Annotated in this window: 86 protein-coding genes; 27 read left to right on the plus strand and 59 right to left on the minus strand. The window is 62.4% G+C overall.

The window, feature by feature from the left end:
• The 5 genes from ACUY1T_RS02900 to ACUY1T_RS02920 form a co-directional block, all read right to left on the minus strand.
• Positions 1-3584: retention module-containing protein (locus ACUY1T_RS02900; RefSeq protein WP_446020228.1), on the minus strand; the 3584-nt coding region annotated here is incomplete at its 3' end.
• A 182-nt stretch (positions 3585-3766) separates the two neighbouring features.
• Positions 3767-4378 (minus strand): LuxR C-terminal-related transcriptional regulator, encoded by a 612-nt coding sequence (locus ACUY1T_RS02905; protein ID WP_446020229.1) that lies wholly within the window; start codon positions 4376-4378, stop codon positions 3767-3769.
• The gene (locus tag ACUY1T_RS02910; protein WP_446020230.1) at positions 4378-5820 is read right to left on the minus strand and encodes an HlyD family type I secretion periplasmic adaptor subunit; all 1443 of its coding nucleotides are present in this window, start codon (positions 5818-5820) and stop codon (positions 4378-4380) included. The genes ACUY1T_RS02905 and ACUY1T_RS02910 overlap by 1 nt, the downstream gene beginning before the upstream one ends.
• Positions 5820-7991, minus strand: coding sequence for a type I secretion system permease/ATPase (locus ACUY1T_RS02915; protein ID WP_446020231.1), 2172 nt, complete (start codon positions 7989-7991; stop codon positions 5820-5822). Before ACUY1T_RS02915 ends, ACUY1T_RS02910 begins: the two co-directional genes overlap by 1 nt.
• A gap of 111 nt (positions 7992-8102) precedes the next feature.
• The gene (locus ACUY1T_RS02920) at positions 8103-10301 is read right to left on the minus strand and encodes a TolC family outer membrane protein (protein ID WP_446020232.1); all 2199 of its coding nucleotides are present in this window, start codon (positions 10299-10301) and stop codon (positions 8103-8105) included.
• Positions 10302-10764: 463 nt separating this feature from the next.
• Between ACUY1T_RS02920 and ACUY1T_RS02925 the strand changes: the two genes are divergently transcribed.
• The 3 genes from ACUY1T_RS02925 to ACUY1T_RS02935 all read left to right on the plus strand — a co-directional run bounded on the left by ACUY1T_RS02925 (position 10765) and on the right by ACUY1T_RS02935 (position 16052).
• The gene (locus ACUY1T_RS02925; RefSeq protein WP_446020233.1) at positions 10765-11049 is read left to right on the plus strand and encodes a hypothetical protein; all 285 of its coding nucleotides are present in this window, start codon (positions 10765-10767) and stop codon (positions 11047-11049) included.
• 165 nt (positions 11050-11214) lie between these two features.
• Positions 11215-12690, plus strand: coding sequence for a tRNA uracil 4-sulfurtransferase ThiI (gene thiI / locus ACUY1T_RS02930; RefSeq protein WP_446020234.1), 1476 nt, complete (start codon positions 11215-11217; stop codon positions 12688-12690).
• Positions 12691-12827: 137 nt separating this feature from the next.
• Positions 12828-16052, plus strand: coding sequence for a transglycosylase domain-containing protein (locus ACUY1T_RS02935; RefSeq protein WP_446020235.1), 3225 nt, complete (start codon positions 12828-12830; stop codon positions 16050-16052).
• A gap of 116 nt (positions 16053-16168) precedes the next feature.
• Here ACUY1T_RS02935 and ACUY1T_RS02940 read toward each other — a convergent pair whose 3' ends face one another.
• The gene (locus ACUY1T_RS02940; RefSeq protein ID WP_446020236.1) at positions 16169-16444 is read right to left on the minus strand and encodes a hypothetical protein; all 276 of its coding nucleotides are present in this window, start codon (positions 16442-16444) and stop codon (positions 16169-16171) included.
• Between the two features lie 294 nt (positions 16445-16738).
• Here ACUY1T_RS02940 and ACUY1T_RS02945 point away from each other — a divergent pair, with 294 nt between their 5' ends.
• Positions 16739-17881, plus strand: a complete 1143-nt coding sequence (locus ACUY1T_RS02945) for an LBF_2804 family protein (protein ID WP_446020237.1) — start codon at positions 16739-16741, stop codon at positions 17879-17881.
• On the opposite strand, the gene ACUY1T_RS02950 is transcribed toward ACUY1T_RS02945, so the two are convergent.
• Together ACUY1T_RS02950 and ACUY1T_RS02955 are read right to left on the minus strand one after the other, a co-directional pair.
• Positions 17878-20289, minus strand: a complete 2412-nt coding sequence (locus ACUY1T_RS02950; protein WP_446020238.1) for a DNA polymerase II — start codon at positions 20287-20289, stop codon at positions 17878-17880. The genes ACUY1T_RS02945 and ACUY1T_RS02950 overlap by 4 nt on opposite strands.
• Positions 20290-20473: 184 nt before the next feature.
• A complete protein-coding gene (locus ACUY1T_RS02955) occupies positions 20474-20743 on the minus strand; it encodes a hypothetical protein (protein ID WP_446020239.1) in 270 nt (89 codons plus the stop codon).
• A 236-nt stretch (positions 20744-20979) separates the two neighbouring features.
• On the opposite strand from ACUY1T_RS02955, the gene metG reads away from it, so the two are divergent.
• From metG to ACUY1T_RS02985, 6 genes are all read left to right on the plus strand, one after another.
• Positions 20980-23022 (plus strand): methionine--tRNA ligase, encoded by a 2043-nt coding sequence (metG, locus tag ACUY1T_RS02960; RefSeq protein WP_446020240.1) that lies wholly within the window; start codon positions 20980-20982, stop codon positions 23020-23022.
• A 185-nt stretch (positions 23023-23207) separates the two neighbouring features.
• The gene (locus ACUY1T_RS02965; protein WP_446020241.1) at positions 23208-24806 is read left to right on the plus strand and encodes a sensor domain-containing diguanylate cyclase; all 1599 of its coding nucleotides are present in this window, start codon (positions 23208-23210) and stop codon (positions 24804-24806) included.
• A gap of 112 nt (positions 24807-24918) precedes the next feature.
• Entirely contained in the window at positions 24919-25689 is a 771-nt protein-coding gene (locus ACUY1T_RS02970; protein WP_446020242.1) for an RnfABCDGE type electron transport complex subunit B, read from the plus strand.
• Between the two features lie 25 nt (positions 25690-25714).
• Complete coding sequence (gene nth, locus ACUY1T_RS02975; protein WP_446020243.1) at positions 25715-26350, plus strand: endonuclease III; 636 nt, start codon at positions 25715-25717, stop codon at positions 26348-26350.
• An 87-nt stretch (positions 26351-26437) separates the two neighbouring features.
• A complete protein-coding gene (locus tag ACUY1T_RS02980; RefSeq protein ID WP_446020244.1) occupies positions 26438-27499 on the plus strand; it encodes a hypothetical protein in 1062 nt (353 codons plus the stop codon).
• Between the two features lie 13 nt (positions 27500-27512).
• On the plus strand, positions 27513-28256 hold the full coding sequence (locus ACUY1T_RS02985) for a YdcF family protein (RefSeq protein WP_446020245.1): 744 nt from the start codon (positions 27513-27515) through the stop codon (positions 28254-28256).
• Between the two features lie 39 nt (positions 28257-28295).
• Here the strand turns inward: ACUY1T_RS02985 and ACUY1T_RS02990 are convergent, their stop codons facing one another.
• Positions 28296-29210, minus strand: a complete 915-nt coding sequence (locus ACUY1T_RS02990) for a carbon-nitrogen hydrolase family protein (RefSeq protein ID WP_446020246.1) — start codon at positions 29208-29210, stop codon at positions 28296-28298.
• Positions 29211-29247: 37 nt separating this feature from the next.
• Entirely contained in the window at positions 29248-29655 is a 408-nt protein-coding gene (locus ACUY1T_RS02995) for a ketosteroid isomerase-related protein (RefSeq protein ID WP_446020247.1), read from the minus strand.
• A 283-nt stretch (positions 29656-29938) separates the two neighbouring features.
• Between ACUY1T_RS02995 and ACUY1T_RS03000 the strand changes: the two genes are divergently transcribed.
• The 5 genes from ACUY1T_RS03000 (at position 29939) to ACUY1T_RS03020 (ending at position 35805) form a co-directional block, all read left to right on the plus strand.
• Positions 29939-30226, plus strand: a complete 288-nt coding sequence (locus tag ACUY1T_RS03000) for a hypothetical protein (protein ID WP_446020248.1) — start codon at positions 29939-29941, stop codon at positions 30224-30226.
• Positions 30227-30400: 174 nt separating this feature from the next.
• Positions 30401-30772, plus strand: coding sequence for a response regulator transcription factor (locus ACUY1T_RS03005; RefSeq protein WP_446020249.1), 372 nt, complete (start codon positions 30401-30403; stop codon positions 30770-30772).
• On the plus strand, positions 30772-32835 hold the full coding sequence (locus tag ACUY1T_RS03010; RefSeq protein WP_446020250.1) for an exonuclease domain-containing protein: 2064 nt from the start codon (positions 30772-30774) through the stop codon (positions 32833-32835). Before ACUY1T_RS03005 ends, ACUY1T_RS03010 begins: the two co-directional genes overlap by 1 nt.
• Positions 32832-33032, plus strand: coding sequence for a hypothetical protein (locus tag ACUY1T_RS03015; RefSeq protein WP_446020251.1), 201 nt, complete (start codon positions 32832-32834; stop codon positions 33030-33032). Before ACUY1T_RS03010 ends, ACUY1T_RS03015 begins: the two co-directional genes overlap by 4 nt.
• A gap of 4 nt (positions 33033-33036) precedes the next feature.
• Entirely contained in the window at positions 33037-35805 is a 2769-nt protein-coding gene (locus ACUY1T_RS03020; RefSeq protein WP_446020252.1) for an ATP-binding protein, read from the plus strand.
• A 24-nt stretch (positions 35806-35829) separates the two neighbouring features.
• On the opposite strand, the gene ACUY1T_RS03025 is transcribed toward ACUY1T_RS03020, so the two are convergent.
• From ACUY1T_RS03025 to ACUY1T_RS03035, 3 genes are all read right to left on the minus strand, one after another.
• Positions 35830-36957 carry a DUF294 nucleotidyltransferase-like domain-containing protein gene (locus ACUY1T_RS03025; protein ID WP_446020253.1) on the minus strand — a complete coding sequence of 376 codons (1128 nt, stop codon included), beginning with the start codon at positions 36955-36957 and terminating at the stop codon, positions 35830-35832.
• 134 nt (positions 36958-37091) lie between these two features.
• A complete protein-coding gene (locus ACUY1T_RS03030) occupies positions 37092-37391 on the minus strand; it encodes an HlyU family transcriptional regulator (RefSeq protein WP_446020254.1) in 300 nt (99 codons plus the stop codon).
• Positions 37392-37497: 106 nt separating this feature from the next.
• On the minus strand, positions 37498-38718 hold the full coding sequence (locus ACUY1T_RS03035; protein WP_446020255.1) for an argininosuccinate synthase: 1221 nt from the start codon (positions 38716-38718) through the stop codon (positions 37498-37500).
• Between the two features lie 203 nt (positions 38719-38921).
• Here ACUY1T_RS03035 and rnt point away from each other — a divergent pair, with 203 nt between their 5' ends.
• Entirely contained in the window at positions 38922-39587 is a 666-nt protein-coding gene (gene rnt / locus ACUY1T_RS03040; protein WP_446020256.1) for a ribonuclease T, read from the plus strand.
• Positions 39588-39657: 70 nt separating this feature from the next.
• Here rnt and ACUY1T_RS03045 read toward each other — a convergent pair whose 3' ends face one another.
• Positions 39658-40008 (minus strand): Grx4 family monothiol glutaredoxin, encoded by a 351-nt coding sequence (locus ACUY1T_RS03045; RefSeq protein ID WP_446020257.1) that lies wholly within the window; start codon positions 40006-40008, stop codon positions 39658-39660.
• A gap of 160 nt (positions 40009-40168) precedes the next feature.
• Between ACUY1T_RS03045 and argF the strand changes: the two genes are divergently transcribed.
• Positions 40169-41089 (plus strand): ornithine carbamoyltransferase, encoded by a 921-nt coding sequence (gene argF / locus ACUY1T_RS03050; RefSeq protein WP_446020258.1) that lies wholly within the window; start codon positions 40169-40171, stop codon positions 41087-41089.
• Between the two features lie 119 nt (positions 41090-41208).
• On the opposite strand, the gene ACUY1T_RS03055 is transcribed toward argF, so the two are convergent.
• The 3 genes from ACUY1T_RS03055 to ACUY1T_RS03065 are packed head-to-tail and all read right to left on the minus strand — an operon-like array spanning position 41209 to position 43023.
• Positions 41209-41895 (minus strand): OmpA/MotB family protein, encoded by a 687-nt coding sequence (locus ACUY1T_RS03055; protein ID WP_446020259.1) that lies wholly within the window; start codon positions 41893-41895, stop codon positions 41209-41211.
• A complete protein-coding gene (locus tag ACUY1T_RS03060) occupies positions 41888-42706 on the minus strand; it encodes a motility protein A (RefSeq protein WP_446020260.1) in 819 nt (272 codons plus the stop codon). The genes ACUY1T_RS03055 and ACUY1T_RS03060 overlap by 8 nt, the downstream gene beginning before the upstream one ends.
• Positions 42703-43023, minus strand: coding sequence for a hypothetical protein (locus tag ACUY1T_RS03065; protein ID WP_446020261.1), 321 nt, complete (start codon positions 43021-43023; stop codon positions 42703-42705). The genes ACUY1T_RS03060 and ACUY1T_RS03065 overlap by 4 nt, the downstream gene beginning before the upstream one ends.
• On the opposite strand from ACUY1T_RS03065, the gene ACUY1T_RS03070 reads away from it, so the two are divergent.
• Positions 43018-43794 carry an EAL domain-containing protein gene (locus tag ACUY1T_RS03070; RefSeq protein ID WP_446020262.1) on the plus strand — a complete coding sequence of 259 codons (777 nt, stop codon included), beginning with the start codon at positions 43018-43020 and terminating at the stop codon, positions 43792-43794. The genes ACUY1T_RS03065 and ACUY1T_RS03070 overlap by 6 nt on opposite strands.
• Before the next feature lie 83 nt (positions 43795-43877).
• Positions 43878-45080, plus strand: coding sequence for an EAL and HDOD domain-containing protein (locus ACUY1T_RS03075; protein WP_446020263.1), 1203 nt, complete (start codon positions 43878-43880; stop codon positions 45078-45080).
• On the opposite strand, the gene ACUY1T_RS03080 is transcribed toward ACUY1T_RS03075, so the two are convergent.
• From ACUY1T_RS03080 to ACUY1T_RS03215, 28 genes are all read right to left on the minus strand, one after another.
• The gene (locus ACUY1T_RS03080) at positions 45077-45781 is read right to left on the minus strand and encodes an RNA polymerase sigma factor FliA (RefSeq protein WP_446020264.1); all 705 of its coding nucleotides are present in this window, start codon (positions 45779-45781) and stop codon (positions 45077-45079) included. The genes ACUY1T_RS03075 and ACUY1T_RS03080 overlap by 4 nt on opposite strands.
• 56 nt (positions 45782-45837) lie before the next feature.
• Positions 45838-46260 carry a flagellar protein FlhE gene (locus ACUY1T_RS03085; RefSeq protein WP_446020265.1) on the minus strand — a complete coding sequence of 141 codons (423 nt, stop codon included), beginning with the start codon at positions 46258-46260 and terminating at the stop codon, positions 45838-45840.
• The gene (locus tag ACUY1T_RS03090; protein WP_446020266.1) at positions 46257-46844 is read right to left on the minus strand and encodes a hypothetical protein; all 588 of its coding nucleotides are present in this window, start codon (positions 46842-46844) and stop codon (positions 46257-46259) included. Before ACUY1T_RS03090 ends, ACUY1T_RS03085 begins: the two co-directional genes overlap by 4 nt.
• On the minus strand, positions 46845-49067 hold the full coding sequence (gene flhF / locus ACUY1T_RS03095; protein ID WP_446020267.1) for a flagellar biosynthesis protein FlhF: 2223 nt from the start codon (positions 49065-49067) through the stop codon (positions 46845-46847).
• 3 nt (positions 49068-49070) lie between these two features.
• Positions 49071-51152, minus strand: a complete 2082-nt coding sequence (gene flhA / locus ACUY1T_RS03100) for a flagellar biosynthesis protein FlhA (RefSeq protein ID WP_446020268.1) — start codon at positions 51150-51152, stop codon at positions 49071-49073.
• Entirely contained in the window at positions 51149-52342 is a 1194-nt protein-coding gene (gene flhB, locus ACUY1T_RS03105; protein WP_446020269.1) for a flagellar biosynthesis protein FlhB, read from the minus strand. Before flhB ends, flhA begins: the two co-directional genes overlap by 4 nt.
• 168 nt (positions 52343-52510) lie before the next feature.
• Positions 52511-53203, minus strand: a complete 693-nt coding sequence (cheZ, locus tag ACUY1T_RS03110) for a protein phosphatase CheZ (protein WP_446020270.1) — start codon at positions 53201-53203, stop codon at positions 52511-52513.
• A gap of 39 nt (positions 53204-53242) precedes the next feature.
• The gene (gene cheY, locus ACUY1T_RS03115; RefSeq protein WP_228580148.1) at positions 53243-53632 is read right to left on the minus strand and encodes a chemotaxis response regulator CheY; all 390 of its coding nucleotides are present in this window, start codon (positions 53630-53632) and stop codon (positions 53243-53245) included.
• Positions 53633-53711: 79 nt separating this feature from the next.
• Positions 53712-55475, minus strand: a complete 1764-nt coding sequence (locus tag ACUY1T_RS03120) for a methyl-accepting chemotaxis protein (RefSeq protein ID WP_446020271.1) — start codon at positions 55473-55475, stop codon at positions 53712-53714.
• A gap of 69 nt (positions 55476-55544) precedes the next feature.
• Positions 55545-56606 (minus strand): protein-glutamate methylesterase/protein-glutamine glutaminase, encoded by a 1062-nt coding sequence (locus ACUY1T_RS03125; protein WP_446020272.1) that lies wholly within the window; start codon positions 56604-56606, stop codon positions 55545-55547.
• An 81-nt stretch (positions 56607-56687) separates the two neighbouring features.
• Positions 56688-57530 carry a CheR family methyltransferase gene (locus tag ACUY1T_RS03130; protein ID WP_446020273.1) on the minus strand — a complete coding sequence of 281 codons (843 nt, stop codon included), beginning with the start codon at positions 57528-57530 and terminating at the stop codon, positions 56688-56690.
• A 20-nt stretch (positions 57531-57550) separates the two neighbouring features.
• Complete coding sequence (locus tag ACUY1T_RS03135; RefSeq protein ID WP_446020274.1) at positions 57551-59737, minus strand: methyl-accepting chemotaxis protein; 2187 nt, start codon at positions 59735-59737, stop codon at positions 57551-57553.
• A gap of 43 nt (positions 59738-59780) precedes the next feature.
• On the minus strand, positions 59781-61970 hold the full coding sequence (locus tag ACUY1T_RS03140; protein ID WP_446020275.1) for a methyl-accepting chemotaxis protein: 2190 nt from the start codon (positions 61968-61970) through the stop codon (positions 59781-59783).
• An 87-nt stretch (positions 61971-62057) separates the two neighbouring features.
• Positions 62058-63368: a methyl-accepting chemotaxis protein gene (locus ACUY1T_RS03145; RefSeq protein WP_446020276.1), complete on the minus strand. Its 1311-nt coding sequence runs from the start codon at positions 63366-63368 to the stop codon at positions 62058-62060.
• An 85-nt stretch (positions 63369-63453) separates the two neighbouring features.
• Entirely contained in the window at positions 63454-63948 is a 495-nt protein-coding gene (locus ACUY1T_RS03150; RefSeq protein WP_446020277.1) for a chemotaxis protein CheW, read from the minus strand.
• A 2-nt stretch (positions 63949-63950) separates the two neighbouring features.
• On the minus strand, positions 63951-66068 hold the full coding sequence (cheA, locus tag ACUY1T_RS03155) for a chemotaxis protein CheA (protein ID WP_446020278.1): 2118 nt from the start codon (positions 66066-66068) through the stop codon (positions 63951-63953).
• A 28-nt stretch (positions 66069-66096) separates the two neighbouring features.
• Positions 66097-67044 carry a flagellar motor protein MotB gene (gene motB, locus ACUY1T_RS03160; protein WP_446020279.1) on the minus strand — a complete coding sequence of 316 codons (948 nt, stop codon included), beginning with the start codon at positions 67042-67044 and terminating at the stop codon, positions 66097-66099.
• Complete coding sequence (gene motA / locus ACUY1T_RS03165; RefSeq protein WP_446020280.1) at positions 67041-67913, minus strand: flagellar motor stator protein MotA; 873 nt, start codon at positions 67911-67913, stop codon at positions 67041-67043. The genes motB and motA overlap by 4 nt, the downstream gene beginning before the upstream one ends.
• Positions 67914-68105: 192 nt before the next feature.
• On the minus strand, positions 68106-68681 hold the full coding sequence (flhC, locus tag ACUY1T_RS03170) for a flagellar transcriptional regulator FlhC (RefSeq protein WP_446020281.1): 576 nt from the start codon (positions 68679-68681) through the stop codon (positions 68106-68108).
• 1 nt (position 68682) lies between these two features.
• Positions 68683-69009, minus strand: coding sequence for a flagellar transcriptional regulator FlhD (gene flhD, locus ACUY1T_RS03175; RefSeq protein ID WP_446020282.1), 327 nt, complete (start codon positions 69007-69009; stop codon positions 68683-68685).
• A 344-nt stretch (positions 69010-69353) separates the two neighbouring features.
• Positions 69354-69644: an EscU/YscU/HrcU family type III secretion system export apparatus switch protein gene (locus ACUY1T_RS03180; protein WP_446020283.1), complete on the minus strand. Its 291-nt coding sequence runs from the start codon at positions 69642-69644 to the stop codon at positions 69354-69356.
• Entirely contained in the window at positions 69625-70977 is a 1353-nt protein-coding gene (gene fliK / locus ACUY1T_RS03185) for a flagellar hook-length control protein FliK (RefSeq protein WP_446020284.1), read from the minus strand. Before fliK ends, ACUY1T_RS03180 begins: the two co-directional genes overlap by 20 nt.
• Positions 70974-71351: a flagellar protein FliT gene (locus ACUY1T_RS03190; protein WP_446020285.1), complete on the minus strand. Its 378-nt coding sequence runs from the start codon at positions 71349-71351 to the stop codon at positions 70974-70976. Before ACUY1T_RS03190 ends, fliK begins: the two co-directional genes overlap by 4 nt.
• Before the next feature lie 6 nt (positions 71352-71357).
• On the minus strand, positions 71358-71777 hold the full coding sequence (gene fliS / locus ACUY1T_RS03195) for a flagellar export chaperone FliS (protein ID WP_446020286.1): 420 nt from the start codon (positions 71775-71777) through the stop codon (positions 71358-71360).
• Positions 71778-72059: 282 nt separating this feature from the next.
• The gene (locus ACUY1T_RS03200; RefSeq protein ID WP_446020287.1) at positions 72060-73751 is read right to left on the minus strand and encodes an HD domain-containing phosphohydrolase; all 1692 of its coding nucleotides are present in this window, start codon (positions 73749-73751) and stop codon (positions 72060-72062) included.
• A gap of 32 nt (positions 73752-73783) precedes the next feature.
• Positions 73784-77818: an EAL domain-containing protein gene (locus ACUY1T_RS03205; RefSeq protein WP_446020288.1), complete on the minus strand. Its 4035-nt coding sequence runs from the start codon at positions 77816-77818 to the stop codon at positions 73784-73786.
• Positions 77819-77995: 177 nt separating this feature from the next.
• Positions 77996-79216 (minus strand): diguanylate cyclase, encoded by a 1221-nt coding sequence (locus ACUY1T_RS03210; RefSeq protein WP_446020289.1) that lies wholly within the window; start codon positions 79214-79216, stop codon positions 77996-77998.
• Positions 79217-79423: 207 nt separating this feature from the next.
• A complete protein-coding gene (locus ACUY1T_RS03215) occupies positions 79424-79645 on the minus strand; it encodes a DUF2835 domain-containing protein (protein WP_446020290.1) in 222 nt (73 codons plus the stop codon).
• Between the two features lie 165 nt (positions 79646-79810).
• Between ACUY1T_RS03215 and ACUY1T_RS03220 the strand changes: the two genes are divergently transcribed.
• Positions 79811-80314, plus strand: coding sequence for a hypothetical protein (locus tag ACUY1T_RS03220; protein ID WP_446020291.1), 504 nt, complete (start codon positions 79811-79813; stop codon positions 80312-80314).
• A gap of 101 nt (positions 80315-80415) precedes the next feature.
• On the opposite strand, the gene ACUY1T_RS03225 is transcribed toward ACUY1T_RS03220, so the two are convergent.
• On the minus strand, positions 80416-82437 hold the full coding sequence (locus ACUY1T_RS03225; RefSeq protein WP_446020292.1) for a TRAP transporter permease: 2022 nt from the start codon (positions 82435-82437) through the stop codon (positions 80416-80418).
• A gap of 103 nt (positions 82438-82540) precedes the next feature.
• On the minus strand, positions 82541-83557 hold the full coding sequence (locus tag ACUY1T_RS03230) for a TAXI family TRAP transporter solute-binding subunit (RefSeq protein ID WP_446020293.1): 1017 nt from the start codon (positions 83555-83557) through the stop codon (positions 82541-82543).
• 278 nt (positions 83558-83835) lie between these two features.
• Here ACUY1T_RS03230 and ACUY1T_RS03235 point away from each other — a divergent pair, with 278 nt between their 5' ends.
• On the plus strand, positions 83836-84624 hold the full coding sequence (locus ACUY1T_RS03235) for an IclR family transcriptional regulator (RefSeq protein WP_446020294.1): 789 nt from the start codon (positions 83836-83838) through the stop codon (positions 84622-84624).
• A 15-nt stretch (positions 84625-84639) separates the two neighbouring features.
• On the opposite strand, the gene ilvB is transcribed toward ACUY1T_RS03235, so the two are convergent.
• From ilvB to ACUY1T_RS03275, 8 genes are all read right to left on the minus strand, one after another.
• On the minus strand, positions 84640-86418 hold the full coding sequence (gene ilvB, locus ACUY1T_RS03240; RefSeq protein WP_446020295.1) for a biosynthetic-type acetolactate synthase large subunit: 1779 nt from the start codon (positions 86416-86418) through the stop codon (positions 84640-84642).
• A 25-nt stretch (positions 86419-86443) separates the two neighbouring features.
• Complete coding sequence (locus ACUY1T_RS03245; protein ID WP_446020296.1) at positions 86444-87160, minus strand: RraA family protein; 717 nt, start codon at positions 87158-87160, stop codon at positions 86444-86446.
• A gap of 88 nt (positions 87161-87248) precedes the next feature.
• Positions 87249-88196 (minus strand): TauD/TfdA dioxygenase family protein, encoded by a 948-nt coding sequence (locus ACUY1T_RS03250; RefSeq protein WP_446020297.1) that lies wholly within the window; start codon positions 88194-88196, stop codon positions 87249-87251.
• Entirely contained in the window at positions 88171-89139 is a 969-nt protein-coding gene (locus ACUY1T_RS03255; RefSeq protein WP_446020298.1) for a Bug family tripartite tricarboxylate transporter substrate binding protein, read from the minus strand. The genes ACUY1T_RS03250 and ACUY1T_RS03255 overlap by 26 nt, the downstream gene beginning before the upstream one ends.
• 98 nt (positions 89140-89237) lie before the next feature.
• The gene (locus tag ACUY1T_RS03260) at positions 89238-90383 is read right to left on the minus strand and encodes an alpha-hydroxy acid oxidase (RefSeq protein WP_446020299.1); all 1146 of its coding nucleotides are present in this window, start codon (positions 90381-90383) and stop codon (positions 89238-89240) included.
• 50 nt (positions 90384-90433) lie between these two features.
• Positions 90434-91945 carry a tripartite tricarboxylate transporter permease gene (locus tag ACUY1T_RS03265; RefSeq protein WP_446020300.1) on the minus strand — a complete coding sequence of 504 codons (1512 nt, stop codon included), beginning with the start codon at positions 91943-91945 and terminating at the stop codon, positions 90434-90436.
• 46 nt (positions 91946-91991) lie between these two features.
• Positions 91992-92438 carry a tripartite tricarboxylate transporter TctB family protein gene (locus ACUY1T_RS03270; RefSeq protein ID WP_446020301.1) on the minus strand — a complete coding sequence of 149 codons (447 nt, stop codon included), beginning with the start codon at positions 92436-92438 and terminating at the stop codon, positions 91992-91994.
• 340 nt (positions 92439-92778) lie between these two features.
• Positions 92779-94032, minus strand: coding sequence for an MFS transporter (locus ACUY1T_RS03275; RefSeq protein ID WP_446020302.1), 1254 nt, complete (start codon positions 94030-94032; stop codon positions 92779-92781).
• A 143-nt stretch (positions 94033-94175) separates the two neighbouring features.
• Between ACUY1T_RS03275 and ACUY1T_RS03280 the strand changes: the two genes are divergently transcribed.
• The 5 genes from ACUY1T_RS03280 to ACUY1T_RS03300 are packed head-to-tail and all read left to right on the plus strand — an operon-like array spanning position 94176 to position 99083.
• The gene (locus tag ACUY1T_RS03280) at positions 94176-94952 is read left to right on the plus strand and encodes an enoyl-CoA hydratase/isomerase family protein (RefSeq protein WP_446020303.1); all 777 of its coding nucleotides are present in this window, start codon (positions 94176-94178) and stop codon (positions 94950-94952) included.
• Positions 94949-96559 carry an acyl-CoA mutase large subunit family protein gene (locus ACUY1T_RS03285; protein WP_446020304.1) on the plus strand — a complete coding sequence of 537 codons (1611 nt, stop codon included), beginning with the start codon at positions 94949-94951 and terminating at the stop codon, positions 96557-96559. The genes ACUY1T_RS03280 and ACUY1T_RS03285 overlap by 4 nt, the downstream gene beginning before the upstream one ends.
• A 34-nt stretch (positions 96560-96593) precedes the next feature.
• Complete coding sequence (locus ACUY1T_RS03290) at positions 96594-96989, plus strand: cobalamin-dependent protein (RefSeq protein ID WP_446020305.1); 396 nt, start codon at positions 96594-96596, stop codon at positions 96987-96989.
• Positions 96986-98164, plus strand: coding sequence for a CaiB/BaiF CoA transferase family protein (locus ACUY1T_RS03295; protein ID WP_446020306.1), 1179 nt, complete (start codon positions 96986-96988; stop codon positions 98162-98164). The genes ACUY1T_RS03290 and ACUY1T_RS03295 overlap by 4 nt, the downstream gene beginning before the upstream one ends.
• A 1-nt stretch (position 98165) precedes the next feature.
• Positions 98166-99083: an ArgK/MeaB family GTPase gene (locus ACUY1T_RS03300; RefSeq protein WP_446020307.1), complete on the plus strand. Its 918-nt coding sequence runs from the start codon at positions 98166-98168 to the stop codon at positions 99081-99083.
• 58 nt (positions 99084-99141) lie between these two features.
• Here the strand turns inward: ACUY1T_RS03300 and ACUY1T_RS03305 are convergent, their stop codons facing one another.
• The 3 genes from ACUY1T_RS03305 to ACUY1T_RS03315 form a co-directional block, all read right to left on the minus strand.
• Positions 99142-101088, minus strand: coding sequence for a methyl-accepting chemotaxis protein (locus ACUY1T_RS03305; protein WP_446020308.1), 1947 nt, complete (start codon positions 101086-101088; stop codon positions 99142-99144).
• A gap of 81 nt (positions 101089-101169) precedes the next feature.
• On the minus strand, positions 101170-104196 hold the full coding sequence (locus tag ACUY1T_RS03310; protein WP_446020309.1) for a bifunctional diguanylate cyclase/phosphodiesterase: 3027 nt from the start codon (positions 104194-104196) through the stop codon (positions 101170-101172).
• Positions 104197-104265: 69 nt separating this feature from the next.
• Positions 104266-106977 (minus strand): EAL domain-containing protein, encoded by a 2712-nt coding sequence (locus tag ACUY1T_RS03315; protein ID WP_446020310.1) that lies wholly within the window; start codon positions 106975-106977, stop codon positions 104266-104268.
• 423 nt (positions 106978-107400) lie between these two features.
• On the opposite strand from ACUY1T_RS03315, the gene ACUY1T_RS03320 reads away from it, so the two are divergent.
• A complete protein-coding gene (locus ACUY1T_RS03320; protein ID WP_446020311.1) occupies positions 107401-109632 on the plus strand; it encodes a putative bifunctional diguanylate cyclase/phosphodiesterase in 2232 nt (743 codons plus the stop codon).
• 89 nt (positions 109633-109721) lie between these two features.
• Here ACUY1T_RS03320 and ACUY1T_RS03325 read toward each other — a convergent pair whose 3' ends face one another.
• The gene (locus tag ACUY1T_RS03325; RefSeq protein WP_446020312.1) at positions 109722-109883 is read right to left on the minus strand and encodes a hypothetical protein; all 162 of its coding nucleotides are present in this window, start codon (positions 109881-109883) and stop codon (positions 109722-109724) included.
• Positions 109884-110333 lie beyond the last annotated feature (450 nt).

Consider the following 110333-nt stretch of genomic DNA (forward strand, 5'->3'; position numbering starts at 1 on the left):
ACGCCGTCGCCGGCGATGGGGTCGATGCTGATCTCAGCCTCGCCGCTGAGGTTGACGCTGTAGTCGCGCTCGGCGTCGGCGCGGTAGGGATTGCCCGCGGCGTCGCTGCCGATCACCTCGGCGGTGACACTGTCATGCTCGGCCAGCAGTGCGCCCGGGACGTCGATGGCGTAGTTGCCGTCGGCATCGACCGTACCAATGAAGGTCTCGCCGCCCACGGTCAGGGTGACGGTGTCGCCCTCGCCGGCGTCGCCGCCCACCGTGCCGGTGATGGTGACGTCACCTTCGGCTTCTTCGCCGTTGACCACGCCGTCGCCGGCAATGATGTCGATGGTGATGGTGGCGGTGGCCTCCAGGTCGACGCCGTAGCCACGCTCGGCGTCGGCACGGTAGGGGTTGCCCGCGTCGTCGCTGCCGGTCACCTCGGCGGTGACACTGTCATGCTCGGCCAGCAGGCTGCCCGGGACGTCGATGGCGTAGTTGCCGTCGGCATCGACCGTACCAATGAAGGTCTCGCCGCCCACGGTCAGGGTGACGGTGTCGCCCTCGCCGGCGTCGCCACCCACCGTGCCGGTGATGGTGACGTCGCCTTCGGCTTCTTCGCCGTTGACCACGCCGTCGCCGGCAATGATGTCGATGGTGATGGTGGCGGTGGCCTCCAGGTCGACGCCGTAGCCGCGCTCGGCGTCGGCACGGTAGGGGTTGCCCACGTCGTCGCTGCCGGTCACCTCGGCGGTGATGCTGTCGTTGTCGGCCAGCAGTGCGCCCGGGACGTCGATGGCGTAGTTGCCGTCGGCATCGACCGTACCAATGAAGGTCTCGCCGCCCACGGTCAGGGTGACGGTGTCGCCCTCGCCGGCGTCGCCACCCACCGTGCCGGTGATGGTGACGTCGCCTTCGGCTTCTTCGCCGTTGACCACGCCGTCGCCGGCAATGATGTCGATGGTGATGGTGGCGACCGGCGCAGTCACCGAAACTTCACCTTCCGCCGTGTCGGCGCCATCCTGGGCCGTCGCGGTCACGGTCAGCGTCACCGGGTCGGTGAAATCGATGGGCACAGTCAAGACGAGGCCGGTAATCGATACCTCCTGGGTGACCGGGTCGACCGCTACCGTGTAGCTGCCATCGCTTTCCAGCGGCAGCGTCCAGGTTCCGTTCTCGTTGCGCTCGCCAGCGGAGAGCGTAGTACCCTCCGGCACCTCGACGACTACCGAGACGATCGATTCAGAGAAATCGATATCGGTCGGCGTAGCGACGATTTCGACCGCATAGGTCGTGGCAGCCACATAGCTCACCTGGTGTACCAGGTAGTCGTTGCCACTACCGTAGTTTGCCTCTCCCTCACCGGGCGTAGCGAATTCAATCGCAGCGATCCACTTGCCTTCCGGCGCTTGGCGGGTAATGACTTCGCCAATCTGGTCGAAACCACCTTGCGGGCTGTTGCCGCTGACGACGAACGCCTCGGACGAGCCATCCGTATAATGCACGACATACTTGGCGTATTCCGAACTACTCAGCCAGGCAAGCTGGAAAGAGACCGACTCTGCAGGCGTATCCAGCGCCACCTTGAGCGATTCGCCATTGCCGATTTCGCTGTCTGCCCCGTCGGAGGCCGGCCCTGCCACACCAAAACCGGTCGGCGAGCCCGACGAGCGAATGCTGATCTCACCGGCAGTGCCATTCTTGAACGCTTCGACGCTGAAGCCTTGCGGATCATTCACGTTGGGGCCGCCCAGCGTGAGTTCCAACGTACCGCTCTCGGCCAGCGTCACGCTGACATCGGGAGTGTCGGCCACCGGCGTGACGTTGATATCGAGCGTGGAGCCCACCGTCGTGAGACCGTTGGTGACGGTGTAGGCAATCTGCGGCACCGGACCGCTGTAGTCCTGATGCGGCTCGAAATGATACGAGCCATCGGCGTGAATCGTGAGCGCGCCCTTGCCTTCGAGCACGACCGTCTGCCCGGGCACGTAGGCAACCCCCTCCACTTCGAAGCCGCTTACTGACGCCTCGCCAACGTTGGTTTCCGCATTGTCGAGCAAATTGCCGGACAGCGGTGTGTCTTCCATAGTCTCTACCGTCTCGCCGGCATCGGAAACATCGTTGTCCAGGATCGTGCCGGTTGCCGTGACGTTCCCTACGGTGAGTGTGAAAGTCTCGGTGTCTTCCACCAGATCATCGTCGACGGTGGGAACCGCTACGGTGAATTCGGACACGCCAGCCGGGACCGTGATCAGGCCGGTGGACGGATCGTAAGTCACACCATTGCTGAAACTGAACTCGCCGGTGAAGTCCTCACCCAACGTGGCCGTACCGCTCTCGAGTTCGAGTGTGTACGTATTACTGTGCGGGCTCGCGTTGGAGAGAACGACCTTGAACACCGCGGCTTCGCCTTCGGTCACGATCACATTGCCGATCGCAGGGTCGCCGTCCGGTCCTACCCGGACGATATCCGGCACGACCTGGTAGGGCCGCTCGGCGACGGCATTGTAGGGGTTGCCCGCGTCGTCGCTGCCGCTGACGCTGGCCTCGACCTGGCTGTTCTCAGCCAGCAGCTCACCCGGAACGTCGATGGCGTAGACCAGCTCGCCCTGATCGTTGGTGACTACCTCGCCGCTGAAGGTCTGGCCGCCCACGGTGAGAGTGACGGTGTCGCCCTCGCCGGCGTCGCCGCCCACCGTGCCGGTAATGGTGATGGCCTGCTCGGCTTCTTCGCCGTTGACCACGTCGTCGCCAGTGATCGCATCGATGGTGATGGTGGCTTCGGCAAACGTATCCTTGACCGCATCGTCTTCAGCCGTCCGTGTTCCACCGGTCTGGTCCACGACACTGGCATCGACGGAGACAGGGCCATCCACCAAGTCACTGAGATCGGCTTCGGTCTGATAATTGCCCTCGGGATCCACCGTTGCCGTCGTAGTGACCGTATTTCCTTGCTGGTCGGTCACCACGAGGGTAACGATGCTGCCCATGGGAACGTTGGTTGTCGTACCGGTCAGAGGTACCTGGGTCACGTTCTGGCTATTGAAGTCACCAAGAGAGACAGTAATGGTGCCAGGCGGCAGCGGCGCGGCTTCATCCGACGCTTCTTCGCCCCCTGCTGCCCCCTGCAAGGCGCCATCCTCGATCTCCGGCAGGTCGCTGGCCTGCCCCAGGCCAAATTCGAATGCCAGCGGATTGACGTCTTCCGCGATGCGCGCCAGGCGCACGAAGTTATGCCCGCCATCGGCAGCACCGCCGGGACCGGCGCCCGCCGCAGTGGCATCGAGTATGTCGAGCAGGTCGATGCTGTCGTCATCCAGCGCTGCCAGCAGGGCTTCGAGATCGTCATCCAAAGCGGCGAATTCGGAGGCATCGGCCGCTTCGCCGGCATCGAGCTCCGGGGTCATGACCACTTGCTCGCCACCTTCGACCAGCGCCGGGTTCAGTCCGTCGCCAAAGTCGAGCTGGACGCTTCCGTTATCGGAGGTGATCAGCACCTCGCCTTCCTGAAGGGTATCTCCCACGCGCAATTCGCGCAGATTGCCTTCGGCATCGCGCGCCCAAGCCTGACCCGTAATCGAAATAACTTTGGCTGTGACCATTTATGGCGTCCTGTGTGTCTTTGTGACGGGCAAATGCCCCGATGATCGTTTTGGCACAAATTACGCTGCAGGAAAGCCAATGGACATTGAACCGATGGACAGGTCAGGTAAAAACCTGCGCAATCTGGATAAAAAAGGCCTATCGGATTCCGATAGGCCTTCAAGAAAAGAATATTCAACTTTCAGGCGACGTTCTCGTCCTGCTTCGCCAACCTGAGCACCAATTGCATACGATCCCGCACGCCAAGCTTGCGAAATACCGCGCCGAGATGCGCCTTGACCGTGCGCTCAGTGATGTCGAGCTGGCGGGCGACCTCCTTGTTGCTGCGCCCTTCCGCTACGGCCAATGCCACGGCACGCTCACGCTCCGTCAGCGCGGACAGGCTCTCCTGGGGCAGATTCTCGCGGCCTCCCAGAGTGGTGAATGCGGCTCCCACTACCTTGCTGAGCAGCTCGGCCGGCACCCATATCCCCTGGTTAGCGGTGACCAGCGCAGCCTGCCCCAGCAGATCGGGCGGTGAAAGCGCATGGACATACCCACGCGCACCGGCCTGAAGTGCCTTGAGGGCTTCTGCTTCGCTCGGCGCCAATGACATGACGACGATGATCGCACCCTGTGCAGCCAGCGTCCCTGAAAGCGACGGCCAATCGGCATGATCCGCCATCAGCCAGACACGATCGCCACTGTCCACCACGGTGCGCGCCTGGTCAGGATTGATTCGCCGCACTTCGGGAAAGGCGCTGTGCAGTCGCGGAATCTCTGCACGCCTCTGACTAACGAACAGGATTGCCATTATCGTTCCCCCATGGAGTCGCTCCATGCCCGCAATACGGGTTTGAGTAGATACTGCATTACGGTGCGCTTGCCGGTCATGATGTCGACCTGGGCCGTCATGCCGGGGATGACCTGGATGTCGCTGCCCAGGTTTTCCCCTTCGAGCGTTCGCACACGCACCAAGTAGAAGGTGTTGTCGTTGTCGTCGGTAATGGTGTCGGCGCTGATGTGGTCCAGCTCGGCCTCGAGGCCGCCGAAAATGGCGAAGTCGTAGGCGGTCAACTTGATGGTGGCCGGCTGGCCGGGGCGCAGGAATGCAATGTCCTGCGGGGCAATTCGCGCTTCGACCAGCAGTTGATCGTCGCTGGGAATGATATCCACCACGTCCTGACCAGGCTGCACCACACCGCCAAGGGTGTTGATGCCCAAGCGCTGCACGACGCCGTCCACCGGCGAGCGAACCTCCGCCAGCCGCACCCGATCCTGCAGGCCGGCACTGGACTCATCGAGCGCCCCAAGATCGCCGATGGTCTGGGCCAAGTCGTTGCGCCATTCGCTACGCCGTTCGGCGCTGACTTCGCGCAGTTGGGTGCGCGCCTCTTCCACGGCCGCTTCGAGACGTGCAACCGAGGCCGCCGCCTGGTTGCGTTCGCCCGTGGCGCGAGACACTTCACGCTCGAGACGCAGGATATCGACTTCGGAAACCGCCCCCGAAGCCAACAACGGGCGAGTCAGGTTCAACTCCTGGCTGGACATGTTGGCCTCGCGCTGAGCGGTGTCGCGCCGGGCCTTGGCCTCGTTGAGTTCTTCTTCGCGCTGGCGTATACGGTCGCGCAGGATGCTCTCCTGTTCGCGCAGCTCCTCGCGCCGGCTCTCGTAGACTTCGCGCTCCTGGGCGACGATGTCCGGGGCTTCGTTGCGCAGCTCATCGTCGGGGTTGAAGGGTGTATCGGTCACGAGAGCACGCAGCCGCTCGGCACGGGCGCGAAGTGCCAATGCCTGGGCGCGGTTCTCACGAAAGTTGGCGATGAAGCGGGTGGGGTCGATACGCATCAGCACCTGCCCCACCTCGACCAGTTCCCCTTCGCGCACCAGGATCTGCTGCACCACGCCACCGTCGAAGGACTGCACTTTCTGTAGCTGACTGGAGGGAATCACTCGGCCGGTGCCACGCGTTACCTCGTCGATCGAGGCAAAGTAGGCCCATGCGATCAGCGCCGCGAAGGCGAGCAGCACGGTATAGAGAAAAAGCCGTGCCCGGATCGGGTCCTGCTGCATGCGCGCCCAGTCGGCATCGCTGGCCCAGTCGCGATTGAGGTGGGCGGACGTCACCCGCTTGGAGAACAGACGATCCATGAAGGGACGGAATGGCTTGCCGCCCACCTCGGTGAAACGCCCGATCGCCTCGAACCCTTGCTGCTCGGCACTCTTGCCCTTTGGCTTGGGAGAGATGACGGTCACTAGCTGGCCCTCCCGATCTGGCCCTTGCGCAGAGCCTCCACGACCTTGTCGCGCGGGCCGTCGGCGACGACCTTTCCGGCGTCGATGACGATGATGCGATCGACTAGCGACAGCAGCGAGGTGCGATGGGTTACCACGACCAGTGTCTTGCCCTCACCGTACTGCTTGAGATTGACCTTGAAGGCCTCTTCGCTGGCGTGGTCCATGGCGCTGGTGGGCTCATCGAGCAACAGGATCCGTGGATCGTGAACCAGCGCCCGCGCAATGGCCACCGCCTGGCGCTGGCCACCGGAGAGCATCTGGCCGCGCTCGCCCACCTGGAGTTCGACACCGTGGGGATGGCCGTTGACCAAGCCTTCCAGGCCGCTGAGCTTGATCGCACGCAGCAGCGCCTCGTCGTCGACACCATCACTACCGGCACCGGCCACGATGTTGTCACGCAAAGAACCGAAGAACAGGCTGACGTCCTGCGGCACGTAGCCGATGTGACGCCGCAGTTCGACGGGATCGAACTGGCGCAGATCGACGCCATCGATCATCACCGAGCCCGCCGTGGAGGCATATAACCCCAGCAACAGCTTGTTGAGCGAGGTCTTGCCGCAACCGACACGCCCCAGAAGGGCCACCTTCTCGCCGGGCTCGATCTTGAGCGAGATGTCGCGCAGCGCATCGCGCTCCTCGTCCGGGTAACGCAGCGTGGCCTTGTCGAAGCGGACCTCACCACGCACTACCGGCCTCGAGATGAACGATTTGCCTTCGGGCCGTTCCACGGGGCGCTGCATGACGTCGTTGAGGGACTTCAAGGCGGTAGCCGACTGGTGATACTGGGCCAGCAGCGCTGCGGCCTGGCTCACCGGGGCCATGGCGCGAGAGGACAACATGTAGGCGGCAATCAGCCCGCCTTGGGTAAGATTGCCGTCGATGATCAGGTAAACCCCAATCAGGATCACGCATACCGCAACGGTATGCTGGGCCCACATCGCCACGTTGGAAACCGAAGTGCTGACCAGGCGCAATTGGGCCGAGGTACGGGAGAGGAAGGCCGTGGCCTTCTCCCAGCTTGCCTGGAGGCGACTCTCGGCACGCAGGGTCTTGACCGTTTCCAGCTGCGACAGGGATTCCACCAGGTTGGCATTGCGCTGGGCGCTGACTCGCCAAGTGGTCTCGGAGAGTTCATGCAGCTTGCCCTGGGCCGCCATGGCGTAGAGCAGCACGACGACGATGCCGGCCAGTACGGGAAGCGCCAGCGGCGCACCGATCAGCGCAATGATGGCGGCAAAGAACAGGACGAAGGGAAGATCCACCAGCGCCACCACCGTGGCCGAGCCGATGAAGGAGCGCACCGATTCGAAGGATTGCAGGGTCGAGGCGAACGATCCGGTCGAGGCGGGCCGAGCCTCCATGCGCAAGCCCAGCACCTGAGCCATGATCCTCGAGGACAGTTTGACGTCGGCCCGGCTCGCCGCCAGGTCGACGAAGGCACTGCGCATCAGGCGCAGCGCCAGATCGAAACAGAGCACGATGAAGATACCGGCAGCCAGTACCCACAGCGTTTCGGTGGCGTGGTTGGGCACCACGCGGTCATAGACGTTCAGCACGAACAGTGGCATGGCCACGGCAAACAGGTTGATGACGACCGAGCCGGCGATCACATCGCGATAGAGCCGACGGTTCTCACGTATGACGCCCCAGAACCAATGACGAGAACGTTGCTTGTCGACCTCGGGGCCACGCGCATCGAAGCGGAAACGCGGGCGTACGTAGATGGCCTGTCCGCTGTAGCTCTCGGCCAGCCCATCGAGATCGACCTCGCTTACGGCATCGCCCAGTTCGGGGAAGATCACCTTGGCGCGGCGCGTCTTGAGATCGAGCGCCACGAGTACGCAGGCACGACCCGGCTCCAGAAGGAGTACGGCAGGGAACAGTGCGGGGTTGAGCTGTACCAGCCGGCTCTTGACGATGCGTGCCGTCATTCCGGCCCGAGCAGCAGCTCGTGGGAAAACGCCAGGCGTCAGGCGCCCCTCTTCCAGCGGCAGGCCAGCGGTCAACGAATCGGACGTTACCGCATGGTCATGGGCAAGAGCGATGGTTTGCAGGCACTCGAGCAGCTCGTCGCGAACGGCGGAGCGGGCGGCACCCAGGGAGGAATCCAGTACTTCTTGCTGTGTCACAGGGACCTCGGGTATGAGGCCCGCCCGGCACTGCCGGACGGGATGGCGCTATACAACGATCGCTGCCCGTGTCGAGCGAACCCGCGACAGGCAGCATTTACCCCAGGTCGTTCAGCCTTGTACGACGTAGCTGTCGGCATAGCCAAGGCGCTTCAGTTCGGCACGCAGTGCCGCCAGTTCGCCAGGGTCGCCGATGGGGCCAAGCTGCACCCGATGCAGGTCGGAAGTGCTGACCAATCGCATCGGCTGGGCAAAGGTGTCACTGAGCTGGTGGCCGACATTCTGTGCACGCTCGGGGTTACTGAGCGCTACCACCTGCAGATAGGCCCCCTGCTGAATACTCTCCACCTGCCGCTCGACCTGCGCCACGGCTTCCAGCTCACCATAGACGCTGGCCACAGGATGGGTGTCTGCCCAGGCAGAGGCAACGTTCGGTTGGGTCCACTGCTGCACGGCGCCCAGGTCGAGGTTTTCGCCCACTCTTTCGAGGGTGACCTCGACGCGGCGATTCTGGCGACGCCCTTCCACCGTGTCGTTGGTGGCCACCGGCTGCCGTGAGCCGTAGCCGCGGGTCTGGATCAGGCCGCGATCGACACCCTGGCTGGCCAGGTAGTCTGCCACGCTGTCGGCACGCCGCTGGGAGAGCGGATCGTTGATGGCATCGCTACCCGTGCTGTCGGCATGGCCGGCGATGAAGACCCGCGCCAGGTCGGTACGATTACGGATCTGTCCCGCCAGCTCGGCGAGTTCCTGACGCGCATCGGGACCCAGCTCTGCGCTGTTGATAGCGAACAGGGCATCGGCAGAGAGCGTGATATCGGGAGCGCGGGTCGGCGCCGGCGCGCTGATGCCGCGGGTGAAATCCGCCAGGGTATAGCCACTCGGGCCTTCGACCGGGCAGAGAATACTGGGGTCGAGCGCCACACCGTCGCTGCCCAGTTCGGCCAGGGTCGGCATGTCGTCGCGCCTCACGCCCAGGGCCTGCATCAGCTGACCCATGGCGGCAAGCGCACGGGCATCGGCCAAGGCAATGTCGTACTCGGCATTGGTGTAGGCCCGGCTTGCTTCGAAGTATTCGTTCTCGCTGTCGAGCACGTCGAGGAGGGTGCGCTGACCGATGTCGAACTGCTGCTGATAGGCGCCGCGCACACGGTCGATCGACTGGCGATGCTCGTTGAGGTAGCGAATCTGCTCGCGCAGGCGCTGGGTATCGTTGTAGGCGATCTGGGTAGTCTGGCGCACGTTGGTGCAGGCCAGGTCGCGCTGATCGACCGCCTGCTCGACACGGTCGCTGGCTGCCCGGAACGAGGCGAGGTCGCTGCCGCCACGATACAGGTTCATGCTGGCGACCAGTTCGATGCTGTGGCGATCGCGCCGACCGAAGCCATCGAAGCCGCTCTCGTTGTTATTGGTACCGGTACGGCCACGCAGGTCCAGGCGCGGCTGGAACCCGGCCTTGGTGCCCGACTGCTCTGCCCTTGCCGCTTCGATGTTCTCGATGGCAGCGTGGAAATCGGGGTTGCCCTGGAATGCCAGGTTGACCGCCTCGGCCACCGAAGGTGGCAGGCGATCGTCGAGCTGCGGTGCCGGGGCCAGGTTCTCGGCTGGCAGGCCGCCGACGATGCGCTGATAGCGCGCCGTGACGTCATGCAGATTCGAAGCCTCGGTCATCAGGTTCGACTCAGCCAGGGCCAGACGACCGCTGATCTGCTCGAGGTCGACCCCGCGTCCGGCCCCGGAGCGCACGCGCTCCTCGATCTGGTTGAACACGCGCAGGTGATCGGCGTAGTTGCTCTGGGCCAGGCGTACCAGCTCGCGATAGCGGCTGACATCGAGGTAGGCCCGCGTGGCTTCCAGTGCCACGTTTTCGCTGGCACCAAGCAACTCGTAGTAGCGCACCAGCTCGGCGCGATCGAGACGCTCCACCTCGCTGCGTGTGGCGAAGCCATCATAGAGCATCTGCGTCAGGCGCAGTTCGGCGAAATCGGTATCGTAGCTGCCGCGCCCGTCGCCCTCCCGCTCCTCGCGACCGATGCCTGCGGCCAGGTCGATGCTCGGAAGATAGTTGCCACGCGCCACGCCTACGTCATGCCCGGCGGCACTCAGGCCGTTCAACGCAGCCTTGACTTCAGGGTTGGTGGTCAGCGCTTGACGTACCACCTGCTGGATGTCGGCGGAGCCCGGCGCAGCCAGGCCCGGCGGCAGTGTCTGGGCCACTGCAGCGGCCACCGGAAGAAGTGCCAGCGATGAACCCACCATCACAGCCTTGGCCAGCCGGTGGACACGAGGGAGGTCGATTACGTTTGTCATGGGTGTTCCCTTTTCATGATTCGGATGCCCCGTCTGCACAGGCAATCCGTCGAGTTGTGAAGACATGTTCTTGTTATTACGGGGCTCATCCGGAGAAGCCGGATGGTGCATCCATTCCCGATTCCCTTATCTACCGTCTTGCCTGGCCGACATCATCACATGTAACATAAATGTAACCGCAACAGCAATATTAGATTATCCTAAAGTTACTTTATGTGGGGCACGCCAGGCAATTTGCTGTACTTTTGTAAGCTAGCGTAACCGAGACAGTGAAAAAGTCCAATAGATTTGGATCACCGTTTTTCAACCTTTGGCATGACATTAATTATGATGAGTTCGACTGTGCGTTGGGCATACCTGGACAGTGGCCATGCCAAACGACGACGCTCTCTCCCGACGACCGGCAAACATGCTATCGTCAGCCCCATGACCGACATGAGCCATCAGCACAAGGAGAGACGTCATGTCCACCTCATCCGAGATTCAGAAAACTCGCGTCATCAATGAGCTACGCGGCTTCATCAAGAAATTGCTCCAGGAGCCCCAGATTCTGGAACGCTCCCTGGAGATCGCACGACGCCACTACGGAGAGGGCAACCCGGAAGGCGCCCAGGCCCGTATCGCCAATGAGATTTCCGATACCACCAGCGTGCACATTCCCGAGGACCCGCAGGAGCATTCGGAAGCCGACAGGCTGTTTCTGGAGTTGCTCAAGGAGGTAATCGGTGAGGAACAGGCCCTCTACTAAGGAAACGCTGCATAAATGTCTGCGCTTCCCTAAGCGCGATGAGAACCCCAGCGGGCGCCACGCCGCCCGCGAGCCTCACCTCACCGCTCGCCTAGAACACGCCTGCCCGCTGCTCTGGTATAATGGCAAGCAATTGTTTTCCAAATCTTTTACAAGTGCTTGCCAATGTATTACCTGCTGAAGCTGTTTCCTGAGATCACCATCAAGTCGCGTTCCGTGCGCCGCCAGATGACGCGCTGCCTGGTCGGCAACATCCGCAATGTGCTGCGCCCGCTCGGCGATGACCTGTACGTTCAGGGCGGCTGGGATGCCTTGAAGGTACAGGTACCCGATGGAGCCTCCTCCGAATGGCATCGTCAGTTGGCAGAGATGCTGTGCCTCATTCCCGGTATCCACGAGGTGCAGTGTGTGGAGGAGGTCTCCTTCACCTCCTTCGCCGACACGACCGAACGGCTGCTGCCGGTCTGGCGCGATGCGATCGCAGGGCGGACCTTTCGCATCACGGTCAAGCGCCGGGGCGAGCATGACTTCACCTCGGAGGACCTGGAGCGCCACCTGGGTAGGGAACTGCTCGATGCCGCACCGGGCTCGAGGGTTCAGCTCAAGGCGCCGGAGGTGGACGTGAGAGTGGACGTGGTCGAGGGCCGCCTGCGCCTGGTGCGTCAGCGCTGGCCGGGGCTGGGCGGTTACCCCCTTGGCCTGCAGGGCCAGGCCCTGGCGCTGATCTCGGGCGGCTACGATTCGCCTGTCGCGGCATGGAAGATGATGCGGCGCGGTATCAAGACGCATTTCCTGTTCTTCGAACTCGGCGGTGCCGGGCACGAGGCCGCCGTGCGTGAGGTCTCTTCCCACCTGTGGGAGACCTATGGCCGCTCGCATCGGGTGAAGTTCTTCGCGGTACCGTTCGAAGGCGTGGTGGCGGAACTGCAGCGTAGCATACCCGATGGGCTCATCGGCGTAGTGCTCAAGCGCATGATGGTGCGGGCAGCGAGCCGCATCGCATCGCGCGCGCGCATTCCCATGCTGGTGACCGGAGATGCCATTGCCCAGGTCTCGAGCCAGAGCCTGACCAATCTCGTGCTCATCGACGAAGCCAGCGACGTGCCGATCCTGCGCCCGCTGATTGCCGAGGACAAGCAGACGATCATCGATACCGCTCGCCAGATCGGTACCGCCCCTTTCGCCGAAGGTATGCCTGAGGTATGCGGCGCCGTCTCCCAGCGGCCCAACACCCAGGCGCGCCACGACAAGGTCGCTGCTGCCGAGACGAACTTCGACTTCAGCGTGCTCGATGCTGCCGTGGAACTGGCCGTATTGACTCGCTCCGACCGACTCCTGGAACCGCTACCCGGCAGTGAGCCGCACTTGGAAGTGGTGACCGACCTGCAGGCCATGTCCAGCGCGTCCAATGTCAGCGTGATCGACATTCGCCCTCCGGCGGAGCGCGAAGCCGCACCGCTCACGCTCGATCAGGTGGAATGCCTGGAGATTCCCTTCTTCGAACTCCAATCACGCGCCGAGGCGCTGCCCGACGACCGTCGCTACCTGCTCTACTGTGACCAGGGGGTGATGAGCCGCATGCAGGCCATGCACCTGCATGATCGCGGGTTGAGGCACTTCGGGATCTACCGCACCCGATAAGGATACGCGCGGCGCTTTGCGCCATCGAGCCGCTACGCTGGCCGCTCTGTTACAAATTCTTTTTTAGTAACCACTTTATTGCCCCGCTGTACTGCGCTAAAACGAAATTAACAGGTCGCGGTCGGTGGGAGTGACGTATGGGTGCGCGCAGGTCTTCGTCACGCCGGAATTCGTCTACCGTGGCGTGGCTCGACAACGGCGAGTCGCTCGAGAAGCGCTCGCCCCTGATTCAGGAACCGAAGCTCGCTCCGGCCCCACGGGAAACGCCGTCTCATCGTTACCTCTACCTGATCTTGGGGATATTGCTGTTCCTGTTCGGCGTGACGCTCGCCACGCTGCTGTTGGCCGAGGCCAAGACGTCGCACTTCCAGGCCCAGGAACTCTCGCGCTACGCCTCCACCCTGCGCTATGCGCTGGAACCCGGACGCAGCAGCCAGATCCAGTTCCCCAGCCACGGTCCCTTCGACCAGCGCCAGGGTTACACCCAGCTACCGGAGCTGGAGGCACGCCTGCTGTCGCGCGGTTACGAGATCACCGAGCAGGCACGCTTCTCGCCTGCCCTGCTCGACTACACCCGCCGCGGCTTCTTCCCACCCTACCCGGAAAAGGCTCAGGCTGGCCTGACCATCGAGGAGTGCCGGGGCGATACCCTTTACCAGTTCCGTCATCCACAGCGCCAATATCCCAGTTTCGACACCATTCCTCCTGTCGTGCTGCAAACGTTGCTGTTCATCGAGAACCGGCAGTTGCTGGATGAAAGCACGCCTTACGCCAACCCCGCCGTCGACTGGCCGCGCTTTACCAAGGCAGCCCTTTCCCAGGTTGGCCGCGCCCTGGACCTCCCCGGGCAGGCGGCAGGTGGCAGTACCCTGGCCACCCAGCTCGAGAAGTATCGCCATTCACCCCAGGGCCTGACCTACTCTTCCAGGGAAAAGCTGCGTCAGATGATCTCGGCCAGCGTACGCAGCTACCAGTACGGCCCCCAGACCTTGACCGCTCGCCAGGACGTGGCGCTCGATTATCTCAACACCGTGCCGCTTTCGGCCGCCCCCGGCTACGGCGAGGTGCATGGCATCGGCGACGGCCTGTGGGCCTGGTTCGGCGCCGATTTCGATACGTTCAACCGGCGCCTGTCGATCGGCTTCGAGGAAGTCGACGGCCTTACCGAACAGGGGTTGGCCCTGCGCCAGGTCGTGGCGCTGATGATCGCGCAGCGGCGCCCCTCCTGGTACCTGGCTGGTGGCCGCAGGTCACTGGAAGAACTGACCGACAGCTACCTGCGGCTGTTGCGGCAGGAGGGGGTGGTGTCGAATGCCCTCGCCGAGGCCGCGCTGCAGCAGCGCTTGTCGTTCCGCGACTACACCGAGACGCCTTTCAGCCTGCGCATCGAGCCGGACAAGGGGGTGCTGGTCGCCCGTCAGCGCCTGGGTGGCATGCTGGGCATGTCACTCTACGATCTCGATCGGCTCGACCTCAGCGCACGCACGACCCTCAACGCCAGCCTCCAGCGTGAAGTCACGGCCTATTTGCATCGCCTGGCAGACCCGGAGTTCGCCGGCGAGGTCGGCCTGCTGGGAGACCGCCTGCTTGCGTCCGACCGAACCCAGGACGTGCGCTACAGCTTCACCCTGTTCGAGCGCAGTGAAGACGGTTTCCTGGTGCGCGTACAGACCGACAACACCGACCAACCCTTCGATATCAATGAGGGCAGCAAGCTCGAACTCGGCTCCACCGCCAAGCTGCGGGTATTGGCAACTTACCTGGAGGTGATTGCCGAACTGCATGAACGCCATGGCACCAAGAGCGCCGAGGAGCTTCGCGCCATCGAGACCGATCGCCAGGACGTGCTTAGCCGCTGGGTGCTGGATCGACTCATCGAGACTCCTGGTCTGACTCTCGACGCGCTGCTGGCCATGGCCATGGAGCGGCGTTATTCGGCAAGTCCGGCGGAGGCCTTCTTCACCGGAGGCGGGCGGCACACGTTCAGTAACTTCCGTCGCGAGGACAACGGTCGCAATCCGACCCTTTCCGAAGCCATGCGCGAGTCGCTCAACCTGCCCTTCATTCGTGTGATGCGGGATCTGGTGCGCTACAGCACGCACCTCAACGAACATAGGACCCAGTTGCTGGAGGATGACGGCGACCCCCGGCGCATGGAGTACCTGCGCCTGTTCGCCGACCGCGAGGGGCGTACCTTCCTGCAGCGCTTCTGGCGCAAGTACCGCCACCTGAACAGTGACGAGCGCCTCGTTACTTTCCTGGAGGGGCTCAATGTCTCCGCACCGCGCCTTGCGGCGGTACATCGCTACTTGTTCCCGGAAGCCAGCCGTGACGACTTCGCCGCCTTCCTCGGCACCTGGCTACCCGATGCCACCCGCTTGAGCGAGCGCGAGATCGACGCCCTCTATGAACGCTACGCGCCCGGTACCTATTCGCTGACCGACCAGGGCTACGTCGCCCGGGTCCACCCGCTGGAGTTATGGCTGCTGGGTTATCTGCTCGATTACCCCGAGGCCAGCTTCGCCGAGGCTGCCGCGGCCAGCGCCGACGAGCGCCAGGAGGTCTACGGCTGGCTGTTCCGGACACGGCATCGCAGCGCCCGTGACGTGCGCATCCGCACCATGCTCGAAGTCGAAGCGTTCCTCGACATCCATGAGCGCTGGCAGCGCCTGGGCTACCCGTTCGAACACCTGGTACCTTCGCTGGCCACCGCGGTGGGCTCATCGGGCGACCGCCCGGCGGCACTGGCCGAGCTGATGGGCATCATAATCAACGATGGCGTAAGGCAACCTACCCTGCGCATCAATGAGCTGCACTTCGCCGCCGACACGCCCTATGAGACCCGCTTTCTGCCAGCCCCTGGACGGGCCCAGCAGGTCATGGCCCCGGAGGTGGCGGCAGTGCTGCGCGAGACGCTGTCCCAGGTGGTCGAGGGAGGTACCGCCAGACGCCTGCAGGGAAGTTTCACCCTCGAAGACGGCACGCCGCTGGTCCTGGGCGGCAAGACCGGCACCGGCAACAACCGTTTCGAGACGGTGGGCCGCGGTGGACAGGTCACCAGTTCACGTGCGCGCAACCGCACCGCCACTTTCGTCTTCTATCTCGGTGACAACCACTTCGGCACCCTCACCGCTTACGTGGCAGGCACGGCGTCGGACGACTTCCGCTTTACCTCGGCCCTGCCGGTTCAGGTACTCAAGGGCATGGAGCCGATTCTGCGGCCCTATCTCGAACCCGGCGCAGGCACCTGCCCGCCCATGCCCCGGGACGAGTATCACTTTGCCGACGATGGAGAAACGGACCTGTCACTGGATGACGATGAAGAAGGTTCCACCACGTCACCGGACCTCGCCTTGCGCTAGGCTACAGCGAGTAGAACACCGGCTCTGCAATCAGCGGCAGCAGTGAGGCAAAGGCGGTAGAAAAACAAGGCCCGGTGCAGTGCACCGGGCCTTGTCAGGGAACTTTCATCAAGCGATCACTGGCAAGGTACGACCTTGCGCAGCGTATCCTTGGCCCACAGCACCTGGCCATCCGGCGTCTTGCCGTGTTCGTTCCAGCGCTCGGTGACTTCCATGCAGAAGGAACCGGCGTTTTCGGTACGAACGTCGGGGTTGGAAGGCCGCTCGCCACCGATTCGCAGCAGATCGGGATTGTCGGTGGTATAGCGGGGAGCAATAGTGGAATTGCTGGCACAGCCGGCAACCAGGGCGGCGGCCACCAGTACTACAGGCAAACAGCGGCGCAGAGGCATGTTCACAAACCCTCGAAAGTGTCGATTACGCACCGGCAGGCATTTGCCGGTAGCGCTAGATAACACCCGCCCTCGAGGTCGTCAATATTTTTTCGAACAGCGTTCTCCCAAAGTTTGCCTAAGCACAGCACACTGTTTGTCGTTACACATGTCCGTTCATGGCCGGAACGTGTCGAGCAGTGAGGCAATCTGGCTCTTGAGGCTACGATACCCCGTTAAATTGGCAATTCGTACTGATCCTCTACCCGCGCTACGCTGAAGGTATCAGACACAGTCAGGATGTGACGACGTTTCATGGCCGAAGCAAGACCGGACCAGGAATATGCTCCAGCACCCAGCGTGTTCGAACGCTGGGCCGCACGCTACCTGCAACAGCGCAACCCTGGCAACACCGTTCCCCGCCAGGCTCGCGGCCAGCAGGAGCTTGACGCCATCAAGCGAGCCTTTCGCCGCGGCGTTGCCCTGGCCATGCTGGCCGGCATTCTCTCGGGCGGGGTCATTGGCGGCATGGAGTGGTACATGCGCCAGGGCATGCTCGACGGCATGCAGGACATGAGCCTGCGGGAACAGCTGCCCTACTGGGCAGGCTTCTTTGCCGTGGCCGGGGCGGTCAGCGCGGTGGAAATCGCCTTTCTGTATTGGAATGCGCTGCGCGGCGTGGCCGCCATCAGTCGTCTGGCCGACGCGCCTCTGCACGACAGCCCCCAGGCCAGGCTGCTTCTGCTCGGATTGACTCGTGTCGCGCTTGAGCTGCCCAGCCCACAGCACCGAATCTATGGCATCGACCCCTATGCCAGGATGAGCCGCTGGAAGCTGACCGTCATGGCAGTGATGTACCGCATGAAAGTGGGGGTTACAAGCTTCCTGCTACGTGTGCTGTTGCGCCGCGTGCTGGGCCGCGTCGCGCTGCGTGGCCTGCTGCCGCTGGTCACTGGCCCGCTGTATGCCGTATGGAACGCCATCATCACCTGGCGAATCCTGGTCAAGGCCCGCGAACAGGCGTTGGGCCCTTACGCCATCGAGGCGCTGATGGTGCAGCTCGAGCACGATCCGTTGAGCGAGCGGGCCCGTCGCGTCGTACTGCATGCCCTCGCCGCCCTGATCATGGCCAATCAGGATGCGCACCCCAACCACGTCTACCTGCTCTCGCGCCTGTTTGAAACTTTCGGCAGCCGTGAGTACAGCATCGAGGTGGACTGGCCCCAGCAGCGCTTCGCCCTCAATCGCCTGGAGCGCCGGGAAAAACGCCGGGTCCTGGATCTTCTCACTGCCGCCGCGGTGCTCGCCGGGAGATGCAAGGGCAAGCGCAAGCGCTTTCTCGAAGAGCTGTTCGAAGCCTGCGACATGGACTACCCGCAAGAAAAGGTCCGGGCCTGGCGGCGCCAGTTCATGAATGGACAGGGAATCGGCATCGCTCAGTATTCGGCTTCGTCTTAGAACAGCCCGAGCTGACGGTCTATCAAGCTGGAGAAGTCGTCGCCCAGGAAGGGCAGGATGGCGTCGGCCACCGGCTGCAGCTGCCGGCTGAGGTAATGCTGATAGTCGATGGCGGAGCGGCGTGCCTCGAGCGGTTCAGGCCCCGCCATGGTCATCACGTAGCGAATCCAGCCGCCGTGCTGGTATTGCCGCGGGCGCCCTAGCTGGTCGTTGAGCTCGTCGGCCATGCGCGCGGCGCGTACATGAGGCGGCACGTTGCGGCGATACTCGTCGAGCCGGCGACGCAATCGCTTGCGGTAGACCAGGCGTTCGTCGAACTCGCCGGCCAGCGTGCGGCTCACGTAGTCGCGCACGAAATCGCGATAGGTCTCGCCGACGAAGATGCGCCGGTACAGCTCCTGCTGGAAGGTCTTGGCTAGCGGCGTCCAGTCGGCACGCACCGTCTCCAGCCCCTTGAAGACGACGCGCTCGCCTCCCTTCGCATCGTGCACCAGGCCTGCGTAGCGCTTCTTGCTGCCCTCCTCTGCGCCGCGGATGGTGGGCATCAGGAAACGTCGGAAATGAGTTTCGAACTGGAGCTCCAGTGCACTCTCGAGGCCATGTTTCGCTTCGAGGTGCCGTGCCCACCAGCGGTTGACCTGTTCCGCCAGGCGTTGGCCGATGGCATGGGCCTCGACCTCTTCATGGGCGCCGCCCAGCCAGACGAAGGTGGAATCGGTATCGCCGTAGATTACCGTGTAGCCCTCGGCCTCGATCAGTTCCCGGGTACTGCGCATGATCTCGTGGCCGCGCAGGGTGATCGACGATGCCAGGCGCGGGTCGAAGAAGCGGCAGCCGCGCGAACCCAGCACGCCGTAGAAGGAGTTCATGATGATCTTGAGCGCCTGGGAGAGCGGCGCATTGCCCTCGCGCTTGGCGGCCTCGCGCCCCTGCCACACATGCTCCACCATGTCGGGTAGCGCGTGGCGGGTACGCGAGAAACGTGCACCGCGAAATCCCGGCACGGTGGCGGCTTCCTTGCCATCGCGACTCTCCTCGAGCCCCGCCACCAGGCCCACGGGGTCGACCAGGAAGGTGCGGATGATCGAGGGATAGAGACTCTTGAAATCGAGTACCAGCACCGAATCGTAGAGCCCCGGCCGGGAGTCCATGACGAAGCCGCCCGGGCTGTCCGCCCCCTCGCCCCGCCCCTGGAGCAGATTCGGCGCCACGAAGCCCAGCCGGTGCATTCGCGGCAGGTAAAGATGCGAGAATGCCGCTACCGAGCCGCCGCTGCGGTCGGCCTGAAGCCCGGTGACACTGGCCCGTTCGAGCAGGAAGTCGATGAGCTCGGTCTTTTCGAAGATACGCGTGACCAGCTCGCAATCCTTGAGGTTGTAGCGGGCAAGCTGAGGCTTGTCCTCGGCGAACATGCGGTTGATTTCATCCATCCGCTGGTAGGGGTTGTCAATGGCCTTGCCCTCGCCCAGCAGCTCCTGGGCGACGTTTTCCAGGCTGAAAGAGGCAAAGCGCCAGGTGGCCTGGCGCAGGGCTTCGATGCCGTCGATGATCAACCGCCCGGCGGCCGAGGCAAAGAAGTGGTTGGGGTTACTGCCATGAGCGCGCCAACCGAGCGGCTCACCGCCGCGCCCCAGGCGTAGCGGCACGCCCAGCCGTTCCGCGTGACGCTGCAACAGGCGCAGGTCGAACTGCACCAGGTTCCAGCCGATGATGGCGTCGGGGTCGTGCCGGGCGAACCAGTCATTGAGCCGGGCCAACATGGCCTCACGGCTCGCGCAGTACTCCAGCGCGAAATCACGCTGGCGCTCGGCCTCGCCAGCCAGTCCGCTGGGAGGCCCCAGCATGAGGACCTGGCGCTGCTCGCCACAGGCAATCGCAATGGAATAGAGATCGCCCTGGGCGCTGGTCTCGATATCCAGAGATGCCAGCCTGAGCCGAGGGCGGTAATGGGTCGTGGGTCTGAGCTGGGCATCGCTCAGGGAACCATCGGCGGCCTCCTTCCCCACGAACCGTACCGGGGCGGTGATGAAGCGCTCCATCAGGTAGCGCTCCGGCGGACGCACATCGGCTTCGTAGACGTCGACGCCGGCATCGTGCAGACGTCGCTCCAGCTGCTGTAGCAGCCGGTGCTTGTCACAGTAGAGCCCGAGCACTGGCCGATGGTGAAAATCAAGCAGGCCCAGCGGCTTCAGCTCCGCCCCCTGCTCCCCCCGCAGGACGCGTTCTGCCTGCCGACGCTGAGCGACGGGCAAGAACGCCACCGAGGGCTGTGGCGGCAAGCGCACATAGCGCGGCCCGGCATCGGTCGCCAACCAGAACCCCACTTCGCACCCCGCGGAGGTATCCCGCCAGTGCCGTGTCAGCACGAACCCCAGCTGTTCCACCGCCGCCTCTCGCCCCACTGTCATCCTGCCATTCTACCCGGCAGGCTCATGCGATGTCGTCGACCGTCGGCGCTATCGTTCGCCTGGCGCGCGGCAGGCACCACGGCAGTAGCAAGCGGGCCTTGTGCTGCCGCGGCCAACGAAATCGGCCCATGCAGGTGCATGAGCCGATTCGAACACGTTGCCGATTCAAACCTTTGCCAAAGGCTCAGTCACACGGGACGACAGCACGGCTGGTATCCTTGGCCCACAGGGTCTGGCCATCCGGCGTCCTGCCGTGGGAATTCCAGGTTTCGGTGACTTCCACGCAGTAGGAGCCGAGATCTTCGACCCTGCGTTCAGGGTCCGCGGGGCGGTCGTTGCTGATGCGCATGATGTCGGGGTTTTCGCTGGTATAGCGCGGCGCCAAGGCGTTGGTGCCACAGCCCACCAGCAGGGTAGCAATCAGCAGCAGGGGCAGAGCGAGTCGCAGTTTCATCGTATCATCCTCACGAAGGTTTTCAGTCATTCATTCGTTCGTTTGTTGGATGATGCATAACGGGGAATGCGTTGAGTCCTGTCGAGGCGGTCCATCCATTTGACCTAACCACGACGGATACTGCCATTTTACCTCAACCTCCCCCCGGGACGCCAACTCACCCCACGGCAGATGCAGCGGGAGGGGAAGACAGATACAATCGAGAGTCTGTTTTTCTTGGGAATTCCAGAGCCGATATGTCGAACAACGCAAGCGCCCCGCGCAAGATCCTGGTCACCAGTGCCCTGCCCTACGCCAACGGCTCGATCCACCTTGGCCACCTGCTGGAATACATCCAGACCGATATCTGGGTGCGCTTCCAGAAGAGCCGCGGCAATGAGTGCCACTACGTGTGCGCCGACGACGCCCACGGCACCGCGATCATGCTGCGCGCCGAGCAGGAAGGCATCACCTCCGAAGCCTTGATCGAACGCGTCTCACGGGAGCACCAGGCCGACTTCGCCACCTTCGGGGTCGCTTTCGACAACTATCACTCGACCCATTCCGAGGAGAATCGCTACTTCAGCGAACTGATCTATACCCGCCTGCGCGACCGCGGCCATATCGCCACCCGCGATATCGAGCAGATGTACGACCCGGTGAAGGGGCTGTTCCTGGCCGACCGCTTCATCAAGGGCACCTGCCCCAAGTGCAAGACTGCCGACCAGTACGGCGACAACTGCGAGGCATGCGGCGCCACCTATACCCCTGCGGAGCTGATCGACCCGGTGTCGGCGATCTCGGGTGCCACCCCCGAAGTGCGCAGCTCTACCCACTACTTCTTCAAGCTGCCGGACTTCGCCGATTTCCTGAAGGATTGGACCCGCGGCGGCCACGTGCAGACCCAGATCGGCAACAAGCTGCAGGAGTGGTTCGAGTCCGGGCTCAACGAATGGGACATCTCCCGCGATGCGCCCTATTTCGGCTTCGAGATTCCCGATGCACCCGGCAAGTTCTTCTACGTATGGCTGGATGCGCCGATTGGCTACCTGGCCAGTTTCAAGAACCTGTGCGAGCGCACCGGCATCGACTTCGATGCCTACTGGAAGCTGGATTCCGAGGCCGAGGTCTATCACTTCATCGGCAAGGACATCGTCTACTTCCATGCGCTGTTCTGGCCGGCCATGCTGCATGGTGCCGAGTTCCGCACTCCCACCGCGGTGAACTGCCACGGCTTCGTCACCGTGAACGGGGCCAAGATGTCGAAATCCCGCGGCACCTTCATCAAGGCGGCGACTTACGCCGAGCACTTGAACCCCGAATACCTGCGCTACTATTTCGCCGCCAAGCTCACCTCGCGGGTCGACGACCTGGACCTCAACCTCGAGGACTTCGCCGCTCGGGTGAATGCCGACCTGGTGGGCAAGGTGGTCAACATCGCCAGCCGCTGTGCCGGCTTCGTCAAGAAGCTGGGTGACGGCAGACTCTCGGCCCACTGCGTCGAGCCGGAGCTGGTCGCACGCTTCATCGCCGCTGGCGATGGCATCGCCGAGGATTTCGAGGCTCGCGAGTTCGGTCGTGCCGTACGCAAGATCATGGAACTGGCCGACGAAGCCAACACCTACATTGCCGACAGGGAGCCATGGGTACTGGCCAAGCAGGAGGGCTGCGAGCAGAAGGTACTCGATATCTGTTCGGTAGGCATCAACCTGTTCCGCCAGTTGATGGTCTATCTGGCTCCGGTGGTACCGGCCATGGCCGAGCAGGCGCGCCAGTTCCTGCAGTTGGAATCGCTCGCCTGGGAGAGCCGCCAGGAGGTGTTGCTCAGCCACGAGATTGCCAAGTTCAAACCGTTGATGACCCGCGTGGAGCGGGAGAAGATCGATGCCATGATCGAGGCATCGAAGGAGGACCTGGTGGAAGAACGTAAACTCAAGGAAGCGGCCAAGGGGCCGCTCGCCGACGACCCCATCGCCGAGCCGATCGCCTTCGATGATTTTGCCAAGGTCGACCTGCGCATCGCGCGCATCGCCAAGGCCGAGTACGTCGAGGGCGCCGACAAGCTGCTCCGGCTCACTCTCGAACTGGGTGGCGAAACGCGCAATGTCTTCGCCGGCATCCGTTCGGCTTACGCGCCGGAGGCCCTCGAAGGGCGCCTGACCGTGATGGTCGCCAACCTGGCACCGCGCAAGATGCGTTTCGGCGTCTCGGAGGGCATGGTGCTGGCTGCAGGGAATGATGATGGCATCTATCTGCTGTCGCCGGATTCCGGCGCCGAGCCTGGCCAGCGGGTCAGGTAACGGCTTCGGTAGGGGAAACAGCGCGGCTTCGGTCGCGCTTTTCTTTGCTGACTGGCACTTTTCGATCAAAAACTTAATTTTACTAAAGTCCTGTAAGCCTAAGCCGATATGTCTTGTAAGCAATAACCTACATCGGTGCCTGCACCTCTCCACTTGGGTGGCAGCACATGAAACAGGCACGCTCCATGACACCAAAGCTCATGCTCAGTTCCTTGCGCAATCGTTTCCTGCTGTCATTGTGCACGGTGCTGTGCCTGGCCTTGCTGGCCCTGGTCCTCATTGCGCGCTACCAGATCATGCCCATCCTGCTGGAGGATGAGGAGCAGTACGCCAGCGCTGAGCTCGACCGCGCTGGCCGCGCCCTGAACGCCGAACTCAACCACATGCGTCGCCTGGTGGAAGACTGGGCCTACTGGGACGATAGCTACGACTTCGTTCGTGATGAGCGGCCCCAATACGTCGACTCCAACCTCTATGAATCCACGCTCGAGACGCTGGATCTCGAGATGATGCTCTTCCTCGATGCCAACAACGAAGCCTACTGGGTAGCCGGGTACGACGAGGAGGGTGAATTCACTTCATGCCCCGGCACGCTGCCTCCCTGCGATTGGGCCGCCCCAGCCATCGCTTTTCTCAGCCGACATGTCGAAAGTAAGCTGGACGATGCCACGGATACTTGGCTGTTGGCCCAGCGCGAACTTGCCATGGCGGCGCTGTCGCCGATTCATCAGAGCAAGGAGGAGGCGCCGGCCGCAGGCTGGCTCGCCATGGTTCGCCCGCTCTCCGAGCCTTGGGTCGAACAGTTGCGCGATACCACCGGCATCGAGCTGGAACTGAGTCCTGTATCCGTGCAGGAGGGCCCCGCCCCGCAACAGCAGTTGGAGCGCATCTCATCCACCCATATGGCGGCCAGCCGCTTCATTCCGGCCCTGCCGTCAACCCGTGCCGTGCGCATCGATGCCCTGTTGCCGCGCCAGCGCTACCAGGCAAGCCTGGAGACCTTCCGCTTCGCGCTCTACTGGACCAGTGGGGTGCTGATCGTCACGCTGCTCATCGTACTGTGGCTGCTCGAACGCATGGTGCTATCGCCGCTGCGCCAGTTCGCCCACTATACCCAGCGCCTCCACCAGGAGGTGGTGACCCCCATCATGCCCAACAGACTGGTGGCGCGCCGCGACGAGATCGGCACCCTGGCGCGAGAGTTTCGCAGCCTGCTGAAGCATCAGCAGCAACAGTCCGCGCAGTTGCTGGAATTGACCCTGCACGATCCCCTTACGGGCGTAGCCAACCGGCGCCTGTTCGACGAACGCTTTGCCGAATTGCTGAAGCGCCCAGGTCAGCATCACCAAACTGCGGCGATGATGATCGATATCGACCACTTCAAGCTCTACAACGACCACTACGGGCATCAGGCCGGTGATGTCTGCCTGGTCACTCTGGCCCAATGCATGAAGGACCAACTCAAGTCTCAGGGTTTTCTGGTGGCACGAACCGGCGGTGAAGAATTCAGCGTCCTGCTTCCGGACACCTCGCTCGACGCCGCGCTCGGCCATGCCCGTAAGCTGCTCCAGGCAATCAACGCACTGGCGCTGCCCCACGAGTACTCACCGACCGGTTCCATCGTGACGGTCAGCATCGGCGTTGCCGTGCAGCGGGCGGACCTGGCAACCCCGAGCGATATCATGCGTGCCGCCGACCAGGCCATGTACCAGGCCAAGGAAAGTGGCCGCAATCGGGTTGAGGCCTATTGCACTCACGATCAGTCCAGCGCTGTCGACCGCTAGGTTCTCGAGGAATGAGCCGGCCCGGGCGGTATGCCCGAACCGGCCCTGCAGCGTATAATGGCCGACCGCCAGCCTCTGCCGGCAACTCCCCTGCGCCCAACCAGGAGACGACGTGACGGGCCACAGCACCTTGATCGACGCCATCGACGCCCTGCTGCCCCAGACCCAGTGTGGTAAATGCGGCCACCCGGGCTGCCGTCCCTATGCCGAGGCCATCGATGCGGGTGAGCCGATCAACCGCTGCCCGCCCGGCGGCGAGGAAACCGTCGAACGCCTCGCCGAGCTGACCGGTCGCTCGCCCCAGCCCCTCGAGCAACCGGCCCAGCTGCCGCTGGCGGCGGTCATACGCGAGGCGGAATGCATCGGCTGTACCAAGTGCATCCAGGCGTGCCCGGTGGACGCCATCCTGGGTGCCAGCAAGCGCATGCACAGCGTGATCACCACCGAGTGCACCGGCTGCGAGCTGTGCGTGTCCCCCTGCCCCGTCGACTGCATCGACCTGGTGCCACACCCCGAATGGCAGGCTGCCGCCGATGAGGCAGAGCGCCAAGCGTATCTGGCGCGGCGGGCGCAACTGGGCCGTCGGCGGTATCAGGCGCGCCAGCAGCGCTTGGCACGCCTTGAGCGGGAGAAGCGCCTGGAGCGGCAGCGCCGCATGATCCGGCAAGAAACGCGCGGTTCGCGTAGCGGCCCGACACCACAGCGCCAGCGCCAGATGGCCGTGAAGGCAGCCGAGCAGGCGGTACGCAGAGCCCGCCAGCAGCTCGAGCACGCCCAGCGATGCCATGACAGCGCAGCCTGCCATCAGGCCGAGACTCAGCTCCAGCGCGCCACCGCCCTGCTCGAGGAAGCCCGCGCATCCCTGGCGCCCGGTTCACCATGAGCGCGCCATCGCAACGAGAGTCCGCATGAACGCCCAGAAACGCTACGAGATCTTCGCCCGCCTGCGCGAACACAACCCCGAGCCGACCACGGAACTCAATTGGAGCACGCCGTTCGAGCTACTCTCTGCCGTGCTGCTCTCCGCCCAGGCAACCGACGTGGGGGTCAACAAGGCCACCGCCCGGCTATTTGCGGAGGCCAATACGCCCCAGGCCATCATCGATCTCGGCCTCGATGCCCTCAAGGAACACATCAAGACCATCGGGCTCTACAACACCAAGGCCGAGAACCTGATGAAAACCTGCCGCCTCCTGGTCGAACGGCACGGCGGCGAGGTGCCCCGCACCCGCGCCGAGCTCGAAGCGCTGCCGGGGGTCGGGCGCAAGACCGCCAATGTGATTCTCAATACCGCCTTCGGCGAACCCACCATCGCCGTAGACACGCATATCTTTCGCGTCTCCAACCGCACCCGTATCGCCCCCGGCAAGAACGTCGACGAAGTCGAGCAGAAACTGCTGCGCCACGTGCCCAGGGAGTTTCGCCGCGATGCGCACCACTGGCTGATCCTGCACGGCCGCTATACCTGCGTGGCACGCCGGCCGCGCTGCGGCAGCTGCGTGATCGAGGATCTGTGCGAGTACAAGGAAAAGGTCGATATCTGAGTAAAAGATACGACTAATGAAGGTTTTGCATAGTTCTGCACAGTCAGGGACGATAAGCGGCAGACAACAATAACCAGAGTCGTCCCCATGCCTTTGCACGACAGCCCCATCGGTGAGCGTATCGAAGCGCTGCTCGCCCTTTCGCGTGAGCACGCCAACACTTTCTGCAGCCCCTCGGCATGGCTCGCTCGCGAACGCTATCTGGCCAACCATCCCACGCGCATCCTGGCAATGAAGTGCATGGACGGGCGCATACACCTGCCCCATGCCACCCGTACGCCGCTGGGCATCATCACCCCGTTCCGTAACCTTGGCGGCATCTTCCACCTGGGCTGGCCCTACCTCGGTGAGATGCTCACCGATGCCGTCGAAGAAGCCATCCATGGCGGCAGCGGCGTGCTGTTGATCATCAGCTATCATTTTTCCCGTGGCGAGCGGACGCGCGGCTGTGCCGGCTTCGACTGCGACGCGAATGCCGCCCTGGCCCATGCCCACGAGATACGCCGCCAGGCCGAACGCATCTTCGGCCGCGACCACCGTCACGTCTACCCGTTGGTATGCGGCTTCGAGACCGATACCGATGCGCTCATCGTGCACGGTGTCGGCGACGCCACTCTCGACCTCAGCGAGCTGCTCCCTGCCGAGGAAGGCAATCTCGAACACCGCGTCGCCAGCCTGTGCCCCGACATGCCGGCCGACATTCGCCGCGACCTGCTGCCGCTGCTGAAGGGCAACCTGCAGCATGTCGATTCGCTGCGCGGCACCGCCCGCGAACTCGACATCGAGCATCGCGAATGGGTGATCTGCGTTGGGCGAGGCTTCGACTTCCTGCACCTGCCCAACACCGCCCTGATCGTCGGGCCCTACAGCCCAGACCTTTCCGAGCCCATCGGCACCGCCGCCGCGATCATCGATGCCAACATGAAGGCGGGGCGCATCCCCGACGACGGCTTCCTGCTGCTGGCCTCGACCCCCTATGAAACGGTCGGTGTGGATCGCGCCCGGGCCGAACTGAAGTCGTGTTTCCTCTCGGAATTCGCCGCCCAGGTCATCGCCCGCGAGCACCCCAGGCTGGCAGCCAGCATGATATCGCGCACCGCTGTCGTCCATTGGCCCAGCCGCAGGCTGGAACTTCTCGACCACGCTTGACCGGAACGCAACGATGACGCTGCTCAAGATCCTGCTGCTGCCGCCCACTTTCAACGTGCTGCTGGTGCTGCTGGGGCTGTTGCTCAGCCCCAGGCGGTTCCTCGGCGCCCTGCTGATCATGCTGGGTCTATTCGGCCTGCTGCTGCTCGCCACGCCGATGGCCAGCCATACCCTGCGCCAGGGGCTCGAGCCCTACCCCATACCGGCCCGCACCCAACTGGAGAGCAGCGAGGCGATCGTCATCCTCGGCGGTGGGCGCGATTATACCGCCCCCGAGTTCGGCTGGGGCGACGCCCCGGCGAACCCCACCTGGCGCCGGCTGGCCTACGGCGCCCACCTGCATCGCCAGACCGAACTGCCGATCCTGGTGAGCGGCGGCCGGGTGCATGGTGAGGAAGTCGCCGAAGCAAGCCTGATGGCAGCCGCCCTGCGCGACGTCTTCGACATACCGGTGCGCTGGCTGGAAGGCGAAAGCCGCAGCACCGCCGAGAATGCCCGCATCAGCGCCGAGATGCTGCGGGCCGACGGCATCGGGCGGGTCGCCCTGGTATCGCAGACCTGGCATATGCCGCGGGCGGTGGCAGAATTCGAGGCACAGGGCCTGGCCGTGGTGCCAGCCCCCACCGAGTTCACCAGCCCGCCGCCCGAAGGGCTCGCAGCCTGGCTGCCACGCGCCTACCATCTCAACCAGAGCACGCGCGCCCTCAACGAGTGGCTGGGCCGTGCCGGACAATCACTACGCCACTTGCTGCCGTAGCCCCCTCACCCTGAACCAGCCAGGGGGCGCCTTCATCGCTCAAGCCGATGCCGTTTCACACTGTGTCGGCATAGCCTCCGCATCAGCGGGCCAGGGCTGCAATGTGGCGTCGAGTTGGTGAGGCCAGTCGCGGTCGTTGGCCACCTGGGCTTGAACGCGGCTGAGTTCCAACGCGTCCACGTCGACTTCGTGACAGGCCCAAAGCGTGTTGCCCTGGGTAGCGGCAAGGATTCCATCGGCGGGAAAGCCGTGGTCCATGGGTGCGTAGAGAGTCGCCTCACCAGTGTTGATGTCGAGCGCCGGGCTCCATGGTGCCTCACCGGCGGTTACCGCCTGGGCCACGAAGAAGCGATTCTCGAGCGCACGGGCCAGGCAGCCGACCCTAACGCGGGTCGCACCGGCGGCGGTATCGGTGCAGCTGGGCACCAGCAGCAGGCGCACTCCCGCTTCGTACTGGGCTCGCACCGGCAGCGGGAACTCCACGTCGTAGCAGACCGCGATACCGACCCGGCGGCCGTCGCAGTCGAAGCCGTGCAGGGTGTCGCCGGGCTCGATGACACCGCTCTGTTTCTCGTATCCGGTGAGTTGCAGCTTGTCCTGCCAGCCATGCACACCGTCCGGGGCGAACCAGTCGGCCCGGTTGCGGTAGCGTCCGACGCCCACGTCAAGCAGGAAAGTGCCAGGCACCAGATACATGTCGAGTTCACGAGCCAGGCGTTGGTAGAGTTCGCACCAGGCGCCACGCCACGGCTGCAGCTCGGCCAGCGAGGCCTTGAGGTCGCCGCGCGCTTCGGGGGAGAAGCTGGCCGCGAGTTCCAGGCTGAGGTATTCCGGCAGCACCGCGATCCGGGCACCCAGCTCGCGGGCCTGTCTCAGACAGGCTGCCTGGCGCTGGGCGAATTCGTCGAAACTCGCCGGCATGCCGATCGGGTACTTGGCCACGGCCACACGCATGGCTACCCCTCCCTCACGTTCGCAGTGACGACCGACATCACGCTTCGGCCACCTGGCGCAACCACTCCTCGAGGTTGTAGTAGTTGGTCACTCGGGTGATCCGACCCCCTGCCACTTCGAAGAATGCCCCGCCGGGCAGCACGTAACGCTGCCCCTTGGCCGGCGGCAGTCCCTCGTCGGTCGCACGGTACTCGCCGTGCACCACATACTCGGCGGCGACCCGGCGCCCGTCGTCACCGGACATGACCACGATGTCTTCCAGCCGCTCCACGTAGCTACGCTCCATGCGAGCCAGGAACTGACGAAAGGCGTCGCGCCCCGTCTCGCGCGGCCCCTGGTTCAGGTCATGCGCCACTTCGCCATCGAGGCAATCGAGCATGGCGTCCCAGTCGCCACGGTTGAAGGCATCGTAGTAACGCTGGATCAGTTGCACGCTCTCGGACATGAGCAGGCTCTCCTGGATGAATTCATGGGGCGTGAGTGTAAACGCCCCGGCCAGGCGACGTTAGCCTGCCGGCATGCATTTGACCATTGCCATACAGCAATGACCGCAGAGGGCGAGCTCGCTTCAGAAGCCCAGGCTCTCGAGCCGACCGGCAGCTCCTATCGTAACGCGCACTCCCGTCAGAGAGCCGGCATCGCGAACTCGAACAAAGGTCGTACAGCCCCGGCGGGTCCTGCACGGTACGCTGCCGAGAGAAGCCCGCCTCTGCAACGACGAGACACTCATGCAAGAGACCCTCCTCCAACTCGCCATGGCCGGCGCCTTCGGTGCCTTCATCGGCATGCTGTTCCGCGTCACCCGCCGCCCCGGCCAGGCGCGTGCCTTCAGATTCACGCTGGTGGGTCTTGCCGCCGGTATCACCGCCTACCTCATCTACTACGTCCTGACTCGGACCACCGGCGCCCCGCCCTGGCTGCTGCCGCTACTGGTACTGCTCCAGGTGTGGCTATGGCTCGGTCCACTCGGGCCGAAATTCTGGCGACTCGAAAAGGACAACGACGAGCCACGCTGAATGCGGCAGACTCGACCTATACCTGACTGTGTCGGCACCCGGGCTTGCCCGTAACCGACGTGCCTGGCCAGACGGCCCAGGTCGGCTCGTTCTGCCAAGGTCGTCTTTGCCACCCCTGGCGTGCGCACTAGACTGATGAACAACAAGAACCCAATACGCCTCAAGGAGTCACGAATGGCCAAGGTGCTGGTGGTGGACGATGAACCCAACATCGTCCTGTCGCTGGAGTTCCTGATGCAGCAGGCCGGTTTCGACGTGGACACGGCCGAGGATGGTGAAGGCGCCCTGGCCAAGGTCGAGCAGTCCCCACCCGACCTGATCCTGCTCGATATCAGCTTGCCCGGTATCAGCGGCTTCGACGTGCTGGAACAGCTGCGCCAGGACGCGCGCCACGCCAGGCTTCCCATCATCATGCTCACCGCCCACGGGCGCGAGGTGGAGCGTGAGAAAGGACTGGCCCTGGGTGCCGACGACTACGTGACCAAGCCCTTCTCTACCCAGGCGCTGGTCGAGAAAGTGAAAGTCCTGCTGGCCGAGGATACCTGATGCTTGGGCGCAAGCTGCCCAAGCGCCAGCGCCTGATCGGCCTATGGCTGTTGCTCAGCGGCATCAGCCTGCTGGGTGGCGCCATTTTTGCCGCCTGGCTGGACAGCCTGTTCCAGCCTCAGGGGCTAGCCCGCCTCGTGCTGTGGCTGGGCTGCTTCTCGGGCGGCGCTACCATCTTCCTGGTGGGTCTGTTGCTCGAGCGCATGCTGTTCACTCCGTTGCGCCATCTCCAGGTTCAGCTGGCACGCCTGGTGGCCAACCCGGACGCCCGCGAGGACTACCCCCCGGAGGGCTGGTTGCGCGGCCTGGGGCCCGACTTGGTGCGCGTGCGTGAGGCCTGGCGCAGCGACCGCCAACGCCTGGCCACGGCTCATGCGGAAGGCGCACGCAGTGCAGCGCGCATTCGCCAGGAACTCGAGACACTGCTGCAGGTGCTCGACACCCCGCTGCTGCTGTGCGATCACCACCGTCGTCTATTGCTGTTCAACCAGGCCGCCGAGGCCCTGTTCGAGGAACATACGGGGCTTGGGCTGGGTAAACGTCTCGATGCCCTGCTGCCGATATCGAGCCTGCAGGATGCGCTGGGACAGCTCCCGGCAGACGGCTCGCCCCGTGAGCTGCTGATCCCTTGCGATGAACGCTGGCTGCACGTGGTGATGCGCCGGGTGCCCCAGAGCAACGGCGAGACCTTGCTGACGCTATCCGATGCCACCGCCGCCTGGACTAGCGAGATGGGTGCCCGCGCAGGTCTGGCAGAACATATGGCGCCATTACGCCGGCACGGCGCCAGCCTGGCCAGTGCCGCCGAAGCACTGATCAGCGTGCGCCATGCCAGACACATTGACAATACGCTACGCCTACGCCTGGAAGCGGTGATCGATGAGGAGAGCCGCGCCCTGGGCAGCGAAATAGAGAACCTCGGCCGCCTGATCGAGGACATGCAGCAACAAGGCGAGCGCCTGGTACCACTGTGGTCCAACGACCTGTGGCAATCGCTGAACGAACGACTCGTCGACAACTCCATCGAGGTCCTGCCGATTGGCATGCCGGCCTGGTTCAAGGGCGATGCCCCGGCGCTACTCGTGATGCTCGTGGCACTGTTGGAACGGCTGAGAAAACATGCCGGTACCACGGATTTCGCAGGCGAGATCCTGCTCGGCAACCGCCGCGTCTACCTCGACTTGATCTGGCCTGGCAAGCCGTTGCCGCAGCGGGAACTGGCGGCATGGTGCGAACAGCGGCTCGTGGCGCTGCCGCTCTCGCCACGTGTCGGCGACCTGTTGCGCCAGCATGCCAGCGATGCCTGGAGCCTGGCGGACGCCGACGGCCACTATTCCCGCCTGCGCCTGCCGCTGCCCGCGGTCGAGCGCGTCGGCGCTCCGCGCGGCAAGCTGCCACCACGCCCCGAATTCCATGACTTCGGCATTGCCGACTTGCCACCGCCGGATGCCGAACTGGCACGCTGCTCGCTGCGAGCGCTGGAGGTGGTGGCGTTCGATACCGAGACCACCGGGCTCGATCTGCGCCGCGGCGATACCGTGATCAGCATCGGCGCCTGCCGGATCGTCAATGCACGGCTGCTGGCCAGCGACACCTTCGACGTACGGGTCGACCCCGGCAAGCCGATTCCGCCCGCCAGCACCGCGATACACGGCATCACCGATGACGACGTGGCCGGCGCCCCACCACTGCCGGTAATCCTGCCACGCTTTCGCGACTACATAGGCGATGCCGTAATACTGGCCCACAACGCGGCATTCGACTTGTTGGCTCTGCAGTCTCCCGGCAGCGGCATCGCTCTCGAGATGCCGGTGCTCGATACGCTACTGATCTCCCGTGCCCTGGACGAGAGCCTGGACGGTCACGACCTGGATACCCTCGCCGAGCGCTACGACCTGAGTTTCCCACCGGGCACGCGCCATACGGCACTGGGCGATGCGCGAGTGACGGCGGAGCTGTGGCTGGCACTTTTGCCCAGGCTCGAGGCACGTGGCATCGAGACCCTGGAGCAGGCGCTGGCCCTGCAAGCAACCGCCTTGGACAGGGAGGACGCCTGCACATGAATGCCTCCAACTCCCAGGCCCGGCTGGTCGCACTTATCGGTCTGGCCGCCCTGCTCTTCTCGCCGCCACTGGTGCTGATCTTCGACCGGCCCTCCGCCACCGGGCCTTCGTGGCTGCCGCTCTACCTGTTCGTGGCCTGGATCGTGGTCATCGGCCTGACCGCCTGGTTGATGGAGCATCGTCGGGAGGACGGCTGACGCGATGAGAACCGACCCGGTAGTGCTGACGGTCGCCTTCGGCTACCTGGCGCTGCTGTTCGTGATTGCCGCCTGGGGTGATCGACGCGCCGAGCAGGGCCGCTCGGTGATCGGCTCACCTACCGTCTATGCCCTGTCCATTGCGGTCTATTGCACCGCCTGGACCTTCTACGGCAGCGTGGGACGGGCGGCGGAATTCGGCCCCAGCTTCCTGTTGATCTACCTGGGGCCGACGCTGGCGATGCTGATGGCACCGCTAATGATCCGCAAGATGGTGCGTATCGCCAGCACCCAGCGCATCACCTCCATTGCCGACTTCATCAGTGCTCGCTATGGCAAGAGTTCAAGCCTCGGCGCGCTGGTGGCCATCATTGCACTGATCGGCATCACGCCCTATATCGCCCTGCAGCTCAAGGCGATCACCCTCAGCCATGCGGTGCTGGTCAACTACCCGGAAGCTGCCGAATTCCGCTTGGCAGAAGAGAACTTCTGGGCCGACAAATCGTTCTGGGTCGCGCTGGTGCTGGCGGTGTTCATCATCCTGTTCGGAACCCGTCACCTGGATGCCAGCGAACGCCACGAAGGCATGGTTGCCGCCATCGCCTTCGAATCGCTGGTCAAACTGGTGGCCTTTCTCACCGTCGGGGTGTTTGTGGTCTTCGTGCTGTTCAACGGCCCTGGTGACCTGTTCCGCCAGGTTGCCGAAGCTCCCGAATTGACCGGCGCGCTGGGGCTCGAGGCGGTTCCCGGCGGCACCATCGGCTGGGTCGGCACCCTGGTGCTTGCCTTCCTCGCCTTCCTCACCCTGCCGCGCCAGTTCCAGGTGCTGGTCGTGGAGAACGTCGATGAGCGCCACCTGCAGCGTGCCAGCTGGCTGTTTCCGCTCTACCTGGTGGCGATCAACCTGTTCGTGATTCCCATCGCTATGGCCGGGCTGCTGTTACCGGCCGGCAACAGCGACCCCGACAGCTTCGTGCTGACGCTGCCGCTGTCGGCCGGCATTGAAGGCATCCCCCTGCTGGTGTTCATCGGAGGGCTCTCGGCAGCCACCGGCATGGTGATCGTCGAAACCATCGCGCTTTCCACCATGGTCAGCAACCAACTGATCATGCCGCTGCTGCTGCGCTCCAAGCGGCTCCACCTGAGTTCCCAGGGGGAGCTGGCCGGCTGGCTGCTGGGCATCCGCCGCGTGGCGATCGTACTGATCCTGCTGCTGGGCTATCTCTATCACGCCTTGATCGGCGACTCCTACAGCCTGGTGACCATCGGCCTGGTGTCGTTCGTCGGCGCCGCCCAGTTCGCCCCGGCCATGCTGATCGGCATGTACTGGCGCGGCGCAACCCGGGCCGGCGCCACTCTGGGGCTGCTGGCCGGCTTCATCACCTGGATCTACACCCTGCTGCTGCCAGGCTTCGCGCAATCGGGCTGGCTCGATGCGGCCTTTCTCACGCAGGGGCCATTTGGCCTCGAATGGCTGCGCCCCTATGGCCTGTTCGGTCTGGAGGGGTTCGACATCTACAGCCACGCCCTGCTGTGGAGCCTGCTGGCCAATGTCGGGCTGCTCGTCGGCATTTCGCTGTTCACTCGCCAGAGCCCGGTCGAACAGACCCAGGCGGCACTCTTCACCGAGGCCATGAATCCAGGGCTGCAGGACACCTCGCTATGGCGCGGCCAGACCACCCGCGGCGAGCTGCAGAGCCTGCTCAGCCGCTACCTGGGTGCCGGAGCCACGGCGCGGATCCTGGCCGACCAGCAGGGCAGCCCGGACGACGACGCCCCGGCTCCACCGGCGCTGATCGCACGCGCCGAACAGGCCTTGTCGGGAGCCCTGGGCAGCGCCTCGGCACGGGTGCTGATCAACTCGGTGGTACGTGGCGAGGCGCTGGACCTGGAATCGATCCTCAGCATTCTCGACACCACCTCGCAAACACTGGAGTACAACCGCCGCCTGGAGCAGAAATCCAACGAGCTGGCTCGCATCGGTGAGGAGCTGCGTGCCGCCAACGAGCGCCTGCGCGAACTCGATCGGCTCAAGGACGAGTTCGTTGCCATGGTCAGCCATGAACTGAGAACACCGCTCACCTCGATCCGCGCCTTCGCCGAGATCCTGCGCGACGGCAAGGACCTGCCGGAGGAGAAGCGCATCCATTTTCTCGAGGTGGTGGTGCTGGAGAGCCAGCGGCTGTCGCGGCTGATCGAGGAGATCCTGGACCTGGCACGACTGGAGAGCGGCCGCCTGACATTGACACCCCAGCGGCTCGACCTGGTGGCCTTGGTACGCCACAGCGTGGATGCCGTGCATCGGCTGCAGGAAGACCGCGGCGTGTCACTCGAGGTCGACCTGGAACTGGATGATGCCCCGGTGATCGGCGACCCTGATCGCCTGGAGCAGGTGATCATCAACCTGCTCGACAATGCCAGCAAGTTCGCTGCCGACGAAGCCCCCCGTGTGCGCCTTCACTTGGCACGGCACAAGCAGAATTTCAGGCTCAGCGTAGAGGACAACGGCCCGGGCATAGCACCTGACGAGCGTGAACGGGTATTCGAGAAGTTCCACCAGATCAAGCGCTACGGCGCCACCAGCGGCAAGGCTCGCGGCCGCCCGCGCGGCAGCGGCCTTGGCCTACCGATCAGCCGCGGCATCGTCGCTCACCTGGGCGGGCGGCTATGGGTCGACGACGCCCCGACACTAGAAGGCGCCTGCCTGGTGATGGAGCTGCCCGAGGCGTCGACGATGACCGGGCCTGTGGTAGTTCGTACAGAAGCTCCATGACGCCAGGGCCGCCTTGCAGCGAGATCAGGCGGCGCCAACGCTTCGGGCCGCCCTGACCAGGCCGCGGATCACCTGCATGTCGTGGCGCAACAACAGGCGCTGGTCGTCTTCGAGCCTGGCCATGTCGATCCAGCCATCGGCCGTCCCCCCTGCCTTCAGGCTCGCCAGCTGTGCTGCGAGTAGCCGTTCCTGCAGGCGATCCAGTGCCGAGATTCCCGCCCTGGCCTGGCGCGCCGAGAGCGCCTCCTTGAGGACCAGCGCCGATAGCCGCAAGCGCGTATCAGGGACGCCTACGCCATGGTGCAACGACAGCAAGCGTACGGCATTGACCAGCGGCAACAGGCCCTGGCGCTTGAGATTGAGCGCGTTTTCATGGGGCGCTTCCTCGTCGTTACCCGAAAGCCGACCGAAGCGGTCCAGCGCCACCGGCAGTTCGTCGAGCAGGAGTGCCATCTCGTTCAGGAACAGTCCCGCCCGGGGCATGAGCCGTGCGACGTGATCGGAGAGTGCTTCGGCCAGGCCGGCATCACCGAAGACCGGATGAAAATCGAGCAGGATGTTGCTCTGCTGTACCCGCTTCACCCGTCGCTCCCGGGTCCATAGACTCAGCTGCTCGCGCCACTCCGAGAGCCGCTTGCGCCACATCGGCCAGCGCGCCATCACATGGCCATTGCATAGCGGGATGCCTGCCTCGTCGAGCCGTGCGGTGAAGCGCTCACCCAGCGCCTGGAAGAAACCATCGATCTCGGTATGGCGTGCGTCAGGGTAGTCGGCCACGATCATGGCATTGTCCTGATCGGGACCCAGCAGGCTTTCGTGCCGGCCCGCAGAGCCCAGTGTCAGCACGCAGAATGCGACCGGCGGCTTGCCCCAGCCCTGCCCTTGCATCTCATTGAGCGAAAGCTGGATGGCGCGTCGATAGAGCTGGTCGTTATGGTCGCTGATCAATTGACTGATGCGCCAGGCAGGCAGGTCGAGCCGCTGCAGTGCCTCGACCAGCCGCAGCTGCCAGGCGTGGGCGAAGGGCAGAGCGGGGCTTGGCCCCAGTTCATCCAATGCTTCGCGCAGCGGAGCCAACAGCTCGGCAAGCTCCGGCAGGCCGTCGCCGATGAACAGCTCGCGCCAGGGTGAGGCCCGATGCAGCACGCGCATATCGTCTCCGTCGCACATCAGTCAGGGGAGTGTAACGAGAGAAAAGTCAGAAGGCACTTGGGCCAAGGGATTACGCCAACCGAGGCAGGGCCCGGGCGCCTCAGGGGAAACGCTGTATCAACGTCCACGCTTCATCAGCGTGGCTTGAACATGTCGTCGCCGACCTGGTCGATGTAGCGCTGTGCCTTGCTCACCATCAGTTGGTCGCAGGCTTCGCGGCCCGGCACCAGGTCGGAGCGCTCGAAGCGGTGCTCCTGGATCTCACCGTCACCGCCCGGCTTGCGGATCCAGCCACTGACACGGAACTGGCCGCCCTGCTCGACCGGCTCCGAAACGATCTGGTAGCCGTTGTACTCCACCGGCTCGGCAGCCTTGGCATTGCTCGGCTTGGTTTCGCCGCCACCTAACAGCCCGCCCAATAATTTCTTCAGCATTATCATATCCCCCACGTGGCTATTCTCAGAAACGCGCCTCAAGAATGCGCCCAGACAAGAGCGCCGGCCATGGGGCCGGCGCGTCCTGGAGCAAATCGACAGGCAATCAGCTCTGCTGACGGCCCTTACCGGCCGCAATACGCAGGCGCAGGGCGTTGAGCTTGATGAAGCCCTCGGCATCCTTTTGATTGTAGGCGCCGGCATCGTCTTCGAAGGTCGCGATGGACTCGTCGAACAGCGACTGTTCGGACTTGCGGCCCACCACGGTGGCGCTGCCCTTGTAGAGCTTCATGCGCACCACGCCAGAGACGTTCTTCTGGGTCTCGTCGATGGCGGCCTGCAGCATGCGACGCTCGGGGCTCCACCAGTAGCCGTTGTAGATCACCTTGGCGTACTTGGGCATCAGCTCGTCCTTGAGGTGCGCTTCCTCGCGGTCGAGGGTGATAGACTCGATGGCGCGATGGGCACGCAGCATGATGGTGCCTCCCGGTGTCTCGTAGCAGCCGCGGGACTTCATGCCGACGTAGCGGTTCTCGACGATGTCGAGACGGCCGATACCGTTGTCGCCGCCCAGCTTGTTGAGGGTCTCGAGCACCTCGTGGGGCTTCATCGCCTTGCCGTCGATGGCGACGATGTCGCCGTGTTCGAAGGTCAGCTCGACGTAGGTGGGCACATCCGGTGCGGCCTCGGGCGACACGCTCCAGCGCCACATGTCCTCTTCGGCCTCGGCCCATGGGTCCTCGAGGATGCCGCCCTCGTAGGAGATGTGCAGCAGGTTGGCGTCCATGGAGTACGGCGACTTCTTCTTGCTCTTGGAGAAGTCGACGGGGATATCGTGCTGCTCGCAGTAGGCCATCAGCTTCTCGCGGGAAGTGAGGTCCCACTCGCGCCACGGCGCGATCACCTTGACGCCGGGCTTGAGCGCGTAGGCGCCCATCTCGAAGCGCACCTGGTCGTTACCCTTGCCGGTGGCGCCGTGGGAGATGGCATCGGCACCGGTCTCGTTGGCAATCTCGATCAGGCGCTTGGCGATCAATGGGCGGGCGATGGAGGTGCCCAGCAGGTACTCACCCTCGTAGATGGTATTGGCGCGGAACATCGGGTAGACGTAGTCGCGCACGAACTCCTCGCGCAGGTCCTCGATGTAGATTTCCTTGACGCCCAAGGCCTGGGCCTTGGTACGCGCCGGCTCCACTTCCTCGCCCTGACCGATGTCGGCGGTAAAGGTCACTACCTCGCAGTTGTAGGTTTCCTGCAACCACTTGACGATGACGGACGTGTCCAGGCCGCCAGAATAGGCAAGCACGACCTTCTTGACATCGGACATTCGGGGGCTCCTCTCAAATAGACGTTCAAGGGAAGCAGTATAACGTGGCTGCCGCTCGGCGAATACCGGCGGCGGGACGTATCGCGGCCAAGCTGTTAGACTTTTTGCCCATGAGAATCGGCCTGGCCACGGCGCTTGCCCGCTGGCAAGGAGCCGTCCCCGAAAACGACTAGCAGCGAGAGGCACGTGATGAGGAGAGGCGCATGAGCGAGGCGATCACTCGCGAGATGATGGCGCAGCGGTTCCGCAGTTTCCTGCCTGTGGTGGTGGATCTGGAAACCGGCGGGTTCAACGCGGAGCGCGACGCCATTCTCGAAATCGCCGCTGTGACGCTGACCATGGATTCGGAAGGCAACCTGATGCCAGAGGCCACCTACGCCTACCACGTGCAACCCTTCTCTGGAGCCAACGTGGAGCAATCGGCTCTCGACTTCACCGGCATAAAGCTCGACGATCCGCTACGTCAGCGCGTTGCACTCAGCGAAGCGGAAGCGCTGAGCGAGATCTTTCGTCCCGTGCGCAAGGCGATCAAGTCGCATGGCTGCACCCGTGCGGTGCTGGTGGGCCACAACGCTGCCTTCGACCATGGCTTTCTCAACGCCGCGATCAACCGCTGCGGGATCAAGCGCAACCCTTTCCACCCCTTTTCCAGCTTCGATACCGCCAGCCTGTCGGGCCTGGTCTACGGCCAGACGGTCCTGGCCCGTGCCTGCCGCGCGGCCGGCATACCCTTCGACAACCAGGAAGCCCACTCGGCGCGCTACGACACCGAGCGCACCGCAGAACTGTTCTGCGCCATCGTCAACCGCTACAAGGATCTCGGCGGCTGGGCACTGGCGCAACGCGAGCAGGGCCTCGACGAGCTGTAGGGCACTGCAATGACAAGGCCCACGAGCCGGAGCTCGTGGGCCTTGTCAGGGCAAGCCTGCGAAAGCGGGATCAAGCGTCGCCGCTCTCCTCCTTGGCCTTGGCGCGCGCCGCGGCCTCCTTGATCAGCTTCTCCAGCTCGCCGCTCTGGTGCATCTCGCCGACGATGTCGCAGCCACCCACCAGCTCGCCTTCCACCCACAGTTGGGGGAAAGTGGGCCAGTTGGCATACTTCGGCAGCTCGGCGCGGATGTCGGGGTTGTCCAGCACGTTGACGAAGGCGAAGCGCTCGCCACAGGCCATCAGGGCCTGCACGGTCTGGGCGGAGAAGCCGCACTGCGGCAACTGAGGAGTGCCCTTCATGTAGATCAGGATGGGGTTCTCACTGATCTGGCGCTGAATGTTCTCGATGGTGGTGCTCATGTGCGCTCCTGTTGGAAAGAAGTGGTGCCGAGGTTGTCGGATAATACCCGAGTGCAATACTCAGCCTTTAGCTCATGGCCCCATTCTACTGATGACGAGCGAATTGCGCATCCCCCGCAGGCTGGCTAGGATGGTGGTTTTTTCGCGCGGAGAGATCGCCATGGCGACACGCCATTTCCTGACCCTGCTGGACCTGAGCCCCGAAGAGCTGCACTACCTGATCCAGCGCGCCATCACGATCAAGAACCGCCTGCGTGCCCAGGGGCCGACCTACGCCCCGTTCACCAATCGCACGCTGGCCATGATCTTCGAGAAATCCTCGACGCGCACCCGGGTCTCGTTCGAAACGGCCATGGCCCAATTCGGCGGTCATGCACTGTTTCTCTCCCCGCGGGATACCCAGCTCGGGCGCGGCGAGCCGATCGAGGATACCGCGAGGGTGCTGGCAGAGATGGTCGACATCGTCATGATCCGCACCTTCTCTCATGCCGGCCTCGAAACCTATGCGGGCGCCAGCTCGGTGCCGGTGATCAATGCCCTGAGCGACGACTATCACCCCTGCCAGCTGCTGGCCGACGTGATGACCTGGACCGAGCTGCGCGGCAGCGTGTGCGGTCGCACGGCAGTCTGGATCGGCGATGGCAACAACATGTGCCACTCGTGGATCAACGCCGCGCGCCAGTTCGACTTCCAGCTGCGCGTATGCTGCCCCGAGGGCTACGAGCCACGCCAGGACATTCTCGACGCCGCCGGCGATCGAGTCACCCTGCTGCACGATCCCGCCGAGGCCGTGGTCGGAGCCGACCTGGTCACTACCGATGTGTGGGCCTCGATGGGTCAGGAGGAGGAGCAAGCCAAGCGCGAGGCCGATTTCGCCGGCTTCCAGGTCAGCGAGGCCATGCTGGACCGCGCCAAACCCGACGTCGTGTTCCTGCACTGCCTGCCTGCGCATCGCGGTGAAGAGATCAGCGAAACCCTGCTCGACGACCCACGCGCGGTGGTATGGCAGGAAGCCGGCAACCGGCTGCACGCCCAGAAGGCGCTGATCGAGTTCCTGCTGCTGGGTCGCGTCGACCACTGACTTTTCAGCCTCTCTAGACTGCCTGCACCGCCGAGACTGCGCTTTCGGCGGTGCAGGATGCCCCGGTGTCGCCCATGCAGCAACTTGCCTACGGACTCAGGGGCTGCCAAGGGATGAGACTAGCCGCCCGCCACTTCCTGGTGCAGGAGAAGTTCGACACGGCGATTGATGGCGCGCCCCTCCGCCGTATCATTGCTTTCCAACGGGCGCGTCTCGGCGTAACCCACCGCTCGTAGCCGCTCGGCCGGCAAACCCAGCTCGGACAGGTAGCGCAATACGGCAATGGCACGCCCGGAGGAGAGTTCCCAGTTGGAGGGGAAACGGGCGGTAGCAATGGGAATGCTGTCGGTGTGGCCTTCCACGGAGATGTCGCCCTCGAATGTCGCGAGGGCTTCACGCAACCGGCCCAACACCTCACGCCCCTGCCCGGTGAGCATCGCCTGGCCGCTATCGAACAGCAGGTTGTCGTCGATACGCAGGGTAATGCCCTGCTGCCCCTCGGTCACGCTCACGCCTTCGATGTTGAGCCCGGGGAAGCGCGGCTGCAGACCATCATGGCGCGGCTTGATACCCGAACCCGCCACCATGCGTGCCGCAGCCTCGGCCTGCGGAGTGACGAGCGCACTGTCCTCACCGCCATGGCGGCTGCCCTTGACGGCCAGGCCATTGCCAGCCAGCGAGAGCAGCAGAACGAACAGCGTGATGAGCAGGGTCAACACGTCCAGGTAGCTCACCAGCCAACCCTCGCCATCGGCTGCATCGACCACCGGAGGGTGCAGCATGTCGCGTGTGCTGCGATCAAGCATTTTGTGCCTGTCCGTCGGGGTCGTCGCGCCTGGCCACTTCCGGGTCGCGAATCTCGTCGTGATAGTTGACGACGAAGGAGTGGAGGGTTTCCTCAATGAAGGAAGGCAGTCGGCGCTTGGTAATCAGCGATATTCCCTCGAGCACCATGTTCATGGCGATCAACCGCTCTTCCGTGCGCCGTTCGAGCTTAACGGCGATCGGCTTGAATACCAGGTTGGCCAGCAGAATGCCGTAGAAGGTGGTCAGCAGCGCCACCGCCATGCGCGGGCCGATGACATGCAGATCGCCCGACTCCATCACCTCCAGCATGTTGACCAGCCCCACCAGGGTACCGATCATGCCGAAGGCCGGGGCATACGTCGCCATGGTGCGGAAGATCTGCGCCTCGGCGTGCTCGCGTGCCTTGAGCCGGGCGATGCGCCAGCGCAGCAGGTCGAAGATCTCCTCTTCCTTGGTATTGGCGATGACCAGTTGGATGCCGGTGCGCAGGAAGGGGTTGCGCGCCTTTTCCAGCGCCGCCTCCACGGCCCGTACGTCGCCCTTGAACCACAGCCGCGAGATATCCACCAGTTCCTTGATATCGTCGCGCATATAGGTATTCTCGCGGCGAAAGACCAGGCCCACCAGACGCACCACCCGCAGGACTTCCTTGAGCGGATAGCTGATGAAGGTGGCCGCCATGGTTCCGGCCAGCACGATGGCAAGGCCCGGCAGGTTGATGAAGCTCTGCGGCGACTCGGCGGTAAAGAACAGCACGCTGACCAGCAGGACGATACTGGCGAACATGCCGATAATGGTGGATGGATTCATGCAAGCTCCTGAAAACACGGGGCAACGAGTCTAATGGGAAATATCGGCGGAGAACAAAAGCACTTTAGCGGTGCCTGGAAAAAGCCTGCGTTGAGTTGACCCAGGTCAAGCTTTTCAGGCCACGCTAAAGTTTTCTTGCTTCCGGCCGATACAGCTAAAGTTTTCTTTCTTCCAGCCGATACAATAGTCGTGATGTCCTTGTCGGAAGCGGTAGGCTCGACGCCTGCATCTTGCCCACGAGCGATTCCTGTGACGGCCATGACGCGCAGGAAGAGGATCAACTGGCCGATACCGACCAGACAGGAGTAGCCATGCATCGATGCGCCGAGAAGGAAGGACACTGCGAACGCTGCGAGGGACCATTGCCGTTCGCGTTCACCATGGCCTTCCAACCAATCGTCGACCTCGCCTCGGCCAGCATTACCACCTACGAGGCGCTGGTGAGAGGCCCGGCTGGCGAATCCGCGGCCAGCATCCTGGCTCAGGTCACGCCTCGCCTGCTCTATCGCTTCGACCAGGCCTGCCGGATCCGCGCCATCGAACTCGCCAGCCATCTCGGCATGCGCGAGAACCTGTCGATCAACTTCCTGCCCAATGCGGTCTACGAGCCCATGGCCTGTATCCAGGCGACGCTGGCGATATCCGAACAGGTCGGCTGGCCTCCCCAGCGGCTGGTGTTCGAGGTGACCGAGAGCGAAAAGGTGCAGGACCAGCAGCATCTGCGCAACATCATACAGGCCTATCGCAATACGGGCTTCGTGACTGCGCTGGATGACTTCGGCAATGGCTTCGCCAACCTCGACCTGCTGGTGGAGCTGCACCCCGACCGGCTCAAGATCGACCGCACCCTGGTGATGAACTGCGACAGCGATTCGCGCCGCCAGGCAATACTGCGTGCCATCGTCGCCCTGGCTCAGGAGCTTGGCTTCGACCTGGTGGCGGAAGGCGTGGAGACCCGCGCGGAAGCGCTGTGGTTGGCCCGCAGCGGTATTCCCCAGCAGCAGGGCTTCTTCTATGCCCGCCCCAGCCTCGAGAGCCTGACCCATGGTCTGGAGCCGTCTCTGGTGGCGTTGCGCCGGGCCATCTAGAAAAAGCGGTTCGATCACGATCACGACGGCCTGAACGTTGAGATTATTCCGAGTGCATCACACTCAGCAGGGAGCCAAGCAGCATGCCTGAACAAAAGGATCACGGTCCTTTCTCCATCGCCCTTCATCCGATACACGATGCCAGCCATCACCACGTAGCGGATCGACTGGTCTATGGCCGGCACACCGATGACGAAGCCGATGACATCATGGCCGCCACGGCCAGGGCGCTGACCAGCGCCGTCTACGAACTCGGCGACAGTGACCTGCTGGGCAACCGTACGCTGTTCATCGACCTCCCGCTGGAATGGCTCGAGCGTCCTGAACTGCTGCCCACTCCGGCGCCCAGGCTGGCACTTGGTATCGCCGAGGCGCATACGGTCGACGCCGAATTGCTCGAACGCCTGGACGACATTCGCGAACGCGGCTACCGAGTCATCGTGCCGACCCGCCTGCTGAAGCAGGACCTCGAGGCGATGCTCGATCGCAGCGACATCATCGTGCTCTCTTCTCCACGCGATCTCGATGACAAGACGCTGGAACGACTCCCCGCTCGCAACGTCAAGTTGCTGGTCGAGAACCTCGACAGCCGGGAAGAGCTGGTGCGCTACCAAGCGATGGGCTGTGACTACTACCACGGGCATTATCTCGCCAAGCCCAGCTTCATTGCGTCGGCACCACGCGGGCGCCATGGCAACCGTGCCGCCCAGATTCGACTGATCCGCGCGCTTTACGAAGACAATAACGACTTCAACCGGCTCCATGAGCTGGTGGTCCAGGTGCCGCACCTGCACGTGGCCATTCTGCGCCGGGCCAACTCGAGCTATTTCCATCGCGGCGGCAAGGAAGTCGACCTGCATCGCGCGGTACAGATCCTGGGGCTGATCGAGCTGCGCCGGCTGATCCTGACCCTGACCCTCGCCAGCCTGCAGCCTTCGTCGCGCATCGTGTTGCGCATGGCACTGACCCGCGCCTTCATGTGCCGCAACCTGGCGGCCCCCTTCCCAGCTCTCGACTCCGAGGATGCCTTCACCACCGGTTTGTTCTCGATGATGGATGCTCTGCTCGAAGAGGACCGCCATACCTTGCTCGAACACCTGCCTCTGGGCCAGCCGATCATCGACGCCCTGAAGTACCGGGCAGGTCCCCTCGGCGCCGTGCTGATCCTGTGCGAGAACCATGAGCAGCAGGTCAAGGAAGCAAGCGACGATCTGCCCCCCGACCAGCTCCACAGCTGCTACATGAATGCGCTGGAAAGCACCAAGGCACTGATGAACAACCTTTAATCGTGGTCGGACAGGCGCGCCCTGAGCCGGCTTACCGCCTGGCTATGCAGCTGGCAGACCCGCGATTCGGTAACGCCAAGCACGACGCCGATCTCCTTGAGGTTGAGTTCCTCCTGGTAGTACAACGCCATCAGCAGCTTCTCACGCTCGGGAAGCGCCTCGATGCCCTCGGCCAACTGCCGACGCTTTTCTTCGTCAATGAGCAGGCGGTAGGGGGTGTCGATCGACACATCCTCGATCCCGGGTTCGATACCCTCGGCCATCAGCGCCTCGAAGGGCAGCAGATGCCCACTGTTGGTATCGTTGAGCAGTTGCCGGTATTCCTCCAACTCCATGTCGAGTTCGGCGGCGATTTCGGTCTCTTCGGCGGGCCGCCCAAGCGTTTGCTCCAGGCATCGCACGGCCTCATCGACCGCCCGGGCGTTACGCCGTACGCTGCGCGGCAACCAGTCCCGACTGCGCAACTCGTCGAGCATGGCACCGCGGATGCGCTGGCTGGCGAAGGTAGCGAAGCTGGCCCCCTGGGTCGAATCGAAGCGGCCCATTGCTTCGAGCAGCCCCACCGTGCCGGCCTGGATCAGGTCGTCGAGTTCGATGCTCGCCGGTAGTCGAACCTGCATGGAAAGCGCCTGACGCCTCACCAGCGGCAGGTACTCATCCAGCAGGTCTGCCTGTTCGATCTTGCCTCGTGCTGTGTACATGCGCTCGCTCTCACGGCTGACGATTCCCTCGAGCGTCGATTCGGTCGCTCGACGGGTCAGGGACGTTGCAGATGCTCATGGTTGACGATCACCTGCAGCCCTTGCAGGGTCGCGGCACGCTGTCGGCGATCCTGCAGTGAAAACTGAAAATACAGTGGCGTATCGGCCGGCAGTCCCAGCATGACGTCGGTCTGCCCACGCGGCCCCGGCAGCCGCACGCAGTCTCCCGGGTGGCAAAGCCAGGCATCCACCTCGCTGCCAGCCGGCGGCTGATACTGCCAAGCGACCCGCCCCATCACCTGGCCGCGGGCCAACTCGGGCGTGGGTGGCAGCAAGGCAGCGGATGACATCGGTCGCTCGGCCATGGCCACCCGCAGCGAAGGAGCGGTGGCCACCCAGCTACCGGCGGCATGGGCGATACCCACCCACCATCCACAGAGTGCGATACCCGCAAACCAGGGACTCCTTCGACGTATCATCGCGCCAATACCAGTAGCTCGATGCCGAAATAAGCCTCCGCCACATACTGCAGATTGGACAATAGCCCCTGACGCCCCATCCCCGGTGGATGCACGGCTATCATGCGCTGCGGGCCACCCTGCTCGGCGATCTGCTTGAGCAGGCGATAGCCGCGACGGAAGGCTTCCAGGTCATCATCCACCCACAGTGCCCAATGGGCCTGCTGTGCGGCCAGCACCGGCAGGTGCGGGCTGCCGACGGGCAGGGCGACGATGCGCCAGTCGCGCGGGTCGCCGACCCAGCGCCGCCCTTCGCTCGCCCAGCTTTCCAGCAGCTCGGTCACCTTGGCGGTGTGCCGTTCGGCGGTACCCGGCAACCCCAACACCATCAACGTCACGTCCTTGGCGGTACCTGTCGGGCGCGACGGTGTTACGGCGGCGCTCAGGGGGGCTGGCTTGGCCGCCCGGGCGGCCGCCTGCGGCCTTGCTCCACTGCCGCCCGCGGGAGCAGCCAGCTCGACCAGCATTTCGGCCACGTGTGTCGGGCAATCCTGCGCCCCTGAATTCGCCCATTGGCGCAGTCCTGCGGCCTGGTCCCATCCCATCTAGCCTGTCTCCCTTTCACCGAGACCAAGGTGGCGAATGGTATCGCGCACCATGAAGAGTTGTACCAACGACTCGAGCAGTGCGACGTCGCGACGGCGTCGACGACCTCCACCAAGCCCCAGCAGCTCCGCCCGCAGATCCATCGCCACCTCGTCCTCGGCAAGGTCCAGGTGGGCCGCTACCGTTGCCAGGCCACTGGCCATCAACAGGCGCAGGTCGGCACGAAGCTCCCCAAGCTCAGCCGGGTCCAGGCGCTGCCAGGCACGGCGGGCAAGCTGCGGCAGCACGTCTCCCTGCAGCAGCGTAAGCAGCAACGGCTTGGGTTCGCCACCCAACCGCGCCGGGGCAATCCAATAGCGCTTGCCCAGAAGCTTGCCGCTTTCCTCGTCGCGAACCTCACCGAGCCAAGCCCATGCGGAGAAGCTTTCCTGGTCGCGCCGACTGCCCTTGAAGGTCACATTGACGGGCAGCGTGGAAAGGCTGAGTCGGCCTGGCGCACCGCGGAAACGGCAGCGCAGGTCGCCAACGCCTTCGCCAACGCCTTCGAGGGATGCCAGGGTTCGGCGCTCGCCGGCGTGTTCGACACGCTGGCTGCCGCGCACCTGGCTGCACCAGCTCGATGCCTGGCGCTCCAGCCAATCACCGGCCTCGCCATCGGGCATTCCGTTCAATAGATGCATGCCGGGGACGTGTCGTTCCAGCGCCGCCTGCAAACGTGCCTGCTGGCCTGCCACCTGGCGATGCTGCAGCAGCGGCAGCGCCAACCAGGTGCCCTCGGGGCTAAGTGCCACATCGGGCATCGACCAGCTCTCGCCCGGGACACGGCGGCGTTCGCTCCACATCATGCCCCGCACCTGGCCGGACCGGGGATAGTCCTCCAGCAGCCTCTCCAGGCGCTGCTGCTGGATGGATAACGGCAACCCCAGCAGGTTCCACACCTCCTCGAGGCGATCAAAACCAGGTAGGCGCTGGCGCAGCGCCTGGAGCACGGTGGCCAGGCGACGCCCCTGCCCCATCAGGTTGCCGGCATTTCGCATGGCCGGTTCCACCGCCTGTCGCGCGACCGGCCTTGCCAGCGGCGCGCGGTCGGCCAGGGCTTGCTCGATCAAGGCGCCGGGCTCGGCGAGCGCCATGTCCTCGGGTACGCGCTGGCCATGCGAGACGAACAGCAGACGCAGCCCATGGCGCATGACGATATCGAGCACGGGCGCCAGCCGCCCAGCCTCGTCCTGTTTGGTAATGATGCAATCGCGCAGCTCGCCACCAGCCGCCTGGGCCGCCTGGCGATAGCGCACCACCACCTCCTCCAGGGTCTCCGGCTGACTGGCGGCATTGAGCAGCAGCACCAGGCGCACCGGCGAATCGCCACCATGCAGATGACTGACCTGCTCGATCACGCGGTGATCGCGCTGGCTCATGCCAACCGTATCGATGATGATCCAGGACTTGCCCTTCATGCGCTCCAGCAGGTCCGATACCGGCTGGTCGGCGTTGAGCGCGTACATCGGTACGTCTAGCAACCGGGAATAGATGCGCAGCTGCTCATGAGCACCGATACGGAAGCTGTCGGTGGTCACCAGCGCTACCGGGCGGGTACCGTGGCGCATGACGTAGCGTGCCGCCAGCTTGGCCGTCGTGGTGGTCTTGCCCACCCCGGTGGGCCCGATCAACGCCACGATGCCGGTACGATCCATGAAGGCGGCCTCATCGTCCAGGCCGCTCAACCGTTTGGCCAGCTGGCGTGCCAGCCAGGCCAGGGCACGCTCGTCCAGCACAGCAGTCACCGCCAACTCTTCGGGCAATGCCGAGACCACCTCTTCGGCTAGCGCCGGGCCAAAACCGGCCTCCAGCAGCGTCTGCACGAGCTGTTCCCCGAGCGTACCGAGCGATTCCGGTTGGCTACGCTCGCGCGTGAGCAGAGCGCGCATGTCGCGCATCTCCTCGAGCAGCCTGGCACTCATGGCCTCGAAGGCCTGGGCCGGGTCCGGGCTCGCCGGCATGGCGGGCGCAGCCGGGGCCGGGCGACTCGGTTCGGCAGGTCGTGGCGTGGATTCGGCGATGCCGGCATCGCTATCCGTCGCAGCCGACTCGGCCATGGCCAGTATCTCGACACCCTGCTCGGTGTGCCGATTGGCCAGGATCAGGGCCTCGTCGCCCAGCGCAGCGCGCACCTGGCGCATGGCCTCACGACTGTTGACACCCACGAAACGCATGACACTCATCGCTTATCGGCCTCCTACCAGCGTCACGATACGCAGCGTTCGATCATCGGGTATTTCCGCCTGCGACATGACCACCAGATGGCGCATGCGCCGGCGCAGGAAACGCGCCAGCAGCGGACGCAGGCTGTGTTGAACGACCAATACCGGCGGCTCGCCGCTCGCCTCGTGCCGCTCCACCGCCTCCTCGGTCTGGCGCATCAAGGTCTCGGCGAGCCCGGGCTCGAGCGCCCCATTGCCATTCATCGCCTGCATCAGGACCTGCTCGAGCTGGGCATCCAGGCCGATAACGTTCAGCGTATCGCGTCCGGGGAACCACTGCTGGGTAATCGTCCGCCCCAGCATGATCCGTACCAGTGCCGTCAGCTCGTTGGCATCCTGTTGCTGAGGCGCATACTCCGCCAGGGTATCGAGGATGGTACGCATGTCGCGAATGGAGACATCTTCATCGAGCAGGTTCTGCAGGATGCGCTGGAGTACGGTCAGGCTGATGGCCTTCGGTACCACGTCATCGACCAGCGACTTCTGCTCGTCGCCCAGCTTGTCGAGGAGCTTCTGGACCTCCTGGCGCCCCAGCATTTCGGCCGCGTGGCGATGCAGCAGGTGGTTGAGGTGCGTGGCGATCACGGTGCCGGCGTCGACTACGGTATAGCCGTAGACCTGAGCGTGTTCACGCTGACCTCCATCGATCCACACCGCCGGCAGGCCGAAGGCGGGATCGGAGGTCGGCGTGCCCTGGAGCTGACCGGTAACCTGGCCGGGGTCGATAGCGAGCCACTGGCCCGGGAAGGCCTCGGCGCGGCCGATTTCGGCGCCCTTCAGGGTGATCACGTAGGTATTGGCGCCGAGCTCCAGGTTGTCGCGGATATGCACCACCGCGGGCAGGAAACCGACTTCCTGGGCGAACTTCTTGCGCACGCTCTTGATCCGCCCCAACAGCTCACCATCCTGGCGCTGGTCGACCAGCGGGATCAGGCGATGCCCGACCTCGAGCCCCAGCGTATCGACCAACTGGACGTCCTCCCAACTGGCCTCGGGCATCTCGGGTGGCGGTGGCGGTTCAGTGTGCATCTCCTGCTCGACCAGGCGCTGTTCCTTCTGACGCGTGAGCATCCAGGCCAGGCCGGCCAAGAGTCCGGTAAAGATCAGGAACACCATGTTGGGCATGCCCGGCACCAGGCCCAGCAGGCCCATGACCAGCGCCGCCAGGATCATTACCTGGGGGTTGACGAACAGCTGGCTGATCATCTGCTGGCCAACGTCCTGCTCGGTATTGACGCGGGACACGGTCACGCCAGCGGCGGTGGAAATCACCAGGGCAGGAATCTGCGCCACCAAGCCGTCGCCGATGGTCATCAGGGTATAGGTCTTGGCGGCATCGCCGAAGCCCATGCCGTGCTGGAGCATGCCGATCAGGAGCCCGCCGATGACGTTGACGACCATGATCACCAGACCGGCCATGGCGTCACCACGCACGAACTTGCTGGCACCGTCCATGGAGCCGTAGAAATCCGCCTCCTGGGCGACCTCGGCACGGCGCTTGCGAGCATCCTCCTCGCCGATGAGGCCGGCGTTGAGGTCGGCATCGATGGCCATCTGCTTGCCGGGCATGGCATCGAGCATGAAGCGCGCGCCTACCTCGGCGATGCGCCCCGCACCCTTGGTGATGACCATGAAGTTGATGATGACCAGGATCAGGAACACCACCAGGCCCACGGCGAAGTTGCCACCGACCAGGAAAGTGCCGAAGGCCTCGATCACCTTGCCCGCCGAGTCACCGCCCTGATGCCCTTCCATCAGGATGACCCGTGTCGAAGCGACGTTGAGCGACAGCCGCAGCAGCGTGGTGAACAACAGCACCGCGGGAAAGGCGGCGAAGTCCAGCGGCTTCTGGGTGAACATGCTGACCAGCAACACCATGACGGCCAGTGCAATGTTGAAGGTGAAGAGAAGATCGAGCGCGAACGGCGGCAGCGGCAGGATCATCATGGCCAGGATCATGAGGATCAGGACCGGGCCGGCCAGCAGCTTCATGCGCGCGTCGCCCATCCAGTCACGGCGCCCGATGAAATGACTGAGTGACTTCATCGACGCGCTCCGCCGGGCCCGGCCGCATCCTGGTCAGCATCGTCGACCACATCGACGGCAGGCACTTCCAGGTTTTCCGGTATGGGCAAATTCTCGGGTGTAGGCGGCACCTCTCCCCCCTCTTTGGAAACGTGCTTGAGACGGAAGGCCCAGGCCAGGACTTCCGCCACGGCGGTATACAGGTCCATCGGGATCTCGTGCTCGAGATCGACGTGATGATACAGCGTGCGAGCCAACGGCGGCGCCTCCAGCAGCGGAACACCGGCCTCCTGGCCAATTTCGCGAATGCGCGCGGCTACCATGTCGGCGCCCTTGGCGACCACCCTGGGAGCCCCCATGCCTTTCTCGTCATATTGCAGAGCCACTGCATAGTGCGTCGGGTTGGTGATGATCACGTCTGCCTCGGGTACCTTGCTCATCATGCGACCACGCGCCATGGCCTGTTGCTGGGAACGAATGCGCGCCTTGACGTGCGGGTCGCCCTCGGACTCCTTGTGCTCGCGTTTGACCTCATCCTTCGACATGCGCAACTTCTTGGCATGGCTCCAGAGCTGGTAGGGCACGTCGATGAGGATCACCACCAGCAACGTCAACACCATCAGCCCGCATGCCTCGGCGGCCATCATCAGCGCCCGGGCCAGCGCCTGGGTAGTCGGCTGATCCATCAGCGACATGTACTCCCCGCGCTTGAAATAAAGATACGTCATGCCGACCCCGCCAATGAGCATCGACTTGGCCACTGCCTTGAACAGCTCCACCAGCGCCTGGACACCGAACATGCGCTTGAGGCCCTTGAGCGGGTTGAGCTTCGACAACTGGGGCTTGAGCGACTTGGCCGAGATCAGCCAGCCCCCCAGCAGCGCCGGTGCCACCAGCGCCACCAGCGTCAGCAACAGGAACAGCGGCAGCATGGTCAGCAGCGTACGGCTCGCGAGGTCGAGTACGTTGCTCAGCATGGGGCCGGTTTCGAAGGCTTGGCGACGTTCGAACAGGAAGGCCTGTTCCATGACCAGCCCCAGCTGGTCATAGAGCATCGCCCCCATCGACCACATACCCACCACGCCGCCCAGCAGCAGCATGAACGTCGTCAACTCCCGGGAGCGGGCGACCTGGCCTTCCTCACGCGCCTTCTCCAGGCGTCGTGGCGTGGCCTCTTCGGTCTTTTCCTGATCGCTGCTCTCGTCGGCCATGGCACCCGCACATTTCTCCGCACGGTGGCCATTGTGGCGTCAACGGCAGGCTGGCGATACGCCAAAAAGCGCCGAAGATCGTAGCCTTATCGGCCACGACCCTCGGCGCGGGGAAAGTGCCATGGTCGTTTTAGGTAAAGGAATCCAGGCGCTTACGCCTGCCTTCCTTCAGAAGCCCAGCTGATCGAGCAGATCATCCACCTGGTCCTGGTTGGTGACGATATCCGCCCCAGGCTTGATCTGGGGGCCGTTGAGCAGACCCTCCTCCCTGCGGCGCGCATCGTTCTGCCACTGGTCGTTGGCCTTGCGCTGCATGTTTTCGCGGGCCACTTCCTCGGGAACGTTGTCGATCAACACCTGCACCAGCTGGTGTTCGATCTCGCGGATCACGTCCATCATCTTCTTGATCACCTGGCCGGTCAGGTCCTGGAAGTCCTGGGCCATCATGATCTCGAGCAGCTCCTTCTGGGTGGCCTGGGTCTTGTCGGGCACCTCGGCCAGGTAGGAGCGCGTCTGCTTGACCAGATCACGCGCCTCGTCGAGCTCCTTGGGCTCGGCAAACCACTCCGCCCAGCGTTTGTCCAGCGCCTCGGCACCGCTGCTGATCGAGTCCTGCAGCGGCTGGGCACGATCGATGGCATTGAGTGCCCGCTCCGCGGCCTGCTCGGTCATGGTGGCCACATAGCTGAGTCGGTCCCGCGCGTCGGGAATCGCTTCCGCCGCCTTCTCGATTTCCTTGTCCAGGCCCAGCTCGCGCATGCTCTCCCGCAACATGCGGGTCAGTTGTCCGATCCGTTGGACCAGATCCTCGCCAGCGGGGCCGGCCGGTTGAGCCTGGCCAGGCTGCTCGTTTGCGCTCATCTTGTTCTCTCCTCCGCAAGCGGGGCTAGCCTCGCGGCGTCACTTACCCAGTTTTTCGAAAATCTTGTTGAGCTTTTCTTCCAGCGTGGCGGCAGTGAACGGCTTCACCACGTAGCCGCTGGCCCCGGCCTGAGCAGCCGCAATGATGTTTTCCTTCTTCGCCTCGGCAGTAACCATCAGCACCGGCAGCTCCTTGAGCGCAGCGTCGGCACGGATCTGCTTGAGCATTTCCAGGCCATCGAGATTCGGCATGTTCCAGTCGGAAACGACGAACTCGAAGGAACCCGAGCGCAACTTGCTCAATGCTTCCTGGCCATCTTCGGCCTCTTCCACATTGGTGTAACCCAGCTCCTTGAGCAGGCTCCGAACGATCCGGCGCATGGTCGGAAAATCGTCGACCACCAGAAAGCTCATGTTCTTGTCAGCCATCGGGATTCCTCTTTCTCTATCAAACAATGATCATCGTCTAACGGCGCTAGCTAGCTGCCGTCGTAGGGGCAATGAGCGTTCAGAATTCTTCCCAGTCGCCCTGGGCGACGGGCTCGCGCTGGGCTTTGCGCTTCGGCTTGGGATCGATCTCGGCAACTGAGCGAGCAGCGGGACGTGCCTGCTCGCTCGGCCTGACCAAGGCAGGAACGCCGGTACGCGCCGCCTCGACCGGGGAGCCCCCGGCTCGCGCCTGGCCACCGCCGGCTTGAAGTGTCTGCTGTGCGTCACCCGCCAAGCGGAACACGGCAACGGCCTGCTCGAGATGACTGGCCTGCTCCTCGAGCGATGCAGCGGCAACCGTCGCCTGCTGTACCAGCGAGGCATTCTGCTGGGTGACCTGATCCATCTGGCCCACGGCCTGACTCACCTGCTCGATGCCATCGCTCTGCTCCTGGGAAGCCGCCGATATCTCATCCATGATGTCGGTGACACGGCGCACCGCCTTGACCACTTCATCCATGGTCTCGCCGGCCTGCTCGGCCAGGGTCGAGCCTTCCTTCACCTGGGCGACGGAGCCGTCGATCAGCTCCTTGATCTCCTTGGCCGCAGTGGCACTGCGGCTGGCCAGGTTGCGCACCTCACCGGCCACCACGGCGAAACCACGCCCCTGCTCGCCGGCGCGTGCCGCCTCTACCGAGGCATTCAGCGCCAGGATATTGGTCTGGAAGGCGATGGAATCGATCACGCTGGTGATATCGCTGATCTTCTGCGAACTCGCTGAAATACCGCCCATGGTCTTGACGACGTGATCGACCACCTCGCCGCCGCGCTCCGCGGTGGTCGAAGCCTCAAGGGCCAGACCACTGGCCTGGCGCGCATTGTCGGCATTCTGGCGTACCGTGGCGGTAAGCTCTTCCATGCTCGAGGCAGTCTCCTCCAGCGAGGCCGCCTGCTGCTCGGTGCGCGATGAGAGATCGGCGTTGCCGCTGGCGATCTCACGGGTGCCGATGTGAATCGAGCCGCTGCTGTCGCGTACCTGGCCAACGATGCGAGTCAGGCTCTGCTGCATGTTGCGCATGGCGTTGAACAGCTTGCCGATCTCGTTGCGGCTGCCTTCGGGAATCTTGCCGGTCAGGTCGGCCTTGGCGATGGTCTGCAGGTGCGTGACAGCGGAGTTGAGCGGGCGAATTACTGTGGTGCGCAGGCCGATGTAGACCAATACCAGCACGACCACGGCCAGCAGCAGCGCTATCCACCTGACCAGCTCAGCACGATCGGCCTGGGTGCGAAAATCGGAGGTCATCGCCTGGCCCCTGCTGAAGCCATAGGCAACGAACTCGGTCATGCTGTCGGCCAGGGCGGCACTCGGCTCGATCAGCTCATTACGCAGGTTGCCGAACCCCGGAGTATTGAGTTCATCGAGGGCCTGATGCTGCTTACGAACGAGGTCGAGCACGGTATGGAAGCTCTGCTCGAGCCGCTGCGCCATTTCCTGAGCCTGCTCGGATTTTGGTACAGCGGCGAAATTGTTGAAACGCACCTCAGCTCGGGTCACACGGTCGGTGGCGATATCGAGCTGTTCATTGGCATCGGCCATACGCCCCAGCATGATCTGGTTGGAGGCGATTTCGAGACTTACGCGTGCCAGGTTGAGCAGGGCATCGGCGCGGTTGATCTCGTTGAGCTGCTGCGTATTGATACGATCGAGATCCGTCATGATCCGATCTGCATGCCGCTCCGACAGGAACGAGAGGAACGACACCACGCCAATCAGCACAGCGAAGCTGACCAGGGCAGCGATCACAGTGGCATGAATGCTGACATTGCGAATCAAGCGGCTCATTTCGAGGCGGCTCCTTGCGTAGTGGGTGACGTTGTCTCTCGTCTTGTTGTTAAATTCTTCTTGAACTCTTCAGACTCGCTGGGCCCGGCCGGAGGCCGCGACCAGCGCCATCAGTCGCTCCGGGATGTCTTCCAGGGCCACCACTTCCTGCGCACCGCCCAAGGCAATCGCCTCGCGCGGCATGCCGAAGACCACACAGCTCGCCTCATCCTGAGCCAGCGTGGACGATCCTGCCTGACGCATCTCGAGCAGGCCGGCGGCACCATCCTTGCCCATGCCGGTGAGGATCACACCGATGGCGTTGCGCCCTGCCTGGGTGGCGGCAGAATGAAACAGCACGTCCACCGAAGGGCGGTGACGGTTGACCGGCGGCCCGTCGTCGAGCCTGGCCACGTAGTTCGCCCCGCTGCGCGCCAGCTTGAGGTGAGCGTCGCCAGGTGCGATATAGGCATGGCCCGGCAGCACCCGCTCACCATCGCTGGCTTCCTTCACCGTAATGTTGCACAGGCGGTTGAGACGCTCGGCAAAGGAACGGGTAAAACCGCCAGGCATGTGCTGGGTGATCAGGATGGCCGGACTGTTGGCGGGCAGCGGCTCGAGTACGGCGCGGATCGCCTCGGTTCCTCCCGTGGAAGCCCCGATGATGATCAGTTTTTCGCTCGACACCAGGGGCGCCTTCAAGGTGGCCCGCGGTGTCGCCTGGGCCTGGCGCGCCTGACGCGGGCGTGACTTGGCCGCGGCACGAATCTTCTCGGCGATGTCGTTGGCATACTCGAGCATGCCATTGCGGATTCCCAGAGACGGCTTGGCGACGAAATCCAGCGCCCCCAGCTCCAGAGCCCGCAGGGTGATTTCCGAACCGGCCTGGGTCAGCGACGACACCATCAGCACCGGCATCGGTCGCAGGCGCATCAGGCGCTCGAGGAAATCGAGACCGTCCATGCGCGGCATCTCGACATCGAGTGTCAGGACATCGGGGTTGTGCTGCTTGATCAGGTCGCGTGCTACCAAAGGGTCAGGCGCCACGGCCACCACTTCCATGTCCGGCTGCGAATTGATGATCTCGCTGAGAAGATCACGAATCAGCGCCGAATCATCGACACACAGCACCTTGATCCTGTTAGATCCCAAGGCAATTCTCCTATTCGTGAGGGAGTCATTGCGACCCAAGGCAATTCTTACGTCAGTTCATCGGCCTGGAAGAGGAAAACTTTAGGCCAAGGTGTAGACCGTCTGACCTCGCAGGCGAAACACCTTACTGATGTAGGAGAAATTCTCCGAATGGCCGGCAAACAGGAGGCCATCGGGTTTCAGCAACGGGGCAAAGCGCTCGAGAATTCGAGCCTGGGTCTGCTTGTCGAAGTAGATCATCACATTGCGGCAGAAGATGGCATCGAAGGGCCCCTTGACCGACCACTGCGGCGCAAGCAGGTTCATCGACAGGAACTCCACCATCGAGGACACTTCGGGGCGCACCCTGGCCAGCCCCTCATGCTGGCCCCGCCCCTTCTGGAAGAAGCGCTTGACCCGGCTCTCATCGATCTTGCAAACCTGCTCCACGGGGTAGACACCGGCCCGGGCACGCGTCAACGCCTCGGTATCGATGTCGGTGGCCACCACGCGGGCATCCGCCGCCCGTGCCCCCAGGTTCTCCAACAGGGTCATGGCGATCGAGTAGGGCTCTTCCCCCGTCGAAGCGGCGGCGCTCCAGACACGCACGGGCCCACTGGACTTGCGCACGTGCTCGGCAAGTAGGGGGAAATGATGCATTTCACGGAAAAAGGCCGTGAGATTGGTCGTCAAGGCATTGGTAAATGCCTCCCACTCCCTCGCATCGGGTTGCCGCGCCAGCCTTTCCAGATAATCGCTGAAGCGAGTCAGGCCATGATGGCGCAAGCGCTTGGCCAGACGGCTGTAGACCATCTCGCGCTTGTGCTCCGCCAGTACGATACCCGCTCGCTGATAGATCAGCTGGCGAATCCGGGAAAAGTCTTCATCGGTAAGGATCAGGTCACGTTCGAGGTGACCCAATCCAGACCATTGCCCCGGTTCCATCCCGGGGTCCTGTGCCTTCGTCAAAATGTTTCCCACTCTTCATCGGCTGTCGCCTTGCTTGACTTGCCAGGAGTACGCTTCACGGGAAGCGGATCATGCGACAAGGCGGGGCTAGTGGTCCGTGAACGCCCGGCGGAAACCTCCGAGGTTCGCTCCTGCTCATGGATGGTTACCTGCTCGAGCCCGGCGCCACGCAGCCGGAAGACACGAATCGCTTGGTCGAGCAGCTCTGCCTGGCGCTGCAGGTCGCTTGCCGCCCGTGCACTTTGCTGCACGCGCTCGGCGTTCTGCTGGGTCACCTGGTCCATCTCGGTGATGGCCTGGTTGATCTGGCCGATGCCACTGCTCTGCTCCTCGGAAGCCGCCGTGATCTCGCCCATGATGTCGTTGACCCGCTGCGAGGCCGCCACCACCTCGGCCATCGCCTTTTCGGCCCGCTGCACCTGGCTGGCGCCTTCATGGATCTCGCTGGCGGAGCCGTCGATCAGCTGGCGGATCTCCTTGGCGGCATCCGCACTGCGACCGGCCAGATTGCGCACCTCGCCGGCCACCACGGCGAAGCCACGGCCCTGTTCACCCGCACGCGCTGCCTCCACCGAGGCATTCAGCGCCAGGATGTTGGTCTGGAACGCAATCGAGTCGATCACGTTGATGATGTCCTTCATCTTCTCGGCGCCGGCAGTGATGCGCTCCATGGTCTGCACCACGCCATGCATCAGCTCGCCGGTATCGCGTACGCGGCTGGCATTGTCCAGTGCCAGCCCGCTGGCCTGGCGCGCGTTGTCGGTGTTCTGCTGCACCGTGGTGGTCATCTCCTCCATGCTGGAGGCAGTCTCCTGCAGCGAGGCAGCCTGCTGTTCGGTACGCGCCGACAGGTCCTCGTTGCCACGGGCGATGGAGCGCGAGGCGGGCGTCACCACGTCGATGCCCTGCTGCACGCTCTGGGTGGTGCTGTAGAGGCTCTTGCGCATGGTATTCAGCGCACCGAGCAGCAAGCCGATCTCGTCACGGGTACGATCGGGCGAGCGCACCGCCAGGTTGCCCGAAGCAACCTGCAGGGTGAAATCCACGGCGCGCCGCAGCGGTCGCGTGATGGCCCGCATGGTCCAGGTGCCCAGCAGGATCAGGAACAGGATGCCGACCGCCAGCGCCACAATCTGGCCCGTGAGCATCACGGCCTGGCCGCGCCCGGCCTCTTCGGCCAGTTGGTTGGCATAGTCGAGCTTGCCCTCGATCAGCACGACGACGCTCTGACCGATGGCCTCCACTTCCGGCCGCAGCACATCGTTGTAGGCCTCATAGGCGGCAAAGCCGCTGCCATCGAGCAACGCCTGCACTGTCGGCCGAATACCATCCTGAATGGCGACCGAGAGCTGGCCGTCCAATGCCTCGATCTCTGCCTGGCCGCTGTCCTCGCCGCCAAGAAAGCTTGCCCACGAAGCGTTGATGCGCTGAACGACACCCTCGACCTCGTCGGCCAGCGACTGTATCTGCTCCATGCGTAGCGCCCTGGGGTTGCGCACCGGCCGCTCCAGGTCGGTCATCAGCTGGCTCAGCAGCTGATCGATACGCTGCAGGTGGGCAATGTCCTGCACCCCATTGGTGTTGAGGTAGGCAACACGATCGCCCGACACCTTGAGACCATAAAGCCCCACGGCGCCACTGAGCAGCAGCAGGAACAGCGGAACCAGCGTCAGCGTGACCAGCTTGGCACGGATGGTATGCACGTTGAATCGGGCCAACCCACCCAGCAGCCCGCACCGCACCAGCTGGCCTTGCCTGAAAGCCAGCTTTCGGCTCCCTTCACGAAATTGCGAATAAGCACGTGCAGCAGCCTCGGCGATAGCCGGCTCGACCCGGGTGCGTACCGAGGTATAGCCCTGGCACTTGCCATCCTCGAGGATCGGCGTGACCGTTGCCTGCACCCAGTAATGGTCACCGTCCTTGCGGCGATTCTTGATCACCCCCTGCCAGGCGTTTCCTTTCTTGATGGTCTTCCATAGGTCGTCGAAGGCCTCGGGCGGCATGTCGGGGTGTCGAACCAGGTTATGGGGCGCCCCGATAACTTCTTCGTGGGAGTAGCCGCTGACCTCCACGAACGCGGAGTTGGCGTAGGTGATTCGCCCTTCCAGGTCCGTGCGGGTGATGAGCATATGCTCATCGTTCAGTTCGAATTCTCGCTGTGTAACCGGCTGATTGTCGCGCATCGTTATTATCCTTTGCCGCCTCGTGAGTCCCCAAGTATTGCTCTCAAAACGTCTCCCACTCCTCTTCTGACGACGTCCGGTGCGCCTTGGCCGGCCCCCGCCTGGTGGGTAGCGGGTCACGCTGCGTGGCTGACGTGGATACCGGCTTTCTTGCCGCACCGGCTGGATGAAGCTCTACGGCTTCTTGTGGGCCAGTCACCTTCTCGGGACCGGCCCCTTGCAGACGGTAGACACGGATGGCTTGCGCCAACTGCTCTGCCTGGCGCTGCAGGTCGCTTGCCGCCCGTGCACTTTGCTGCACGCGCTCGGCGTTCTGCTGGGTCACCTGGTCCATCTCGGTGATGGCCTGGTTGATCTGGCCGATGCCACTGCTCTGCTCCTCGGAAGCCGCCGTGATCTCGCCCATGATGTCGTTGACCCGCTGCGAGGCCGCCACCACCTCGGCCATCGCCTTTTCGGCCCGCTGCACCTGGCTGGCGCCTTCATGGATCTCGCTGGCGGAGCCGTCGATCAGCTGGCGGATCTCCTTGGCGGCATCCGCACTGCGACCGGCCAGATTGCGCACCTCGCCGGCCACCACGGCGAAGCCACGGCCCTGTTCACCCGCACGCGCTGCCTCCACCGAGGCATTCAGCGCCAGGATGTTGGTCTGGAACGCAATCGAGTCGATCACGTTGATGATGTCCTTCATCTTCTCGGCGCCGGCAGTGATGCGCTCCATGGTCTGCACCACGCCATGCATCAGCTCGCCGGTATCGCGTACGCGGCTGGCATTGTCCAGTGCCAGCCCGCTGGCCTGGCGCGCGTTGTCGGTGTTCTGCTGCACCGTGGTGGTCATCTCCTCCATGCTGGAGGCAGTCTCCTGCAGCGAGGCAGCCTGCTGTTCGGTACGCGCCGACAGGTCCTCGTTGCCACGGGCGATGGAGCGCGAGGCGGGCGTCACCACGTCGATGCCCTGCTGCACGCTCTGGGTGGTGCCGTAGAGGCTCTTGCGCATGGTGTCCAACGAACCCAGCAGTGCACCGATCTCGTCGCGGGTCTGCTTCGGCGTTGCCACCGCCAGATTGCCCGAGGCGATCTGCAGGGTGAAATCGGCGGCGCGGCGTACCGGGCGGGTAATCGCCCGCATGATCCATACGCTGATGGCCAGCAACAGCACGAAGCCAAGCGCCATGAAACCCAGCTGACCGACAAGGATCTGCTGCTGCCCGCGCTCGGCCTCTTCGGCCATGCCCAGTGCGGCGACACGCTGGTGGTCGATCAACTGGTTGACCTGCTCCGTCAAGCCTTCCGCACTCTCACGCAAAGATCCCGTATTGTTGTTGAGCGCCATCATGGCATCGAAGGCTTCCTCGCCGCCCAGGGCATCGGCCATGGGTATCAACCCTTCTTCCATGAAGCTCGTCAGCGAGTTGCCGAACGCCACCGCCACTTCGGTACGGTTGACCGCACGATCCAGGTATTCCTCCCAAAGGGCTGACAGCCGCTCGGCGATGACGGAAAGCTCCTCGGCATGCTGGTGCCGATGGCTCAGGATATCCATGCGCTGCTCGGCGGAGAGGCGCTGCGGCCCCTCGCTGACCAGTTGGCCGAGCTGTTGCAGGCGTATGATGTCCTGCAGGCCATCCCGGTTCAGTTCCGCCAAGCGCTCGCCCGATGCCTGCAGCCCATAGAGCCCGACAGCGCTGCTGATGGCGAGCAGTAGCAGCGCCGAAAACGTGAGCATGGAGAGTCGAGCGCGGATGGAATGCAGATTGACACGCGCAAGCCAGCCCAGCGGACCGCGACGCACCACTTGTCCCTGGCGAATGGCGAAGCCGGAGCGGCCCTTGCGCAAGTGCGCATAGACACGTTCTGCTGCTTCCACGGCACCAGGCTCGGCCGCCGTATGCACCGATGTGTATCCCAAACACTGGTCGCCCTCGACGATCGGCGTGACCGTGGCGCGTACCCAGTAGTGGTCGCCGTTCTTGCGGCGGTTCTTGACCAACCCTTGCCAGGTATCGCCGCGCTTGATCGTCTGCCACAGATCGGCGAAGGCCTCCGGGGGCATGTCGGGATGACGGATCAGGTTATGCGGTGAACCGATCAATTCATCCCGGCTGTAGCCACTCACCTCGACGAAAGCATCATTGGCGAAGGTGATCTGGCCCTCGAGATTGGTGCGGCTGATCAGCAGTTGCCGATCATCCAACTTGTGCTCCCGCTGTGTCACCGGCTGATTGTTGCTCATTGTTAGTTTCCTTGCCGATTCGGCTCGATCAGAGGCGGAACGGCGGCTGGCATGACTCCGTCCCTGCGTGACAACGGTGTTGCGGCCCTAAAACGAAGCCCACTCTTCTTGCGCTTTTTCGTTCTGGCGCTTGGCCGGCAATGGATCCTGCTGCGGCGACGCCAGGCGGGCCGTGCCGGCTTGGCTCCTCGCCTTCGGGAGTGACTCGTTCCCCTGCCCGGCCAGGCGGAAGCGCAGCACGGCCTCGCGCAGGCGAGCGGCCTCGGCCTCGAGCTGGGTCGCCGCCGTGGCAGCCTGTTGCACCAAGGCCGCGTTCTGCTGGATCACCTGGTCCATCTGGGTCACGGCCTGGTTGACCTGGCCGATGCCGTTGCTCTGCTCCAGCGAGGCAGAGGCGATTTCGTCCATGATGTCGCTGACCCGCTGCACGGCCGCCACGATCTCGCCCATGGTCTGTCCAGCCTTGTCCACCCGTGCGGTACCGACATCCACCTTCTCGAGCGAAGCCTTGATCAGGGCCCGGATCTCGCCCGCCGCCGATGCGCTGCGCCCGGCCAGGCTACGCACTTCCTGGGCCACCACGGCAAAGCCTCGGCCGTGCTCGCCGGCACGCGCCGCTTCGACCGAGGCATTCAACGCCAGGATGTTGGTCTGGAAGGCAATGGAGTCGATGACCCCGATGATGTCGGACATCTGGTGCGAGCTTTCGCTGATGTCGTGCATGGTCGAGACGACCTCCCCGACCACCTCGCCCCCCTGGGCCGCGGTGCGCGATGCCTCGGCGGCCAGCTGGCTGGCCTGACGCGCATTGTCGGCGTTCTGCTCCACGGTGGAGGCCAGCTCTTCCATGCTGGAAGCGGTTTCGGCCAGCGAGGCGGCCTGCTGCTCGGTACGAGACGATAGTTCGCCGTTGCCCTCGGCGATATCCTGGGCTCCGACATAGATGCCTTCGCTGCTGCTGCGCACCGTCCCGACGGTTTCGGAGAGCCCTTCCTGCATGTGCTTCAGCGAGATGAAGAGACGCCCAATCTCGTTGTTGCCGCGGTTCTCCACCGGCTGGGAGAGATCGCCCTGCGCCAGACCCTCGAAATACCCGACCAGGCGAGCGAGCGGCCGCAGCACGTTGACGCTGATGCCCCATACCACGACGGCCATCACCGCCACCGAACCCACCAGCACGGCGATGATCGCCATGTGCACCAGGCTGGCCGTCGCGGCAAACGAGGCCTGATAGGCAGCACCCGACTCCCCCGCATGCGGCGCCATGGCAGCCACGGCGGTACTGCCTTGCTGCAGTGCATAGAGGCCCAGGACACTCAGCACGACGAGCATCGCGCCGAAGAACAGCAGCACCAGAAACCAGCTGGCCCGGACTGTCAGGTTGTCGAGATACTTCACGTCATCTCCTCATGAGCGGCGGACGAAAAATCGTCTTCAATACGAACATCGGCCAGAGCGAGGCAAACTTGAGTTCGCCCTCGCGTCACTCTGCCACGCGTTCGACCAGCTCCATCTCGTCGCTGGTCAGCAGCTTGTCGATGTCGACGATGACCAGCATGCGGTCCTCGAGGCTGCCCAGTCCGCTGAGGAAGTCCGACGACAGGGTCACGCCGAACTCCGGTGCCGGCTTGATCTGGTCGGGAGAGAGAGTCATCACGTCGGACACGCCGTCGACGACGATACCGACGACCCGGTCCTCGACGTTGACCACGATGACGACGGTCTGACCGCCGTATTCCACCTTGTCGAGGTGAAACTTGATGCGCAGATCGACGATGGGAACGATCACCCCGCGAAGGTTGGTCACGCCCTTGATGAAGTCCGGCGCGTTGGCGATTCGCGTGACGTTCTCGTAGCCGCGGATCTCCTGCACCTTGAGGATGTCGACGGCATACTCTTCATCGCCCAGCGAGAACACCAGGAACTCACGGTTATGGGCTTCGGCTGCGGCCAGTGCCGCCTCATTCGTCTGGTTCATGGTCAGATCTCCAGCGCTTTGTCGGTAAGAGCTTCGAGTGATTGCAATTCACGCTCGGGCCGGCGCTTCTCCTTCTTGGCCCGGCTAAGGCGATGCAGGCCGGTAATGTCGAGGATCAGTGCCACGCTGCCATCCCCGAGGATGGTCGCGGCCGAGACCCCCGGCACCTTGCGGTAATTGGTTTCCAGGTTCTTGACCACCACCTGTTGCTGGCCGACCAGGTCGTCCACCAGCAGCGCATAGCGGCGCCCCTCACCCTGCACGATCACGGCGATGGTCTCGGTGAGACTGGTCTTGGCATTCGGCACGTCCAGCGCCTCGTGCACCGCCACGACCGGCAGGTACTCGTCGCGGACCTTGAGCACCACGTCGTCACCGGCCATGGCGTACAGGTCCTCCTTGGCCGGCTGCAGCGATTCGAGTACGGCGGACAGAGGCAGGATGAACATCTCGTTGCCGACCTTGATCGACATGCCGTCGAGAATCGCCAGCGTCAGCGGCAGCACGATGCGAATGGTGGTCCCTTCACCAGGCGTGGACATGATCTGCACATGTCCGCCCATGCCCTGAATGTTGCGCTTGACCACGTCCATGCCGACCCCGCGCCCGGAGACGTCGGTCACTTCCTTGGCCGTCGAGAAACCCGGAGCGAAGATGAGCTGCCACACCTCGTCGTCGCTCATGGTGTCGGAAACGGGCAGACCGTTCTCGCGCGCCTTGGCCAGCAGCCTGTCGCGGTTGAGGCCGGCGCCATCGTCGATCACCTCGATGATGATGTTGCCGCCCTGATGCTTGGCCGAGAGCACCAGCTTGCCAGTGCGTGGCTTGCCGGCCGCCTCGCGCACGTCGGGCGGCTCGATGCCATGGTCGAGGCTGTTACGCACCAGGTGGGTCAGTGGATCGATGATGCGCTCGGTCAGGCTCTTGTCGAGTTCGGTCGACTCGCCTTCGGTAGTGAGTTCGATCTCCTTGCCCAGCTTGCCGGCGGTCTCGCGCACCACTCGGGGAAAGCGGCTAAAGACGAAATCCATCGGGATCATGCGGATCGACATCACCGACTCCTGCAGGTCACGCGCGTTGCGCTGCAGCAGGCTCATGCCATTGAGCAGAGCGCTTTCGGCGACACCCTCCATCTCACTGACGGTCTGGTCGAGCATGGACTGGGTGATGATCAGCTCACCCACCAGGTTGATGATCTGGTCGACCTTGTCGACCGAAACCCGGATCGAGGTCGATTCACCTCCCCCCTTGGCCTTGCCCTTCGCCTTGGCCGGCTTGGCATCGCCGGCGGGCTTGGCAGGAGCCGCAGGCTTCGGCAGTTCTGCCACGGGCTCGGCAGGCTGCGCAGCCACCGGGGCCGGTGCCGTCGTTTCGGACGTCACCCCCTGGTCTTCGGCATGTGGCGAAGGCGTGGCATCGGCAGCACGAATATTGACCTGATCGGCATCGACGATGAAGCACATGACCGCCTCGATATCGTCGCTGCTGACCGACGAGGCGAGCGTCACCTCGTAGCGCGCTTCATCGCCACCATGGGCCACGACCTCTCCCAGTTGCCCCAGCTCTTCGACGAGCAGTTGACGATCCTTCTCGCCCACGTTGAGCAGCGTCACGATGCAGTGGTTCGAGCTACTCGTTTTCGCTTGCTCGCTCGTGGCAACGGGTTCCGGCTCAGGCGCCGGTTCAGGCTTGGCCGTCGGCGCAGCGGGAGCGCCGTCCTCCAGGTCCTGCCCGATCTCCTCCAGCGCCAACCGCTGCAACGTTTCGCAAATGCGCTCGAAGGCCTGCTGATCGGGCTCGTTGCCATTACGATAGGCATCTAGCTGATCACTGAGCATGTCCTTGGTTTCCAGAAAGGTATCGACGATATCCCGGCGCAGCTGGAGCTCGCCCTTGCGCGTATGGTCGAGCAGGTTCTCGAACAGATGGGTGGTTCTCTGGAGCACATCGAAACCGAACGTGCCGGCACCGCCCTTGATCGAATGGGCCGCCCGAAAGATAGCATTGAGCTGCTCGGTATCCGGCGCATCCACGTCGAGCTCCAGGAGGTAGCGCTCCATGTCGGCCAGCAGCTCTTCGGCTTCCTCGAAGAAAGTGTCATAGAAATCTGTGATATCCATGCGCTTCACCACCTGGTGTCAAAAGAGATTATTGGGGATTGAGCGTACCGCGCAGGCCTTCAGTAAATTGTTGCACGGGGGCAAGATCGACTTCGCTTTCAAGGCGCGTGCTCATCGGGCTCGGCACGCCCGGACCGTTCAGGATGCTCGGACGACGGATATACTCCGCCACCTCTGGCAACAGCACCAACAGCTCGATCCGGCGGTTGTCTGCGTCGAACGGATCGGTATCGGGCAACAGCACGCGGTCGGCAAAACCGGACACCCGCAGCAGCTTGTCCGAATCGAACCCACCGACGACGAGCTCGCGGCGAGAGGCGTTGGCCCGGTCGCTGGACAGCTCCCAGTTGCTGTAGCCTCGGTATCCCCCGGCGTACGGACGACTGTCGGTATGCCCGCCGATGCTCAGGTAGTTCGGCAGCTCATTGAGCAGCGGCGCAATGGTACGCAACAGGTTGCGCATATAGGGGGCTATCCGATCGCTGCCGATATCGAACATCGGCCGCTGCTCGGTATCGAGCAGTTGGATGCGCAGCCCCTCGGGCGTGAGGTCGAAGCGCATCTGCTGACGCAGCTCACGCAACTCGGGGTCGGCCTCGATCACCGCCTCGATACGCCGCTGGAGATCCATGAAGAAGCGGCGCTGCTGCTCGCTGGGCCGCGACAACTCCCGGGTATCGATACGCGCCCGTTCACCATCGCTGTGGGCCGGGTCGGGCCCGCCACCGGGAATGACCCGGGTACTACCCGCACGATCCCCACCCGTGACTGCACTGACCAGCGGTGTACTGAAATAGTCGGCGACGCCTTCCCGCGTTTCCGGGCTTGCTACCGAGAGAATCCACATCACCAGGAACAGTGCCATCAGGGCCGTCATGAAGTCGGCCAAGGCGATCTTCCAACTGCCACCGTGGTGAGCGTGGACTACCTTCTTGCGCCGAATGATGATCGGGCGCTTGTCTCCCCCCGCACTCATTCTGCTGCTGCACCCGACTTGGCGTTACGCACGTAATCCTCGAGTTCGGTGAACCCGGGGCGTTCGGCACTGTGCAACGCCTTGCGGCCAAACTCGACGGCTAACTGCGGCGCGTAGCCGTGCAGGCTGGCCAGCAGCGTGATGCGGATGCACTGGAGCATCTTTTCCGCTTCCTTGATCTGGCGTTCGATGCTGCTCGCAACCGGGTTGACGAAACCATAGCCCAACAAAATGCCCAGAAAGGTGCCGACCAGGGCGTGGGCGATCATCTGCCCCATCTGCTCGGGGCCGGCATCGGCGTAGGTCAGCGCCTTGACCACCCCCATGACGGCCGCGACGATGCCGAAGGCGGGCATGGCATCGCCCACCTTGGCGATGGCATCCGCCGGGATGTGGCCCTCCTGCTCGAAGGTCTCGATCTCGTGGAGCATCAACTCGTCGATCTCCATTGGATCCATGCCGCCGGCCACCATCAGGCGCAGGTAGTCGGTCAGGAAGTTCATGATCATCGGGTCGGCCAGCACCTTGGGGTGCTCCTGGAACAGCGCGCTCTCCTGGGGGCTGTCGATGTCACGCTCGATGCCAAGCATGCCCTCGCGGCGAACCTTGGTCAGCAGCTTGAACTGCACCGCCAACAGCTCCATGTACATTTCCTTGTTGTACTTCTTGGTGCGCCGAAGCTTGGGAATGATCTTGAACGTCGCCTTGATCGCCTTGCCGTTATTGGCGGCAATGAAGGCACCGACGCCAGCCCCACCGATCATCAACAGCTCGGTCGGCTGATAGAGCGGCCCCAGAAAGCCCCCGGCAAGCACGAAGCCACCGAAGACGCACACTATGACTACGAGATAACCCAGCAGAATCAGCACAACCGATACCCTTCAATGGATGTAAGCCGTCGTTATCATTGCTTATCGGCCAAGCGTCGCCACACTTGAGGCCTGGCAGCCAAAAAGAGCGCTCAATCTCGCTCGGCCGATTCGCGCCGCGTTTCCCAGACAGCAAGACGCCGCCCGAAGGCGGCGTCTCGACAGGCAGGCATATACCAAGCGCCGGGAACGTCAACCGACTCGCTTGAACGAGACCTGGCGACCCACGGCCTCCTCCGCCTCCCGCTCGCGACGCTTGCGGGTCTTGCCGGCACGGGAGGGTGGCATGCAGATACCGCAAACGTAGTCATGGTCCGGCGTGTGCGCATGGGCGACGAAGTGGCCACTGCAATGCGTGCAGGTAGACAGCTGCAGCAGCTCGCTCTCGAAGAACCTGACCAGGGTCCAGGCCCGGGTCAGGCCCAGCACTGGTTCGGCCTGGTCGATACTGACCTGCTCGCTGTAGAGCCGATAGGCCGTGACGAAGGCCTGCATCCGTTCACATTTCTGCCCCTCGAGCAGGTGGCGATAGATGTTATAGAACAGCGAGGCATGCACGTTTGGCAGCCAGGTAATGAACCAATCGGTGGAAAAAGGCAGCATGCCCTTGGGCGGAGACATGCCACGCACTTCCTTGAACAGGCGAATCAGGCGGGCACGACTCAGTTCGGTCTCGGTTTCCAGCACCTGGAGGCGGGCGCCCAGCTCGATGAGCTCGATGGCGAGCTGGACCTGCTGCATCTCCTCGACGAGGCTTTTCTGCGACATCTCACATCCCCCGTGACAAGGATGCGGCTCCACGCCCTGCCATCAGCAGCGAGGCATGAAACTGCGACAATCCATTGTCACGGGGGTTATCGATCACTTGACGCAGCTGTTCGGCGCCTTCGAAACCGAAATGGCAAAGCAACTGATTGGTACGGGCCAAGCGGGTCAGCTGGGAGGCCCCGAGCGACACGAGCAAATCGGCGGTTTCGTCATCGATCTTGAGACGAAACATGGCCGCAGCGCGGTCGTCGTTGAGCAGCCGCTGAGCCAGCAGCAGATAGGCAAGATTGAGCTCCTGGATCTCGTCCAGGTGATTCGTGTTCTTCATCGGGTTTCCCTGCACGCTGTTGTTTCGCGTGTCCTTTGTTTTCTTGTAACGCTCTTGTTCAGGACTAGCCTAGAGATACGTCATGCAGCTCCTTGAACCGACCAGCATGAGCCGACCTAGTAGTACCTGATAAGGACATATCTCATACGCGGACCATTGTGACCACTGTTTCGCCAGCTGCCAACCTCTCCCAGCGCAGAATCCACCTCAGCCAAAAAGCTGAGCATGCTAAGTCTTTGGAATTAATTTGTTAACGTATTGTGCCGGAACGTAAAAAAAGGACATTTAGGTATTGACAGGCCAGCCGCGCAGGGTGGTTATTTACAAAATTTAACAAAAATGGACTACTTTTTCAGTTGGGATCCTTGCGCTTCGGCAAGCTCATAGACCCATACGAGCAATTCGGCGATCACCTGGTAGAGCATGGGAGGGATCCGCTCATCGAGGTCCAGCCCCATCAGCAACGATACCAGCTCAGGCGCATCGTGAACGTAGATCCCCTGCCGTTTGGCCTCGGCCAGAATCCGCTCGGCCATGTCGCCATACCCTTTGGCCAATACCCGTGGGGCATCGTCGCCATCGCGATAGGCCAGCGCCACCGCCTGGCGGCGCCGCTCAGGCTTCGGCTCCGTCATCCAACCCTCCCCTCTCCGAATCCCTTTCCCAAGGGCGCGCATCGATCAGCACGGTTGACAAGCCCGCATCCCGAAGCCGCTGCTCCAACTGCGGCAGCCCTTTCTCCAAGGCCTGCAGGGTGGCGTCATCCCTGGCCAGCAGCTGCAGGCGAATGTGTTTCTCCTGCAGCCACATCGCCACGCGAATCTCACCCAGGCTTGGCACCGAGAGCTTGAGTTCGGAATGCCAGGTCTCCTGCTGCGCCTCATCCTCCTCCTGCCCGGCTCCTTCATGCTCGTGTCGCGCCGCGGCTGGCAACTGGATCATCAGGGCCATGAAGATGCCGGACCAGACATCCCCCTCCCAGCGCAAGATCGGCGTTACCAGCATCTCGAGCTGATGCCTGACCAGCCCCTGGAGACTCTCGTGCACCGGATCCCCACCAGCGGGACGCGCATGAGCTAGCCGCTCGGTCGCCTCACGCCCTGCCGTTTCCGCCCCCTCGCCGCGCACCATACCTGGCTGCGCGGAATCCCGCGGCTGACCAGAAGCCGGCGCCGATAGCTCGCCTCCGGCCCGTTCGCCACGCGCCGCCGCAGGGTAGAGCGCTTCGGTGGCAATGTAGGAACTGGCCGCGGAAACCGACTGCCCCGGCAACGTCTGCCCCGGCCCAGGCGGAGCGGGCTGGGCTTGTCCCGGCACGGGTGGAGCGGACTGGGCCTGTCCGGCCTGCATCAAGGCCTGCCCACCATTTACCGGCATGGAGCCTGTATTCGCTCCCACCGCGGGAGCGTTCGGTGCCGACGCGGGAGCGTTGCCTGGCGCTGCCGGCGTGAAACGCAGCGTGCGCAGCACTTGGGGCTCACGCTCCAGTTGCTGACGACTCAGCTCACCGCGGTACCAGCGCGATAGGTGAGATTCGTAGAAGAGCCCACTGTCGCGCACACCGCCTTGCAAACGGTCGGCCAGGGTAGCGGCATTCGGTGTTTCGCCCGCAGCCATCAACGGTGAATTTGCACTCAGCACAGAGGGCGGGGCAGGAAAGCGTACCAGCAGGTCGGCGATGGTACGTGCCGAAGGGCTGAAATGGGTCTGGAAGGAGGCGGGGGGCTGCCCAGTGTCGCTGCGTGGCACCAGGGCATCGCCACGCTGAGCCGGCGTGCCCGTGCCATGCAGTGGTGCCATGGCCGGACGACGGCCATCCAGGCGCGAGTCGCTATGCAGCGCCCTCGGGCCCTCGCCCGGGTCGACCGGCCGAACCGGCTCGGTCAGTTCACGCGGCGGGGCAGTATCGATACGCTTGCCCAACACCTGATGGAGCAGCGTATCGAGCAGTGGCGTAATGCCACTCACGTTGTCCCCGGGCCAAGCTTGCCGGAGTCATCGGACAAGGATGCCGCCTGCTTGCCATAGCTGCGATGCAGGTCGCGCTGGCGCCGGCTGGTATCCATGAGATGGCCAAGCTCACTACGGCGCACCATCAGTTGTTCACGAATCGCCAGGTCGTCGGCAAGAATGGCTTCCAGCAGTTCGGCCTTGCGCTGCACGCCATCGTGATCGAGCACCGCCTCCTTATCTAGCTGCCTGACCCGGTCGACAAGCTGCAGATAGCCGGACTGGCGCTCGATGAGCGCATCCCACTCGCCGGCCCGCGCCAGTTCGAGCATGATAGCGACCTGTTGCCTAAGTTGGGCATAGCCGTCAAGGACGGCGCGAGTGGTCGACATGGCCATTCAACCCTGCGCTCCCGCACCACCGATTTCCCGCCACGCCGAGGCGATATCGTCCAGCAGTTTTTCCGCCTGATCCAGGCTTTCCTCATCGCTGTGCAGGTTGGCTGACAGCAGCAGCCGACTGATGTAGTCGTACAACGACCCCAGCCGCTCGGCAATCTCGCCGCCCTTTTCGACATCCAGCGCCGCCATCAGCCCGTTGTTGACGATATCGAGCGCCTTGGAGATGGCCTTGCCCTTCTCCGCGGTATTGCCCGTCTGTATATGGATGCGTGCCGCCCGGATAGCGCTCTGTGCGCCATCGAACAGCATCACGATCAGTTGATGTGGAGTGGCCGACATCGCGGCACTTTCGACGCCAACCCTGGCGTAGGCTCCAGCACCTCTTCCGTATGCGGCAGCTCCTCGCATGGTACTCATGGATCATTCTCCGAAATATCGTGGCGGCAAAACGGTCACGATTTCAACATTGGCAATGCAGATATCGAGACTCTCGCGGAACTCAATCCTACGGAGCTGTCCCGCCATAGACCTGCACGGCAACTTACGGATAGTTTGGCGTACCTCAGGCCAAACTCTTCGAGTGAAAAGCCCCCGACCAAGGGGTTATTTCCTACTATCGGCCCAGAACGCGGCAACTTTAGACGCGCCAGGCCCTTTGTCCGCAATCTTCGACCTTCCCTCAGGCCCGAACTCGCCCGCTCATGTCGAGACGGGCACCTCCTCGACCATCTCGCCCAGGCGCGACGTGACGTCGCCGCGCAGCACCTCGCCCAGTGCCTCGCCAGGCGGACCGGCCACATCGGCGAGCTGCACCTGGAAGGGCTTGCCCTGCTGATCGAGCCGCTGTATCCAGGCCAGCGCACCACCGGAAAAACGCACCAGCGACCCGACCGGGCGCAGCCCGAAACGCTGCACGTAGCGCCTCACCCAGCGCGGGTCGAACAGGTTGGGTGACTGGAGCAAATGGCGGTACACCGCATCGATGCGCCAGGCGGGGCGATCGGCACGGTCACGGCGCATGGCATCCACCACATCCACCACCGCACTCATGCGTGCCAGCTCGGCCAGGCCATCGCTCACCGCCCCCGCCGGGTAACCGCTACCGTCGAGCCGCTCATTGGTACCTGCCACCACTGCACTCATGACGCTTGGAGACAACCACTGGCAGCGACCCAGCCGCTGCTGCAGCAATTCGACATGCTCCGTGAGACGAGCGCGCTCTTCGGGCGCCAATGACTTGCTCGCCAACAACGTCGGTGGCAATAGACCCTTGCCCAGATCATGCACCATGGCACTGGCAGCCAGTGCCTTGCGCACGTCCCGCGGCACCGAACCGCTATTGGCCAGCGCCAGCACGTGCACGGCGACACTCAATCCGTGGCGCACCAGCAACGGCTCCTGCCCCAGGCAGCGGGTGGCGAAAAGCAGCGCCTCGATATCTTCCTCGGCCAATTGAAGCAGCATATCGGCATGACGCGAGAGCTGGACGGAATCGATGTCGTCTCCCTGCTGCAGCTCGAGCAGTTGCGCATCGAGATAGCCCGCCACCCGTGCCAGACGACGTGCCATGGGGGTGGGATAAGTCAGCAGGTTGCGCCGGCCGACCGGCGCTGACGCCCCTGCCGACTGGCTCTGGAACAGCATCGAAGGCAAGCGGCCGACCTCGGCATCGTCAGCATAGCGCGACGATTCACGCTCTATCTCACGGACGAAGAACCACAGCTTACGCTCCTGCTCGGCGGTGCATTTCTCGAAGTGGAACCCCACCCGCAGGGCCTGGCGGTCAGTATCCGCCACCTTGTGTCGCGGCGCCGCCTGTACCGAAAAACGCGTACCGTTGGGAAAACAGAACTCGACCTCCACCAGCACGGCCTCGGCAAGCAGCGTCGCGGCCGAAGAAGGCAGTTCCAGTTGGCAGCCCTGCTGCGAAAGATCCTTGAGGTCGCCTTGTATCGCAGTCTCACCATCACCCTCGGCACCGCGAATGATGGCACCGACCTCCATGCCCAGGCGCAAGCGGGCACGAAAAGCCTCACGCCGCTGCAGCTCCTCTAGGTAGTGAGGATACTCGCACTGACAGTGCACCCGCCCGCCGATCGTATCGACCTGCAGCGACTTGAGCACTGGCGTACGGATCATCTTGCCCTGCGCCTGGCCCAGCAGGCGAAAGCCAACGCCGCGCTTGAGCTCGCCGATGATCTCCCGCACGGCGGTGATATCGAGCAGCAGCGATTGTGGCGGAGTCTGCTCCATCATTACCACTGGCATGGGCGTACTGCCGGGCTTGTCGAGCAGTAGTGAAGCACCGCCAGGCTGGATCAACCACTCCAGCAGTGCCTCGATTTCGCCCGGGCTCCCCACTCGAAGAAACTCATCCTGAACTTGCGCCATCCTCGCTACTCTGCCCCCTCAACCATTCATTATTAGTGGTTATCGTCTGGCCACGATGGCACGCTGATCAGCGCCTTGTTCTTGGCCGTCGGTAACGTGCCTTTCATCGCGCCGGGCACGACGGGCTGCTGCTTCAAGAAGTCCCGCAACTTCTCGAGAGGCATCGGCCGAGCAAAGAAAAACCCCTGGAACACATCGCAGTCATGCGCCGCCAGGAAGTCGCGCTGCTCGGCTTGCTCGATACCTTCCGCCACCACCATCAACCCCAAGTGGTGGGCCATGGAGATAATGCCCTGGACGATGGCGCTGTCATGGCGGTTGGTGGTGACATCGCGCACGAAGCTACGATCGATCTTGATCTTGCCGATCGGCAGCTGTTTCAAATAGCTCAGGCTGGAGAAGCCGGTACCGAAGTCATCGATGGAGACCTCCACGCCCATGTCGCGCAGGCGATGCAGGGTCTCGATGGCCGCCACGGTATCGGTCATCAGAATGCCCTCGGTGAGTTCCAGCTCGAGATAGTCCGGCGAGAGGCCAGTTTCCAGCAGCACCTGCTGCAGGTTACTCAGGAAATTGGCGCGGCGGAACTGCAGCGGAGAAAGGTTGACCGACACGCGGTAACGGCCATACCCCTCCCCGGCCAAGCGGCACATGTCGCGACACGCCTGGCGCAGCACCCATTCGCTGATCGGCCCGATCAGCCCGGTATCCTCCGCCAGAGGAATGAACAGGCCAGGGGAGAGATACCCCTTGACCGGATGCTTCCAGCGTACCAGCGCCTCGAAGCCGACCACCTGGGTACTCCGGGCGTCCAGCAAGGGCTGGTAGTGCAGCTCGAAGTTCTGCGCCTCGATCGCTTCCTGCAGGTCGTTGCGCAGCGCCATGCGCGTGCTCACCTCGTCATTGATGTCGCTGGTGAAGCACTCCCAGGCATTGCGTCCCTTCTGCTTGGCCCGGTACATCGCCATGTCGGCCTGCTGGATCAGTTCGACCGGGTTCTCAAGCCCTGCTTTCAGGAAAGCGATGCCAACGCTGGCGCCAATGTAGAGTTCATGGTCATCGACCCGGTAGGGGCGGCTGATACAGGACAGCAGCCGCTCGGTCAGTCGAATGGCGTCGCCCTCGCGATCGAGCGCCGGCAGCAGGATGACGAACTCATCGCTGCCGAACCGCGCCAGCGTATCCCCCGGGTCCAGCTCACCCACCAGCCGCTGGGCCACCTGGATCAACACTTGGTCGCCAACCTCATGGCCAAGGCTATCGTTGATCGGCTTGAAGTCATCCAGGTCGAGGAACAGTACCGCCAAGTGGCGCCTGTGGCGCTGCGCCAACTGCACGTCATGCAGCAGGTGATCCTCGAACAGCGAACGGTTGGCGAGCCCGGTCAACGCATCGTGGCTGGCATGGAACGACAGCTTGGCCTCGTAGGACTTGCGCTCGGAAATATCGTGCTGGATACCGACGAAATGGGTGACGACACCCTTTCCATCCCTGACCGGAGCCAGGTAGAGGTTGTTCCAGAACGGAGTGCCATCCTTGCGGTAATTGCACAGCGTGACGTTGATTTCGCGCAGCCCGGCAATCGCCTGCCTCAGCTGCGCCAAGGCTTCCGCATCGGTCTCGTTGCCCTGCAGGAAGCGACAGTTTTGCCCCAATACCTCGTCCCGCTGGTAGCCGGTAATACGCTCGAACGCCTCGTTGACGTAGATAATGGGAGTATCGGGCTGCCGGGCATCGGCAATCACGATGCCATTGATGCTTGCCTCGACACTTCGCTGCAGGATGCGCAGCTCCGTCTCACGCCGGTGCCGCTCGGTCATGTCCTTGGCGATGCCGTAGAAGCCGATGACACGGTCATTGATGACGATGGGCAGGTTGGTCACGTCGAGATAGACGCTGCGCTCCTCCCGGTGGCGGATGGTAACCGAATAGCGGAACGCTTCGGCCTTGTCGAGGTTGCGATAGAGCGCCTCGATGCGCTCCCGGTCGTGCGGCTGCACCAGTACCGAGAAGTGTGAGTCGATCAACTGCTCCAGCGGATAGCCGGTGACGTTACTGCATGCCGCATTGGCCGAGGTGAAGTGCCCCTCCAGGTCGAGTGAGAAAACCGCATCCGGATGGTAGGTGAAAAGGGAACGATAGCGCTGCTCGTTCTCCTTCAGCGCCTGACGGTTACGTTCGCGCTCTACCGCCAGCGACACCAGCTCGGCCGCCTCAATCACGCGTCGGCGGTCGCTCCGCGTGGGCACGCCCGGCTGACGGTAATAAATGGCAAAAGTGCCCAGCAAAAGGTCGTTGCTGCCAATCACAGGATAGGCCCAGCAAGCGCTCAGGCCATGTTGAGCGACCAGCTCATGAAAGCCACGCCAGAGCCTATCGTTGGCCAGGTCGGCACATATCACGAAATCACGCAGGTAGGCGGCTCTGCCGCAGGCGCCGTTCCCCGGACCGATCGCCACTCCTTCGATCGCATCGCAATAGGATTGCGGCAGGTTGACGCTGTAGAGGCGCTCCAGGCGCTGTTGTGTTTCGTCGCAAAGCATGATGGAGGCGATACCGCCAGGCACCTGGGCTTCGATGACCCGGCAGATCGCCTTGAGGGTATCTTCCAGAGTGTGGTCACGCGCGATCAAGGTGTGCACGCGCTGCTGTGCACGCAAATGGCGCTGGGTGCGTGCCAATGCCAACGAGCGGCGCCGGCTCAGGTCAGCCATTCCCAGGCTGAAGGCCAGCAGATAACTCATGATGATGCCGCCCACGGCCACGCCCAGCGGCAACACCCCCGCCAGGCTGGCCGAAAGCGGGCCATCGCCATGAATTCGCATCTCCACGGTGGCCCCGCCTGGCAAGACCACCCAGCCTCGCCGAAGCTCCAGCCTCCTTGTGTCATCCTGCTGAAGGTTGGCCACCATCAGGTTGGCGTTACGCTGTACGGAGAGCCGTAGCGGCGTGATCAGCGAATTCACCTGCTCGCGAAGCAAGCGCGTCAAATCGAGCACGGCGACCAGCTGGCCATGCGCGGGAAGCGACAAAGGCACGGCCACCACGGCAAGTTCGGGGCGCTGTTCGTCTGGCAGCACCCAGCGCGGGTAAGGGCCTCCCACCGCCAACCAATCGTACAACCAGTTGCGCTCGTCGACCCACTCGATCAAGCGAAAGTCACCCGCTCTATCACGCCCCCAGCGAAACTGCTCGTTCCCACCAGACTGCCAGTGAAGCGAGATCAGGCTCGACATGTCGCGAAAAAGATCATCCACTTCCGCCTCGCGGTACCTCAGCGGCGGTAGGCCGCCGAACTGCTCCCAACGTGCAGCCATGCGCCGAATTTCGCGCTGCTGGTCGTCCACTACGCGTTCGGCACCCAACTTGAAGGTATGCAGCAATTCGGTGGCATGCCGCTGCCTGGCATCGTGCTGCTGCCAGGTGAGGGCATACCAGGCAAAGCCGCTTGCGAGCACCCCACCCACCAAGGCCAGGATGACCGACCGGCTCAAGACGGGGGTAACGGTCGCGTGGCGGGCCATCATTACCATGGCCGCGCCGCAGAGTAATGCAGGCAAGGCAGTGAATGGCGTGGCGAAGGCGCTACCCCATGGGCTGGTGGCAAATAGTTCCGGCCACAGCCCCGCCGCGACGCTCACCCCCCCCACCATGAAGAGCGCGACACCACCGAACCACCAGCATAGACGCGCACGCGCCGAACCATTACCCGCCATCAGGCATGCCGAAGCGATCAGCACCGCGATGCTGGTGGCTGGCGCCAGTGACTCCTGCTCCAGGCTGAACGGTTCTACGAGCCCGGACGGCAGCCATGCCAGCACCGGCGCATACAGCCCGATCGGTAACAGTAGCGCCCCGCACAGCTGCGCCACGTACCCCCTGCTCAGCAGCATCGCCAGCAGACCGCCACCCACCAGCAGCATGATGGGCAGGCTGACCCAGGGTGGCTGCCAGTCGACCGGCAGCTGCCAGGCTGCCAACCCGTTGATAACCCCCATGACCAACAGCAGCACCGGCACCAGCACCAGCCAGGTATGCAGTGCTACCTGCTGTAAATTATTGGGCATTCGGCCCCCGCTCGCTAAATTGCCTGAACATGATATCGGCCGCGAGTTGCAGGACTTGAGGGTCCCGACTGGAATCACGCAGGGGAAAATCGACACGAAGCACTGGCTGGACCCAACGACAACGGGTAGCCACCTGGAATGGCCATGGCGGATTCGCTCGCGTGGCTTTCGCGGGGCTCAAGCTTCCATATGGTCCTGTGCCGCCACCACCTGATTGCGCCCCTCCCGCTTGGCCCGATACAGCGCCTCGTCGGCGCGTTTGAGCGCTTCCTGGGGCAGCTCGTCCTGCTGCAGCCGGGTCACGCCAATGCTGGCCGTGAGGGGAATGAGCTGGTCGTCATGACCGGTGAACTCGGTCTTTTCGACGGCGTATCGAATACGCTCGGCCACTTCCATCGCCCTGGCCTGGCCGCTGCCGACCAGAATGATCACGAACTCCTCTCCGCCATATCGCGCGATACAGTCATGCCGACGCGTCTGACGCACCAGCAGCTCGGCAAACTGACACAACACACTGTCACCGACCGAGTGCCCGTAGCTATCGTTGATACGCTTGAAATGGTCGAGATCGACCATCAGCAGAGAACAGGGAACGCTGCCAAGACTGTCCTGACCCTCGGTGTCACGCTGCCAGGCCTGGACCTTTTCCAGATGCAGCTCCAGTGCGCCGCGGTTGAAGAGCCCGGTCAAGGCATCATGCGTGGCCTGACGATAGAGCCGCAGCAACAGGCTGAGCTGGAAGTGGTTGGCCGCCATGGAAACGATCAGCAGGCTCGAAAGCAGCCAGAAGCTCTCCACCCCGCGCCCGGTCAGCCAACTCCCATCGACCACCTGCGAATACACCAGCAGCCCAAGCATGGCCAGGCCGGCACCGAGCGACTCCAGCAAGGTGAAGGGAAAGACGCTCAACGCCGCTACCAGCAGGAATGGTATGAAGCCATAGCCCACCAGGTTCTGGACCTGCTCGGCTGGCAGCATGACCAGCACGAACAGATAGAAGCCCGCCGGCAGCGCCAGCAGCATGCCGGCACTGAAGCGAATGCGGCGTATCCGCTCGCAGCTGAAGTAAGCCAGCAGCAGTACGACCACCAGCCCCAGCAGCAACCCCACCCGCCCTGCCAGGCTGTACCACAGCAGCTCGCTCGGCAGCACCAGGGCATCCACCACGATCCACAACGGTGAAAGCAGCGCGAAGAGGAGCCCCAAGGCCAGCACGCGGCTGCGCAGATAACGCGCATGCGCGAAGGCGAAGTCTCGCGAATGGTGGCGGCTGCTCACGGTATCGCGCAGGGCGCTCAAGCCAACGAACAGCTCGTGCCCCACTTCGGGCGGCTCGGCCAGCGCATCCAGCCGGCGGCTCTCGTATTCACGGGGTTCACTCGACTTGCTAAAGAGCATGACTTGGCCTTGTAGAGCGGCCGCACTTCCCGATGGCCGATAAGGAAACGCTGCACACCCGCCTGAAAGCAGGGTAACTGTGCAGATTCGTCGTTATATCAGAGCACGCTCAACGTAACGAGCCCCAAAGGGTTGACATGCGACAAACACTGAGCGATTCCACCGCTATTTCACGTATCTCGTTTCGAACGACTCATTTCAAACGACTCATTTCAGACGCGTTATCGACAGGAAGCGCCCCTCCGGCGTGAAAGAGAGGCGAAACGTGCCGTGCACGCCATCCCGGCCGACTACACGACGCAGCGCCTCGGCAGGAAACACCACGCGGCGGCCATCCAGGCTATGGGCCATCACCTGCCCTACCCTGCCCTCGTAATGGGCAAGGCAGGTCTCGGCGGAAAGCTCCAGCACGACATCGATACTCGGCATGCGTTTCGATTGATCCTGTGGTTCCAATCCTGTGGTTCCGGCCCTGACGTTACAGTTCTGCAGTGTTGAATCAGCAGCTTCTCATCGATGGCTCTCGGCCTTATTCTACGTTCGACCCTACACCAACGATAAGAGCCCAGTGCTCAACGACGCAGGAACACCACAGTGACAACGATCCCTTCCTACCGCCCCCACCTGTCGAGCGGTGCACTACTCGTGCTTGGCCTTGCCATGACATTCGGCACGGCTCAGGCCCAGGCGCCCGACTGGACCGCCGACCCCAGCTACGGCAGCCATCACCTTGCCGCCGGTTTCACGCCCGACCCTTGGGTACAGCGCCTGCAGGCGGGCGGCTCCACGGAAGTGAATGGCAAGCTGGGGCCGAACTGTACCGGCTTCATCATGGCCAGCGCCCCGGACATCGACCTGCACTACAGCGCCGGCAGCATGCCGCTCTACATCACCGTCGAATCCAACGCCGATACCACCCTGGTCATCAACGCCCCGGATGGCCGCTGGTATTGCAACGACGACTTCATCGGCCTGAACCCGCTGGTGATGTTCCAGAACCCCGCCAGCGGCATGTACAACATCTGGGTAGGCGTGCACGGCAACGACGAGATGCAGCCGGCCACCCTGAAGATCACCGAGATGAATCCGACCCACTGAACTTGCCGGAACGCTTCTCGCCTCGGCCGGCTCGGCGGTGCGGCCCTGCCGGCCTGGGCGAGTTGGATCGGCAGCACGGTTGGTGCGTGGTGTAGGTGAGCTCAAGCATGCTCATCACGACCCTTGGTGAGACGGCTGGCACTGCACCACACGCGATGAAGCAACAGGCCCGCCAGCACGCCCACCATGCCGACCATGTCAAACCACAGGCCGGGGGTGACCATGACGATAGCCCCTGCGCCTACCATGAGCCGAGGCAGCAATCTCATGCTCTCCCCCAGTTGGCCAATGGCTGCCACCGACAGGAAACCGATGCCCATCATCGCGCTGAGCACGGCAAGCACAATGGTCAATGGATCACCGGCCAGGGTCAGTTCAGGGTTGAGAATGAACAGGAACGGCAGCAGGAAAAGGCTGCAGGCCAACGTCAGCGCATAGCGGGCGGTGCCGAGGAAGGTTCCTCCGCTGATCGCGATAGCGGCGAAGATCCCTGCCGCTACCGGCGGAGTGATCGCCGAAACGCTGGCGAAGAAGTACAGGAAAAGGTGAGACGGAAGGCGATCGAAGCCTAGATTCAGCAAGGGCGGAGCTAGCACCGCGGCTCCCACCGCGTAAGCCGCCGGGGTCGGCATTCCCATGCCGAGCACGATGGCCAAGGCCATGGTCAGCAGCAGCGAGACGATCAGGTAATCGCCACCGATGGAGAGGATCACCTGCGACAGCGTGACCCCAAGCCCCGTCAGGTTGATCACCGAGACCATCACCTGAGCGGCAGCGATGATCATGGCAATGTACACCACGCTGAGCGAGGCGCTGTAGAGCCCATCATAGGTGGCACGTAGTAACTCGGCCACGCGTCCTTGCACCGATGCTTTCTTTGGCCGTGGCGCCGGCGCCTCGAGCCCCACCAGATCACGCGATCGATCGCTGGCTTCGGTAACACTCTTACGTTGCGGCAGCAGCGAGCTGATCGTCATCATGAAGAGAATCGACATCAGCGACCAGAACACCGCCGTCTGGATGGTGTAATGCTGCAGAATGAAAAACAGCAACACCCCGATCGGTATCAACAGGTTGGCCATGGCCCATGGCTCGAAGGCCTCCCGGCGCGAGGGGATCAGTTGCGGCGGCAGCGCCTCGAGCCCGTAGCGACGGGCCATCAGATAGACCCCCAATAGCAGCGCAGTAAAGAACAGCACCGACGGCACCAGGGCGGCCTTCACCACCTCCAGATAGGGGATGCCCAGCAACTCCGCCATCAAGAAGGCGCCGGGGCCCATGATGGGCGGCATGATCTGTCCGCCAGTGGAAGCGACAGCCTCGATGGAGCCAGCCAGGTTGCGATTGAAACCCAGCCGTCGCATCAGTGGGATGGTCAATACGCCGGTACTGGTCACGTTCGCCACCGTACTGCCGTTGATCATGCCCATGAAGGCGCTACCGATAACCGCCACCATGCCCGCCCCGCCACGTAAACGCCCACCCAGGCGCATGGCAATGCGAATGAAGGTGTCGCCTGCCCCGCTGACGTTGAGCAGCGCCCCCAGAATCAGGAACAGTGCCACCACCGTGGCAGAAATCCCCATGAGCGTGCCCAGCACCCCGTTGTTGCCCAGATAGAAGACGTAAATCATCCTCTCGAGCGACAGGCCTCTGTGCCCGAACGGGTCCGGAAGATAGGGGCCAAAGTAGGCATAACAGCAAAACAGCGTGATCAGCCCGACAAACATCCAGCCCAGGGTACGCCGCACCGCCTCAAGCAGCAGCAGGAACAGCGACACACCAAAGACCTTTTCCATCGCCTCGTTCACGTACCAGTTGCTCATGACGATAGCGTCATAATTGACGAACACGTAACCCAACAGAACCACGCAGGCACAGGCACAAGGCAGGTCGATGAGGTACAGTTGCAGGCGCGGAAAACGGGGGCGCCCCTGGTAGAGCAGAAACACGAAGAACAGCGCCCCGCCCAGATGGACGGCACGCTGCTGATAATTGGGAAGCGTGCCCACACCGGCCGTCACGACGTGAAACAGAATCCATGCCAATGCCAGGCTTCCGACCAGCCAGCCTGCTACTCCGCTGAAGCGGCGTAAATGCGTGACGCGTTCATCTGAACTCATAGAAGAAGCCCCGACATCCCGAACTCACCATCGACAAGCGGAGCAGAGCCCTAGGCCCTACTCCGCCTACCATGCGACGTAGAAAAAGCTGCCAAGCCGGTAGTTACTCGGCATATTCGGACGGAATCAGGCGCTCGGGAACGTCGTGGCCCTGTTCCTCGAGATAGCGCACCACGCCTGCATGTAGCGGCGCCACGCTCGCATTGAGTGTCAGCTGCACCGGGTCGATAGCAGCAGCCGGCGCATAACCATCGGCCGCCGCCTGGATGCCAGCCTCGGAGAAAGCGCGCGCAACGATGCCGTAGGCGGTCTCCTCGTCTAGCTCGCTGGTGGTGTTGATACCGATGCCGGTCTGAATGGTCACCAGGGGGCTTTGCTGCTCGCCGTAATGATCCTGGGCATCGATTTCACCGACGCTAAAGTAGGGGCGTGCGTCTGCGACTTGCTCCGCCTGCTCCTGAGACATCGAAAGCAACCGCACAGGGCGTGATGAATGCGCCTGTTGAATGTAACCGTCAGGATGCAAGCCGGCCTTGACGAAGGCATCCAGACGCCGGTTCTGGTAGGCATCCAGTGCATCGCTGGCCCCGGCGCGATAGTAATCGGGTTCGATACCCAGAATCTCGAGCACCGTCTCGGTCTGCCCTTCGGTCGCGGTGCCCCGGCCACCGGAGTTGAAATCCCGGCCTTCCAGGTCCTCAAGCGAATGAATGTCAGTATCTGCCGAAACGACCCAGTTCAGCGGCAGCGGGGCGAAAAAATACAGGGTGCGCAGGTTCTCTGCCGGCGAGCCATACTCGCCCTCGCCCTGCATGGCCTGGTGATCGGAAGACGTCACCGCGATGCCCATGTCGACTTCGCCACGTAGCAGCCCCTGGGTCGAGGCCGAGGCACCTCCGAGTTCCTGGATGCTCATGTTGACGCCGTCGACGTTGTCGTTCCAATCGGATACCACGGCTACCTGGTAGGAGTAGAATGCTGAGCCACTATGAGTACCGCCCATGGCCAGACGCGCCTGGGCTTCCGAGTCCAGTGGCACCAGACCGAGCGCAAGAAAGCCCGCAGCGCTGAGAGTGAAGGCGTTCAGGGGAAAGGAAGTTCGATGCTTGATGATAGGCATTGTTGTTGTCCTCTTGGCTTGTCCGTGGTGCGTTGGCTTTGCTCGCTGGGAAATGTCGTCCTTCCCTGGGGGTCAGGTTTGCCGGAGCGCAAGCTCTCTCAACCTGCTGCCGGCTCGTTTTCCTGCTTAGTACAAACCTAGCAGATCTTCACGCATGTGTAATACTATTCAGCAAACCGAATAAAATGAAAGGACCGCCTGACCGAATTTCGCAAACGCTTGCGCATCAAGTACCCTTGCGGGGTCGGCGGGGCCTCAAGAGCAATGGACGAGTCACTATGAAGCAATCCTCTAGCGTCAGCACCGGCATTGGCCAGAAAGCCCCTTCCCGGCCCGAAAGCGTCAAGACGGCAGCCCGCACCCTGAGCCTCTTCGAAGCCTTCGCCGAAGCCCAGACCCCTCTCTCGCTGACGGATCTTGCCAAGCGCATCGATGCCCCGGTCAGCAGCTGCCACGCCCTGGTCAAGACCCTGCAGACCCTGGGTTACGTCTACGTATTGGAGCAAAAGAAGCGCGTCTACCCGACCAAGCGGCTGCTGCAGATCGCCCAGTCGATCGCCTCGCATGACCCGTTGCTCGAGAGTGTCTCGCCCGTGCTGCAGGACCTTCGGGACGAACTCGGTGAAACCGTGATTCTCGGGAAGCGCCAGGACTACAGCGTGGTGTACCTCGACATCATCGAAGGCACCCATACCGTGCGCTATGCCGCGAGCCCGGGTGACGCCAAACCGTTACATTCCAGCGCCATCGGCAAGGCCATGCTCGGCGAGGAAAGCGGCATGCGGTTGCAGAGTCTGCTGGAGCGTCTTCCCTTGCCCAGCGTGACATCGAGTACCATTACCGACCGCGACCAACTGCTGGATGACATACTCAATGGCCAGCGTCGCGGCTACTTCGTCACTCGCGGCGAGAATGTCGATGACGTGATGGCGCTCGCCATCGCCCGACCGGTGTTCGGTGAAACATTGGGGCTGGCCATTGCCGGGCCGATGGAGCGTATGTCCCGTCACTACGAGCGGTACCGCGAGACCCTGATACGACATGGCGACCGGCTGGCCTCGCTTTGACTTGGCCCGTGGCATTCACGAGTCGTCGATGCTGTCTTCTCCACGGGCGAAGATCACATCGCGATAGCTGCGGCCGGCAGGAATCATGGGAAAAACATCGCTTTCCCGCTCCACCATCACGTCCAGTAAATAAGGCGCTGCGGGATCAGCCAGCATTCGCTCAATGGCGGCAGGCAAGGATGCCGTGTCCATTATCCGTTCGGCAGCAACCCCATATCCTCCCGCTATTGCGAGAAAATCCGGGTAAGGGGCACTTTTCTTGCCGATCTCGGTCTCGAACAGCATGTCCGCCGTAGCCGACACGACCCGATTGCTCGCATAGATCATGTCCTGCCACTGGCGCACCATACCCAGCCATTGATTGTTGATCACGACCACCTTCACAGCGATGCCATTGCGCCGGCAAGTAGAAAGCTCATTGATCACCATATTGAGGCTACCATCGCCATCGATATCGATGACGGTGGAGCCCGGCGACGCCACCTTCGCGCCAATAGCAGCTGGCAACCCGAATCCCATGGTGCCGAACCCGGAACTGGACAAAAAACCACGCGGCGTTGATACCTGGCAGTGTTGCATCGCCCACATCTGATGCTGGCCGACACCCGTCGTGACGATAGCGTCGGCTGGCAGGTGGCCGGCCAGACAGGCAATGACCGACGCCCCCGTCATGCCACCCTCTTGCGTTTTCGGCTCCAGCGGATACTGAAGGCCAACCCGCTTCAGGTAGCCTTGCCACTCGCTGGTTTCAAGCGGCACAGCAATCTCCAGCAGTTGCCAGAGTGCATGCCGAAGATCGGCGGTAATGCCCATGTACACGGGCTTATTCTTACCGATCTCGTTGGCGTCCACATCGATATGCACGATACGGGCAGCATGGGCGAAGGCCTCGGGGTCGCCGATGACCCGGTCATCGAAGCGAACGCCCAGCGCCAGTACGAGATCGGCTTCGTTCACCGCCACATTGGCCATCTGAGCCCCATGCATGCCCAGCGGACCCAGCATGAGGGAATGGTTCGCCGGCATGGCACCCAAGCCCATGATCGTCAGTGCCACAGGACATGCCAGTCGCTCCGCCAGCTTGACCAGCAAGGCACCGGTATCCGAGCTGATAACGCCACCGCCAGCATAAATCACGGGACGCTTGCTGGATCGTAACAGGTCACGGACCGTCTCGACCTGTTCGGCAGACAAGGCCGTGGTCATGTTGAAAGTCGCTGTATGGTGCGACATATCGAGACCGTCCAGCACCGGCATGGCCGGTAGTACCGCCTGCTGGACATCCTTCGGAATATCCAGCAGTACCGGGCCAGGGCGCCCCTCAAGCGCCGTTCGGCACACTTGGGACAAGGCAGCGGCCACCTCCTCTACGGCTACAACCTGGATTGCCTGCTTGGTAATGGGCGTGACGACCGAGACGATATTCACTTCCTGGAAGGCATTACGCCCCAGCCAGGTCGTCGCAACATTTCCCGTGATGGCCAGAATCGGGATGGAATCGCTATTCGCATCGGCAATCCCCGTCACAAGGTTGGTCGCGCCCGGGCCAGACGTGGCCAGGCATACGCCAAGACGACCACTGGATCGCGCGTAACCCTGGGCAGCGAAAACGGCACCTTGTTCATGCTCTGTGCGAATGAGTCGAATATCCACACGGGACAGGGCGTCCAGAACCTCCAGGTTGGCACCGCCCGGGTAGCAGAACACCGTACTCACACCCAGTGCCACCAGGCCATGAGCCAATACATCGGCGCCTTTAATAGGCTCCCCTGCCACCGGCTGCATCGTTTTCATGGCTGATGCTCCTGTCTTCAATGGCTCACCTCGGAGGCCCATCATCAAAGGCCTGATCGAGTTCGTTGATGGTCATCCCCGCGTAGCTCGCCGCCGCCCCACTCAACTCCCAAACGGAGGTGCCGTTGGCAATCGCCTCGATGGCTTCGTCCTCCTTGCGCATGCGGGCGATGGCAAGGTCCACTACCTCGTCGGCGCATTGCTTCGGCACACGCAAGACACCATCTCCGTCGGCGACGATGAGATCCCCCGGGTTCACGGTCACGCCATCGCACACGATGGGCGCGTTGACCGAACCGTGCCCACACTTGTCCGGATGAATCGAACTGACATGCGTGGACCACACGGGAAAGCCCAGGGACCGTACCGTATCCGTGTCCCGTACGCTGCCGTGGACCACAACACCGGCCAGCCCTTTCTTCAGCGCGTACCGTGTCGCCACATCGCCCCACTGTGCGCCTGAGGTCGGTGCAGCGCAGACAACCACCAGCACATCGCCCGGTTTCGCCAGGTACAGGGCACGATGCATCATCAAGTTGTCGCCCGGCGCGCAGTAGGCCGTGACCGCAGAGCCAACGATTCTCGCTCCCTCCAGCCGCGGACGCATGGCGCTGGACATGAGTCCCGAATCGCCGGTCGAATACAGGGCCTCGTGAAGGTCGGAGACCGTAACAGCCCGGGCCTTGTCGCAGACGGCATCATTAACGCGGTTTACGCGCATATATACTTTGGATCGCAGCACACCGCTCTCCTCTCGTTTAGCTTGCACCGCCAGAGGCGCAGACGACTGCCGTGACCTGGCGTAGCGGGACACGACAGCCTTGATGGCACTAGTGCGGTGAGCAGTAAGCCTCGTTCGACAGGCGGAACGTCGTGCGCTTCATGAGCCTCGGTTGATCGAGGCGCATCTCGTCACGACGGTGCATGGTGCAGCCGTTGTCCCACATGATCACATCTCCGTTGTAGCACTTGTGTCGGTAGACAAAGTCCTCCCGGCCGCCGGTCTCGAAGAGTATGGGCAGGATGCGCGCATTCTCTGCCTCGCTCAGGCCTTCGATAGCCACCAGCGTCGTAGGGTCGGCATATAACGCTTTCCTGCCGGTAACGGGATGCGTTAGCACCACCGGGTGATGGGCATCCGGCAAGCTGGTCATGGCCTTGACCTGCTCGCTATTCTTGTCCTGAAGCTCCAGCGGATTGAGGATGGCAAGACGCTTCTCGTACTTGTACACGCCCATTCGGCCGTCGATCTTTTCCTTGATCTCATCCGGCAGAGCCTCCCAGGCGGCATACTGGTTCGCCCAGTAGATATCGCCACCATCCTTGGGCACTTCCACGCCGTAGAGCAAGGCGCCCGTAGCCGGCCTCTCCTTGAAGGTCTGGTCCGAGTGCCAGTCGACATCCTCGCCGCCGGCAAAACCACCGATGAAGCTGCCATCGGCATAGCGTAGGGTGCTGAAGTAAATAATCTCCTCGAAGTAGGGTGACTGGATATCCTTGCGGTTAGCGCTTTCGCAGTTCCCGAAGAACCCCGAGAACTCTACCTGCTCACTTTCGTGCATGGACTGCCGCCGGAACACCATCACCGGAGCTTGTTGCCACAGTTGCTGGAGTTCCTGCATGGCATCGTTGTCCTGCAACATCAGGTCTATCCGCTCATCGATTTCCACCACGAAACCGTCCATCAGAAACTGATGTTTCACTTTTCCCGGTTGAATTGACATGGCAATCTGACTCCTGGAATGTTTTGACTTAACGGCCGTCGAGGCCAGCGGCACGGATTACCTCGCCATAGCGGTCCCGTTCGCCCTGCTCCCACGCTTCCAGTTCCTCGCGCTCCATCCATGGCGACAATTCGAAGCCGAGGTCGCGCATGCCGTCAGCGGTGGCCGGATCGTTCAGGATCGTGCGCATTTCGTCGCGCAGACGCTCCCGAATCTCATCCGGCGTGTCAGAGAGAACGTAGAGTACGTTCCAGGCGGTCACACTGAATCCATCGATCCCCTGCTCCGCCACTGAGGCCAACTCAGGCAGGGAGGAAGCAGCACTGGGAGACGTAACGGCAATGGGTGTGAGCCGCTCGAAGTGGCGACGGGAGGCACCCAGGGTGTCGATCAGCACCGGCACCTGGTTGCCCAGTACGGCGGCAGTGGCTTCGGCGGAACCGCCGTAGTTGATGCCATTCAGAGGTGCGCCTTCGTCTTTCAGCAGTTCCAGTACCAGTTGGGCCGTGACACTTGGAAGTGCAACATCCACCGCACCCGGATTGGCCTGGGCATACTCCATCAATTCCGGTATGGAGCTGACGCCGATGGATGGATGCGCCGAGATCGCCATGGGAATGACGATGGTGGCGGCAACAGGATCGAAATCGTCGGCCGCATCATAGCCAGGATCCTTGAACATGGAGGGATTCATGGCATGCGTACCGGAGGCTCCCATCAGGATCGTGTAGCCGTCCGCCTCTTCGCGGGACGCCGAGGCCGTGCCAACGTTGCCACCGGCACCCGGCCGGTTATCGACCACCACACTCTGTCCCAGTGCGTCAGACAGCTTCTCGGCATAGTAACGTGCCGCGAGATCCGTCCCCTGGCCTGCGGGATAAGCCACGATCATGGTGATGGTCCGGCTTGGATATTCATCGGCGATGGCACCACCGGCCAACGCCAACGTGGCTATTGCACCAACCGCCGCCCCGAACAGTCTGGATTTGACAGTCATCTCTGGTACTCCTTGCATCAAGTCCCGATCGGGACGCGTTTTATTTCTCCTCACCCGAAATCGAGCGGAGAGTCTTGATGCATGGCCGCAAAATCCGTCTATCGCAGATATTCCGGACCAAGCGCATCAAAGCGGGTGCAGCCGATCTGCCCCAAGACCAGGTCGATCTCGTTGTGGATGATCTCCAGGGCTCTGTCGGCTCCGGGCTTTCCGCCGGCCACTACGGCATACAGAGTAGGGCGACCGAAAAAACAGAAGCGTGCTCCCAGACAACGGGCAATCGCGATATCCGAACCACGGCGAACGCCGCTATCCAGCATGATGTCCAGTCGATCCCCGACGGCCGCATGAATCTCGGGTAGCAACGCGATGGGCGACGGTGCGCAGTCCAGCTGCCGGCCGCCGTGATTGGAGATAATGACGCCCTGAACACCCAGATCGGCCGCCATGCGCACATCCTCTGGATGCATCAGCCCCTTAATGGCCAGCGGCCCCTTCCAGGTGTCCCGGATCCATTTCAGCGTGTCCCAATTGGTCATGGACGCCGGCGTCAGGCTGCCGTACATGTCCGCGATCTCCGCAGCGCTTGCGCCCTGGCGACCGTAAGGTTGCCAATTGTTCATCATGGGCATGCCGCCGGAGCGCAGATAGCGCAGCACCCAGGCCGGATGCCCCAAGGCATCGAGTACGATAGCGGGCGTCATCCGAAACGGACGAGTGAAACCGTTTCGCCGGTTTCGCTCGCGGTTCGAGTTCACCGGCACATCCACCGAGATCACCAGCACTTCGATATTGGCATCGGCGGCTCGGCGAATCAGATCCCGATTGATTCCATCATCGGAGGTGCAGTACATCTGGAACCACAGATTCTTCGGGGCGATCTTCACCGCGTCTTCCAAAGCAATATTGCTGGCGCTTGATAGCAGGAACGGCACGTTTGCGTCCCTTGCTGCCGACGCCAGCATGCCATCAGCACCTTCACGAAACAGGCCCGCCAACCCGGTGGGTGATATGCCGATCGGGCTTGAATAGGTCTTTCCCAGCACGGTGGTGGACTGCTCCCGCTCACAAACACCAGCCAGATACCGGGGAACCAACGTATGCTGCTCAAAGGCTCTCCGGTTACGCTCGAGACAGACTTCATCGTCGACCCCACCGTCAATGAAGTCAAAGGCGATCTTAGGCAATTTGCGTCGGGCCATGGCCCGGAAGTCGTGCAAGTTAATGGCCTGGTTGATGTTCATGCGCTGAAACAACTCTTGTTATCGTTCTAGGCGGGTAAGGCCCATCATGGTCAGGCTTTTGCATTCTGAAGCTTCTTCGTACGCCTGGGACGCAGCGCCTTGAAAATGGTCCAGAGGAGTAAAGCCATGCAAATTCCCAAGATCGTTGCGCTGATCGGTCGTTGCAGGAACGTCATCGGATCACCGCGAGAGATGAGCAGCGCCCTGCGGAGGTTCGCCTCTATCAATGGCCCGAGAACAAAGCCCAGCAGTAACGGTGTGGCATCGAATCGAAGGACCCATATGGCATAGCCGATGGCGCCGATGAAGGCCACCATGAGAATGTCGAACGTGCTGTTATTCACGCTGTACACACCCAGCGCAATGAAGATCAGTATGGCGGGGTACAGCACATGGTAGGGAATACGAAGAATCGACACCCACAGCCCGATCAGCGGAATATTCAGCACAAGCAACATGATGTTACCCATGAAAAATCCTGCGATCAGCAGCCAGAACAGGTCGGGCTGCATCACCAGCAGCATCGGCCCGGGCTGGATGCCATGAATGATCAGTGCCGTCAGCATGAGCGCCATCACCGCATCTCCAGGAATTCCCAGTGAGAGCGTGGGAATGAAGGAGGTTTGACTGGCTGCGTTATTTGCCGCTTCAGGCCCCGTCAATCCTTCGATCGCCCCCGTGCCAAACTGTGAGGGGTCTTTGGACACTTTCTTTTCCAGGGCATAGGCCATGAAGGAGGCAATCGAAGGCCCGGTACCCGGCAGCGCACCAAACAATCCGCCCACCCCGGTGCCACGAAGAATGGAGCCAACGGAGCGTTTTGTCTCCGACCATGTCGGGAGCATGCTTCCGAACGTGATCTTCTCCTTCGGCCTGCTGTCCGGGCGACCATTGCAACTACTGATCACTTCAGAAACGCCGAAAACCCCCATGGCCAGCGCGATGAAGTTGATGCCGTCCATGAGCTGGGGAATGCCGAAATGGAAGCGATGCACGCCCGTATTGACGTCCGTACCGACGGTGCCGAGAAACAAGCCCAACACCACCATGCTCAGCCCCTTTACCGCGGAACCGGAAGTCATGGTGGAGGCAGCCACCAAGCCCAACAGCATCAGGGAAAAGTATTCCGGTGCACCGAAATTCAGCCCAATCTCGGCCACAGCGGGCGAGAATAGTGCCAAGAAGAACAACCCCACCATAGAGCCAACGAACGAGGCGATCGTGGTCATGAAGAGCGCCACCGCCGCCCTGCCCTGCTTGGCCATTGGGTGGCCATCCAGACAGGTCACCGCGTGGGAAGGCGTACCGGGAAGGTTCAACAGAATCGACGAGGTGGAGCCACCGTACTGGGCACCGTAGTATACCCCGGCCAACATGATGATCGCCGCGGCGGGCGGGATATGGTAGGAGACCGGCAGGAGTAACGATATGGTAGCCAGGGCACCAATACCGGGCAAAACGCCGATCAACGTCCCGATGAATACCCCGAAGAAGCAATACATCACGACATCTAATGACATTGCCGCACCGAGCCCAGTGAGAAGAGCGTCAAGATTACCCATCAGACCTTCCCAGAACCGGCGTCCAGCGGTCTCATCATCTTATCGATCAAAAGATACTCGGCCATAGAGGCAACCTCATATTGAGCCCAAGCATGAAGACCAAATAGGTGACCCCCACCACGCATAGCACAAGAACAAGACGGCCTTTCAGCGCCAGTACTGGAGAGGCCATCGAAGACAACAGCACCGTCATTCCAGTGCTGAGCAACAGCCCGAGGGTACGCAGCGTCAGGGCATAGAACAGCAGGCTGCCGATGACGAGCAGATAGCTGCGCCAATTCACCGTGATCGGAGTTCCTGTTCTGAAAAACGCGGGAATGGCAATCAAGCAGCCGAAGATCGTCAGCAATACGCCCAGCACCAGGGGGAAATATCCCGGCCCCATATTGGCCAGGGTGCCGATGTCATAGCGTTGCGTGTAAACGATGATGAACACGCCGAGGGTCAACATCAGCATGCCACCAACGAGGTCGCGGTGATCGGTGGAGGTCACTCACACACCCTCCATGCCAGCCAGGACACCCTATTGGTCGACGAACGCGCATCGGCCACGGCTCTACGCCAAAACGGGCTGACAGTGGCCTTCTCAAGGCTGTATGCCGTCAATTTCGCCAGGTAGGGCGTTGTCTTTTTGTCGTTCAGGAGCGTCATTATTATTGTCCTCTTGTACTTGCGGTACCTCGGGCGTCATTGCCGTGCCTTCCCTCGGTGCCGCTGTACATAGTAATAACCCAGTCCCTCCAATTTTTCCACCATATGTATAATTTTTCGGTATGCTGAATTTTCTCCAAACGCAAACCGTTGTTGTACCGACGTTCTGTTACGTGAAGGCGTTACCTATCGATGCCGTGAGCGCTCGGCACCTCCTGGGTGCGACTGGACTCCCTGAGACAGAACAGCGCCAGCAGCGATGCCAACCCCGGAAGCAGGAAGCCGGCGGAATAGCTGCCCCCGAGCGAGACGATGACGCTGAACAACGCGGGGCCGGTCAGCACTCCCATGTAGGTCAGCACCAGAACCGCGGCGGTGGCCTCACTCACCTCGGCCTGTGGGCTGCGCCGCGCCACCTCCGAAAGGTAAACGCCGTTCCAGCCTATCGCGGTGCCCCCGGCCGCACTCAGCAGCCCTATCACCAGCCAGACCGGGGTGCCTGGCCCCAGCAGTGAGACCGCGACAAACAACACCAACATGGCAATGGCCAGGCCGCACAATACGGGCACGCTCCTTCCCAGGCGGTCGGCCAGCATCCCCCAGCCAACGCGGCCAAAGACCCCGGAAGCGTGAACGACCGACATGATCACCCCGGCCGTGACCAGGGTAATCAGCAGCTCTTCCACCATGAACGCCACGGTAAAGCTCAGCAGCGACAACTGAGCCGCAGCCAGACAGAACCCGGCCATCCCCAGCCACAGAATCGGCGGACGCCGATAGAGTACGGCGAGGCTGCCGGAGCCCCGCAGCAGCGTGGCGGGCGCGCGATCGCTGTCCCACTCGCGGCGCCGCAGCTGCAATGCCAAGGCGGTGACCAGCGCGGCCAGGCTCAGGACAAGAAACGCGGCGTGCCAGCTCCAGGCCTGGGCAAGTGACGGCGCCAGGGAGCCCGACAGCACACCGCCCAGCGGCACACCGGACTGCTTGATCGAATAGAGCAGGTTGCGATGGCGCAGCGGCGTATAACGCGCCAGAAGCTGTGCCGCCGCGGGGTTGGTCAAACCGTAGGCAACGCCGAGAAGCAGCGTGGTAAGCAGCAGCGCGGCCGGCGTACCGCCCCCTGCCACCGCGCAACCCACCATTACCAACGCCATGGCCACCTGACTGGAGCGGCAGGCACCGAGGCGTCGAGCCAGCGACCCCGCCTGCAACGACACCAGCATGGCAACCCCATACAGCAGGCTCACTTGCATTCCCACCAGGCCGGTGGGAATGCCGAAATCGGCCGCAATCTGCGGTGCCAACACGGGTATCAGCAGCATGGCGGCACTGGTCAATGCCTGCACCCAAGTGGTGGTCGCCACCACGATCCAAGCCTCCCGCCTAGAGGCCAGGGGGTGGTCAAGTGGCGCGGTGGGGGGTGGGGACTTCGGCATGCCATGCCTCCTTTCGCCTCGGTGCCCTGCCCCGATGGGCTGATCGCTGGGGCATCTCAACTTGACAGATAATTTCACATATAAGTATGTTTATTCATTATGCGGAAATAAACAACGCCAACATCCTCCGTCGGAGCGCCTCCATGGCCGAACATCTTCTTGTCGACGCGCAAGGCCCTCTGCTGAGGGTAACCATCCATCGCCCCGAGAAGCGAAACGCCCTCTCCCGGGCGGTGCTCAATGAACTCGCCGAAGTCTTTACCGAGCAGGCGGCAGCCCCACAGTGGAAGGTGGTCGTGCTGACCGGTGCCGGTGACAAGAGCTTCGCCGCCGGTGGCGATCTGCGCGATCTCGCTCAGGTACGCAGCGAAGAGCAAGCCACCGCCATGAGCCACGAGGCAAGGCGCGCGCTCGAGGCGGTGAGCCGGTTTCCGGTTCCCGTCATCGCCGCCCTCAATGGCGATGCCATTGGCGGTGGCGCAGAACTCGCCGTGGCTTGCGATTTCATCCTCGCCCCGCCCACCAGCCGCATTGGCTTCATACAGGGCAAGCTCAACATCACGACCGCCTGGGGCGGCGGCGCTCGCCTGCTGAACCGCCTCCCGGCACCGCTGGCATTGCGCCTGCTGACCCGCTCCGAGCTACTCGACGCCCATGCCGCACAGCGCATCGGCCTGATTGACCAAGTGGCCGCAGACGGCCAGACGCTCGAACAGTGTGTCGAGCAGTTCACCAAGCCCATGCTTGCCCAGGCACCTCAGGTTCTGCGGGGCTTCAAGGCCCTTGCGCTGAGCCATGCCGACGGTCTGTCGAAAGCGGAACTGGCCGAGATCGAGACCCGTCATCTCGTCGCCACCTGGACACATGACGATCACTGGGAAGCCGCCGACAAGATTCTGAATACGAGGAAATCTCCATGAGCGATTCCGGAAACCGCACGCCACCCATTCCTGCGCCGCATACCGCCTCCGGTATCGAGATTCCCGAGCGAATCACCCCGGACATGCTCCGCCACCCCGACCCAGGCACCCCCGGCGAGCCACCCTACACACGCGGCATCTTTCCTAACGGCTACCGCGGGCGGCTGTGGACGTTTCGCCAGTACTCCGGCTTCGGTACCGCAGAGGACACCAACGCACGCTATCGCTTCTTGCTGGAAAGCGGCCAGACCGGCCTGTCGGTGGCCCTCGACCTGCCCACCCAGTGCGGCTTCGATCCCAACGACCCCATGGCGCGCTCCGAAGTGGGCAAGGTGGGTGTTTCGTTATCCAACCTCGCCGAAGCGGAGATCCTCTTCGATGGTATCGACCTGAGCGGTATTTCCACCTCCTTCACCATCAACGGTACCGCGGCCATCGTCTATGCCATGTACTGTGCGGTGGCTGACAAGCAGGGCGTGCCTCGCGAAAAGCTCACCGGCACCATTCAGAACGACATTCTCAAGGAGTACGTAGCCCGCGGCACCTGGATCTTCCCGGTGCGCCCCTCCATGCGCCTGATCTCGGATACGATCCTGTTCTCCAACCGCGAGACCCCGCGTTTCAACCCGATCAGTATCGCCGGCGCCCACGTGCGCGACGCTGGCGCCACCGCTGTCGAGGAACTGGGCTATACCCTGGCCAATGGCCTGGCCTACGTCGAAGAGCTGATTCGCCGTGGTGGCGATGCCGCCAAGTTCGCCAACCGGCTGAGCTTCTTCTTCTATGTCCACATGGATTTCTTCGAGGAGGTCTGCAAGTTCCGCGCGGCACGTCGCCTTTGGGCAGCGCTGCTGGAGGAGCGCTTCGGTATCACCGACCCCAAGGCGCAGCGCTTCCGCTTCGGGGTGGTCTGCGGCGGCTCCTCGCTGACCGCCGCCCAGCCTTACAACAACATCGTGCGTGTGGGCATCGAGACGCTGGCAGCCACCCTGGGCGGCGCGCAGTCGGTATTCACCTGCGCCTACGACGAGGCCTTCCAGATCCCTACCGAGTTCAGCGCCGAGATTGCCCTGCGTACCCAGCAGATCATCGCCTACGAGAGCGGCATCTCGAAGATCGTGGACCCCTTGGGGGGCAGCCACTATGTGGAATGGCTGACCGACAAGATGGAAGAAGAGACGCGCCGGGTCATTGAGGAGATCGACGAATACGGCGGCGTGGAGAAGGCGATCGAGGATGGCTACCTGCAGGCGCGCATCGCCGAGCGTGCCCATGAGCGCAAGCAGAAGGTCGACAAGGGAGAGACCGTCATCGTCGGGCAAAACTACTTCCGCCGCGACGATCAGAGCGACGACTTCGGGGAGGTGTTCAAGGTCGACCCGCAGGCCGCGCAGCGAGTGCAGGAGAAGTATCAGCGCGTGCTGGACGAGCGCGACCCGGCCAAGGTGGAGCAGACGCTGAAGGCGCTGGAACGGGCCGCAGCGACAGATGACGAAAATCTCATGCCCTACCTGATCGACTGCTGTCACGCCTATGCCACGGTGGGCGAGATGGTCGCCACGCTCAAATCGCAGTGGGGCGAGTTTCAGGAACCCATTCGACTGTGAGCCGGCCCTCACCCATTCCTAGTGGAGACACCCCATGAGCTTGAAAGGCAAGAGAATCCTGATCGCCAAGCCCGGCCTGGACGGCCATGACGTGGGCGCCAAGGTAATCGCCCTGGCGCTTCGCGATGCCGGTGCCGACGTCATCTACACCGGGCTGCGAAAAAGCTCGGAATATATCGCCAAGGTGGCGGTGGATGAGGACGTGGACGTGGTGGGCTTGAGCATGCTGTCCGGCAGCCACATGGCACTGGTCAGCGACACCATGCGCTGTCTGGAAGAGTACGACGCCAGCGACATCAAGGTCTTCGTGGGCGGCACCATCCCCGAGAAGGACCGCGCGGCCCTGATCGAAGCTGGGGTATGCGGCGTGTTCACCGCCGACATGCCATTGGAAGACGTCATACGCGCCATCGAGAGGGAGCTATCATGAGCCATACCGCCGCCCCCTCAGGCCCGCTCAGCGGAATCCGCATCCTCGAGGTGAGCCACATGCTGGCGGGCCCCTACTGCGGCATGTTGCTAGCCGACCTGGGTGCCGAGGTGATCAAGATCGAGGCCCCCGGCCAGGGCGACATCGGCCGCCGGATCAGCCCCCACTTCATCGGCCCCCACAATGCCTACTTCGCCAGCCTCAACCGCAACAAGCGCAGCATCAGCCTGGATCTGACCAGCGAGGCAGGACAGCAGCGCCTGGGCGAGCTGGCGGCCAATTCTCACGCCCTGCTCACCAATGTGCGGCCCGCGGCAGTCCGCAAGCTGGGGCTGACCTATGAGGCACTGCGCAAGCACAATGAGAAGATCGTCTGCCTGGCACTGACAGGCTTCGGCCTTGAAGGCCCTTTCGCCGAGAAACCCGCCTACGACTACGTCATTCAAGCCTTGGCCGGCGTCATGGCCATGACCGGCGATCCGAATGGCCCGCCGGTGAAGACTGGCTACTCCGTGGTCGACAACTCCGCCGGGATCATGGGCGCCTTGGGGCTCACCGCCAAGCTGGTCGAGGGCAAGGGCGGCCAGGTGGACGTTTCCCTCTACGACACCATGCTCTCACAGCTCAACTACCTGGCAGGGGGCTACCTCAACGCCGGGCAAAAGGCACAGCGCTACCCCGGCGGCGGACACCCCTACATCGTCCCGGCGCAGATCTTTCCTACCCTGGATGGCCACTTGGCACTGTTCATCACGCATGACGGTTTCTGGGCGGACTTCTGCCGTGAAATCGGTTGCGAAGCCTGGATCACCGATACGCGCTACGCCACGATGGCCGCACGCACCGCGAATCGCGAGGCGGTGATCGCCGATGTCCAGGCGGTGCTGGCCGCGGGCTCCACCGACAGCTGGGTCGAGCGACTCGCCCCCCTCGGCGTGGTCGTGGCCGGGGTCCAGAGCCTCGAGGATGCCCTGGAATCCGAGTTGACGCGCTCACGCCAGATGGTCGTCTCGGTGCCCACGCCGCATGGTGAGATCCGCATGGTGGGAAATCCCATCAAGCTCCAAGGCCAGCCGACCCACTACGGCCCGCCGCCGCTGCTCGACGAAGATGCTGGGGAGCTAGAAGCACTGGATGGGCAGAGTCACGTTTCGCACAACACTAGCGGAGGCTGACATGAGTGGTCTTGCCCCTCGTTCGCGCCGCGCGCTCGGCCGCGAGCTGACCCGCCTGGCCCAGGCTTCGGTGGCGGAGAGCCTGGCCCACAGTGCCCAGCGCCCCGAGCCTTCCATGGAGACGGCACGTATCGGTTTTACCGGCGCACCAGGCGCCGGCAAGAGTACCCTGATAAGTCGGCTCGCCAAGCTTCGGCTGGCCGCCTGCCGCGACCAAGGCGGCGTCGCCATCCTCGGCATCGACCCCACTAGCCCACTGAGCGGTGGTTCGATTCTCGGCGACCGCATCCGCATGGATGCCATCGCCAACGAACCCGAACTCTACATACGCTCGCTGGCCAGCCGCAGTTCCAACGACGGCCTGGCAGATAACGTCCTGGATCTGCTGGAAGCCGTCGAGAGTCATGGGTTTCACGAAGTGCTGATGGAAACGGTAGGCGTGGGCCAGGCCGAGCATGCCATTCGCCACTCGGTGGACACCTTGGTGATGGTCCTGCAGCCCAACGCCGGTGATGCCATCCAGGCGATGAAATCGGGGGTTCTCGAACTGGCCGATATCTACGTGATCAACAAGGCCGACCTTCCCGGCGCCAAGAAGAGCGCCTCGGAAATCCGGGGCATCGTTCAGCGCTCTCAGGCAGCGTGGCGCCCCCCGGTGATCGAGGTCAGCCAGCAACACGAAGAGGGGCTGGCCAAGCTGGATTCTGCCATCAGCGAACATCTCGCCTGGCAGGCAGAGCACTGCAACGCCAGCGAAACGTTACGGCGGCGGCGCCACTATCACGTCCAATCGCTGATCGTGCGTCGTGTCTCCGAATTGCTCGAGCATCAGCCTCAGTTGCTCGATGCAACGAGCCTGGCAGGGGCCTATGCCGACATCCTTCAAGCACTCGGTCTAGATGCGGGTCGCGAAGCATGATCTGCGAGTGGCAGAGCGACCTCGCCCTGGCCAGTGGATGCCGGCACTTTTCCCCAACCTAAACCCGAACGAGCTGTGACCCTACCGTTTCATCGATTCTGAAGCGCTGCACCAGCTTCGCCAGCTCACTGGCCTGTTCGCTGAGCGAATGGCTGGCGGCCGAGGCCTGCTCGACCAGCGACGCATTATGCTGGGTGACCTCGTCGAGTTGGTTGATGGCCAGGTTGATCTGCTCGATGCCAGAAGACTGCTCGTTGGCGGCAGTGGCGATCTCGTTGATGAAGCTCGACACCTGCCCGACCCCCTCGGCAATGGCGACCAGCTGCTGGCTCGCCTGGTCGACCAGCTTTTCGCCCTCTCCCACGCTGGCCACGCTGGAATCGACCAGCTCACGAATCTTGTTGGCCTCTTCGGCACAGCGGCTGGCCAACTGGCGTACTTCGGAAGCCACCACGGCAAAGCCGCGGCCATGCTCACCGGCCCGCGCCGCCTCCACCGAGGCGTTCAAGGCCAAAAGGTTGGTCTGGAAGGCGATACTGTCGATGGCAGCGACGATACTCTCCACCCGCTGGTTGGCCTGCTTGATCGCCCCCATGGACTGAGCCGCCTGCTGCCCCACGCCACTGGCATCGCGTGCCTGGGCATCCAGGTCATTCGTCAGCTTGCGGGCGTGGGAGGCGGACTCCGCGGTCTGCTTCACCGTAGCGGTCATCTGCTCGAGGCTGGAGGCAGTTTCCACCAGCGATGAGGATTGCTCCTCGGTGCGGCTGGAGAGATCCTCGTTGCCCTGGGCGATTTCGCTGCTGGCAGTGCTCACCGATTCGGCCGTGCCTCTGATACCGCCCATCATGGACCGCAGGTTCTGCTGCATTTCGTACATGTGGGCCAGCAGGCTGGTGGTATCCCCAGGCTTCACCGGTACTCGCACGGTCAGGTCGCCCTGTACCATTCGGCGCACCACATCCGCGGCTCGTTGAGGGTCGCCGCCCAGTGCCTTCACCACCGCGCGCACCACGCCGAAGCTGACCAGCACGGCGACCGCCACGATCATGGTGGTGATGCCCACCAATACCCAGAACAGCCGCGATACCTCGGCCAGCGCCTCGTGCTCGGGCACTTCGACCACCAGCCCCCAGTTGAGCAGCGGCAGGTAAGTGTAGCTGCCGATCACCGCGGTACCGGCGACATCCGCATACCGTCCCACGCCGCTCTCGCCTGCGCTTATCGCGGCCGCCGCCTGCGTGGCCACTTCACGGCTCTCCCCCGCCAGGGCCGCAATCGGTGTGACCGGCGTGCCGTCGCCCGCCAACAGGTAGGTATCGGAGCTGCCGCCCAGCGACATCTCGGCCATACGTTCGAACAATACGTCGAGGCGTACCGCCGCACGTACCACCCCCACCACCTCGCCACTGTCAGCGAAGACCGGCGCCACCACGTTGCTCACCTGGTTGCCAGTGGCGCGGGAGACCAGCGGCTGGGAAAAGACCGGCTGCCCCTGGATTGCCTCTCGGAACCAGGCGCGGTCGGCAACCTGGAACTCGGCGGCTTGCTCGGCAGGCATGACCGTTGCGCTGCCATCGAAGCTCACTCCAACAACACCGACACCATCGGTGCCGACGAAGAAGATCGTGTCGTAGTAGCCGCTCTGCTCGGCAAGACGCGCCAGCAAGTGCTGTATGGGCTCGATTTCGACCTGCCTCACCGGGTCGAGCCCAGCCACGTAGCGGACCTCATCCTGGCGCGCTCCCAACCATTGAGTAAACGACTCCGACATCATCTCGCCCGTGCCTTGCAGCTGATGGATCGTCGCCTGGGTGAAAGAGTTGCGGTATTGCACGTATACCATCCCCGCCACCAGTATCACCGCTACCAGCACCAGCGAGACGATCTGCAGCGTAAGACGACTACTGAAACCCAGCCGCCGCAGCGGTGGCTCGAAAGCATTTTCTGCCTGCGTCTCAGCCCCGGCATCAGCGGGAAAACGGCCCAGCGTAATGGAATTCATCCCTTGTCCTCCTACCGAACAGCCCTAAGCAAACCAAAGCGGTACAGCGAGGCTGTCGTTATCGTTGTTGACAACGGCTGGTCAAGCCCCAGACAAATATTTTTGACTCTCTTTCGGTATGCCTGCAGTGATATATTCCAGGAATGCAGCAGCAGGCAACGGATGGGAATACAAATAGCCTTGTACATATTCGCAGTTGACAGCGGCAAGTATGTTGCGCTGCTCCACCGTTTCCACTCCCTCTGCGATGGTTTTCATACCCAGCCTTTTCGCCATGATGACAATCGTTTCGGCAATTGCGCGATCACTCTCATCGCGTGCCAGATCGCGCACGAAAGAACGATCAATCTTCAAATAATCAATATTGAATTTCTTGAGATAAGCCATCGCCGAATATCCGGTACCAAAATCGTCCAGCGCCACACGAATACCAGCTTCGCGCAAATTGAATAGTTTCTCCCTGACATGATCCTGATCATCGAGCAGCAGACCTTCGGTAATTTCGATTGCGATGCACTCTCCCGGCACGTTCATCGTTACCAGATGCCCCAGCAAGGCACCAACCATTTTCTCATGCATGAATTGTCGCGGAGAAATATTGACACTCACCTGGATACGGCCTGCGGGGCACCGCTCACGCCAACAGGACGCCATTTTTACCGCTTCGCGGAACACCCAGTCGCCAATGTCATGAATGATGCCGGTATCTTCTGCTACCGGGATAAAAAGATCTGGCGGCACCATGCCATGTTCGGGATGTTGCCAACGTAGCAAGGCTTCCGTCTTGACCACCTGGCCGGTAACCGTATCGAGGATGGGTTGGAAATGCACCTGAAACTGCTTTTGTGATAGTGCACTCCGCAAGTCATTGGCCAGACGAATGCGACTTTCGGTTTGCGCTTGCATTGAGGGGGTAAAAAAGCGAAAACCATTGCGGCCCTGCTCTTTCGCCTTATACATGGCCTGATCGGCACAAGCCAGCAATACGTCGGCGTTACCGGCATCACAAGGATAGGTAGCAATACCGATACTGGCAGAAATATACGCTTGGCGCTCAGCCAATGTATAAGGACGCATCAGTGCAGTGATGATCTTCTGTGCCGTATCGTCAAGACCGGCGACATTCATTGCCCCCGGCAGAATAACGACAAACTCGTCGCCGCCTAGTCTGGCGACGACATCGCACCGCCTGACGCATGACTGGATGCGCTGCGCGGCTTCGACCAACAGCTGATCGCCGAATTCGTGACCCAGGGTGTCATTCACTTCCTTGAAGCGGTCCAGATCGATAAACAGCAAGGCCACGCTGCCGCCAGCATGCTCCGCCTTGGTGAGTTCCTCACGCAACCGCTCCCCCGCCAACCAGCGGTTAGGCAAACCGGTCAACGCATCATAGGTGGCCTGGTGCCGCAATTTCTTCTCCAGACGAAGTCGTTCGCTGATATCGCGGCCGACGACCAACACACCCGCTATTTTCCCATGTGAGTCAAATTCCGGCGTCCCCCGAACCAGAAAACAAACGGGATTGCCATCAGTATCGTTCCAGGCCAGTTCCCACTCGCCCGGCATGCCACTGTCAAGCACCTTACGCAGATGCGCTTGGTAGGCTTCCGCCACATCCATTCCGGTGGGCAAACCCCATTCTTCCATGGGCGTTGCCCCCACCGAAGCCGGCTTTGTCAGTGTCTTGCGGTGGGCAGCGTTGCTGTATGTCCTACGACAATCGTTATCGTAAAGAATGATCACGTCGGGAGAATCATCCAACAGGCGGCGATATTCCCGTTCCCGGGCTCTCAGCGCCAGTTCCGAGCGTTCGCGCTCCAGTTCCGCCGCGGCCCGGGTAGCAACCAGCTGCAACAATCCGGTCACCGCAGCTTCATCGTTGATCGGCCGGCCATCCATCACAGTAATCAGGCCAATCACTTTTCCGGTGGAATCCCATAACGGCAGCCCGATATAACTCTCAACGCCCATCTCGGCCAACATCTCATCGTCGGGAAAGCGCTGACGAACATCATTCGGGTAGCAACACATGACGCCACCCATCACGTTCTCGCAGGGGGTACCTTTGAGCGTATAATGTACATTCGGCCGCAACTCTCCCTTGGCAAAGATTGCCACTGTCTCCGCCTCATTCGGGTTGTCAGCTAGTCTGTCGATTAGTATGTAGTCGACATCCAATTTTTCACCAAGATACCGCGCTAGAGCGCTCAGGAATGGCTCGCCGTCCAATGACCAGTTGCGCTGAGCAATGAATCGGAGCGCATCATCGATTTTGACCTGCTCGGTGACATCACGTGCAATCCCCAACACGCTTACGACGTTACCGTCACCGTCCTGCTCCGGAATATGACGAATCTCGTAACAAACCTTACGTTCGGCCAGTACCATCCAATCCTGATAAACATTGGCTTCTCGGCTTTCCACCGCGTGCAAAGCCTTCTGGTACAGGCGGCTGTCACTATCTGGACTTCCCATCACTCCCGCTTCAATTGCCGTTCGGCCCAGGAATGCGTCCTCTGCCCGGCCGATGCCATTCAACATCGAGGGATTGACATAGACATAGCGTGCCTGCGTGTCCAGCCGCACGATGAAATCGGGTAACGTCTCGACCAGGCTGCGATAATGCTCTTCCACTTCCTTCCGGGCCACAACCGCTTCGTAATTCAGTCGCTGTGCCTCCATTTTCCGTCGTTCGCGGATGTCGTGGATGTAACTGACACCCAACAGTCTTCCATCCTGCTCAAACGGATGCACGACTACCTCAACAGAAACCAGTTCACCGCTCGCCCTTCGGTGCTCCGACTCAAATGTCACCGATTCTCCTGCTTGCATCTTGTCGGTCAATTGCTTCATGGCGGCCACATCACAAGTCGGATCGAAATCGAACGGTGTCCAGCTCAATAGCGTTGCCTTGTCGGTACCGAAATGCTTACAGGCTGCATCATTGGCAAACATGATTCTGCCTTGCTCAGTTGCATCATGTACCAGTATGACAAAATCCGTAGCCCGCTCCGCCATATTACGAAGCAGCTCGTTTTCTCGCTCCAGCGTCATCAGCCTGGTAAGCGTCGTTTCCTCATCCCCGGCCTGTATTTTTTCTTTCATGAACGCTTGTTCCTGTCGCTGGTACGCGGCCTTCAGACGCCGCCGGCCATGCAAAACACTGTCTTCCGATCACTGAAACAATTCAGGTTTGGCAACACCATAACCCTGAGCATAATCCACGCCGATCTCCCGCAAGATATCGATGATGCCTTCGTTCTCGGCGAACTCGGCGATCGTGCGCAACCCCATGACATGGCCAACTTGACTGATGGAGGCGACCATGACGCGATCTATCGGATTGTTGTCGATGGCCTTGACGAACATGCCATCGATTTTGAGAAAGTCCACGTCCAGATTTCTCAGGTAAGCAAACGACGACAAACCGCTGCCGAAGTCGTCCAGTGAAAAGCTGCAGCCGAGTTCGCGCAGCATACGCATGAACTGGCGCGCCTTGTCCAGGTTGGCAATCACGGAGGTTTCGGTGATCTCGAAACAGAAGCGCCGGGGGTCCAGGCCATAGTGCTCGATGAGTTCGATCACATAATCGAGAAATCCTTCTTCCGACAAGGTCTGGCCGGAGAGATTGATGGCACACACGTAGGGAAAGTCCGCCCCTTTACGCGCCATGATGGAGAATGCTTCGCGTACCACCCATCGATCCAGTTGCGGCATCAAGTGATAGCGCTCCGCCACCGGCAGGAAATAACCTGGCGGGTACAGCGTACCGTCTTCGCCACGCATGCGAATCAACACCTCGCAATGCGGTTCGACACCTTCTGTCAAACCTTGCATGCGCTGGAAATACAGGACGAACTGCTCCTTTTCCAATCCCTCATGTATCCGCGACACCCATTCGAGCTGACTGTAGCGTTGTTGCAAGTCCTGGTCGTTCGGGCGATACACATGAATGCGATTGCCGCCTTCATCCTTGGCCGCGTAGCAGGCGGAATCTACCGTGCTCAGCAATTCGCTCAGGGTGTAGGTATGTGCCGGGGAGAGTTCGGTAAGACCGACGCTCGCGCCTACCCTGAACACCTTGTCCTCGAAAACGAACCGAAACTCGCGCACGATTTGCAACAGGTTCTCGATGACTTCCCTCGCTCTTTCCAGACTACAGCCCATCAGCAACAGGGCAAACTCGTCGCCGCCCAGGCGCGCCAGAGTGTCGGAGCTGCGCACCCTGGCTTTCAACTGACCGGCTAGCTGACACAGCATCGTATCCCCCGCCATGTGGCCGCAGGTATCGTTGACGATCTTGAACTGGTCCAGATCGATATAAGCAATGCAATGCGTGCGTTCACCCTGGACTGCATCCTCCAGCGCAGCCTGCGCCAGGCGGTCGAATTCATAGCGATTGATAAGTCCGGTCAACGCATCGTGACGGGCCTGGAAACTGAGTTGCCGCGACAGGGCACGAAGCATGGTGACATCGTGCAACACGGTGACGAAACCGAAGCAGTCGCCATTGTAATCATGCAATGGCGCGGCTGATTTACGTATGAAAAGCTCCTCGCCGTCGCTGCGCTGTAGGATCACTTCTTCCAGCTTGGTTGCCGGCTCAGTCAGCCAAATACTGTTCACGGGTACGGTCTTGTTTTCCACCGACAGCAGGCGGAACAGCGACTGAAGCGACTGCCCACTGGCTTCCTCGGCGGAGATGCCGGTCAGCCGTTCCGCCGCCGCATTCAGGTATATGATATCGCCGGCCGCATCGCTGGTGATGACGGCATCGGCAATCCCTGCCAGCGTGATCTGAGCACGCTCTTTCTCATAGTGCAGGGCAAGCTGCGACTCGTCGAGGCGCTCCAACATGCCGTTGATCCCGTGAGACAGTCCAGCCAGTTCGTCATTTCCGCGCAGTGTCGGGATGCGCACCGCCGTATCGGCAGATTCACCAATACGATTCACGTGCTTGCTCAGATGTGCCAGCCGCACCAGCACGAGCCGGTCGAATAACCAATGGAACACACCCAATACCAATACGATCAGCGCCGTGGATCCGATCAGGAAATTCAGGCTGGATTGCCCTTGCTCGAAAATACGGCGGTCGTCGGTCGCCCGCAGCAGCAGTGGGGTCGTATCGCCTACGTCATCCATCAAGGCGTAACCGATCATATCGGTATCGTTCAGCGGTTTTACCGCCATACCGCCCTCTACTTGCATGTGAGTCAGCGCATCGAGCCGATCGGCAGCAAGCCCCTGGACATCGGCACGCTCGACGATGATGTCGATACCGAGCAGTTGGCTGACATGATCCAGCAAGGTCTGGTCGAGCTGGCGCACCATGATCAGCCTGCCGCGGCGCTCACCCTCGGCGTTGCCGCTGGGGCGTACATCAAAGGCGGCAACGATGAAGATGCCTTCAGGGGTCCAGAAAAAACCTGATACATGATTCCTGCCCCCGGTAGTATCAATCAGCGCTCCGCCCTTCAATGCCGCCTGCTCCAGCTTTAGCGGTATGGGCCAAGGTTGCCCGGCAACCACCCCTTTCTTGAACAGGATATTGCCGTTGGCATCGACCAGCAGGATCGCGCTGATGTTGAGATTGTCGAAGGTGTCGTCAGTATAGTTGGAGTCGATATATTCCTGATTAGGCGCCGCCATGTACTGATAGCTGTCGTCCCAATGTGCCCAGTCGACGGTTATACTGCCGAGCTGCCGGGATTGTTCTTCGAGCAGGCTCACCGCACTGCCGACCTTGGTCAGCATTTTGTCCTGCTCCAGCTGACTGTACCCCTCCAGCAGCACCAACCGTCCAACGACGAACTGTACGGCGAAAAGCAGCAGCAGCCCTACCGCCACAACTATCAGTACCTTGTATCGCAGTCCACTCAGACGCATCTTCGTTCCTGGCTGAAATATTGCTTCAATGCACGATGGCCATGGCAGCGATGATGAGGCATGTCATGCGCGTACTCCCCGTCTAGATATTCTTCCTATCGGCCACGATGGAAAAGGCAGTAGCCCACCTCGCCATTTATCTGCGCAATCCGGACACCACCCACGCAATGTGGATACACGATGAGGTATTCCGACAGATCTCCGATGCCCGCACGCGCATGGCAAGGGCCTTCGTCATTACCGAGGGGTTACAAGTGGAGCCAGCGCATGCGCCCAGTGAACGCATCTTCCGCTGAGGGGCGGAGCACGTGACAGTAGGCGGACGAATACAGCGCCGTGACTTTATTTTCCGACCAATTTGGTATGAAATGGGTGGACCTGGCTGACCATAGCTAACCCGCAAAGGGACCTAAAGGGGACCGAATGAAGCAGGTAAGCGCCAAGGCGGCCGCCGGCCTGGCCCTGGCGGGTGGTTTGCTGATGCTGGCTGCTCTTCCGAATGAGGTCGCCGGGCAGAGCGAACTCGAGCGCCAAGGGAAGCTGGTCTTTGCCGGCTCAGCGACCTATCCCCCGTTCCAATGGCTCGATCAGCATCACCAAGCGAAAGGCTTTGTCATCGATTTGCAGGAGAGCATGGCAAGCCGCGCCGGAATCGAAGCCGAACACAGGCTGATGGAATGGGAGACCGCCCTGGAGCAGGTCTATACCGGTGAGGCAGATGCCATTGCACTCTTTGCCTCGGAAGAACGCACGCCCCTCCTCGACTTCACGGAACCCTTCTACTACCTGTTTCACGGTATTTTTTCTCATGACGACGGTGAGCACTTCAGCAGCCTGGCGGCTCTGGAAGGACATCGAGCCGCTGTAGTCGCGGGTAGTCATGCCGAAGTGCGGCTTGCTGAAGAATATCCCGACATTTCACTGGTTCCGGTAGATACCGAATACGACTGCCTGCTGGCAGTGCATCAGCACCAGGCACAGGTCTGTATCGAGGCCTCACTTACCTCGTTGCGCCATGCCGCCGAGCTGGACGTTCAGCAGACGAGCCCACCCTTCTGGCCTCAACCCTATGTGTTCGCTGTTCGCAAAGGGAATACAGAGGTATTAGCCTGGCTGGAGCATCAACTGGCCGTTGTCATGGCGGATGGCACCTTCAACGACATCTATCAGCAGTGGCGCCCCGAGCTGGAGTGGAGGAAACCGAGCATTATCGATAGCTTGCGCACCTTCGCCTGGGCTTTTGCCATTCTGCTCCTCATGGCCCTCATGGGCTTTTCGTTTTCCTGGTACCTGAAGCGCCAGGTTTCCTTGCGCACGCGCTTGCTCTCGCAGGAACTGAAGGCACGCAGCCGGCTGGAAGAGGAACTGCGCTATCAAGCAGAGCATGACACCCTTACCGGGCTTCCCAGTCGCACCACGTTCATCGAGAGCCTGGATCGGCGCCTCCAGGAAGAACTGGCCTGGGAACCAACGGTGATACTCTTGCGTTTACTGAACCTTGACCAACTTACCAGCATGTTCGGTTATCGCTTTGGGCATGAATCACTGCTAGTGAGTTTTGCCAAGCATCTCGAATCGTTGGACTTCGCTCAGGTCGGTCATTTCGGTTCGGGCGTCTTTGCCATTCTGCTCAAGCAGGATATGTCCCATGAAGAGGTCGCGCGACTCGTGAATGAATCTCTTGTCATCGATACGATCAGTATCGACGTACATGTCGCCATGGGTATCTGCGAGGGTCGAGCAAAGAGAGAAGGACAAAACTGCTCCGAGGCAGAAGAACTGGTACGCCGCGCCATGACGGCCTACTCCTCCGCTACCGAAACCGGCCGTCCGTGGCGCACCTACAGTCCCGATTTGGAACCCAATCCCAACGACCTGATGTTACTGCAGGATTTCCGTCGTCATGGCACACGAGACATGCACCTGCTTTACCAGCCCAAGCTCGACCTGGCAGGCGGTCATATCAAAGGAGCCGAGGCACTCATTCGCTGGGAGCATCCGCAACTAGGCAATGTTTCACCAGCGCACTTTATTCCTCTACTCGAGGAAACGGGATTAATTACACGGCTGACCTATTGGGTCATCGAAGAAGCGATGCATGCAGCAGAACGATGCCGAGAATACGACAAGAATTTTTGTCTTAGCGTCAATATCTCTTCTAGAGACTTAATGGAAGGTTCCACGCTGGTGGACTTTATCAAGCAAAGAGAATTCTCCGACCAAGCACTATGCCTGGAAATTACCGAAACGGGAGTCATCCAGGACCGGGGGCATGCCCAGAAGGTCATTGAGGAGCTTCATGAAGCCAATATCAGCTGTGCAGTGGATGACTTCGGTACAGGCTACGCCTCCTTGTCTTACCTGAGTGCCTTCTCGGTCGATGAGGTCAAGATGGATCGCAGCTTTATCAGCAACATGCTGGAAAACAGGAGGCACCGCACCATTATTTCCTCAACCATTTCTCTGGCCCATGAGCTTGGACTCCAGGTAACGGCGGAAGGAGTGGAAGATATCGCCACGCTTCGTAAGCTGGCCGAGATGGGTTGTGATACGGCTCAGGGTTACGTTATTTCTAGGCCTATCGCCGAACGGGAATTATACCAACTCATTGGGCACCGGCATTTCAGCGAGGTGCTATCTCAGGAAAAGCCTTGAGTTACCGGCGCAGAGTAAGGCTTGCCAATGGAAAGTACCTAAAAGAACTAAAACTTATCCATCAAGCATTCACGCCCCCTCCTTGGCTGTCACGTCGTTTGGAGTTCATGCGAACGTTGATAAAGCCGACGAATGCTCTCGATGGCAACCGCCTCATGCTCATCCAATGTCAGCATGATGCCTCCCTTTCCTTCTGGGTCGTCAACTGCATCGGCAAGCTGTTCCGAATACCGTTTGAGAAGATGCTCCATGCCGCCCCCCCATGATCAAGAGTCGAAAGAACCCAGAAGAGACAGTACGTTCTGCGGGATCTGGTTGGCCTGGGTGTAATGACCCCCTGGTTTCTGCACACCCAGCATTAGCTGCGTAGGGTGTGCAGAAACCAGGGGGTCATTACAGGCGCTCCAGGGCGGTTGCCAGCGACGACTGTGAGCGTCCAAGGTTGGCCTGGCCATTTAGGGAAAACAGGTTGGTGTTGATGACTGCCATGGGGGAAGCTCACCTTTCTTTGGATCGTTTCCCTTTATATCGTCCTAAGCGCAATGAGCTTTAGCAGTTTCTTAAGGAAAAGTCGATGCGGCACAGTTCGATTGAAAAGTGAGCACAATAGATAGATGGCAAGTGTGGACGGCGCTGAATCACAACGCCCAAATTTTCGAAGCACAGCATGAGCTTCGTGGCCGATGCCTGGCCGATGCCTG

The sequence above is a fragment of the Billgrantia sp. Q4P2 genome, assembly GCF_052806135.1.

Excerpts from the sequence above, each read along its gene's own strand:
- motB (WP_446020279.1), bottom strand. The coding sequence starts at position 67,044 with ATGAGTGCGGGGGGAGACAAGCGCCCGATCATCATTCGGCGCAAGAAG.
- ACUY1T_RS03130 (WP_446020273.1), bottom strand. The coding sequence starts at position 57,530 with ATGGAACCGGGGCAATGGTCTGGATTGGGTCACCTCGAACGTGACCTG.
- flhB (WP_446020269.1), bottom strand. The coding sequence starts at position 52,342 with ATGGCCGACGAGAGCAGCGATCAGGAAAAGACCGAAGAGGCCACGCCA.
- ACUY1T_RS03235 (WP_446020294.1), top strand. The coding sequence starts at position 83,836 with ATGAAGCAATCCTCTAGCGTCAGCACCGGCATTGGCCAGAAAGCCCCT.
- ACUY1T_RS02950 (WP_446020238.1), bottom strand. The coding sequence starts at position 20,289 with ATGACAGTGGGGCGAGAGGCGGCGGTGGAACAGCTGGGGTTCGTGCTG.
- ACUY1T_RS02925 (WP_446020233.1), top strand. The coding sequence starts at position 10,765 with ATGTCCACCTCATCCGAGATTCAGAAAACTCGCGTCATCAATGAGCTA.
- ACUY1T_RS03180 (WP_446020283.1), bottom strand. The coding sequence starts at position 69,644 with ATGACGGAGCCGAAGCCTGAGCGGCGCCGCCAGGCGGTGGCGCTGGCC.
- ACUY1T_RS03070 (WP_446020262.1), top strand. The coding sequence starts at position 43,018 with ATGCATCGATGCGCCGAGAAGGAAGGACACTGCGAACGCTGCGAGGGA.
- ACUY1T_RS02940 (WP_446020236.1), bottom strand. The coding sequence starts at position 16,444 with ATGCCTCTGCGCCGCTGTTTGCCTGTAGTACTGGTGGCCGCCGCCCTG.
- ACUY1T_RS03325 (WP_446020312.1), bottom strand. The coding sequence starts at position 109,883 with ATGGAGCATCTTCTCAAACGGTATTCGGAACAGCTTGCCGATGCAGTT.
- ACUY1T_RS03295 (WP_446020306.1), top strand. The coding sequence starts at position 96,986 with ATGAGCCATACCGCCGCCCCCTCAGGCCCGCTCAGCGGAATCCGCATC.
- ACUY1T_RS03280 (WP_446020303.1), top strand. The coding sequence starts at position 94,176 with ATGGCCGAACATCTTCTTGTCGACGCGCAAGGCCCTCTGCTGAGGGTA.
- ACUY1T_RS03285 (WP_446020304.1), top strand. The coding sequence starts at position 94,949 with ATGAGCGATTCCGGAAACCGCACGCCACCCATTCCTGCGCCGCATACC.
- ACUY1T_RS03215 (WP_446020290.1), bottom strand. The coding sequence starts at position 79,645 with ATGCCGAGTATCGATGTCGTGCTGGAGCTTTCCGCCGAGACCTGCCTT.
- ACUY1T_RS02955 (WP_446020239.1), bottom strand. The coding sequence starts at position 20,743 with ATGAAACTGCGACTCGCTCTGCCCCTGCTGCTGATTGCTACCCTGCTG.
- ACUY1T_RS03120 (WP_446020271.1), bottom strand. The coding sequence starts at position 55,475 with ATGAGCCGCTTGATTCGCAATGTCAGCATTCATGCCACTGTGATCGCT.
- ACUY1T_RS03225 (WP_446020292.1), bottom strand. The coding sequence starts at position 82,437 with ATGAGTTCAGATGAACGCGTCACGCATTTACGCCGCTTCAGCGGAGTA.
- ACUY1T_RS02980 (WP_446020244.1), top strand. The coding sequence starts at position 26,438 with ATGCCTTTGCACGACAGCCCCATCGGTGAGCGTATCGAAGCGCTGCTC.
- ilvB (WP_446020295.1), bottom strand. The coding sequence starts at position 86,418 with ATGAAAACGATGCAGCCGGTGGCAGGGGAGCCTATTAAAGGCGCCGAT.
- ACUY1T_RS03305 (WP_446020308.1), bottom strand. The coding sequence starts at position 101,088 with ATGAATTCCATTACGCTGGGCCGTTTTCCCGCTGATGCCGGGGCTGAG.
- flhC (WP_446020281.1), bottom strand. The coding sequence starts at position 68,681 with ATGTCGCAGAAAAGCCTCGTCGAGGAGATGCAGCAGGTCCAGCTCGCC.
- argF (WP_446020258.1), top strand. The coding sequence starts at position 40,169 with ATGGCGACACGCCATTTCCTGACCCTGCTGGACCTGAGCCCCGAAGAG.
- ACUY1T_RS03085 (WP_446020265.1), bottom strand. The coding sequence starts at position 46,260 with ATGATACGTCGAAGGAGTCCCTGGTTTGCGGGTATCGCACTCTGTGGA.
- ACUY1T_RS02990 (WP_446020246.1), bottom strand. The coding sequence starts at position 29,210 with ATGCGTGTGGCCGTGGCCAAGTACCCGATCGGCATGCCGGCGAGTTTC.
- flhD (WP_446020282.1), bottom strand. The coding sequence starts at position 69,009 with ATGAAGAACACGAATCACCTGGACGAGATCCAGGAGCTCAATCTTGCC.
- ACUY1T_RS03150 (WP_446020277.1), bottom strand. The coding sequence starts at position 63,948 with ATGAACCAGACGAATGAGGCGGCACTGGCCGCAGCCGAAGCCCATAAC.
- ACUY1T_RS03015 (WP_446020251.1), top strand. The coding sequence starts at position 32,832 with ATGAATGCCTCCAACTCCCAGGCCCGGCTGGTCGCACTTATCGGTCTG.
- metG (WP_446020240.1), top strand. The coding sequence starts at position 20,980 with ATGTCGAACAACGCAAGCGCCCCGCGCAAGATCCTGGTCACCAGTGCC.
- flhF (WP_446020267.1), bottom strand. The coding sequence starts at position 49,067 with ATGAGTGTCATGCGTTTCGTGGGTGTCAACAGTCGTGAGGCCATGCGC.
- ACUY1T_RS03300 (WP_446020307.1), top strand. The coding sequence starts at position 98,166 with ATGAGTGGTCTTGCCCCTCGTTCGCGCCGCGCGCTCGGCCGCGAGCTG.
- ACUY1T_RS02995 (WP_446020247.1), bottom strand. The coding sequence starts at position 29,655 with ATGTCCGAGAGCGTGCAACTGATCCAGCGTTACTACGATGCCTTCAAC.
- ACUY1T_RS03210 (WP_446020289.1), bottom strand. The coding sequence starts at position 79,216 with ATGCTCTTTAGCAAGTCGAGTGAACCCCGTGAATACGAGAGCCGCCGG.
- ACUY1T_RS02935 (WP_446020235.1), top strand. The coding sequence starts at position 12,828 with ATGGGTGCGCGCAGGTCTTCGTCACGCCGGAATTCGTCTACCGTGGCG.
- ACUY1T_RS03315 (WP_446020310.1), bottom strand. The coding sequence starts at position 106,977 with ATGCGTCTGAGTGGACTGCGATACAAGGTACTGATAGTTGTGGCGGTA.
- ACUY1T_RS03275 (WP_446020302.1), bottom strand. The coding sequence starts at position 94,032 with ATGCCGAAGTCCCCACCCCCCACCGCGCCACTTGACCACCCCCTGGCC.
- ACUY1T_RS03265 (WP_446020300.1), bottom strand. The coding sequence starts at position 91,945 with ATGGGTAATCTTGACGCTCTTCTCACTGGGCTCGGTGCGGCAATGTCA.
- nth (WP_446020243.1), top strand. The coding sequence starts at position 25,715 with ATGAACGCCCAGAAACGCTACGAGATCTTCGCCCGCCTGCGCGAACAC.
- ACUY1T_RS03010 (WP_446020250.1), top strand. The coding sequence starts at position 30,772 with ATGCTTGGGCGCAAGCTGCCCAAGCGCCAGCGCCTGATCGGCCTATGG.
- ACUY1T_RS03035 (WP_446020255.1), bottom strand. The coding sequence starts at position 38,718 with ATGTCCGATGTCAAGAAGGTCGTGCTTGCCTATTCTGGCGGCCTGGAC.
- ACUY1T_RS02920 (WP_446020232.1), bottom strand. The coding sequence starts at position 10,301 with ATGACAAACGTAATCGACCTCCCTCGTGTCCACCGGCTGGCCAAGGCT.
- flhA (WP_446020268.1), bottom strand. The coding sequence starts at position 51,152 with ATGAAGTCACTCAGTCATTTCATCGGGCGCCGTGACTGGATGGGCGAC.
- ACUY1T_RS03310 (WP_446020309.1), bottom strand. The coding sequence starts at position 104,196 with ATGAAAGAAAAAATACAGGCCGGGGATGAGGAAACGACGCTTACCAGG.
- ACUY1T_RS03205 (WP_446020288.1), bottom strand. The coding sequence starts at position 77,818 with ATGCCCAATAATTTACAGCAGGTAGCACTGCATACCTGGCTGGTGCTG.
- ACUY1T_RS03230 (WP_446020293.1), bottom strand. The coding sequence starts at position 83,557 with ATGCCTATCATCAAGCATCGAACTTCCTTTCCCCTGAACGCCTTCACT.
- ACUY1T_RS03320 (WP_446020311.1), top strand. The coding sequence starts at position 107,401 with ATGAAGCAGGTAAGCGCCAAGGCGGCCGCCGGCCTGGCCCTGGCGGGT.
- ACUY1T_RS03200 (WP_446020287.1), bottom strand. The coding sequence starts at position 73,751 with ATGGCGCAAGTTCAGGATGAGTTTCTTCGAGTGGGGAGCCCGGGCGAA.
- ACUY1T_RS03260 (WP_446020299.1), bottom strand. The coding sequence starts at position 90,383 with ATGAACATCAACCAGGCCATTAACTTGCACGACTTCCGGGCCATGGCC.
- fliS (WP_446020286.1), bottom strand. The coding sequence starts at position 71,777 with ATGAGTACCATGCGAGGAGCTGCCGCATACGGAAGAGGTGCTGGAGCC.
- ACUY1T_RS03065 (WP_446020261.1), bottom strand. The coding sequence starts at position 43,023 with ATGCATGGCTACTCCTGTCTGGTCGGTATCGGCCAGTTGATCCTCTTC.
- cheA (WP_446020278.1), bottom strand. The coding sequence starts at position 66,068 with ATGGATATCACAGATTTCTATGACACTTTCTTCGAGGAAGCCGAAGAG.
- ACUY1T_RS03075 (WP_446020263.1), top strand. The coding sequence starts at position 43,878 with ATGCCTGAACAAAAGGATCACGGTCCTTTCTCCATCGCCCTTCATCCG.
- ACUY1T_RS03025 (WP_446020253.1), bottom strand. The coding sequence starts at position 36,957 with ATGCGCGTGCTGCATCGGGCCTCACCCTGGCGCGAGCTGTTCATCGGC.
- rnt (WP_446020256.1), top strand. The coding sequence starts at position 38,922 with ATGAGCGAGGCGATCACTCGCGAGATGATGGCGCAGCGGTTCCGCAGT.
- ACUY1T_RS03290 (WP_446020305.1), top strand. The coding sequence starts at position 96,594 with ATGAGCTTGAAAGGCAAGAGAATCCTGATCGCCAAGCCCGGCCTGGAC.
- ACUY1T_RS03055 (WP_446020259.1), bottom strand. The coding sequence starts at position 41,895 with ATGCTTGATCGCAGCACACGCGACATGCTGCACCCTCCGGTGGTCGAT.
- cheZ (WP_446020270.1), bottom strand. The coding sequence starts at position 53,203 with ATGAGCGCAAACGAGCAGCCTGGCCAGGCTCAACCGGCCGGCCCCGCT.
- ACUY1T_RS03030 (WP_446020254.1), bottom strand. The coding sequence starts at position 37,391 with ATGCTGAAGAAATTATTGGGCGGGCTGTTAGGTGGCGGCGAAACCAAG.
- ACUY1T_RS03140 (WP_446020275.1), bottom strand. The coding sequence starts at position 61,970 with ATGAGCAACAATCAGCCGGTGACACAGCGGGAGCACAAGTTGGATGAT.
- ACUY1T_RS03090 (WP_446020266.1), bottom strand. The coding sequence starts at position 46,844 with ATGGGATGGGACCAGGCCGCAGGACTGCGCCAATGGGCGAATTCAGGG.
- ACUY1T_RS02945 (WP_446020237.1), top strand. The coding sequence starts at position 16,739 with ATGGCCGAAGCAAGACCGGACCAGGAATATGCTCCAGCACCCAGCGTG.
- ACUY1T_RS03045 (WP_446020257.1), bottom strand. The coding sequence starts at position 40,008 with ATGAGCACCACCATCGAGAACATTCAGCGCCAGATCAGTGAGAACCCC.
- ACUY1T_RS03000 (WP_446020248.1), top strand. The coding sequence starts at position 29,939 with ATGCAAGAGACCCTCCTCCAACTCGCCATGGCCGGCGCCTTCGGTGCC.
- ACUY1T_RS03255 (WP_446020298.1), bottom strand. The coding sequence starts at position 89,139 with ATGACTGTCAAATCCAGACTGTTCGGGGCGGCGGTTGGTGCAATAGCC.
- cheY (WP_228580148.1), bottom strand. The coding sequence starts at position 53,632 with ATGGCTGACAAGAACATGAGCTTTCTGGTGGTCGACGATTTTCCGACC.
- ACUY1T_RS02905 (WP_446020229.1), bottom strand. The coding sequence starts at position 4,378 with ATGGCAATCCTGTTCGTTAGTCAGAGGCGTGCAGAGATTCCGCGACTG.
- thiI (WP_446020234.1), top strand. The coding sequence starts at position 11,215 with ATGTATTACCTGCTGAAGCTGTTTCCTGAGATCACCATCAAGTCGCGT.
- ACUY1T_RS02965 (WP_446020241.1), top strand. The coding sequence starts at position 23,208 with ATGACACCAAAGCTCATGCTCAGTTCCTTGCGCAATCGTTTCCTGCTG.
- ACUY1T_RS03020 (WP_446020252.1), top strand. The coding sequence starts at position 33,037 with ATGAGAACCGACCCGGTAGTGCTGACGGTCGCCTTCGGCTACCTGGCG.
- ACUY1T_RS03190 (WP_446020285.1), bottom strand. The coding sequence starts at position 71,351 with ATGTCGACCACTCGCGCCGTCCTTGACGGCTATGCCCAACTTAGGCAA.
- ACUY1T_RS02985 (WP_446020245.1), top strand. The coding sequence starts at position 27,513 with ATGACGCTGCTCAAGATCCTGCTGCTGCCGCCCACTTTCAACGTGCTG.
- ACUY1T_RS03080 (WP_446020264.1), bottom strand. The coding sequence starts at position 45,781 with ATGTACACAGCACGAGGCAAGATCGAACAGGCAGACCTGCTGGATGAG.
- ACUY1T_RS03005 (WP_446020249.1), top strand. The coding sequence starts at position 30,401 with ATGGCCAAGGTGCTGGTGGTGGACGATGAACCCAACATCGTCCTGTCG.
- ACUY1T_RS03060 (WP_446020260.1), bottom strand. The coding sequence starts at position 42,706 with ATGAATCCATCCACCATTATCGGCATGTTCGCCAGTATCGTCCTGCTG.
- ACUY1T_RS03135 (WP_446020274.1), bottom strand. The coding sequence starts at position 59,737 with ATGCGCGACAATCAGCCGGTTACACAGCGAGAATTCGAACTGAACGAT.